At 66.5% G+C, this 90097-nt stretch carries 99 protein-coding genes (1 of these 99 only partly in view); 44 read left to right on the top strand and 55 right to left on the bottom strand.

All coding sequences use genetic code 11. The annotated features are described in order from the left end of the window. Window positions 1-419: 419 nt before the first annotated feature. Window positions 420-683 (bottom strand): 30S ribosomal protein S20, encoded by a 264-nt coding sequence (gene rpsT, locus SAMIE_RS20260; protein ID WP_066696723.1) that lies wholly within the window; start codon window positions 681-683, stop codon window positions 420-422. Between the two features lie 120 nt (window positions 684-803). Then, on the bottom strand, window positions 804-1616 hold the full coding sequence (gene mutM, locus SAMIE_RS20255) for a bifunctional DNA-formamidopyrimidine glycosylase/DNA-(apurinic or apyrimidinic site) lyase (protein ID WP_066696886.1): 813 nt from the start codon (window positions 1614-1616) through the stop codon (window positions 804-806). Window positions 1617-1698: 82 nt separating this feature from the next. Here mutM and SAMIE_RS20250 point away from each other — a divergent pair, with 82 nt between their 5' ends. Genes SAMIE_RS20250 through SAMIE_RS20215 form a run of 8 tightly spaced genes read left to right on the top strand, consistent with a single transcriptional unit; the run spans window position 1699 to window position 7399 of the window. Further along, on the top strand, window positions 1699-2430 hold the full coding sequence (locus SAMIE_RS20250; RefSeq protein WP_066696720.1) for a class I SAM-dependent methyltransferase: 732 nt from the start codon (window positions 1699-1701) through the stop codon (window positions 2428-2430). A gap of 7 nt (window positions 2431-2437) precedes the next feature. After that, a complete protein-coding gene (ubiB, locus tag SAMIE_RS20245; RefSeq protein WP_066696717.1) occupies window positions 2438-3976 on the top strand; it encodes a 2-polyprenylphenol 6-hydroxylase in 1539 nt (512 codons plus the stop codon). A 36-nt stretch (window positions 3977-4012) separates the two neighbouring features. Then, window positions 4013-4237 carry an AbrB/MazE/SpoVT family DNA-binding domain-containing protein gene (locus SAMIE_RS20240; RefSeq protein WP_066696715.1) on the top strand — a complete coding sequence of 75 codons (225 nt, stop codon included), beginning with the start codon at window positions 4013-4015 and terminating at the stop codon, window positions 4235-4237. Beyond that, window positions 4234-4575: a type II toxin-antitoxin system PemK/MazF family toxin gene (locus SAMIE_RS20235; RefSeq protein ID WP_066696712.1), complete on the top strand. Its 342-nt coding sequence runs from the start codon at window positions 4234-4236 to the stop codon at window positions 4573-4575. The genes SAMIE_RS20240 and SAMIE_RS20235 overlap by 4 nt, the downstream gene beginning before the upstream one ends. Next, window positions 4572-5837, top strand: a complete 1266-nt coding sequence (locus tag SAMIE_RS20230) for a bifunctional phosphopantothenoylcysteine decarboxylase/phosphopantothenate synthase (RefSeq protein WP_066696703.1) — start codon at window positions 4572-4574, stop codon at window positions 5835-5837. The genes SAMIE_RS20235 and SAMIE_RS20230 overlap by 4 nt, the downstream gene beginning before the upstream one ends. Continuing rightward, on the top strand, window positions 5821-6282 hold the full coding sequence (gene dut / locus SAMIE_RS20225) for a dUTP diphosphatase (protein WP_066696702.1): 462 nt from the start codon (window positions 5821-5823) through the stop codon (window positions 6280-6282). Before SAMIE_RS20230 ends, dut begins: the two co-directional genes overlap by 17 nt. Beyond that, a complete protein-coding gene (locus SAMIE_RS20220; protein ID WP_066696700.1) occupies window positions 6279-7046 on the top strand; it encodes a HesA/MoeB/ThiF family protein in 768 nt (255 codons plus the stop codon). Before dut ends, SAMIE_RS20220 begins: the two co-directional genes overlap by 4 nt. Then, complete coding sequence (locus SAMIE_RS20215) at window positions 7034-7399, top strand: DsrE family protein (protein WP_066696699.1); 366 nt, start codon at window positions 7034-7036, stop codon at window positions 7397-7399. Before SAMIE_RS20220 ends, SAMIE_RS20215 begins: the two co-directional genes overlap by 13 nt. 1 nt (window position 7400) lies before the next feature. Here the strand turns inward: SAMIE_RS20215 and SAMIE_RS23500 are convergent, their stop codons facing one another. Together SAMIE_RS23500 and SAMIE_RS20210 are read right to left on the bottom strand one after the other, a co-directional pair. After that, window positions 7401-7577, bottom strand: a complete 177-nt coding sequence (locus SAMIE_RS23500; RefSeq protein WP_157077748.1) for a hypothetical protein — start codon at window positions 7575-7577, stop codon at window positions 7401-7403. A gap of 68 nt (window positions 7578-7645) precedes the next feature. Continuing rightward, entirely contained in the window at window positions 7646-8080 is a 435-nt protein-coding gene (locus tag SAMIE_RS20210; RefSeq protein ID WP_066696697.1) for an ExbD/TolR family protein, read from the bottom strand. A gap of 171 nt (window positions 8081-8251) precedes the next feature. Between SAMIE_RS20210 and thrS the strand changes: the two genes are divergently transcribed. Together thrS and infC are read left to right on the top strand one after the other, a co-directional pair. Continuing rightward, window positions 8252-10234: a threonine--tRNA ligase gene (gene thrS, locus SAMIE_RS20205; RefSeq protein WP_066696694.1), complete on the top strand. Its 1983-nt coding sequence runs from the start codon at window positions 8252-8254 to the stop codon at window positions 10232-10234. Window positions 10235-10365: 131 nt separating this feature from the next. Then, complete coding sequence (infC, locus tag SAMIE_RS20200) at window positions 10366-10899, top strand: translation initiation factor IF-3 (protein WP_066696691.1); 534 nt, start codon at window positions 10366-10368, stop codon at window positions 10897-10899. 63 nt (window positions 10900-10962) lie between these two features. On the opposite strand, the gene SAMIE_RS20195 is transcribed toward infC, so the two are convergent. The 6 genes from SAMIE_RS20195 to pabB all read right to left on the bottom strand — a co-directional run bounded on the left by SAMIE_RS20195 (window position 10963) and on the right by pabB (window position 16419). Further along, window positions 10963-12078, bottom strand: a complete 1116-nt coding sequence (locus SAMIE_RS20195; RefSeq protein WP_066696688.1) for a zinc-binding dehydrogenase — start codon at window positions 12076-12078, stop codon at window positions 10963-10965. 17 nt (window positions 12079-12095) lie between these two features. Next, complete coding sequence (gene msrA, locus SAMIE_RS20190; RefSeq protein WP_066696680.1) at window positions 12096-12770, bottom strand: peptide-methionine (S)-S-oxide reductase MsrA; 675 nt, start codon at window positions 12768-12770, stop codon at window positions 12096-12098. Next, window positions 12754-12906 carry a hypothetical protein gene (locus tag SAMIE_RS23495; protein WP_162849102.1) on the bottom strand — a complete coding sequence of 51 codons (153 nt, stop codon included), beginning with the start codon at window positions 12904-12906 and terminating at the stop codon, window positions 12754-12756. The genes msrA and SAMIE_RS23495 overlap by 17 nt, the downstream gene beginning before the upstream one ends. Window positions 12907-13264: 358 nt before the next feature. Continuing rightward, the gene (locus tag SAMIE_RS20185; protein ID WP_066696677.1) at window positions 13265-14467 is read right to left on the bottom strand and encodes a pyridoxal phosphate-dependent aminotransferase; all 1203 of its coding nucleotides are present in this window, start codon (window positions 14465-14467) and stop codon (window positions 13265-13267) included. Window positions 14468-14584: 117 nt separating this feature from the next. Beyond that, window positions 14585-15208, bottom strand: a complete 624-nt coding sequence (locus SAMIE_RS20180; RefSeq protein ID WP_066696674.1) for an aminotransferase class IV — start codon at window positions 15206-15208, stop codon at window positions 14585-14587. A gap of 32 nt (window positions 15209-15240) precedes the next feature. Beyond that, window positions 15241-16419 (bottom strand): aminodeoxychorismate synthase component I, encoded by a 1179-nt coding sequence (pabB, locus tag SAMIE_RS20175; RefSeq protein WP_066696671.1) that lies wholly within the window; start codon window positions 16417-16419, stop codon window positions 15241-15243. Window positions 16420-16511: 92 nt separating this feature from the next. On the opposite strand from pabB, the gene SAMIE_RS20170 reads away from it, so the two are divergent. After that, complete coding sequence (locus tag SAMIE_RS20170) at window positions 16512-16889, top strand: DUF983 domain-containing protein (protein ID WP_066696883.1); 378 nt, start codon at window positions 16512-16514, stop codon at window positions 16887-16889. A gap of 3 nt (window positions 16890-16892) precedes the next feature. Here the strand turns inward: SAMIE_RS20170 and SAMIE_RS20165 are convergent, their stop codons facing one another. Continuing rightward, window positions 16893-17330, bottom strand: a complete 438-nt coding sequence (locus SAMIE_RS20165) for an acyl-CoA thioesterase (protein ID WP_066696668.1) — start codon at window positions 17328-17330, stop codon at window positions 16893-16895. 177 nt (window positions 17331-17507) lie between these two features. Between SAMIE_RS20165 and SAMIE_RS20160 the strand changes: the two genes are divergently transcribed. The 3 genes from SAMIE_RS20160 to SAMIE_RS20150 all read left to right on the top strand — a co-directional run bounded on the left by SAMIE_RS20160 (window position 17508) and on the right by SAMIE_RS20150 (window position 20675). Continuing rightward, entirely contained in the window at window positions 17508-18743 is a 1236-nt protein-coding gene (locus SAMIE_RS20160; RefSeq protein ID WP_066696665.1) for a YceI family protein, read from the top strand. Between the two features lie 68 nt (window positions 18744-18811). Further along, window positions 18812-19180: a Rap1a/Tai family immunity protein gene (locus SAMIE_RS20155; RefSeq protein WP_066696662.1), complete on the top strand. Its 369-nt coding sequence runs from the start codon at window positions 18812-18814 to the stop codon at window positions 19178-19180. A 124-nt stretch (window positions 19181-19304) separates the two neighbouring features. Continuing rightward, on the top strand, window positions 19305-20675 hold the full coding sequence (locus tag SAMIE_RS20150; RefSeq protein WP_066696661.1) for a class II 3-deoxy-7-phosphoheptulonate synthase: 1371 nt from the start codon (window positions 19305-19307) through the stop codon (window positions 20673-20675). Between the two features lie 42 nt (window positions 20676-20717). On the opposite strand, the gene SAMIE_RS20145 is transcribed toward SAMIE_RS20150, so the two are convergent. From SAMIE_RS20145 to SAMIE_RS20125, 5 genes are read right to left on the bottom strand one after another with little or no spacing between them, the layout of a single operon-like run. Beyond that, a complete protein-coding gene (locus SAMIE_RS20145; RefSeq protein WP_066696659.1) occupies window positions 20718-21887 on the bottom strand; it encodes a glycosyltransferase in 1170 nt (389 codons plus the stop codon). A gap of 3 nt (window positions 21888-21890) precedes the next feature. Further along, complete coding sequence (locus SAMIE_RS20140) at window positions 21891-22391, bottom strand: DUF2141 domain-containing protein (RefSeq protein ID WP_066696650.1); 501 nt, start codon at window positions 22389-22391, stop codon at window positions 21891-21893. Beyond that, window positions 22388-23335, bottom strand: coding sequence for a hypothetical protein (locus SAMIE_RS20135; RefSeq protein ID WP_232037322.1), 948 nt, complete (start codon window positions 23333-23335; stop codon window positions 22388-22390). Before SAMIE_RS20135 ends, SAMIE_RS20140 begins: the two co-directional genes overlap by 4 nt. After that, the gene (locus tag SAMIE_RS20130; protein ID WP_083952348.1) at window positions 23332-24495 is read right to left on the bottom strand and encodes a glycosyltransferase; all 1164 of its coding nucleotides are present in this window, start codon (window positions 24493-24495) and stop codon (window positions 23332-23334) included. Before SAMIE_RS20130 ends, SAMIE_RS20135 begins: the two co-directional genes overlap by 4 nt. A 6-nt stretch (window positions 24496-24501) precedes the next feature. Continuing rightward, window positions 24502-25239 (bottom strand): DUF2334 domain-containing protein, encoded by a 738-nt coding sequence (locus tag SAMIE_RS20125; RefSeq protein WP_066696648.1) that lies wholly within the window; start codon window positions 25237-25239, stop codon window positions 24502-24504. A gap of 263 nt (window positions 25240-25502) precedes the next feature. On the opposite strand from SAMIE_RS20125, the gene SAMIE_RS20120 reads away from it, so the two are divergent. Together SAMIE_RS20120 and SAMIE_RS20115 are read left to right on the top strand one after the other, a co-directional pair. Next, the gene (locus SAMIE_RS20120) at window positions 25503-26573 is read left to right on the top strand and encodes an endonuclease/exonuclease/phosphatase family protein (protein WP_066696646.1); all 1071 of its coding nucleotides are present in this window, start codon (window positions 25503-25505) and stop codon (window positions 26571-26573) included. Between the two features lie 44 nt (window positions 26574-26617). Further along, the gene (locus SAMIE_RS20115) at window positions 26618-27373 is read left to right on the top strand and encodes a YncE family protein (RefSeq protein ID WP_066696644.1); all 756 of its coding nucleotides are present in this window, start codon (window positions 26618-26620) and stop codon (window positions 27371-27373) included. A gap of 7 nt (window positions 27374-27380) precedes the next feature. Here the strand turns inward: SAMIE_RS20115 and SAMIE_RS20110 are convergent, their stop codons facing one another. From SAMIE_RS20110 to SAMIE_RS20100, 3 genes are all read right to left on the bottom strand, one after another. Further along, window positions 27381-27809 (bottom strand): TIGR01244 family sulfur transferase, encoded by a 429-nt coding sequence (locus SAMIE_RS20110; RefSeq protein WP_066696867.1) that lies wholly within the window; start codon window positions 27807-27809, stop codon window positions 27381-27383. Between the two features lie 181 nt (window positions 27810-27990). Beyond that, window positions 27991-29763, bottom strand: a complete 1773-nt coding sequence (gene recQ, locus SAMIE_RS20105) for a DNA helicase RecQ (RefSeq protein ID WP_066696642.1) — start codon at window positions 29761-29763, stop codon at window positions 27991-27993. Between the two features lie 224 nt (window positions 29764-29987). Then, window positions 29988-30308: a hypothetical protein gene (locus SAMIE_RS20100; RefSeq protein ID WP_066696640.1), complete on the bottom strand. Its 321-nt coding sequence runs from the start codon at window positions 30306-30308 to the stop codon at window positions 29988-29990. Between the two features lie 36 nt (window positions 30309-30344). Here SAMIE_RS20100 and SAMIE_RS20095 point away from each other — a divergent pair, with 36 nt between their 5' ends. Next, the gene (locus SAMIE_RS20095) at window positions 30345-31469 is read left to right on the top strand and encodes a serine hydrolase domain-containing protein (protein ID WP_066696638.1); all 1125 of its coding nucleotides are present in this window, start codon (window positions 30345-30347) and stop codon (window positions 31467-31469) included. Between the two features lie 57 nt (window positions 31470-31526). Here SAMIE_RS20095 and SAMIE_RS20090 read toward each other — a convergent pair whose 3' ends face one another. The 7 genes from SAMIE_RS20090 to SAMIE_RS20060 form a co-directional block, all read right to left on the bottom strand. Further along, window positions 31527-32312, bottom strand: coding sequence for a PhzF family phenazine biosynthesis protein (locus tag SAMIE_RS20090; RefSeq protein ID WP_066696636.1), 786 nt, complete (start codon window positions 32310-32312; stop codon window positions 31527-31529). Window positions 32313-32634: 322 nt separating this feature from the next. Beyond that, complete coding sequence (aroC, locus tag SAMIE_RS20085; RefSeq protein WP_066696634.1) at window positions 32635-33708, bottom strand: chorismate synthase; 1074 nt, start codon at window positions 33706-33708, stop codon at window positions 32635-32637. Continuing rightward, window positions 33705-34058, bottom strand: coding sequence for a DUF2442 domain-containing protein (locus tag SAMIE_RS20080; RefSeq protein WP_066696632.1), 354 nt, complete (start codon window positions 34056-34058; stop codon window positions 33705-33707). The genes aroC and SAMIE_RS20080 overlap by 4 nt, the downstream gene beginning before the upstream one ends. Beyond that, the gene (locus SAMIE_RS20075; RefSeq protein ID WP_066696630.1) at window positions 34051-34281 is read right to left on the bottom strand and encodes a DUF4160 domain-containing protein; all 231 of its coding nucleotides are present in this window, start codon (window positions 34279-34281) and stop codon (window positions 34051-34053) included. Before SAMIE_RS20075 ends, SAMIE_RS20080 begins: the two co-directional genes overlap by 8 nt. Window positions 34282-34284: 3 nt before the next feature. Continuing rightward, window positions 34285-35091 (bottom strand): enoyl-ACP reductase FabI, encoded by an 807-nt coding sequence (gene fabI / locus SAMIE_RS20070; protein ID WP_066696629.1) that lies wholly within the window; start codon window positions 35089-35091, stop codon window positions 34285-34287. A gap of 19 nt (window positions 35092-35110) precedes the next feature. Then, entirely contained in the window at window positions 35111-36055 is a 945-nt protein-coding gene (locus SAMIE_RS20065; RefSeq protein WP_066696627.1) for a YihY/virulence factor BrkB family protein, read from the bottom strand. A 17-nt stretch (window positions 36056-36072) separates the two neighbouring features. Beyond that, a complete protein-coding gene (locus SAMIE_RS20060; protein ID WP_066696623.1) occupies window positions 36073-36999 on the bottom strand; it encodes a DnaJ C-terminal domain-containing protein in 927 nt (308 codons plus the stop codon). A gap of 137 nt (window positions 37000-37136) precedes the next feature. On the opposite strand from SAMIE_RS20060, the gene pdxH reads away from it, so the two are divergent. Together pdxH and SAMIE_RS20050 are read left to right on the top strand one after the other, a co-directional pair. Further along, complete coding sequence (gene pdxH, locus SAMIE_RS20055; protein WP_066696621.1) at window positions 37137-37712, top strand: pyridoxamine 5'-phosphate oxidase; 576 nt, start codon at window positions 37137-37139, stop codon at window positions 37710-37712. A 155-nt stretch (window positions 37713-37867) separates the two neighbouring features. Continuing rightward, window positions 37868-39199 (top strand): dicarboxylate/amino acid:cation symporter, encoded by a 1332-nt coding sequence (locus SAMIE_RS20050; RefSeq protein WP_066696613.1) that lies wholly within the window; start codon window positions 37868-37870, stop codon window positions 39197-39199. Window positions 39200-39304: 105 nt separating this feature from the next. Here SAMIE_RS20050 and SAMIE_RS20045 read toward each other — a convergent pair whose 3' ends face one another. The 4 genes from SAMIE_RS20045 to SAMIE_RS20030 all read right to left on the bottom strand — a co-directional run bounded on the left by SAMIE_RS20045 (window position 39305) and on the right by SAMIE_RS20030 (window position 42509). Continuing rightward, window positions 39305-40189 (bottom strand): bestrophin family protein, encoded by an 885-nt coding sequence (locus tag SAMIE_RS20045; RefSeq protein WP_066696611.1) that lies wholly within the window; start codon window positions 40187-40189, stop codon window positions 39305-39307. Window positions 40190-40267: 78 nt separating this feature from the next. Continuing rightward, complete coding sequence (locus tag SAMIE_RS20040) at window positions 40268-40849, bottom strand: NADPH-dependent FMN reductase (RefSeq protein WP_066696609.1); 582 nt, start codon at window positions 40847-40849, stop codon at window positions 40268-40270. 61 nt (window positions 40850-40910) lie between these two features. Next, window positions 40911-41093, bottom strand: coding sequence for a hypothetical protein (locus SAMIE_RS20035; RefSeq protein ID WP_066696607.1), 183 nt, complete (start codon window positions 41091-41093; stop codon window positions 40911-40913). 126 nt (window positions 41094-41219) lie between these two features. Further along, window positions 41220-42509: an adenylosuccinate synthase gene (locus tag SAMIE_RS20030; protein WP_066696601.1), complete on the bottom strand. Its 1290-nt coding sequence runs from the start codon at window positions 42507-42509 to the stop codon at window positions 41220-41222. A gap of 222 nt (window positions 42510-42731) precedes the next feature. Here SAMIE_RS20030 and SAMIE_RS20025 point away from each other — a divergent pair, with 222 nt between their 5' ends. Further along, complete coding sequence (locus SAMIE_RS20025) at window positions 42732-43625, top strand: alpha/beta hydrolase (protein WP_083952347.1); 894 nt, start codon at window positions 42732-42734, stop codon at window positions 43623-43625. Between the two features lie 22 nt (window positions 43626-43647). Here SAMIE_RS20025 and SAMIE_RS20020 read toward each other — a convergent pair whose 3' ends face one another. The 4 genes from SAMIE_RS20020 to SAMIE_RS20005 form a co-directional block, all read right to left on the bottom strand. Next, window positions 43648-44775: an ATP phosphoribosyltransferase regulatory subunit gene (locus SAMIE_RS20020; protein WP_066696599.1), complete on the bottom strand. Its 1128-nt coding sequence runs from the start codon at window positions 44773-44775 to the stop codon at window positions 43648-43650. A gap of 1 nt (window position 44776) precedes the next feature. Then, a complete protein-coding gene (locus SAMIE_RS20015; protein WP_126516910.1) occupies window positions 44777-45160 on the bottom strand; it encodes an endonuclease domain-containing protein in 384 nt (127 codons plus the stop codon). Between the two features lie 56 nt (window positions 45161-45216). Continuing rightward, window positions 45217-46797 carry a phosphoglycerate dehydrogenase gene (serA, locus tag SAMIE_RS20010; protein WP_066696595.1) on the bottom strand — a complete coding sequence of 527 codons (1581 nt, stop codon included), beginning with the start codon at window positions 46795-46797 and terminating at the stop codon, window positions 45217-45219. A gap of 118 nt (window positions 46798-46915) precedes the next feature. Then, on the bottom strand, window positions 46916-48076 hold the full coding sequence (locus tag SAMIE_RS20005; RefSeq protein ID WP_066696593.1) for a phosphoserine transaminase: 1161 nt from the start codon (window positions 48074-48076) through the stop codon (window positions 46916-46918). A 158-nt stretch (window positions 48077-48234) separates the two neighbouring features. Here SAMIE_RS20005 and SAMIE_RS20000 point away from each other — a divergent pair, with 158 nt between their 5' ends. The 4 genes from SAMIE_RS20000 to dapD all read left to right on the top strand — a co-directional run bounded on the left by SAMIE_RS20000 (window position 48235) and on the right by dapD (window position 51541). Beyond that, complete coding sequence (locus tag SAMIE_RS20000) at window positions 48235-48924, top strand: extensin-like domain-containing protein (protein WP_066696591.1); 690 nt, start codon at window positions 48235-48237, stop codon at window positions 48922-48924. 103 nt (window positions 48925-49027) lie between these two features. Further along, on the top strand, window positions 49028-49903 hold the full coding sequence (locus tag SAMIE_RS19995) for an LOG family protein (RefSeq protein ID WP_066696588.1): 876 nt from the start codon (window positions 49028-49030) through the stop codon (window positions 49901-49903). A 130-nt stretch (window positions 49904-50033) separates the two neighbouring features. After that, on the top strand, window positions 50034-50699 hold the full coding sequence (locus tag SAMIE_RS19990) for a pyrimidine 5'-nucleotidase (protein ID WP_066696586.1): 666 nt from the start codon (window positions 50034-50036) through the stop codon (window positions 50697-50699). Window positions 50700-50701: 2 nt separating this feature from the next. Beyond that, window positions 50702-51541: a 2,3,4,5-tetrahydropyridine-2,6-dicarboxylate N-succinyltransferase gene (gene dapD / locus SAMIE_RS19985; RefSeq protein ID WP_066696583.1), complete on the top strand. Its 840-nt coding sequence runs from the start codon at window positions 50702-50704 to the stop codon at window positions 51539-51541. A 39-nt stretch (window positions 51542-51580) separates the two neighbouring features. Here dapD and SAMIE_RS19980 read toward each other — a convergent pair whose 3' ends face one another. The 5 genes from SAMIE_RS19980 to SAMIE_RS19960 all read right to left on the bottom strand — a co-directional run bounded on the left by SAMIE_RS19980 (window position 51581) and on the right by SAMIE_RS19960 (window position 54633). Beyond that, window positions 51581-52150, bottom strand: a complete 570-nt coding sequence (locus tag SAMIE_RS19980; RefSeq protein ID WP_066696580.1) for a PAS domain-containing protein — start codon at window positions 52148-52150, stop codon at window positions 51581-51583. Window positions 52151-52242: 92 nt separating this feature from the next. Beyond that, window positions 52243-52836, bottom strand: coding sequence for a nitroreductase family protein (locus SAMIE_RS19975; protein ID WP_066696577.1), 594 nt, complete (start codon window positions 52834-52836; stop codon window positions 52243-52245). 54 nt (window positions 52837-52890) lie between these two features. Continuing rightward, window positions 52891-53070, bottom strand: coding sequence for a hypothetical protein (locus tag SAMIE_RS19970; RefSeq protein ID WP_066696575.1), 180 nt, complete (start codon window positions 53068-53070; stop codon window positions 52891-52893). A 120-nt stretch (window positions 53071-53190) separates the two neighbouring features. Beyond that, the gene (locus SAMIE_RS19965) at window positions 53191-53709 is read right to left on the bottom strand and encodes a phosphoribosyltransferase (protein ID WP_066696573.1); all 519 of its coding nucleotides are present in this window, start codon (window positions 53707-53709) and stop codon (window positions 53191-53193) included. 6 nt (window positions 53710-53715) lie between these two features. Then, the gene (locus SAMIE_RS19960; RefSeq protein ID WP_332003701.1) at window positions 53716-54633 is read right to left on the bottom strand and encodes a LysR family transcriptional regulator; all 918 of its coding nucleotides are present in this window, start codon (window positions 54631-54633) and stop codon (window positions 53716-53718) included. Between the two features lie 175 nt (window positions 54634-54808). Here SAMIE_RS19960 and SAMIE_RS19955 point away from each other — a divergent pair, with 175 nt between their 5' ends. Next, the gene (locus tag SAMIE_RS19955) at window positions 54809-55090 is read left to right on the top strand and encodes a hypothetical protein (RefSeq protein ID WP_066696571.1); all 282 of its coding nucleotides are present in this window, start codon (window positions 54809-54811) and stop codon (window positions 55088-55090) included. A gap of 8 nt (window positions 55091-55098) precedes the next feature. Here SAMIE_RS19955 and SAMIE_RS19950 read toward each other — a convergent pair whose 3' ends face one another. The 6 genes from SAMIE_RS19950 to SAMIE_RS19925 form a co-directional block, all read right to left on the bottom strand. Next, window positions 55099-55356, bottom strand: a complete 258-nt coding sequence (locus SAMIE_RS19950; protein ID WP_066696568.1) for a hypothetical protein — start codon at window positions 55354-55356, stop codon at window positions 55099-55101. Between the two features lie 10 nt (window positions 55357-55366). Beyond that, the gene (locus SAMIE_RS19945; protein WP_066696565.1) at window positions 55367-56089 is read right to left on the bottom strand and encodes a class I SAM-dependent methyltransferase; all 723 of its coding nucleotides are present in this window, start codon (window positions 56087-56089) and stop codon (window positions 55367-55369) included. Further along, window positions 56089-57216 carry a peptide chain release factor 2 gene (gene prfB, locus SAMIE_RS19940; protein ID WP_066696563.1) on the bottom strand — a complete coding sequence of 376 codons (1128 nt, stop codon included), beginning with the start codon at window positions 57214-57216 and terminating at the stop codon, window positions 56089-56091. The genes SAMIE_RS19945 and prfB overlap by 1 nt, the downstream gene beginning before the upstream one ends. A 79-nt stretch (window positions 57217-57295) precedes the next feature. Then, entirely contained in the window at window positions 57296-57646 is a 351-nt protein-coding gene (locus SAMIE_RS19935; protein WP_232037321.1) for an endonuclease domain-containing protein, read from the bottom strand. A 126-nt stretch (window positions 57647-57772) separates the two neighbouring features. Continuing rightward, window positions 57773-60313, bottom strand: a complete 2541-nt coding sequence (locus SAMIE_RS19930) for a penicillin-binding protein 1A (protein ID WP_066696559.1) — start codon at window positions 60311-60313, stop codon at window positions 57773-57775. A 188-nt stretch (window positions 60314-60501) separates the two neighbouring features. After that, window positions 60502-61503: an N-acetylmuramoyl-L-alanine amidase family protein gene (locus SAMIE_RS19925; protein WP_066696557.1), complete on the bottom strand. Its 1002-nt coding sequence runs from the start codon at window positions 61501-61503 to the stop codon at window positions 60502-60504. A gap of 490 nt (window positions 61504-61993) precedes the next feature. Here SAMIE_RS19925 and SAMIE_RS19920 point away from each other — a divergent pair, with 490 nt between their 5' ends. The 11 genes from SAMIE_RS19920 (at window position 61994) to SAMIE_RS19870 (ending at window position 72292) form a co-directional block, all read left to right on the top strand. Beyond that, a complete protein-coding gene (locus SAMIE_RS19920) occupies window positions 61994-64669 on the top strand; it encodes an Rne/Rng family ribonuclease (protein WP_232037320.1) in 2676 nt (891 codons plus the stop codon). A 383-nt stretch (window positions 64670-65052) separates the two neighbouring features. Next, window positions 65053-65502: a hypothetical protein gene (locus SAMIE_RS19915; protein WP_126516909.1), complete on the top strand. Its 450-nt coding sequence runs from the start codon at window positions 65053-65055 to the stop codon at window positions 65500-65502. After that, entirely contained in the window at window positions 65499-66176 is a 678-nt protein-coding gene (locus SAMIE_RS19910) for a lysozyme inhibitor LprI family protein (RefSeq protein ID WP_126516908.1), read from the top strand. Before SAMIE_RS19915 ends, SAMIE_RS19910 begins: the two co-directional genes overlap by 4 nt. A 263-nt stretch (window positions 66177-66439) precedes the next feature. Then, on the top strand, window positions 66440-67792 hold the full coding sequence (locus SAMIE_RS19905; RefSeq protein ID WP_066696552.1) for a M48 family metalloprotease: 1353 nt from the start codon (window positions 66440-66442) through the stop codon (window positions 67790-67792). Between the two features lie 2 nt (window positions 67793-67794). After that, a complete protein-coding gene (locus SAMIE_RS19900; RefSeq protein ID WP_066696550.1) occupies window positions 67795-68562 on the top strand; it encodes a DsbA family protein in 768 nt (255 codons plus the stop codon). Window positions 68563-68720: 158 nt separating this feature from the next. Further along, a complete protein-coding gene (gene rpmH / locus SAMIE_RS19895; protein ID WP_006959075.1) occupies window positions 68721-68855 on the top strand; it encodes a 50S ribosomal protein L34 in 135 nt (44 codons plus the stop codon). A 35-nt stretch (window positions 68856-68890) separates the two neighbouring features. Next, entirely contained in the window at window positions 68891-69340 is a 450-nt protein-coding gene (gene rnpA, locus SAMIE_RS19890; RefSeq protein ID WP_066696861.1) for a ribonuclease P protein component, read from the top strand. Further along, window positions 69340-69552 (top strand): membrane protein insertion efficiency factor YidD, encoded by a 213-nt coding sequence (yidD, locus tag SAMIE_RS19885; protein ID WP_066696547.1) that lies wholly within the window; start codon window positions 69340-69342, stop codon window positions 69550-69552. The genes rnpA and yidD overlap by 1 nt, the downstream gene beginning before the upstream one ends. A 35-nt stretch (window positions 69553-69587) precedes the next feature. Further along, complete coding sequence (gene yidC, locus SAMIE_RS19880) at window positions 69588-71294, top strand: membrane protein insertase YidC (RefSeq protein WP_066696545.1); 1707 nt, start codon at window positions 69588-69590, stop codon at window positions 71292-71294. 37 nt (window positions 71295-71331) lie between these two features. Next, entirely contained in the window at window positions 71332-71979 is a 648-nt protein-coding gene (gene yihA / locus SAMIE_RS19875) for a ribosome biogenesis GTP-binding protein YihA/YsxC (RefSeq protein WP_066696858.1), read from the top strand. Window positions 71980-71989: 10 nt separating this feature from the next. Beyond that, the gene (locus tag SAMIE_RS19870) at window positions 71990-72292 is read left to right on the top strand and encodes an alkylphosphonate utilization protein (RefSeq protein WP_066696543.1); all 303 of its coding nucleotides are present in this window, start codon (window positions 71990-71992) and stop codon (window positions 72290-72292) included. Window positions 72293-72296: 4 nt separating this feature from the next. Here the strand turns inward: SAMIE_RS19870 and SAMIE_RS19865 are convergent, their stop codons facing one another. Further along, entirely contained in the window at window positions 72297-72848 is a 552-nt protein-coding gene (locus SAMIE_RS19865; protein ID WP_066696532.1) for a 2'-5' RNA ligase family protein, read from the bottom strand. 280 nt (window positions 72849-73128) lie between these two features. Between SAMIE_RS19865 and rpsM the strand changes: the two genes are divergently transcribed. The 8 genes from rpsM to SAMIE_RS19825 all read left to right on the top strand — a co-directional run bounded on the left by rpsM (window position 73129) and on the right by SAMIE_RS19825 (window position 82568). Then, window positions 73129-73497 carry a 30S ribosomal protein S13 gene (rpsM, locus tag SAMIE_RS19860; protein WP_066696529.1) on the top strand — a complete coding sequence of 123 codons (369 nt, stop codon included), beginning with the start codon at window positions 73129-73131 and terminating at the stop codon, window positions 73495-73497. Window positions 73498-73587: 90 nt separating this feature from the next. Further along, complete coding sequence (gene rpsK / locus SAMIE_RS19855; protein ID WP_004208752.1) at window positions 73588-73977, top strand: 30S ribosomal protein S11; 390 nt, start codon at window positions 73588-73590, stop codon at window positions 73975-73977. Between the two features lie 122 nt (window positions 73978-74099). Then, complete coding sequence (locus SAMIE_RS19850) at window positions 74100-75164, top strand: DNA-directed RNA polymerase subunit alpha (protein ID WP_066696527.1); 1065 nt, start codon at window positions 74100-74102, stop codon at window positions 75162-75164. Window positions 75165-75389: 225 nt separating this feature from the next. Beyond that, entirely contained in the window at window positions 75390-75815 is a 426-nt protein-coding gene (gene rplQ / locus SAMIE_RS19845; RefSeq protein ID WP_066696525.1) for a 50S ribosomal protein L17, read from the top strand. Between the two features lie 103 nt (window positions 75816-75918). Beyond that, window positions 75919-78090 carry a prolyl oligopeptidase family serine peptidase gene (locus tag SAMIE_RS19840; protein WP_066696522.1) on the top strand — a complete coding sequence of 724 codons (2172 nt, stop codon included), beginning with the start codon at window positions 75919-75921 and terminating at the stop codon, window positions 78088-78090. Window positions 78091-78140: 50 nt separating this feature from the next. Further along, a complete protein-coding gene (locus SAMIE_RS19835; protein ID WP_066696521.1) occupies window positions 78141-79391 on the top strand; it encodes a TCR/Tet family MFS transporter in 1251 nt (416 codons plus the stop codon). Between the two features lie 42 nt (window positions 79392-79433). Then, complete coding sequence (guaA, locus tag SAMIE_RS19830; RefSeq protein WP_066696518.1) at window positions 79434-80993, top strand: glutamine-hydrolyzing GMP synthase; 1560 nt, start codon at window positions 79434-79436, stop codon at window positions 80991-80993. Between the two features lie 318 nt (window positions 80994-81311). Then, a complete protein-coding gene (locus SAMIE_RS19825) occupies window positions 81312-82568 on the top strand; it encodes a tyrosine-type recombinase/integrase (protein ID WP_066696516.1) in 1257 nt (418 codons plus the stop codon). On the opposite strand, the gene SAMIE_RS19820 is transcribed toward SAMIE_RS19825, so the two are convergent. The 9 genes in view from SAMIE_RS19820 to trbE are tightly spaced (at most 27 nt apart) and all read right to left on the bottom strand, a layout consistent with a single transcriptional unit that may run on beyond the window. Continuing rightward, a complete protein-coding gene (locus SAMIE_RS19820; RefSeq protein WP_066696515.1) occupies window positions 82558-82830 on the bottom strand; it encodes a helix-turn-helix transcriptional regulator in 273 nt (90 codons plus the stop codon). The two genes, SAMIE_RS19825 and SAMIE_RS19820, sit on opposite strands and share 11 nt — an antisense overlap. A 27-nt stretch (window positions 82831-82857) precedes the next feature. Further along, entirely contained in the window at window positions 82858-83082 is a 225-nt protein-coding gene (locus tag SAMIE_RS19815; protein ID WP_066696513.1) for a DUF2274 domain-containing protein, read from the bottom strand. A 2-nt stretch (window positions 83083-83084) separates the two neighbouring features. After that, window positions 83085-84197 carry a TrbI/VirB10 family protein gene (locus SAMIE_RS19810; protein ID WP_439951074.1) on the bottom strand — a complete coding sequence of 371 codons (1113 nt, stop codon included), beginning with the start codon at window positions 84195-84197 and terminating at the stop codon, window positions 83085-83087. Between the two features lie 26 nt (window positions 84198-84223). Continuing rightward, window positions 84224-85210: a P-type conjugative transfer protein TrbG gene (gene trbG / locus SAMIE_RS19805; protein WP_066696509.1), complete on the bottom strand. Its 987-nt coding sequence runs from the start codon at window positions 85208-85210 to the stop codon at window positions 84224-84226. Next, entirely contained in the window at window positions 85207-85896 is a 690-nt protein-coding gene (trbF, locus tag SAMIE_RS19800) for a conjugal transfer protein TrbF (RefSeq protein ID WP_066696507.1), read from the bottom strand. Before trbF ends, trbG begins: the two co-directional genes overlap by 4 nt. Next, window positions 85893-87239: a P-type conjugative transfer protein TrbL gene (trbL, locus tag SAMIE_RS19795; protein WP_066696505.1), complete on the bottom strand. Its 1347-nt coding sequence runs from the start codon at window positions 87237-87239 to the stop codon at window positions 85893-85895. The genes trbF and trbL overlap by 4 nt, the downstream gene beginning before the upstream one ends. A gap of 3 nt (window positions 87240-87242) precedes the next feature. Continuing rightward, a complete protein-coding gene (gene trbK-alt / locus SAMIE_RS19790) occupies window positions 87243-87524 on the bottom strand; it encodes a putative entry exclusion protein TrbK-alt (protein WP_066696503.1) in 282 nt (93 codons plus the stop codon). Between the two features lie 11 nt (window positions 87525-87535). Next, on the bottom strand, window positions 87536-88300 hold the full coding sequence (gene trbJ, locus SAMIE_RS19785) for a P-type conjugative transfer protein TrbJ (protein ID WP_066696501.1): 765 nt from the start codon (window positions 88298-88300) through the stop codon (window positions 87536-87538). Then, window positions 88297-90097: the 3' portion of a conjugal transfer protein TrbE gene (gene trbE, locus SAMIE_RS19780; RefSeq protein WP_066696499.1), read on the bottom strand. The gene runs 650 nt beyond the window's last position; the window shows 1801 of its 2451 coding nt (coding positions 651-2451); its start codon lies beyond the right edge, outside the window — the gene reads right to left on this strand; its stop codon occupies window positions 88297-88299. The genes trbJ and trbE overlap by 4 nt, the downstream gene beginning before the upstream one ends.

Below are 90097 nucleotides of genomic sequence, written 5' to 3'. Positions count from 1 at the left end.
TCCGTTTATCCCCCGCATCCCCGCATCGCCTGCAGGGCAAAGTCGTCAGGCAACAGGAAGCCGAACGGAAAAGCCCCCGCCCTTCCGGCTCCATTGCCAGACCCATGTTCCTGACGGCGCACTGTCAGTGATTCGACAGCGGCCGGATTTCGAAAATAGACAGCCCCGCTCGCGCGGATCAAGGGCGTCCCTATTCAAAAAACTGAAATAAAGGATTTGACGACGGAAACGCTGGGGATTCCCGAGCAGGAAAAATTATTGATCCTTTTCATGACCTTATATCGGTCATTTATTGGTGCAGTGCGTCGAATCGCGGGGAATCCGTCATTACGGCTTCATGACTCATTCATGACCAGCGCCAAAAGGCCCGCTCCGGCGATCCGGAGCGGGCCTTTGGCATTCGACCTTGGTCGAAAGGATCAGGCGAGCGCGCTGACAGCCTTGGTCAGGCGGCCGAACTTGCGGGCGGCAGTGTTCTTGTGCAGCACGCCGCGTGCGACGCCGCGCGCCATTTCCGGCTGAACCGACGCGAGAGCGGTGGCGGCGGCGGCCTTGTCACCGGCGGTGATGGCGGCTTCCACCTTCTTCACCAGAGTGCGAATCCGGCTGATGCGGGCGCCATTGATTGCGGCGCGGCGTTCATTGCGACGGATGCGCTTCTTGGCTTGCGGCGTATTGGCCATTCTTTTCCTCGGTTCTCGTCAAATCTTTGGGCAAGAGGCCCGATCAGATTCGCCGACCAGCCTCGTGAAGGTGCGCCCCTTACAGGGGAATGGGACACCCGTCAACGGGGCGGGGCCGCGCTATTTCTGGCATTTCGGGCAATAGAAGGTGGAGCGCCCGCCGTCGACTCGCCGCCGCACCACGCCGCCGCAGGGGCACACCTCCCCCTCGCGGCCATAGACGCGCCACTGTTTCGAGAAATAGCCCAGTTCCCCATCCGGCCGCGCATAATCGCGGAGCGTCGATCCTCCGGCGGTGATGGCGGCGGTGAGCACGGTGCGAATCGCCTCCACCAGCAGGGCGAGCCGCGCACGGCCGATCTTCCCCGCCGGGCGCGTAGGCGCGATGCCCGCCATGTTGAGCGCTTCGCAGACATAGATGTTGCCGAGGCCCGCGACGATCCGCTGGTCGAGCAGCGCCGCCTTGATCGAGGTCGCCTTGCCCGCGAGCGCGGCGGCGAGGCGGTCCGTGTCGAAATCCGCGCCCAGCGGCTCCGGTCCCATCCGGGTGAAGGGCAGATAGGCTTCCCATGCATCCGACCGCACGAGGTCGAGCGATCCGAAGCGGCGCGGGTCGTTGAGCGCCAGCAGCCGGCCCCTGCCGGTTTCGATCAGCAGATGATCGTGCGCGCCGATCTCCGCCGGGTCGATGCGCCAACGCCCGGACATGCCGAGGTGGAAGATCATCATATCGCCCCGGTCGGTTTCGACGAGGCCATATTTGGCGCGGCGCGACAGCCCCGTGACGCGCGCGCCCGTCAGCCGCTGGCGCAGGTCGACGGGGATGGGGAAGCGCAGGTCGGCGCGGCGCGGCTCGACGCGGGTGAGCGTATCGCCCTCCAGCACGGATCGGAGACCCGCGACGGTGGTTTCGACTTCGGGAAGCTCTGGCATGAAACGCATCTAGGAAAGAGGCGCGCGAATAACCAGCTTCTTGGCTGGAACGGCGCGCAATCTCTGTCTAGAGGACTTGGCCATGAGCGAAACAGCATCCTTCGGCTATCGTGATGTCGATGCCGCCGAAAAAGCGGGCATGGTCCGCGCGGTCTTTTCGAACGTCGCGGCGAAATACGACCTGATGAACGACGCCATGTCGGGCGGCGCGCACCGGCTGTGGAAGGACCAGTTCGTGCGCCGGGTGAAGCCCCGGCCCGGCGAGCAGATCCTGGACATGGCGGGCGGCACCGGCGACATCGCATTCCGCATGCACCGCCATGGCGCGCAGGTGACGGTGTCGGACATCAACCCCGAAATGCTGGCCGTGGGCATGGAGCGGGCGCAGAAGAAGGGCTATGAAGGCCTGATCTGGTCGGAACAGAATGCCGAGGAACTGACCTTTGGCGACCGCGCTTTCGACGCCTATACGATCGCATTCGGCATCCGCAACGTCACCCATATCGACCGGGCGCTGCGCGAGGCGCATCGGGTGCTGAAGTTCGGCGGGCGTTTCTTCTGCCTCGAATTTTCGACGACGACATGGCCGGGCTTTTCGGACGTCTACGATGTCTATTCGCACCGGCTGGTGCCGCAGCTCGGCAAGCTCTTCGCCAACGATGCGGACAGCTATCGCTACCTCATCGAATCGATCCGGCGCTTTCCGCCCATGCCGAAATTCGAGGGCATGATCCGCGAGGCGGGTTTTTCGAACACGAAGGTGGAGCCGATTCTCGGCGGGCTGGTCGCGATCCATAGCGGCTGGAAGATCTGACGCAGGCATGACCAGCCACGCCACCCATATCTGGCGGCTCCTCAAATGGGGCCGGACGCTCGCGCGGCATGGTGCGCTCACGGGGATCGAGCGCGATCCGCTTACGCCCGCGCCCGTGCGGCGGCTGGTGCGGCTCGCCCGGTTCGGGGCGCGCGTGCCTGCGCAGCCGCGCTATGCCGATGCGTTTCAGGCCATCGGTCCGGCGGCGATCAAGCTGGGTCAGACGCTGGCGACCCGGCCCGACCTTGTGGGCGAGGAAGCGGCGGCCGACCTGCTGCGGCTGCAGGACGCGCTGCCGCCCGTGCCGTTCGAGACGATCCGGGCGCAGATCGAGCAGAGCTTCGGGCGGCCGCTCGACGCGCTCTATGCCCGGTTCGACGAAGTGCCGGTGGGCGCCGCTTCCATCGCGCAGGTGCACCGCGCTCTCACTACCGACGGGCGCGACGTGGCGGTCAAGGTCATCCGCCCCGGCGTGATCGACCAGTTCAACCGCGACATCCAGACCTATGAATGGGCCGCCGCCCATGTCGAGCAGCTTGGCGGAGAGATCGCCCGGCTGCGCCCGCGCCTCGTCATCGCCAATATGAAGCGCTGGACCGCGCGCGAACTGGACCTGCGCCGCGAGGCGGCCTCCGCGTCCGAGCTGGCCGAGGCGATGGAGGCGATGCCGGGATACCGCGTCCCGCAGATCGACTGGGACCGCACCACCGGCAAGGTTATGACGATGGAGTGGATCGACGGCGTCAAGATCGCCGACCGCGCCGCGCTGATCGCGGCGGGCCATGACGTGAAGGATCTGGCCGCCCGGCTGGTCAACGCCTTCCTGCGGCAGGCCATTGCGGAAGGCTTCTTCCACGCCGACATGCATCAGGGGAACCTGTTCGTGACGGCGGGCGGCGACATCGTCGCCATCGACTTCGGCATCATGGGGCGGATCGACCGGCGGGCGCGCATGTGGCTGGCGGAGATTCTCTACGGCCTCATCACCGGCAATTACCGGCGCGTCGCCGAAATCCATTTCGAGGCGCAATATGTGCCCGCGCACCACAATGTCGAAGAGTTCGCGACCGCGCTGCGCGCCGTGGGCGAACCGATGCGCGGCAAGCCCGTGCGCGAACTGTCGGTCGGCGGCATGCTCGACGGCCTGTTCGCCATCACGCGCGATTTCGACATGCAGACGCAACCGCACCTGCTGCTTCTCCAGAAGACGATGGTGATGGTGGAGGGTGTGGCGACCGCGCTCGACCCCGACATCAACCTGTGGGAGACAAGCGGTCCCTATGTGCGCGAGTGGCTGCGCACCGAACTGGGGCCGGAAGCGAAGGCGGCGGACACGCTGATCGAGAACTGGCGCACGCTGCAACGGCTGCCGGGCCTCATCCGCCGGATCGAGGACGCATTCCCGGAAAAGGGCGGCGCGCCCCCGCCCCCGCCGCTGAGCGAGGTCAGGCTGATCCGGGTGGGTGGCGGATGGCGCTATGCGCTGGTGGCGACGGTCGCGGCGGCGGCCGGGGCTGGCGCGATGTGGTTGTCCCACCTGCTCTGACTTGCGAGTGAAGTAATACAGTATTACGTATTACCCATGAAAAGCGGCAAGCTGACGATCAAGCATCAGGTGACGATCCCGCGCGACGTGCGGCAGGCGCTTGACCTCAAGGCAGGCGATGAAGTGACATTCGCACTCGAGGACGGCCGCGCGGTGCTGAGGAAGATCGACCGGTCGGAAATCGAATGGTCGCGCTTCCTTCAGGCGCAGATGCCCGAATGGGACGATCCGCAGGAGGACGCCTATTGGGCGGAACTATGAGCGACGCTTCCCTGTCACCGCATGACGTGGCGGTCGTCCATGTGCCCTTCATAGAGCGGGAGGGCGGGCGCAAGCGCCCCGTGGTGATCCTGTCTTCGCAGGAGGCCAACAAGGCGACAGGCGTTGCCGTGGTCGCGATGATCACCCGCGGCGATGCCCCGGCATGGCATGGAGACATGACGATCAGCCATTATGAGGAGGCGGGGCTGCGCAAGCCGTGCAAGATCAGGATGAAACTCTATACCGTGGAAACCGCAGAGTTGACGCCGGTCGGACGGCTCCAGACGGCAGACCGCTCGGCGCTGACGTCCGGTCTGCGGCGGTTGCTGGCGCTATGACCCGGCGCGTCCTCCTCATCGTTTCCGGCGGGATCGCGGCCTACAAGGCGCTGGAGCTTGTCCGCCTGCTCAGGCGGCGCGGCATTGCGGTGCGGGCGGTGATGACGGAAAGCGCGGGGCAGTTCGTGACGCCGCTCAGCCTAGGCGTCCTCACCGAGGACCATGTCTATGGCGACATGTTCGACCTCAAGGAAGAACGCGAGATCGGGCATATTCAGCTCAGCCGTCAGGCCGACCTGATCGTCGTCGCGCCCGCGACCGCGAATATCCTCGCGCGGATGGCGGGCGGGATCGCCGACGATCTGGCCACCACCATCCTGCTCGCCACCGACAAGCCGGTGCTGGCGGTGCCCGCGATGAATGTGCGCATGTGGCATCACCAAGCAACGCAGCGGAACCTTGCGACGCTGCGCGGCGACGGTGTGCACATCATGGAACCGGCGAGCGGGTCGATGGCCTGCGGCGAATATGGCAAGGGCCGCCTGCCCGAGCCGGAGGGGATCGTCGTGGAGATCGAACGGCTGCTGGCGCTGCCGCCGCGTGCCGATCCGCTCATCGGCCAGCCGGATTTCGCGGGCGATGCGCCGCCGGTTCCCGGCACGCCCGAACCGGACGGAACCCTGCTCGGAAAGCATATTCTCGTCACCGCCGGGCCGACGCATGAGCCGATCGACCCGGTGCGCTACATCGCCAATCGTTCGTCGGGCAAGCAGGGCTTCGCCATCGCCGCCGCCGCCGCGCGGGCGGGCGCGCGGGTGACTCTGGTGGCGGGGCCGGTGCATCTCCCCACCCCCGCCGGGGTCGAGCGCATCAACGTGCAGACCGCGCGCGAGATGATGGCGGCGGTGGAGGCGGCGCTGCCCGCCGATGCCGCGATCATGGTTGCCGCCGTCGCAGACTGGCGCGCGGCGGATGCGGCGGACCAGAAGATCAAGAAGGATGGCTCCGGCCAGCCCGCCCCGCTCGCCCTTGCGGAAAATCCCGACATCCTCGCGACGCTGGGCCATCATGCGCAGCGCCCCGCCTTGCTGATCGGCTTCGCGGCGGAAACGCAGCGGATCGCCGAACATGCGCAGGCGAAGCTGGCGAAGAAGGGGGCGGACTGGATCGTCGCCAATGACGTGTCAGGTGACGTGATGGGCGGCGACAGCAACGCCGTGCAGATCGTCACCACCGCTGGAATAGAAAGCTGGCCCGCCATGGCCAAGGAGGACGTCGCCCTCCGCCTCATCGAAAAGGTTGCAGATGCCCTCTCCGTTTGATCCCATCGAAATCCGGTTGAAGCGGCTGCCCCATGGCGAGGGGCTACCCGTGCCCGCTTATGCGACGGCCCATGCCGCCGGAATGGACGTGGTGTCGGCGGAGGAACTGACGCTCCAGCCGGGGGGACGGCATGCCGTGGCGACGGGCTTTGCGATGGCGATTCCCGAAGGATATGAGGTGCAGGTCCGGCCCCGTTCCGGTCTGGCGCTGAAGCACGGCATCAGCCTGCCCAACACGCCCGGCACCATCGACGCGGATTATCGCGGCGAACTCAGGATCATCCTCATCAATCTTGGCGACCAGCCCTTCGCCATCGCGCGGGGCGACCGGATCGCGCAGCTCGTGGTCGCGCCGGTGCAGATCGCCAGCTTCCGCGAGGTCGACGGTCTGGACGAGACAGCACGGGGCGAAGGCGGCTTCGGATCGACGGGCGTCGCCTCATGACGCTGACCGACGACCAACTGGAGCGCTACGCCCGGCATATCGTGCTCAGGGAGATAGGCGGCGCAGGTCAGGCGCGGCTGCTGTCGGCGCAGGTCGCGGTGATCGGCGCGGGCGGGATCGGCAGCCCGGCGATCCTCTATCTGGCGGCGGCGGGCGTGGGCACCATCCGGGTGATCGACGACGATGAAGTCGCGCTCTCCAACCTTCAGCGGCAGATATTGTTCGGCACGACGGACGTGGGCGCGCGCAAGGCGGAAGCCGCGATGGCGGCGGTGGCGCGGATCAACCCGGACGTGAAGCTCATTCCGATCAACGCGCGGATCGACGGGGACAATGCCGCGCTGCTGCTGCGCGACGCCGATGTGGTGCTGGACGGGTGCGACAATTTCGCGACGCGGCTGGCGGTGGCGGATGCCGCGCACCGGCTGCGCATCCCGCTCGTATCGGCGGCGGTCGGGCCGTTCGAGGGGCAGTTGGCCACCTATCGGGGCTGGGAAGCGGACCGGCCCTGCTATCGCTGCCTCGTCGGCGATGCGCAGGACGCGCCGGAACGCAATTGCGCGGAAGCGGGCGTGATCGGCGCGCTGACCGGCACGATGGGCAGCCTCGCCGCGCTGGAGACGATCCGGCAGATCGTGCCTTTCGGCACCGACATGGCGGGGCGGCTGCTGATCGCCGACCTGCTCGCCATGCGGTTCCGCACGCTCGATGTGGCGAAAGATCCGGCATGTCCTGCCTGCGCGGTGGAACTGTGCGTCCCCTGATACTGATCGCCGCGACGGACGATGCGGAGCGGCTGCGCGCGGCGCTGACGCTGGCGGCGGCGCAGGCGGCGCTGGGGGGCGCGGCGACGGTCTTCCTGCAACTGGACGCCGTGGCGCTACTGCGGCAGCCGGTCGAGGGGCCGCGCGATGCCGCGCACCGGGCGGCGGGGTTGCCCGATCTTGCGACGCTGATCGACGAGGCGCGGGCGCTGGGCGTGCGGCTGATCGCCTGCCAGAGCGGGCTTGCGCTGGCGCGGATGGAAGTCGGCGACCTGCCGTCCGGCGTCACGACAGGTGGCCCCGTGGAGCTGCTGCGCGACATGAGCGACGACGCCCGCCTGTCTTTCGTTTAATTCAGCGGATGACCGGCAGGTAACGGCGCAGGTCGATCATGCGTCGGTCGGTCTCCGCGCCCGCCTGCAACGGCGTAGAGGCGCTTTGGGCGCGGGGCAGGAGCATGCCGACATGGGCGGCGGCCCAGAAGGCGCCGAGGCAGATCATCAGCGTCAGACCCAAGCGCACGATCTTCACGCCCTGCCTCCCTTCACGCCGCCGCTTCTACAGGCGGTGCAGGGCAAGGGCAAGGCGTTCAGATCGGATCAGAAATCGCGGTATCGCTCATTGCCGATGAAGCCGAGCCGCGTGACGCCCGCGCGGCGGATGTCGGCGAGCACTTCGTCCACCAGCAGGTAGCGGGCGGCGGCATCGGGCTGGAACTGCAGTTCCGGCTCCACCGGCAGGCGCAGCGATGCGCCAAGGTAACGGCGCAATGTCAGGCGGTCGACCGCCGCGCCGTTCCACCGGATCGTGCCGTCCGCGCCGATCCCCACTCTGTTCTTCACCGTATCGACCGGGACGAGCGGCTTAACGGCGTCGGCGGACAGGTTGACGCCGACGCTGTGCGTCTGAATGGGAATGGTGATGATGAACATGATGAGCAGCACCAGCATCACGTCGATCAGCGGCGTCGTGTTCATGTCGCTCATCGGCGTGTCGGCGGCGGCGTTACGGGGTTCTGCGAAGCTCAAGGCCATTCGTCCCTCCTGTTGCTGAATTATGATATAACAGCACATGGAGGATGCGCCTTTCGCCCCGCTCTGGCAAGAGGGCTTCTATTGACAGCGATGCCCGCCCATTTAAGGGGAAGGCGCGGCTTTTTGCGCCGTTCCTGCCTTCCAACAGAAAGATCCCTTCCCGTGTCCGCCATGCTCAAGATCACCCTGCCCGACGGTTCCGTGCGCGAAGTCGCGCCCGGCACTACTCCGGCGGACATCGCGGCGGCTATCGGACCGGGGCTGGCCAAGGCGGCGATCGCGGCGCGGGTCGATGGCGAGCTGCGCGACATCGGGCGGCCGCTGGAGGCCGATGCGCAACTGGCGCTGGTGACGGCGCGGGATGAGGCCGACGCGCTGGAACTGGCGCGGCACGACTTCGCGCATATCCTGGCCGAAGCGGTGCAGGCGCTGTTCCCCGGCACGCAGATCACCTTCGGTCCCGCGACCGACGACGGTTTCTACTATGATTTCGCGCCCAAGGACCGCCCCTTCACCGAGGAGGATCTGCCCGTCATCGAAGCGAAGATGCGGGAGATCATCGCGGCCGACAAACCCCTGAAGCGCGAAGTGATCGACCGCGATACGCTGATCGCGCAATGGCGCGCGGCGGGCGAGACGTTCAAGGCGGAGTGGGCGGCGGAACTGCCGCAGGGCGAGGAGCTGACCGTCTATCATTCGGGGGACGGCTGGTATGACATGTGCCGGGGTCCGCACCTTGCCTCGACCGGGAAGCTCGATCCCGCGGCCTTCAAGCTGACGCGCGTGTCGGGCGCTTACTGGCGCGGCGATCAGAAGAACGCGATGCTGTCCCGCATCTACGGCACCGGCTGGCTCAACCGGAAGCAGCTCGACGCGCACCTCACGCGACTGGAGGAAGCGGGCAAGCGCGACCATCGGAAGCTGGGCGCGGAGATGGACCTGTTCCACCTCCAGCAGGAAGCGCACGGGTCGGTCTTCTGGCACCCCAAGGGCTATATCATCTGGCGCAATCTCGAAGCCTATATGCGCCGCGCCATCGACGCGGCCGGCTATCGCGAGGTCAAGACGCCGCAGGTGATGGACGCGCGCCAGTGGGAGCAGTCGGGCCATTGGGGTAAATATCGCGAGAATATGTTCGTCATCCCTGACGAAGTGCCCAATGTCGAGGATGAAGGGCCGCTGGTGTCGGACGATGCCGACTGGATGGCCCTGAAGCCCATGAACTGCCCGGCGCACGTTCTGATCTTCCGTCAGGGGATCAAGAGCTATCGCGACCTGCCCCTGCGCCTCTACGAGAATGGCTGCTGCCACCGCAACGAGCCGCACGGTGCGCTGCACGGCCTGATGCGCGTGCGCCAGTTCACGCAGGATGATGCGCATATCTTCTGCCGCGAGGACCAGATCGTCGAGGAAGTCCGTGCCTTCTGCGCGCTGGCCGACCGTATCTACCGCGATTTCGGCTTTACCTATTCGATCAAGCTGGCGCTGCGTCCCGACAAGCGTTTCGGCAGCGACGAGATGTGGGACAAGGCCGAGACCGAACTGCGCGACGCGGTGGCGGCTGCGGGGCTCAACACGCCGGAATATGGCTGGGAGGAACTGCCGGGCGAAGGCGCCTTCTATGCGCCCAAGCTGGAATGGCACCTGACCGACGCCATCGGGCGGACATGGCAGGTCGGCACCATCCAGTCCGACCGCGTGCTGCCGGAACGGCTCGACGCCAGCTATGTGGGCGAGGATGGCGAGCGGCACCGCCCGGTCATGCTGCACCGCGCGATCTTCGGCAGCTATGAGCGGTTCATCGGTATATTGATCGAACATTATGCGGGCCGCTTCCCGCTCTGGCTCGCGCCGGTGCAGGCGGTCGTCGCGACCATCGTGTCGGACGCGGACGATTATGCGCGCGACGTGGTGGAGCGGCTGCGGGCGGCGGGCATCCGCGCCGAAACCGATACGCGCAACGAGAAGATCAACTACAAGGTGCGCGAGCACAGCCTGGCCAAGGTGCCCAACCTGCTGGTCGTCGGACGGCGCGAGGCGGACGAGGGCACGGTGGCGCTGCGCGAACTGGGCAAGGAAGGGCAGAGCGTCCTTTCTGTCGAGGATGTCATCGTCCGGCTTGCAAAAGAGGCGCAGGCACCCGATATGCGGTGAGGCAGAAATGCCGCAAGGGTGCGTGATTCCGCTGTCGCGGGACCACGCGCCCCTTTCGGCTTTTCTCAAAAGCCGCTAAGAGCCATCCGTTTTTCGAAACGACCACAGGAGATAGAGCTATACGTCCCCCGATGATGCGCCGCCCGCTGGCGCCGCCGCCGAAGTCCGGCCCCCGCTATAACGAGTTCATCAACGTGCCCAAGGTGCGCGTCATTGATGACGAAGGCGAAAATCTGGGTGTGATGTTTACGCAGGAGGCGATCGAACAGGCCGCCGAAGTCGGTCTCGACCTTGTGGAAGTATCGCCCAACGCCGATCCGCCGGTCTGCAAGTTCCTCGACATCGGCAAGTTCAAGTACGAAGCGCAGAAGAAGGCGAACATCGCCCGCAAGACGCAGAAGACGCAGGAACTCAAAGAGATCAAGATGCGTCCGAACATCGACGATCATGACTATGATACGAAGATGAAGAAGGTGCATGACTTCATCGGCGACGGCGACAAGGTGAAGATCACCCTGCGCTTCCGTGGCCGCGAACTCAGCCACCAGCAGCTTGGCATGAACCTGCTCCAGCGGGTCGCCGAAAATGTCGCCGAAATCGCGAAGGTCGAAGCCTATCCGCGCATGGAAGGCCGCCAGATGCTGATGGTGCTGTCACCCAAATAAGCGCGATCGTCAGGGCGTTCGAAAAAGGGCGGGGTCCGTGAAGGACGCCGCCCTTTTTGCTGGTCAGCCATTGGGCAGGATGAGATATTTTTCGCCCGTGCGCCGCGCATTATAGGCGAGCACGGCGTCCCGGCCCAGCGCTTCGTCCAGCGAGAGCCGCGCCTTGTAATGGCTGGCGAACAGGGTGGTGAGGTTGTCGCGCACGCGCTGGCGCATCCGTTCGGCGGTCTGCGCCCCGGCCTGTTGCAGGAAGGGGGGAAGCAGCCAGCCCGATACGTCCCAGGTGAAGCCGAAGCTGCGGGTCAGGATCGTCGGCCCCATGTCGAGCGAACCGTAGACATAGGCGTGCTTGGGCATGCTCGATCCGTAGCGGCTGTAGGCCGCGCCGCGGCTGGCGACCTTTTCCATCGCGTGCAGGATCTGGCTGACCTGCGTGCCGCCGCCGATGGCGTCGAACGCCACGGTCGCGCCGGTCGCGGCGATGGCGTCTTCCAGCCGGGTGAGGAAATCGGCGTCGCTGCTGTTCACCACATGCTCCGCGCCGATGCCCCGCAGCAGAGCGACCTGTTCGGCGCTGCGGACGATGTTGACGAGGCCGAGGCCGTCGACCTGCGTCACCCGGACGAGCATCTGGCCGAGGTTGGACGCGGCGGCGGTATGGACGATCGCCTTGTGCCCGCCCGCCTTCGCCGTTTCGACAAAGCCGAGCGCGGTCATCGGATTGACGAAAGCGGATGCGCCCTGTTCCGCCGTCACATCGTCAGGCAGCGCCATGCAGCCGCTGGCGTCTATCAGGCGATATTGCGCATACATGTCGCCGCCGATCATCGTCACGCGCCTGCCGATCAGCGCCTGCGCCGCCGGGCCGTCGCCTGCGGCGATGACCGTGCCCGACGCTTCGTTGCCGACGCCCAGCGGCTGCCCGATGCGGGCCGCCATCGCCCGCATCGCCGGTTCGGGCATCCGGGCGACGATCCGGCGGGGGCTATATTCGGCGGAGGCGACATCGGCGGGGCCGAACAGCAGGCCAAGGTCGGACGGGTTGATCGGCGCGGCCTCGATCCGCACCAGCACCTGATCCCCGGTCGGCGCTGGTAGCGCGTCCTCGACCAGTTCCACCGTCAGGCGGCCGTCCTCCGCCAGCGTGGACAGCAGTTTCAGGCCTCTGGTCTCGCTCATTCCTCGCTCCTGTTTTGTCAGGCGGACGGGCGATCCCGATAGAGGTCGGGGAACATCGCCTTCAGCGCCGCCAGCTTGGGTTGATCCCAGCGCATGATATAGGGATGGCGCGGGTTGTCCCGCATGAAATTCTGATGATCGGCGGCGGCGTCCTGAAAGCCGGTGAAGCGTTCCACGCGGGTCACGATGGGGTCGCGCCACAGCCCGGCCTTGCCGAGTTGCGCCAGATAGGCGCGGGCTGCCCTGTCCTGCTCCGCATTCAGGGGGAAGAGCGCGCTGCGATACTGGGTGCCGTGATCCGGCCCCTGATAGTTAAGCGTGGTCGGATCGGCGACGACCGAGAAGAAGACGCGCAGCAGCGTGCCGTAGCTGACGACCCTGGGATCGTAGGTGACGCGCACCGATTCGGCGAAGCCCGTGTCGCCGCCGCTCACCGTGTCATAATCGACGCGGCGGTCTTTTGGGCCACCGGCAAAGCCGGAGACGGCGAGGTGAACGCCCTTCACATGGGAGAACACGCCTTCGACGCCCCAGTAGCAGCCGCCCGCAAAGACGGCGGTTTCCAGCTTGCGGGTCGCGGCGGCGTCGATGAGCGGCGCGGGCGCCTGAACCACGCGTTCGGCGCGCGCTGGCGCCGCGACGGCGAAGGCCGCCGCCAGCGCGGTGAGGAGGAACCTAGCGGGCGGCTTCATGGGTCTGCGTCGCGGCGACGGCGGTAGTGCCGAACATCGGCGGGTCGCTCGGCTGGAGCGCGAACATGGCGACCGCACCGATCGCGAACCCGCCCAGAAAGCGCAGGAACAGGTCGGATTTGAGGAACGCCTTCATGGCCAACGCCTTTCTTACTCTTCTGCCGGTCATGCCGGCCCCGGCTAGCACCGTCGCCCTTGCCCCTGACTGAACGGTCGGCGCTGCGGCAGCAGCTTTCGACCAGCGACAAGGAGAGATCGACGAATGGGGCCGGATTAATTCAGTTTCTCTTCGCAACGGGCATATAAAGCCTGCCACGCCAATCGCAAGACGGCGCGGCGGGAAAAAGACCGTTTCGCATTCTGGCCGTTCCCGCTTAACTTCGCATATTTCCCGCAAGTTTTGACATATTGTTTCCCACTCCGGTCATTTCCGGAAAGCGGTGGCAACAATATGGGTCTCGGGCGCGACGTAGGACAGGCGCGGCCTGCCCCGCTCATTTGAGCGCGGCGCATGCCTCCTGAATGCGGGTGCACGCCTTCTTGAGCACCTCGTCCGAGGTCGCGTAACTGATGCGGAAGGCAGGCGAGAGGCCGAAGGCCGCGCCATGGACCGCCGCGACCTTCGCCTCGTCGAGGAAATAGCCGATCAGCGCTTCGTCGCTGTCGATCAGCGCGCCCTTGGGCGTCGTCTTGCCGATGACGCCGCTGGCGTCGGGATAGACGTAGAACGCGCCTTCGGGCGTCGGGCAGTCGAGGCCCGGCGCGTCGTTCAGCATCGCGACGACCATGTCGCGGCGCTTCTTGAACACGGCGTTGCGGTCTTCGAGAAAATCCTGCGGGCCGGTAAGCGCGGCGACTGCGGCGGCCTGGCTGATCGAGCAGGGATTGCTGGTCGATTGCGACTGGAGCTTGCCCATCGCCTTGATGATCCACTCCGGCCCGCCGGCGAAACCGATGCGCCAGCCGGTCATCGAGAAGGCCTTGGAACAGCCGTTGACCGTCAGCGTGCGGTCATACAGTTCCGGGCACACCTGCGCGATGGTGGCGAAGGGGGTGGGCGCATACCAGACATGTTCATACATGTCGTCGGTCATGACGAGCACATGCGGGTGGCGCAGCAGCACGTCCGCCAGCGCCTTAAGCTCGTCCGCCGAATAGGCCGCGCCCGAAGGGTTGGAGGGCGAGTTGAGCATCACCCACTTCGTGCGCGGGGTGATCGCGGCGTCGAGCTGCGCCGCGGTGATCTTGTAACCCTGGCTCGCCGGACCTTCGATGAAGACGGGCGTGCCGCCCGCGAAGTTCACGATGTCGGGATAGCTGACCCAGTAGGGCGCGGGGATGATGACTTCGTCGCCCGAGTCCACCGTCGCCACCAGCGCGTTGAACAAAGTGTGCTTGCCGCCCGAGTTCACGCTGATCTGGCTGCGCTTGTAGGCAAGGCCGTTGTCGCGCTGGAACTTGAACATCACCGCTTCCTTGACGTCGGCGGTGCCGTCCACGTCGGTGTAGCGGGTCAGGTTGTTGCGGATCGCGGCGATGCCCGCTTCCTTGACGAAATCGGGGGTGTCGAAGTCCGGCTCGCCTGCCGAAAGGCCAATCACGTCCACGCCTTCGGCTTTGAGCGCGTTCACGCGGGCGCTCATGGCGAGCGTGGCGGACGGCTGGATACGGCCCAGGGCTGCGGAAGTCTGGCTCATGGCAACAATCTTTCTGTAATATCCCCACGGTCCGCAACATGAGCGGACGCGACGCCCCTTAGTGCGCAACGGCGGGAGGGGCAACCGGCCAGATGGCAGTCAGTGGATTTAGGGTCGTCAGTGCGCGAGCGTGGCGGCGACCATGCCGCGCGCGGCGTTGCCGAGGAAAAAGCCGCGCTCCAGATCGGCGACGCGCAGGTCGCCCTCCACCGCTTCGCCGATGTCGAGCAGGCTCTGGCGCAACACGCCCGGCAGCGCGCCGCGCGACAGGGGCGGCGTCACCAGCTTGTCCCCGCGCTCGACGAACAGGGTGGAGAAGCATCCTTCGGCCAGATAGCCCTCCTCGTCCTTCAGCAGCACTTCATAGGTGCCGCCGCGTCGCAGGGCGTCGCGGTAGACGCTGCGGTCGGTGGTCTTGTGACGGAGGCGCGGATCGCTGGCGGCGGCGTTGCGCGGCACCACGGCGACGGGCAGGATCGCATGCGGCCAGGTGCGGTGTTCGCGCACCTCGATCGCCACCGATCCGCGGCGCGACACGAGCAGGCGCACCCGGCTCTTTTCGCGCAGGCGGAAGGTCGCGGCCTGAAGTTCGTTGCGGACATCGTGCCGGTCGAACGCGAAACCCAGCGCATCGGCGCTCGCCTTCAACCGCGCGAGGTGCAGTTCCAGCAACCTTACCCCGTCCATGGGATCAAACGCCATCGTCTCAAGCAGGTCGAACCGTCCGTCAGCCAGCGCCATGGCAACCCTTATGTTCTCTTTCACCCGTCACATCAGGGACACAGGAAGCGCGCCTTTGCGAGGCACTCCGCCCATTCGGCCACGCCATCGGAGTCCGCCACGATGCCGGACCCCAGGCCCAGGCGGCCCGTCCCTGCCCCTTCTTCGACGCAAATGGTGCGAATGGCAACATTGAAGGCGGCGTCGCCTTCCGGGTCGATCCACCCCATCGCGCCGGTATAGGGGCCGCGCGGGAAGGGTTCGACCGCGTCGATGATCTCCATCGCCCGCACCTTGGGCGCGCCGGTGATCGAGCCGCAGGGGAACAGCACGCGCAGCACGTCGACGGGCGAAAGGCCGGGCAGGATTCGCGCGCGCACGGTCGAGACGAGCTGGTGCACGGTGGGATAGGTTTCGACCCGGAAGAGATCGGGCACGGTGACGCTGCCCGCCACGGACACGCGCGACAGGTCGTTGCGCAGCAGGTCGACGATCATGAGATTTTCCGCGCGCTGCTTGGGATCGAGCGCCAGCTCGCGGGCGAGTGCGGCGTCCTCCTCCGCCCCCGCCCCGCGCGTCGCGGTGCCCTTCATCGGCCGCGCGGTGAGCTGCCCGCGCACCTGCGTGAAGAAAAGTTCGGGCGAAAAGGACAGGAGGCTGTGCGCGCCGGTGCGGATCACCCCGCCATAGCCCGCCGCCGCGCGCGGACGGATCGCGGCGTAGAGCGCCAGCGGATCGCCCGACAGCGGCACGTCGCAGGGAAAGGTCAGGTTCGCCTGATAGATGTCGCCCGCGCGGATATAGTCCTGCACCCGGGCGAAGGCGGCCAGATAGGCGTCCTGCCCGATCAGCGGGCGGAGCGCGCCCACGGTCACGCTCGCGGGATCGGGCAGCAGCGCGGGCAGCGTGTCGGGCGCGATCAGCCGCACCCCTTCGAACAGGCCGAACCACAGGAGCGGCGCGCCGCCGGTGTCGCGCCGCCGCGCAATAGGCGCGAGCCGGGGTTCCAGCGCGAGGCCCGCCTCATAGGACAGGAAGCCTGCGATATGCAGCCCGGCGTCGCGCGCTTCGGCAAGGCGGTCGAGCGCGGGCTGCACCTCCGCCGCGCAGGCCGCCGCGACGATGCCGACCGGATCGCGATAGAGCCGCGCTTGCGCGGCGCGCGTGGGGGCGGCAGCGACGCGCGCATCGTCGAACAGGCAGAAGGCTTCGGACGGTCCGGGCAAACGCATGGCGCTTCTTAACAGGCTTTGGTCGGGGCGAAAGGGGCATGGCCGCGCAATATCGGGTTGCGTGGCCGGGCCTGTCCTCCTACCGCCGCGCCATGACCGATCCCGCTCCTGCCGCCGAACGGCCGCTTGGCCCCGCCATCGCCCACGGGCTGCGCGGGCGGTGTCCGGCATGCGGCGAGGGGCGCATGTTCACCCGTTTCCTGAAGGTCGCGCCCGCCTGCCCGCAGTGCGGCGAGCGGCTGGACCTGCATCAGGCGGACGATTTTCCCGCCTATGTCGTGATCCTGGCTCTGGGCCATATCCTCGTCCCGCTGATGATCGAGGTGAACGCCGCGCTCGCCATTCCGCTGGGCTGGCAGGCGGCGATCTGGCCGACGCTGGCGGTGGTGCTGGCCGCCGCGATGATCCAGCCGGTCAAGGGCGCGGTGGTCGCGCTCCAGTGGAGCCGGAGGATGGCGGGCTTCGCCTGATCCCTATTCGGGCTGGCGCAGGAAATTGAGTTCCATCGCCTCGCGCAGCGTCTCGTCGATCACGCGCCGTCCTTCCGCGCCGTGCGTCACCACGGTCGTGTCGGCGGTGGCGACGCACACGCCCTTCTGGAAACCCGCCGAGCTGATCGTCCAGCTCGTCCGCCCGATATGGCCGATCGCGCAATGGATTTCGAACGGATAGGGAAAGTGCGATTCCTCGATGAAGTTGAGCGTCACATTGGCGACCAGCCAGCGCACGCCCTGTTCCTGCGGGTGGCGGCCCAGATGATGATGGAAGCGGATGCGCGCGGTTTCGAACATGCTGGAAATCGCGACATTGTTGATGTGGCCCATCGTGTCGAGATCCTGAAACCGCGTGTCGATGCTGGTGACGAAGCGGTAGGCGTCGGGGTGCAGCCGCCAGGATTCGGGTTTGGCCATGTCCTGTCTCCGGTGATGAGCGTGCCCTGCTCTGGCGCGCCGCTGGCGATGATGCAATTCGCATGCGCAAAAAATGACGCCACTGCGACCTTTAGGCCACATAGGGCGGCGCGGCTGGACTTGGAAGGCCGCGCCGCATAGTTTCGCGTCTGCACCGGATTTTTCGAAAGGCCGCCCATGCCCCGCTACAGCCGCATCGCGATATTCCTGCACTGGACCATTGCGGCGCTGCTCGCCTTCCAGATCGCGGTCGGATGGGGGCTGGAGGATCTGGGCGCGCGCGGCTTCCACCTTTATCAGTGGCACAAGTCGGTCGGTATGTTGATCCTCGCCCTGACGCTGGTGCGGGTCGCCGTCCGTTTGACCAAACCTCGCCCGCCCAAGAGCGAGGGCGGTTGGCAGGGCGCGCTGGCGACGGGCGTGCATGTCGGCCTCTATGCCTTCATGCTGGGCGCGCCGCTGACCGGTTGGGCGCTGGTGTCGACCGCGAAGGTCAAGGTGCCGACCCTGCTGTTCGGCGTCCTGCCCCTGCCCCATCTGCCGCTGCCCGCCAGCGCGCACGAATGGGCGGAAGACGGGCACGGGGTGATCGCGTGGATCGGCATTGCGCTCTTCGCGCTGCATGTCGCGGGCGCGGTGCGGCATCATTTCCTGATGCATGACGGCCTCATATGGCGGATGATTCCGGGGCGCTCGCCTGCGCTGCTGGTGCTGCTGCCCGCGCTTCTGCTGGCGGGTTTCGTCGCGGGGCGCGCGATCCTGCCGGCGGGGGGCGAGGAGCGTGCGCCGACGCCCGCCGCTGCGCCAGTGACGAACGAAGCGGAAGCAGTGGAGGATGCCGCGCCCGCCAACGCGGCCACCGCCGACAACAGCAGCGCCGCGAACGCCAGCGAAGCCGCGTCCGAAACGCCGGTCGGCCCGCCGCCTGCATGGACGGTCCAGCCCGGCGGGCGCATCGGCTTTTCGGTCGGCAATGGCGACGAAACGATCAGCGGCAGCTTTTCGAAATGGACCGCGAAGATCGTGATGGACCCCGACCATCCCGAAAGCGCCGACATCGCGGTCACCATCGACATGGCGTCCGCCAGCGTGGGTGACGCATACAAGGACGGGATGCTGCCGGGCGACGAGTTTTTCGCCGCCGCCGCCCATCCGAGCGCGACCTTCACGGCCAAGGGCGCGCAGGCGACAGGGCCGGGCCGCTACAAGGCCAGCGGCACGCTCAGCCTCAAGGGCGTGACGAAGCCGCAGACGATCCGCTTCACCCTGTCGGGCAGCGATGCGGTGCGCAAGGTGACGGGCAGCGCCACGGTCGCGCGCGCGGCGTTCGGCGTCGGCAATGGCGACAGCAGCACCAGCCTTGCCCCGCAGGTCGCCGTGACCTTCGCCTTTTCGGCAAAGCGCAAGGACTGAAGCCGGACAGGCGCGGTTCATCGGAGGGCGACTAAGGGCGCGTTCTTATAGAAAAGGGATCGTTCGCCATGCGCTTCTTCGCCGCCGCCGCTCTGGCCGCCGTGCCTCTGCTGGCCGCTCCGGTTCCGGCGCAGGGGCAGGGGCAGGGGCAGGCGTTCATGTTCGAGACGGGCACCACCCTGCTCGCCAAATGCCGCAACAGGGCGCCGGGCTATGACCTTGCCTGCACCGCCTATATCGTCGGCGTGGTGGACGGCATCCGCAAGGACATGTTCATCGGCCGCGCGCGCCCGGTGTGCTGGCCCGACCGCATGACCGCCGACGAGGCGCGCCGCACCGCCGTCGCCTATCTCGAACGCTGGCCCGACCAGCGCAAGGGTCCGGCGTCGGTGCTGGTCAGCGTGGCGCTGAACGAGAAATGGCCCTGCCGGAATTAGGCGATGCCGATCACAATGATCGGGAATGTTCATTGCGCGAAACGGTGCGATGACGCCTATAAACTTGCCTTGGCGCCACTGACCGCGTAGGTGCGCCCCCTATTTTATGTGAAGGAGACTCGACGTGGCGGCGAAGTGGACGCCGGATAGCTGGCGCAGCCAAAAGGGCATCCAGATGCCCTTCTATCGGGACGCGGAGGCGCTGGCCTCGGTGGAGACCCAGCTCAGCCAGTTTCCGCCGCTCGTCTTTGCGGGCGAGGCGCGGCATCTGAAGGCCGATCTGGCCAAGGTCGCGGCGGGCGAAGCCTTCCTGCTGCAGGGCGGCGACTGCGCCGAGAGCTTTGCCGAGTTCCACCCGAACAACATCCGCGACACGTTCCGCGTGCTGCTCCAGATGGCGGTCGTGCTGACCTTTGCGTCGAAGCTGCCGGTGGTGAAGGTCGGCCGTATGGCGGGCCAGTTCGCCAAGCCCCGCTCGGCCGACACCGAGACCATCGGCGGCGTCGAGCTGCCGAGCTATCGCGGCGACAATGTGAACGACATCGCGTTCACGGCGGAAGCGCGCGAGCCGGACCCGGAGCGGATGGTGCGCGCCTATAACCAGTCGGCGGCGACGCTCAATCTGCTGCGCGCCTTTTCGACGGGGGGCTATGCCAGCCTCGACCGGGTGCATGGCTGGATGCTCGATTTCATGGGCCGCAGCCCATGGGCCGCCAAGTTCGAGGCGATGGCCGACCAGATCGGGCAGGCGCTCGACTTCATGCGTGCGTGCGGGCTGGATGCGGAGAGCGTGCCGCAACTGGGGGGCACGAGCTTCTACACCAGCCACGAGGCGCTGCTGCTGCCGTTCGAGCAGGCGCTGACCCGGCAGGATTCGCTGACAGGCGACTGGTATGATACGTCCGCGCACATGCTGTGGATCGGCGACCGCACGCGGTTCGAGGGCAGCGCCCATGTCGAATATCTGCGCGGGATCGGCAATCCCATCGGCATGAAGTGCGGCCCGAGCCTTGAGCCGGACGCGCTCATCCGCCTGCTGGACGTCCTCAATCCGTCGCGGGAGGCGGGACGGATCACGCTCATCACCCGCTACGGCCATGACAAGATCGAGGCGGGCCTGCCGAAGCTGGTGCGCGCGGTGCTGCGCGAAGGGCATCCGGTGGTGTGGTCGTGCGACCCGATGCACGGCAACGTCATCAAGGCGGCGAACGGTTACAAGACGCGGCCTTTCGACCGAATCCTCGCCGAGGTGCGCGGCTTCTTCGCCGTGCATCGCGCGGAGGGGAGCTTCGGCGGCGGCATCCATGCGGAAATGACCGGGCAGAACGTCACCGAATGCACCGGCGGCGCCATCGCCATCACCGACGAAGGGCTGGCGGACCGCTATCACACCCACTGCGACCCGCGCCTCAACGCGGCGCAGTCGCTGGAGCTGGCGTTCCTCCTCGCCGAAATGCTGAACGAGGAACTGAAGGAACGCCGCGCGGCGGCCTGAAATGACGGGAGCGGCGGCGCGATTGCCCGCGCCGCCGCCCTCTCACGCGGCGATACGGCGCATCGCCTGCAAGCCGGCATAGGTGGCGAACAGCTCGTCGAAATGCGCGTCCATCGTGCGCACGGCGGGCGCGGCTGCGGCGGCTGCGGCCCGCGCCTCTTCCCGTAGCGCAATGAAGTCGCGGATCGCCTGCGCCATGCTGTCGGCCTGTGTCGCTTCGTAACGGAAGCCGCCGTCCCGCGCCTGATCGGACGCGCCGCCCTGATCGGGCACGATCACCGGCAGGCCGCTGGCGCGCGCTTCGGCGGCGACCATGCAGTAGGTTTCCGCCTCGCACCCGTGGACCAGCGCGTCGGCGCTGGCCAGCAGTTCGGCGAGCGTGTCGCGCCGGGTGATGGGCGCAAGAAGCTGGATGTGGGGATTATTGTCGGCCGCGCGCACCACCCGCGCCCGGTCGCGCCCGTCACCCACCAGCACGAGGCCGATGGGGCTGTGATAGCCCGCCGACGCCGCCGCCTCGATCACCATGGGCCAGCGCTTTTCGGGCGCATGGCGGCCCACGCCCAGCAGCAGCGTCGCGTCGGGGCCGAGGCCGCAGCGCGCCAGCAGCCGGGCGCGCAGGGCTTCGTTGCGGTGGCGCGGATGGAAATGGCCCGGCTCCACCCCCATGGGCAGCGTCGCCACCCGGTTGAGGCTGCCTTCGCGCAGCCGGTCCGACAGGCTGTCGCTCGCGCTCACCACCAGATCGAACTGCGCGTCGAGCCGGCGCAGGTGCCGCCAGAACCAGTCGAACCCCCGGTCGATGGCGCGGCGGCTCAGCACCGGGCCGAACCAGCGATAGGCGTAGGCGGACAGCGGATCGGCATGCATGATGAGCGCGCGCGGCGCATCGCCCCGCCAGCGTGCGACCATCGACGCGCTCGCCCAGGGCGAGGAGGCTTCCACCATGTCAGGGCGCAGCCGGTCGAGCATCGCGTGGAGCGAGGCTTCGTCGTCGAAATAGCTGTAGCGCCGGTCGAGCGGAAAGCGGCGCGCGGGCATCATCACGATCCGCCCGCCGCCCTGCGCTTCCACCACCCCGCCATTTTCGGAGGGCGCGAGGATGACGATCTCATGCCCCGCCGCCGCGCCCGCCGCGAGTTTGCGCTCGACATAGGTTTTCACACCCCCGCCCTGCGGCGCATAGAGGGCGCAGACATCGACGATCCGCATCGCTCACTTCTCCAGCGGGCCGAAGGAAAAAAGCCCCCGGCGATAGTTGACGGTGATGGTGGTGGGCGTGGGGCCGCTGCCGACCGGGGCGCTCGCCTGCGCGGCCCTGGGCTTCGACCAGCCGAGCTTCGGGTTGCCCGCAAAGCCCACGCCGTCGACCGACAGGGCGAATTTATGGTTGCCGTCGCGGTCGTGCAGCAGGCTGAGCGCATAGGTGCCTGGGCCGGGCGCGCGGATGCACATTTCGACGCGGCCTTCTTTCGGCACGGCCATCTCGACGCGGCGGAAGGGCTTGCCCGCCGCGATCAGAACATTGTCGTCGGCGAGGAAATCGCTGTCGTTGGCGGGGTAGAGTTCGAGCTTGAGGAGACCCTGCCGGTCCTTGAGACCTTTGACCTCCACCAGATAGGCGGGGCCGCGCTCGTCGGGGCGGCACCGCCCTTCCGCCTTGCCGAGATCGGGCGTGGAGGCGAGCGCGGCGGCGATCAGCAGCATGGGGATCATGATCCGGCTCCTTCCCGGGTCAGGCCGCTGACGCCGAGGCACAGGCCGACGAGCAGATGGGTGACGAGGATCAGCGAGGCCATCAGCGCCATCGCCGACACGATGTCATTGTCCCGCCCGATCAGGAATGCGGCCATGCCCGCGAACACGACATCCTTGTTGGGCAGGAAAGGCAGGCGGGAGAGCAATTGCCGCAGCGTCGCCAGCAGCACCCACCAGGTGAGGCCGACCGCGGGCAGCATCATGTGCCACATCACGGCGGCGAGCAGATTCTTGCCCACGATCCGCAGCATCTGGATGCCGAACACGACCGTGAGTTCGCGTCGCGGCAGGCTGAACAGGCGGCGGCGCAGCAGCAGGGCGAAGGCCGACAGGGCGAAGACGAACAGGATCGAACCGCCCACTTCCCAGCGGTTGAAGCCCGCATCGACCGCGCCCAGCAGCGGCCATGCCAGCGCCACCATAAGCAGCGTCACGATATTGCCGCCCAGCGCGGAGAGGATCGCGACATCCTTGATCGCGCCGAACGGGGTGTTGGTGACGGTCGCGTGGCGGCGCGCCCAGGCGTAGAAATAGACTTCGCCCAGATAACCGAGCAGCAGTTCGTTGCTGATCATCTTGCGCATCAGCGCGGCAAGGCCTTCGCCGGGGATCGACCAGAGGCGGCGGAAGATCACCCATTCGGACACCGGCCCGGCGAGATAATAGACGGCATAGACCGCCCAGAAGGCCACCGACGCGGGGAGCAGCGCCCATAGCTTTGCCGGTTCCACGTCGCGCAACTGGGTGAAGGCGACGATCAGGATCATCAGCGACACGACCGGCCCCGCCCAGCGCGTCCAGTTGTTGCGCCCGCTCGCGATCAGGGGCGCGGGATCGAAGCGCTCGACGGGGATGCCGCCCGATGCGGGGGGCGGCGGGAGGGCGGCGGTTTCGCTGGTCATGAATGGCTCGGCAGGGAGGGCGTGTGGAAGGGCGCGCGCACGGGCGCGGTCGAGGAGGCGGTCATTTCGGCGAAGAGTTTCAGATAGGCGGGCGCGGCGTCCTCGATGGTGAAGCGGCAGGCCCGCGCCCGCGCGGCATCCCGGTCGGCGCAGGGGCGCAGCCGTCCGATCTCCTGCGACAGGGCGTCGAGGTCGCCGGGCGCGACGATGCTGCCCAGCCTCCCATGGTCGAGCAGCGGCCGCATCGCCGCGCTGCAATCGGTGGCGATGACCGATATGCCCGCCGCCAGCGCTTCGAGCACGACGCCCGGCACGCCTTCGTAGCGGGAGGTGAGGAGCAGCGTGTCGCGGCGGCGCAGCAGCATCCCGCCGTCGGGCACATGGCCGGTAAAGGTCACGCGGTCGGCGATGCGCAGGCGGCGGGCGAGCCGCTGCAATGCGCCCCGTTCCGGCCCGTCGCCGACGATGAGCAGACTGTCCCCCGCCCGCGCGCCGAGCGCGAAGGCGCGCAGCATCAGCGGCAGGTTCTTCTGCCGCGCGAGCCGCCCGACGGCGACGAAGCGGCGTCCGTCGCCCGGCGCGGGACAGGCGGCGACATGGTGCAGCCGGTCGACCCGGTCACGCGACAGGGCGGGCGAGGCGATCACCGCGCTCGTGCCGGGACGCGGGCGGACGAACCGCGCGACCTCCCGCTCCAGCCCCGGCGCCATCGCGACGACACGGTCGATGCAGCGCCCCTGCACCAGCAGCCACAGGCGGTAGAAGAGCCGGGCGATCCACGGCATGTCGGCGCGCTCAAGATCGTTGCTGATCTTCATGAGGACGGGGGGACAGCGCGATCCGAGCAGCAGCTTCATCGCGACAGCGACCACCGCATAGCTGTTTCCCGCGCAGAACAGCGCGTCGGGACGCTGACGCCGGATGACGGCGGGCAAGGTCGCGATCATCCACAGCGTCTCGCACCAGCCGATCGGGAACGGCGGCGCGGGCGGCCCTTCATAGGAGAGTCCCTGCGCCAGTTCGGCGCGCAAAGCGCCATCGCTGCGTCCCATGAAGAGCGGTGCTTCGACGCCGCTTTGCCGCCAGTGCCGCACCAGCCGCAGGGCGACGCGCTCAACCCCGCCCGGCTCGAAACTGTGGAGGAAGGTGAGGATGCGCATGTTGCGTCAGGCCGCCAGCAGGTCGCCGTAGCGGGCGGGCGCATGGGTGCGCCTCAGCCGGGCCAGCGTCCGGTCGATGCTGGCGAGCAGCGCGGGCCGATGCGCGTCGCCGGGATGCACCGCCACGCGCGCGACCGGCGTGCGGGCGAGCAGCGGCGGCAGCAGGCGCGCGGCCAGCAGCGAAGAGGCGATGCGCGCCGGGCTGCGGCTCGCCCAGGTGACGACCGGGCCGCGCGCGAGCACCCGACCCGTAGGCGCGTGCCACACTTTCATATGATCTTCCGCCAGCGCAAAGCCGCTCTCCCGCAGCGCGCCGAGCGCAGGCGCGCCGTAGAGCCATGCGGGGGCGATGAAGCCCGCGACGGGCCGTCCGATGATGTCTTCGATCAGGGCGCGGCTATCCGCCATGCGCTGCGCCGCCTCCTGCGCGCCGAGTCCGAGGAACTCGCCCTCCCCCGCCGTCATGTGGCGCGCCTTGAACCGGGACAGTCTGTCGTCATGGGTCGCCATATCCTTGTGGAACCAGCCATGGGCGAACATGGTGACGCCAGCGTCGGCCCATTGCCTCAGTCGGCGGGCGAAACAGGGGTTGCCGCCGATGGGGTGCGCGCCCCAGTGATCGGGCACCACCAGCATGGCGAGCGCGGCGGGTTGGACATGGGCGGCGACATGAGCGACCAGCCGGTCGACCTCCTCCTCGAAGCGCGGCCCGACATCATGGATGGATAGGAGCAGTCTTTTCATGACAGGCCTGCGTCAGTCGTCCGATCACGCGGCCTATGATGAGCGGCTGTGACCTCAATATGACAGTGACGCTAATCCTTTGACCCTGCCGTCATCAACCATTCTATTGTTACAAATTTTTCACCAAACGATCATCCTACTTACATGGCGCACTATTTAGATGGATGATTACAGTATTCGACTTCATCATTTCATAAAAACGCCATTTCACAGAAGTGTTTCTGTCCAATTCCGCAGCTAGGCAGCGCGCGGGGGATGAAGATATGCGCAGGCTTTCGGGAACAGTGATTTTCGCCGCCATGGTGGCGCTCGCCTCTTCGGGGTCGGGGCGGGAGGAGGCGCGGCGTGGATGGTCGCCGCCGCAGACCGCCGCCGTCGATCCGGGTGCGCTGAGCGTCATGACCTATAATGTGGAAGGGCTGCCCTGGCCGGTGGCGCGGGGGCGCGGGGAGATGCTGGAGCGGATCGCGGCGCGGCTGCGCACGATGCGGCAGGCAGGGCGGCAGCCGCATGTGGTGCTGTTGCAGGAAGCCTTCTCCGCCGAAGCGCAGGCGCTGGCCCGGTCGGCAGGCTATGCCCATGTCGCGATGGGACCGGACGCTTCGCTGCGCACGCCGCTCCGCGCCGATGCCGCCGATACCGCCTTCATGGCGCAGGCGCGGTGGGCGAAGGGCGAGGATATGGGCAAGCAGGTCGGCAGCGGCCTCATGATCCTGTCGGACTATCCGATCGTCGGAACCGACCGCATGGCCTATCCCGACTTTGCCTGCGCGGGTTATGACTGCCTCGCCAACAAGGGCGTGCTGATCGCGCATCTGTCCGTGCCGGGCGCGGGCGTGGTCAGCGTGGTCGACACCCATCTCAACAGCCGCGCCGCGACCGGCGTGTCGGTCGCGCGCGCCAACCGCGCCTATCAACGGCAGATCACGCTCATGGCGCAGTTCGTCCGGGCGGCGGTGCCGGGCGACCGGGCGCTGGTGATCGGCGGGGACATGAACCTTGGCCACGACCCGCGCCGCCTGGCCGCCTTCTTCGACGGATTTTCCGGCGCGGGCCTGCGCTTCATCACACCGGCGATGAGCGGCACCTATCAGGCGCTGGCGAGCGGCGGCAGGACGCGCGACCTTGTGCGCGCGGCGCGCCATGCGAAGGACTGGCTGTTCGCGCGGGCGAGCGACGGGGAGCCGATGCGGGTCGCGGGGGCGGAGGTGCCGTTCGGGTCCGAACCCGATGGCGGGCAGCTTTCCGACCATATGGGCTATGTGATCCGCTATGCCAGGCCTGCGCCGGGCGGGGTTCGCCTGGCCAGCAACGAGCTGCGCGCCGCGCGCTGACGCGACATCGAACCGTAGCCTGCGCGGGGTAACGCTTTCCGCCTATGATGCCTCTATTGCTCCTCGCCCTTTCCGCGCCGGTCAGCCTGCGCCTGCCCGCCCCCGAAGCGCATCAGGGCGCGGCGTCCGACGGCGCCTATGTCTATGCGGTCGACAATGACCGGATCGGCAAATATCGCATCGCGGACGGCAGGCGGGTGGCGCAGTGGCAGGGCGAACGGCGGCTGTTCCCGCACATGAACAGTTGCACCGTGGCGGGCCGGGAACTGGTCTGCGCCGCGTCCAACTATCCCGCCGTGCCGCAGACGAGCGCGGTCGAGTTCTTCGATACGCGCACGCTGCGCCATGTGCGCACGGTGAGTCTGGGCTTCGGGCCGGGATCGCTGACGGCGATGGACCGGCATGGCGGCAAATGGTGGGCGGTGTTCGCCAACTATGCGGGCAGGGGCGGAGAGCCGGGACGCGACACGCGCCATACGCTGCTGGTGCGGATGGACGACGCCTTCCGGCAGGAGCAGGCCTGGACTTTCCCGGCCGAGGTGCTGGAGCGGTTCGCGCCGTTCAGTTGTTCCGGGCTGAGCTGGAGCAGGGACGGGCGGCTCTATGCGACCGGGCATGACCGGCCGGAGATGTATGAACTGGCGCTGCCGGAGGCGGGATCGCAACTTGAGCTGCGGCGCATCGTCGGCATCGCGTCGGCGGGGCAGGCTATCGACTGGGACCCCAAGGTGCCGGGCCGCCTCTGGTCGATCGACCGGGCGAAGGAAGAGATGGTGGCGAGCGCGGTTCCCGCCGGGTGACGCGGCCTTATTGCGGCTTCAGCGTATCCATGATCTGCCGCACCGGGGCGATGTCATAACCCGCAGCCGCCGCCTGCGCCGCCAGCACATCGGGATGGTCCCCGGCGCGCGCGCGGGTCAGCGCCCAGAGCAGCGTGCTGCGCGTGCCGGAGCGGCAATAGGCGAGCATCTTGCCGCCCTCCGCCTGTTCCAGCGCGCCCGCCATGCCGTCGAGCTGCCACGGGGCGAAGCCGCCATGCGAGACGGGCACGGCGACATAGGCGATTCCCGCCTCCTTCGCCGCTGCCTCGATTGCCGCGCCGTTGACCTGCCCCGGCTCCTCGTCATCGGGACGGTTGTTGACGATGACGGTCACGCCCTGCGCCTTTGCCTCGGCCACGTCCGCGACGCTGATCTGCGGGGATACGAGCAGGCGGTCGGTGAGCTTGCGGAACATCATGGCTTCTCCTTGTGCGCCCGAGCCATGCCTTGCGCGGGCGGCGGTTTCAAGCCGGGCGGCTTAACTTCGCATATTTCCCGCACATTTGCGCATTTCATATCCTATCGGCGCAAGATTATTTCCCTCACCCCTCCCCCGCCTCCTTCGGTTCTGGTGCCGGGACGGCGGGTAGGACAGATCAGAGAAACGGCCGGATCGCGGCGAGGAAAGCGTCGCCATAGGCGTCCAGCTTCTTCTGGCCGATGCCGCTGATGTGGCTCATGTCGCGGATCGAGGCCGGGCGCTGCTCGGCCATTTCACGCAGCGTCGAATCGTGGAAGATGACATAGGGCGGCACCCCCTGTTCCTGCGCCAGTTCGCGGCGGCAGGCGCGCAGCGCGTCGAACAGCGGATCGCCGACCGGGTTCGCGTCCGCGCCCCGGCGTGCATTGCGTCCGCGTCGTTCGCGTTTGGGGGCCAGGAGGATGCGCACTTCTTCCTCTCCGCGCAGGATCGGGCGGGCGTTGGGGCCGAGCATCAGGCCGCCATGCTCGGTCGTTTCCAGCGCGTCGCGCACCAGCAGAGCGCGCTGGACCGGGCGCAGCAGCGCGGCTTCGTCGCCCATGACGATGCCGTGGACGGAGATGCGGTCATGGCCGCGCTCGCGCACCTTGTCATTGGGCGCGCCGGTCAGCACCGCCTCGATATGGCCCGCGCCGAAGCTCTGGCCGGTGCGGTAGACGGCGGAGAGATATTTGCGCGCGGTTTCGGTCGCATCGACGCTGGCGGGCGGAGTCAGGCAATTGTCGCAATTGCCGCAGACGGGCGGCGGGTCTTCGCCGAAGTGGCGCAGCAATATGGCGCGGCGGCAGGTGGCGGTTTCGACCAGAGCGCCGAGCGCAGCGATGCGCGCGCGCTCCCCGGACTGGCGCGCGGGTTCGAGTTCGGCGATGCGCAGGCGGGCGCGGGCGAAATCCTCCGCCCCCCAGAAGAGATGCGCGACCGCCGGTTCGCCGTCGCGGCCCGCCCGGCCCGATTCCTGATAATAGCCCTCAATCGACTTGGGCAGGCCGGCATGGGCGACAAAGCGCACGTCGGGCTTGTCGATGCCCATGCCGAAGGCGACGGTGGCGACCATCACCATATCCTCGCTGGCGATGAAGGCGGACTGATTGCGGGCGCGCACCGCCGGGTCGAGGCCGGCATGATAGGCGCGCACCGGGCGGCCGCTGCGCCCCAGCGTTTCGGCGAGCTTTTCGGTCGCGGCGCGGGTCTGGGCATAGACGACGCCCGGCCCCTTTTCCTCGGCAAGCAGATCGGCAAGCTGGCGGGTGAGGCCGTCGCGCGGATGGACGGCGTAGCGGATGTTCGGGCGGTCGAAGCCCGAAATGATGAGGCCGTCCTCCGGAATGCCGAGCTGAACGAGGATGTCGCGGCGGGTGTGCGCATCGGCGGTGGCCGTGAGCGCAAGGCGCGGCACCTGCGGAAACTCGTCGAGCAGCGGGCGCAGCAGACGGTAGTCGGGGCGGAAATCATGGCCCCATTCGGAGACGCAATGCGCTTCGTCGATGGCGAAGAGCGCGATTTTCGCCGAGCGCAGCAGGTTGCGGAACCCCTCCCCGCTCGCCCGCTCCGGGGCGACATAAAGGAGGTCGAGGTCGCCATTGCGCAGCCGGTCCTGCGTCTCGCGCCAGTCGGCGTCGACGCTGGTGAGGCTGGCGGCGCGGATGCCCACGGCCTGCGCCGCGCGGAGCTGATCGTGCATGAGCGCGATGAGCGGGGAGACGACGACGCAGCAGCCGTCGAGCGCCACGGCGGGGAGCTGATAGCAGAGCGACTTGCCCGCGCCGGTCGGCATGATGGCGAGCGTCGGCTGCCCCGCCATGACGCGCCCGACCACCTGTTCCTGCACCCCGCGAAAGCCGGTGAAACCGAATATGTCGTGGAGAAGCGTGGAAATGTCGCGCGGCATGGGCCGGGCCTTAGCGGGGGATGTGGGGCGGAGCCAGCCTTTAAGCCCCGCCCCCGGAGCGGAGGGGCCGATGTTGGAATTTCAAAATATGACAGGCGGAGTCCGGGTGCTTTGTTTCCGTCACCCCGGCCTTGAGCCGGGGTCCCGCTGTTCGTTCCTGCCTTCCGCAAGAAGCGGGACCCCGGGTCAAGCCCGGGGTGACGATATTGCACAACGGTGATAGATCAATCGGCAGGATCGAGGAGGCAGCCCCAGCCGGGTTTGAAGCGGGCGGTGCGGCTGGCGAGCAGGGGGACGCTGGCGCGGACCGCCTTGTCCTCCGGCACGTCCTTCAGCCGCACTAGCGCCATGCCCGGTTCCCTGTCACCGGCGCAGCTCGCCATCTCCCGCCCCTCGACATAGCGGCAGGAGCAGGCGATGCGCGCGCCATAGGCGGCGCCGAGCCTGGCGCGCGCATTGAGCGTCGGCCCCGCACAGGCGAGCAGCCCGAACAGGATGAGGGCGAGCAGCCCCCCGCCGATCCACCATTTGCGTGTCGCCCTCATGGCGCTGTTTCCCGCTATGCTATATGCCGCCGGCTTATGCAGATCGACAGTCGAATCGTAAAGCGCCTTGGCATCGGCGCGGCGCTGATCGCCATGGTCGCAGCGGGAACGCTGGCCGGGCGGGCGCAGCAGGCGGGCGAGCCGCTCTATCGCGTGTCGGGCGAAGCGGTGGTCCCGGCATCGGCGCTGCGCGGGGCGATCGACCCGCTGTTCGAGGACAGCGCGATGGGCGAGACCCGCGCGCTGCTGGTGATGCGCGACGGCGAAGTGGTGGCGGAACGCTATGCGCCGGGCTTCGGGCCGGACACGAAGCTGCTGTCCTGGTCGATGGGCAAGAGCGTGACGGCGGCGCTCGTCGGGCTGATGGTCGCGGACGGACGGCTGGCGCTGGACGCGCCGGCGCCGGTTCCGGCATGGCGCCAGCCGGGTGACCCGCGCGGCGCGATCACGCTGCGGCAGTTGCTGACGATGACATCGGGCCTCGACCATGTGGAGGATGGCGAGCCGGTAACGGACGGCGATACGGTGAGGATGCTCTTCATGGACGGCGCGCGCGACATGGCGGCCTTTGCCGAAGCCAAGCCGCTGGCGCATCAGCCGGGGTCGGCATTTTCCTATTCGACCGGCAACACGCTGATCCTCGCCGACCTGATGACGCGGATGCTGACGAACAGCGACGATCCCGACACGCGGCGGCGGGCGATGCAGGGCTTCATCGACGGGCGGCTGAAGGCGCCGGGGCAGATCCCCAGCCTGACGGTCGAATATGATGCGCGCGGCACGATGATCGGCGGCAGCATGATGCATATGACCGCGCGCGATTATGGACGCTTTGGCGAACTGCTGCGGCGGCGCGGGCGCGGGCCGACCGGGCACCAGATATTGCCCGAAAAGTGGATCGACATGATGACGACGCTTTCGCGCCGCAACGCCGCCTACGGGCTGCATGTCTGGCTGAACCGTGAGGGGCCGGGCAGCGCGCTGATGCCGGGGCAGGCGCCCGCCAGCCTGTTCGGCTGCGTCGGGCATGGCGGGCAATATATCCTCGTGTCGCCATCGCAGCGGCTGACGGTGGTGCGCATCGGCCTGTCGCCGACGAAGGAACAGCGGCAGGCGGTGCGCGGGGCGCTGGCGAAGCTGGTGGGGCTGTTTCCCGGCTAGGCTTTTGTTTGTCGCATTTTCCGAGCCAGCAGATGATGCCATCTGCTTTGAACATGCTCAGAGAAGGAAGCGGCCCTCGATCACGGTGCGGCAGGTGCCGGTCAGGATGACGCGGTCGCCGTCGAGCCGGCAGCCGAGCCACCCGCCGCGCGCCGACACCTGATGCGCGCGCAGCGACGCCCGCCCCAGCCGCTCCGCCCAGAAGGGCGTCATCAGGCAGTGGGCCGAGCCGCATACCGGGTCTTCATCGACGCCGCCGCCCGGCACGAAGACCCGGCTGACGAAATCGCTATCGGTCCCCGGCGCGGTCGCGATCAGCATCACATTGCCATGCGACCGGAGCGCCGCGAAATCGGGATCGAGCGCGCGGATCGCGGCTTCGTCGGGATAGAGGAAGAAACTGTAGCCGCCCTCGCGCCAGTAGGAGGCGAGCGGCGCGCCGCCGAGACCCGCAGCGAGATCGGGCAGCGGCTTTTCCGCCATGGTCCATGCAGGAAGCGAGAGCGCATAGGCGTCGCCGTCGCGGGTGACGGTCAATATGCCGGACTGGCGCGTGCGGAAGCGGATGGCGTCGCCCTGCATCAGCACATGCCCGCTCGCCAGCGTCGCATGGCCGCAGAGCTTCACCTCGACCGCAGGGGTGAACCAGCGCAGGGCATAGTCCGCCTCGGGATCTTCGGGCGTGGGGATGGTGAACGCGGTTTCGGAGAGGTTGTTTTCCGCCGCGATGGCCTGCAGCGTCGCATCGTCGAGCCAGCGGTCGAGCGGCATCACCGCGGCGGGATTGCCGGCGAAAGGCGCGTCGGCGAAGGCGTCGACCTGCGTGAAGGGAAGCGAAGGCATCGGGCATATCCTCTGGTTGCGCGCCCCTGATGCCGGAGCGGCACGCACATCGACAGGGCCAGATGGCGGACAAAGGACGGGAAACAAAGGGGCCAGCCCTCGTGACAAGGACTGGCCCGCTGTTGCGGCGATCAGGGGACGCTTTGACCGTCAATCCATGCTTTTTAATCGCTGCGTTTTCAGGAAAACGCAGGGACGCATGGTGACGCTCCCCAGGCTTACGCTCTGCCGCACGCCCTCCCGCGGGCGTTGAACGTCATCTTATCGTAACAGGCCTGAGTCGTCTCGCGCTTTTACCGCGCCCGCGCGTCGGTTCGGCGCGTCAGCCGCCGCATTGCGCGCGGTGGAGCAGCTTCTGGTCGGCGAGGACCAGCGCCATCATCGCTTCGACCACCGGCACGCCGCGAATGCCCACGCACGGGTCGTGGCGGCCCTTGGTGATGATGTCGGACGCTTCGCCCTCCCGCGTGACGGTTTCAACCGGGATGAGGATGGAGCTGGTGGGTTTGAAAGCGACGCGCAGCTTGATCGGCTGGCCGGTCGAGATGCCGCCCGCGATCCCGCCCGCATGGTTGGCGAGGAAGACCGGGCTGCCGCCATCGCCGGGGCGCATGGGATCGGCATTCTGCTCGCCGCGCAGCCGCGCTGCGGCAAAGCCGTCGCCGATCTCGACGCCCTTGACCGCGTTGATGCTCATGCACGCGGCGGCAAGTTCGCTGTCGAGCTTGGCATAGAGCGGCGCGCCCCATCCGGCGGGCACGCCGGATGCGACGCATTCCACCACCGCGCCGAGCGAGGAGCCGTCGAGGCGGGCGGCATCGACCAGCGCTTCCCAGCGTTTCGCGGCTTCAGGGTCGGGGCAGAAGAAGGGGTTCTCGCCGATCTGCGACGGGTCGAAGTTCGCAAAGTCGATGGCGTCGCCGCCGATCTCGCTCACATAGGCGAAGATGTCGACTTCGGGGATGACCGCGCGGGCGACCGCGCCCGCCGCGACCCGGCTCGCCGTCTCGCGCGCCGAGGAACGCCCGCCGCCGCGATAGTCGCGAAAGCCATATTTGGCGTCATAGGCATAGTCGGCGTGTCCGGGACGGTAGGCCTTGGCGACCTCCGAATAATCCTTCGAGCGCTGGTCGGTATTTTCGATCATCAGGCTGATGGGCGTGCCGGTCGTCTTCCCCTCGAACACCCCGGACAGAATGCGCACTTCATCCGGTTCGCGGCGCTGGGTGGTGAATTTCGACGTGCCCGGCCTGCGCAGGTCGAGCCATGGCTGGATGTCGGCTTCGCTCAGGGGCAGGCCCGGCGGGCAGCCGTCCACGACCGCGCCGATGGCGGGACCATGGCTTTCCCCCCATGTGGAAAAGCGGAAGACACGTCCGAAGCTGTTGAAACTCATTCTGCCGCTTCACTATTCCAGTCGGGACCAAAGCGCTCCGCCATGTAGCGGGCGCTGCCGAAACGGCCCGCCATCAGGCCTTCCACGGTCAGATCGGCATCCAGTTCTTCCCAATGCAGGCCGAAACCTGCGCCAGCGACCTCCACCGCCGCCAATTGGTCGGGGCCGGCATGCTCCAGCCCCTGCGCCAGCGTCGCAGGAAAGGAAAAGGTCGCGCCGCTGACCAGATCAATCACGATATGGCCGCTTGCGCGATCATAGCGCGCCGCGCGCGCGCGCGGTTTGACCACAAGGTCATGCTCGCCACGCCGGACGGCCTCCTCGAACTGGGCCTGGGTCAACTCACCCATGGATGTCATTCCACCTTTCGATCAACATATCGCGCTTTTCTCTCACGATTGCGAGAGCGCGTCGACTCTCGCGTGCCGTGGCTCCGACGACCCGGACGACACCGATGTCGCCCGTCAGCGCAATCTTGGTCTCGCCATCGCCGAACACATGGACATGGGGCGGCGGATGGTCGTCTGTATAGATGACGACGCGAAGATTGCCGACGCGCCAGACCGTTGGCACTGCCTACCTGTCCAGCGCGATGTCGGGGGCGTCTTCGGCCTTCATGCCGATGACGTTGTAGCCTGCGTCGACATGGTGGATTTCGCCCGTCACGCCCGATGCGAGGTCGGACAGGAGGTAGAGGCCCGCGCCGCCGACATCGTCGATGGTGACATTGCGGCGCAGCGGCGAGTTCAGTTCGTTCCACTTGAGGATATAGCGGAAATCGCCGATGCCGCTGGCGGCCAGCGTCTTGATCGGCCCGGCGGAGATGGCGTTGACGCGGATATTTTCCGGTCCCAGGTCCATCGCCAGATATTTGACGCTGGTTTCCAGCGCCGCCTTGGCGACGCCCATGACGTTATAGTGCGGGATGACCTTTTCCGCGCCATAGTAGGACAGCGTCAGAATGCTGCCGCCGTTCGGCATCAGCGCCCGCGCGCGCTTCGTCACGGCGACGAAGCTGTAGGCCGACACGTTCATCGTCAGCAGGAAATTGTCGAGGCTGGTGTCGACATAGAGACCGCGCAGTTCGTTCTTGTCGGAAAAGCCGATGGCATGGACCACGAAATCGAGCGTGCCCCAGCGGCTTTCGATTTCCGCGAAGGCGGCGTCGAGCTTCTCCATGTCGGTGACGTCGCAGTCGATCAGGAAATCGGAGCCGAGCTGCTCCGCCAGCGGCTTGACCCGCTTGCCCAGCGCTTCGCCCTGATAGGAGAAAGCAAGGTCAGCGCCGTGCGCATGAAGCTGCTGGGCGATGCCCCAAGCGAGCGACTTGTCGTTGGCCAGCCCCATGATGAGACCCCGCTTCCCTGCCATCAAGCCTGTCATATCGTCGTTTCCGTTTCCCTTAAGTGCCGGGCGCTTCGTCCGCTTCCTCTTCGGGAAATTCCGCGAGCGCCGCGTTCAATTCCGCGCCAATTACCACGCCAAGCCCGACGAGAAAGAAAAAAATGAGAGTGATCATGACACCCGCAAGGCTGCCATAGGTGCGGCCATAGCCGCCGAGCAGCGACAGCGTCGGGGGCAGCAGCAGCGTGGTGCCATACCACCAGAGCGAGGTCGCGGCGGCGCCGGGCCATTTGGGGAAGCGCCGGTCCTTGTAGGCGGTGGGCGTGAGCGCGACGAACAGCGACCACATGGCGACGCACAGGATCGCCATCGGCACCAGCTTCGCCGATGCGACGAGCGTGATGGCGTCGTCCGCCCAGGGGAGGATCTGATGCAGGAACTGGTCTACGCCGGTGATGACGACCTGCATCGAGAAGGCGAACATGACCGCGAAGACGCTGACCAAAGTGATGCCGATCGCGCCCAGACGATATTGCCAGAAAGCCTTCGTGCTCTTCGTTCCGTAGGCGCGGCGCAATATGTCGCGGATGGTTTCGATGAGGCTGCCCACGGTCCACAGGCCCACAAGCCCGCCGAGCCACAGCAGCGGACCGGACCGCGCCGTCAGCACATCGTTGATCGGCTGGCGCACCACGTCTGCGACGCCGCGCGGGACGGTATAGAGGAAGGCGTTGACCGCCTGCACCCCGTCCTGCGTCCGGCCGAAGATGCTCGCCACCGCCGCCGCGACGATGAAGAAGGGGAAGAGCGTCATCAGCGACAGATAGGCGAGGTTCCCCGCGTGGATGAAGCCGTCGCTATAGGTGCCGACCGCAACGCGCTTCGCCACTTCGAAGATGTGCGATCCGGGGCGGACCCTGGCGATCTGGCGGTGGAAATGCGCCCGCGCGCCCTGCGTTGTCCTGCGCCGGGATTCAGGCGAAAGGGGGGAAGGCATCGGCATCAGCCGGGCTTAACGCCTCAGACGCCCAGATGGGCGCGCACCGCACGGCTGTCCTGCCAGCTTTCGACCAGCGCCCTGATGGCGGGATCGTCGGCGGGCACGTCGATCTGGAGCGTGACGAGCTGGTCGCCGCGCGACCCGTCCTTCGCGGTGAAGCCCCTGCCGCGCAGGCGGAGCGTCTTGCCGGACGAGGTTCCGGCGGGCACCCCCAGCATCACCGGGCCGTCGACCGTGGGCACCTTGACCTTGCCGCCCTTCACCGCCTCGTCGAGCGTGATGGGAAGGTCGAGCAGTACATTGTCGCCGTCGCGGGTGAAGAAGGGGTGCGGTTTCACGTCGATGGTGACGATGGCGTCGCCCGCGCCGCCCGGCCCGGCCTGGCCCTTGCCCGACAGGCGCATCTGGGTGCCGCTCTCCACCCCGGCGGGGAGTTTGAGGTCGATGGTCTTGCCGTCCTGAAGCGTGATCCGCTGCGGCGCGAGGGTGGCGGCGTCGACGAACTGCACGGCGAGGCGATAGGCGACATTCGCGCCCTTGGGCGGAGCCTGACGCCCGAAACCGCCAAAGCCTGCGCCGCCGCCCGCGCGCCGTCCCGCGCCGCCGAACAGCCCTTCGAAAATGTCGCCGAAATCCGCGCCGCCGGTCTCGAACCCGCCCGTCTGGCCGCGAAAGCCGCCCCCCTGTCCGCCGCCGCCACCACCGAAGCCGAAGGGCGCGGTGGGATTGCCATCCGCGTCGATTTCGCCGCGGTCGAACCGGGCGCGCTTGTCCTTGTCCGACAGCAGGTCATAGGCGTTGGTCACGGCGGAGAATTTCTCCGCGGCCTTCGGATTGTCCTTGTTGCGATCGGGGTGCAGCTCCTTGGCGAGCTTGCGATAGGCAGACTTGATCTCCGCCTCGGTGGCGGCGCGGGCCACGCCCAATGTCGAATAGGGATCAGCCATTCACTCTACCTGTTGCACAAAAGCATCACTTGGGGACTATGTGGACGATAGCGGGGCCACATTCAAGTCGTGGCAAAGGCCATGTCCTGACAATCGGTCATATCGACAGCGGCGCGGCGGGCGCATAGGACGGGCGCATGACCGATCCCTTCGCCCTGTTCGACACATGGTATGCCGAGGCGCGCCAGACCGAGATCAACGACAGCAACGCCATGGCGCTCGCCACCGCCGACGCGCGCGGGCGGCCTTCGGTGCGGATGGTGCTGCTGAAAGGGCATGGGCCGGACGGTTTCGTCTTCTACACCAATTTCGAGGGGCGCAAGGCGGGCGAGCTGCTGGAGAACCCGCATGCCGCGCTGCTCTTCCACTGGAAATCGCTGCGCCGCCAGATCCGGGTCGAAGGGCCGGTCGGACCGGTCGACGATGCAGCCGCCGACGCCTATTTCGCCACGCGCAGCCGTGACAGTCAGCTCGGCGCATGGGCGTCCGACCAGTCTCGCCCCCTCCCCTCACGCGATGTCTTCATGGATCGCTTCGCGGAAGTCAGCGCGCGTTTCGAAGGCGGGCCGGTGCCGCGTCCGCCGCACTGGGGCGGTTTTCGCGTGGACCCGCAGAGCATCGAATTCTGGCAGGACCGCGAGCATCGCCTGCACGAACGCCGCCACTTCACGCGCGAGGGCGACGGGTGGCGCGAAGGGCTGCTCTATCCCTGATCGACAAAGCGGCGGCGGAAAGCCGGTCCTGCTTCGTCTAACATCCTGCGGGCGGATGCGGGCCGATTGCGGCTGATCCAACCGCCTGATAGGTGTCGGCCAAAGACAGTAGATCGAACGGAGCGCGCAGCCGGCGTGCGCCCGAGAGGGAATCAATGCGAAACAGACTGACGGCCTTCATCCTCATCGGCATGGTGCTGGGGGTGATTACCGGCTTCGTAGCCAATCTGGCGGTCGGGGGCGATGAGGCGCTGGCGAAGGATGTCGCCGGCTATTTCCACCTGCTCGCCGACATTTTCCTCCATCTCATCAAGATGATCATCGCGCCGCTGGTCTTTTCCACGCTGATCGCGGGCATCGCCCATATGGGGGACAGCGCAGCGCTGGGGCGGATCGGCGGGCGCGCGCTCGCATGGTTCATCATCGCCAGCCTGATTTCGCTGACGCTGGGCATCATCTTCGTCAATTTCTTCGCGCCGGGCGAAGGGCTGAACCTCGTCCGGTCGGGCGCAGAAAGCGGCGTCAACACCGAAGCGCTCAATTTCCGCGACTTCATCCTGCACGTCTTCCCGACGTCGATGGTGGGCGCGATGGCGGAAAATTCGATCCTCCAGATCGTCGTCTTCTCGCTCTTCGTGGGCGTGGCGCTGACGGCTATCGGCGACAAGGGCAAGCCCATCGTCACGGTGATCGAGTCGATGGTCGAACTGATGCTGCAGGTGACAGGCTATGTCATGCGGGTCGCGCCCTTCGCCGTGTTCGGGGCGCTGGCATCGTCGGTGACGGTGCAGGGGCTGGGCGTGCTCAAAACCTATGGCGAGCTGGTGGGCGAGTTCTACATCGCGCTGTTCTGCCTGTGGGCGCTGCTGTTCGCGGCGGGCGCGCTCTTCCTGGGCAAGCGGATGCTCAAGCTGGTGCGCTATGTGCGCGAGCCGATCCTGATCGCCTTTTCGACCGCATCGTCGGAAGCGGCCTATCCCAAGATGCTGGAGCAGCTCGACCGGTTCGGCGTGCCGCGCCGCATCTACAGCTTCGTGCTGCCGCTGGGCTACAGCTTCAACCTCGACGGGTCGATGATGTATTCGACCTTCGCGACGATCTTCATCGCGCAGGCCTATGGCATCGACCTGCCCATCGCGACGCAGATCACCATCCTCCTCGTCCTCATGGTCACGAGCAAGGGCATCGCCGCCGTGCCGCGCGCGAGCCTTGTCGTGGTCGCCGCGACGCTGGGCCAGTTCGACCTGCCGGTCGAGGGCGTGGCGTTCGTGCTGGCGGTCGATCACTTCATGGACATGGGCCGCACCGCCACCAACGTGCTGGGCAACGCCATCGCCACATCGGTCATCACCAAGTGGGAAGGCATGCTGGAGGTGGAAGAGCCGGTCGACGTGCCGCACCCTAAGGCTCCGGCGCATACGCCCGCAGACGGGCGGCGCGGGCTGGAGCTGGCGTCCGACATGGTGGACGACGACCGGAAGGGGTGATTGGGGATCACGAAGTGGTGGAGGGGTGCTTACCTGACGAGAGGGTGACACCCCTCCGTCACGCGCTCCGCGCGCGCCACCTCCCCTTGCAGGGGAGGAATTGCCTTACCAGAGGACGCCGCGCACCGGCGTGACCGGATCGGGCGCGGGGTCGCCGATCGACTGGAGCAGGTCGATTTCTATCGTGCGGCACATGGCGCTCAAGGGATTGTCGTGGACGGTGTTGGCGAAGGGATCGACCAGATCGTCGCCGATGCGCAGGACGGCGAGGAACATGAGGCCCGCGACGGTCGAACCGAGCGGCGTCGCCAGCCCCAGCGATTCGACGAGGCCGATGGGCAGCGCGATGCAGAAGATGTGGGTAAAGATCGTCGGCAGATAGCGATATTGCACCGGCAGCGGCGTGTTCTTGATCCGCTCCATGCCGCCCTGCGCATTGGCGATGTCGACCAGCACCGCTTCCATCTGCGTCTGCTGGATGCTGTCGATCCAGCCCTTCGCCCGCGCGATGGCGATGCGGCGGCCGGTGCTGTCGAGCAGGCCGTTGGCGGGGTTGGTGCGGGCCAGCGCCTTGCCCTTATCCTCTTCATTGAGGAATTTCGTCACATCTTCGCCGATCGGCTGGCGGCGGAGCTGGCAGCGCAGCGCGTTCACATAGGCGATCTGGCGCCTGACGATCTCGCGCTTGAGTTCGACCGCGTCGGGATCGGGCAGGAAATTGCGGGTGGCGCGCGACAGGCTGCGCGAGGCGTTGATCATCGCACCCCAGAGCGTACGCGCTTCCCACCAGCGGGCATAGGCGCTGTTCGAGCGGAAGCCGAGGAAGAGGGCGAGCACGGTGCCGAAGATGGTGAGCGGGAGCGAGGGCGCGCGGAAGGGCAGCACGAAATAGGCCAGTGTCACCGCGCAGTCCCATATGAAGAGGCCCAGCAGCGGCTTCCACACTTCCGATGCGATGCGGCTGAGACTGGGGACGGGATCGACGATCATGGGGCACTCCGGCAGATGGACAGACGCAACGCCTAAAAGCCGCGTGATGCTCCCTTCATGCTGCGTTGCAACAAAAAGTTACAGAGCAGGATCGCGGGCCGCCTTCGCTGCCTCCGCCCACCAGATGAGCGAGCGGGAAAAGCCCGCGAAACCGCGCTCCAGCGCCGCGCCGCCTTCGCCCTGAGGCTGCGCCTGTTCGTCGAGCGTCTGGTGGATCTGGCCGACGCTCAGCCGCTCGGGCACCACGGCCATGCCCATGGCGGAAAGCGTCACCGTCCAGTCGGCGTGGGAATTGACACCGGCGAAGCGGCCCATCGAATAGCTGGCGATGGCGGCGGGGCGGCGGTCGAATTCGGTCAGATAATGGTCGACGAGGTTCTTGAGGCCCGGCTGGATGCCGCGATTATATTCGCCCGCGACGAAGACGAAGGCGTCGGCGGCCTTCAGGCGTTCGGCCAGCCGCGCCATGGCGGCAGGCGCCTGCCCTTCCGCATGGTCGCTGTAGCGCAGGTCGAGCATGGGAAGGTTGATGGCTTTCGCATCGACCAGTTCCGCCTGGTGGCCCAGCCCTTCAAAACCCCGCACCAGATAGTCGGCGAGCCGGATGCCGAGGCGGCCGCGGCGGTAGGAACCGTAGAGGACGAGGATGTCGAGCGCCATGCGTAGCCTCCCTGTGGAACGTGCAGTCATCGCATGGCGACCGCCTACCGTCGAGTCAGGATCAGCGCAGCTTGGCGATGGAAAGCCCGTCCTGCTTGGCGCGGACTTTCACCGATTCCTCACTGCGGGTGAGCGCCTTGGCGATGGCTTTCAGGGCCATGCCCTTCTTCGCCAGCGTGTGCAGCTTCTGGATTTCGTCCGCGGTCCAGGGCTGTTTGTGCCGTTCGAAACGCTCACCCATCATATTGCCTTTGGTTTAGAGCCGCACCGGCCCTCTCCCCCACCCGGCCACCCATATGATACTGCGTTGGGTGGTCGGGTGGGGGAGAGGGCCGGTGCGGACCCGTTTCAGCAAAGCTGAAACAAAATATCAGTCCGCGAAGGGGTCGCGCACGAGGATGGTGTCCTCGCGCTCGGGGCTGGTGGAGACGAGCGTGACCGGGCAGCCGATCAGTTCCTCGATCCGGCGGATATATTTGATCGCCTGCGCAGGCAGGTCCGCCCAGCTCCGCGCGCCCGCCGTCGTGTCCTGCCAGCCTTCGATCTCCTCATAGATCGGCTCGGCGCGGGCCTGATCCTGCGCATGGGCGGGGAGATAGTCGAAGCTGCGGTCGCCGATGCGGTAGCCGACGCAGATTTTGAGCGACTCGAACCCGTCGAGCACGTCGAGCTTGGTGAGCGCGATGCCGGTGACGCCCGACACCGCGACCGACTGGCGCACCAGCACCGCGTCGAACCAGCCGCAGCGCCGCTTGCGCCCGGTGACGGTGCCGAATTCATGGCCGCGTTCGCCGAGGCGCTGGCCGACGTCATTGTCCTGCTCGGTGGGGAACGGGCCGGAGCCGACGCGGGTGGTATAGGCCTTGGTGATGCCGAGCACGAAGCCCGCCCCGCCGGGGCCAAGGCCGGTGCCGCTCGCCGCCGTGCCCGCGACCGTGTTGGACGAGGTGACGAAGGGATAGGTGCCATGGTCGATGTCGAGCAGCGTGCCCTGCGCGCCTTCGAACAGGATGCGCTTGCCCTCCGACTTGGCCTTGTTGAGCGTCAGCCAGACGGGCTTGACGAAAGGCAGGATGAAGGCGGCGATGTCGGCCAGCTCCGCCATCAGCGCGTCGCGGTCGACCGGCGGTTCGCCGAAACCGGCGCGCAGCGCGTCGTGGTGCGCGGTCAGGCGGTCGAGCTGCGGACCGAGATCGTCGAGATGGGCGAGGTCGCATACGCGTATGGCGCGGCGGCCGACCTTGTCCTCGTAAGCCGGGCCGATGCCGCGACGGGTGGTGCCGATCTTGCCCGCACCCGACGCATCCTCGCGCAGCCCGTCAAGGTCGCGGTGGAAGGGCAGGATCAGGGGGCAGGTTTCGGCGATCTGGAGATTGTCGGGGGTAATCTCCACCCCCTGTCCTTTGAGCTTCGCCACTTCGTCACGGAAATGCCAGGGATCGAGCACCACGCCGTTGCCGATCACCGACAGCGTGCCGCGCACGATGCCCGAAGGCAGCAGCGAGAGCTTGTAGACCTTCTCCCCCACGACCAGCGTGTGCCCGGCATTGTGACCGCCCTGAAAGCGGGCGACGACATCGGCGCGCTCCGACAGCCAGTCGACGATCTTGCCCTTGCCCTCGTCGCCCCACTGGGCGCCGATCACGGTTACATTAGCCACAGATACAGTCCTCCGCCCGCCGCGCGGACCGGCCATGCCCTTCGACGGGACTCGGCATGCCGGTGGGATGAAAGGGACGCAGCGCGTCCCCTGATGCGCGGCGCGGGTTAGCCCCCCGCGCCCGGCGCGTCAAGGCGACAGCGGCTCTTACACTTTGATACAGGTTAACGGCTTCACGCGGGCCTGCAGTCCGGCGATCATGGCGGAAACGAGGAGGCACCGATGCGCGGGCGATTTTTCCTGTTGTTGATCCCCGCCCTGCTGCTGGCGGGCGGGGTGGAAGCCAAGACCCTGCGCGAACGATGGGCGGCGCGCATGGAGAAGGGGCAGCAAACCCCTTCCGGCGCACAGGCCATGGCCTATGGCAAGGATGCGCTCCAGTCGCTCGATTACTGGCGCGGCAAGGGCGCGAAACCGCCCCTGATCCTCTTCGTTCACGGCGGCGGATGGAAACGCGGCAGCAAAGACAATGCGACGGGTGCGGCCAAGGTCGACCATTATACCGGCCTTGGCTACGCCTTTGCGTCGATCAATTACCGCCTGGTCCCCGCCGCCACGGTCGAGGAGCAGGCGCAGGATGTGGCGGATGCCATCGCCTATCTGCGCGGCAAGGCCGGGACGCTGGGCTTCGATCCGGAGCGGATCGTGCTGATGGGCCATAGCGCGGGCGCGCATCTTGTGGCGCTGGTCGGCACGGACATGCGCTATTTCGCCAATGCAGGCCTTGCACCCGACGCCGTGAAGGGTGTCATCCCGCTCGATGGCGCAGCCTATGACGTGCCCCGGCAGATGCAGGAGGGCGGGCGTTTCATGGCGGGCACCTATGAGCAGGCGTTCGGCGCCGATCCGGCTCGGCAAAAGGCACTGTCGCCTACGCTCCATGCGACGATGCCCAACGCCCCCGCTTTCCTGATCCTGCATGTGGACCGCGCCGACGGCACGGCGCAGTCCGAAGCGCTTGCAACGGCGCTCAGGGCCGCAGGGACGCCGGTGGAGATTCACGCACTGGAAGGGCGCGGGCTGCGCGGACATATGCAGATCAACCGGTCGATGGGCGACCCGGACTATGCGGGAACCACTATCGTGGACGCTTGGGTGAAACGGCTGGTCCGCTGACCGCGAGCGGGACGAAGCGCCGTCAGTAGGCGCGCACTTCATCTCCGTCGAGCCAGTGCGAGCAGCGCTGCGCCGCGCCATCCTCGCCGTTGGCCAGCGCCGCGACGGTGTGCCAGCCTTCGGCCCGCAGCGCCGCCGCCCGCTCAGCATCGGACCCGAGCGGCAGGAAGATGCGGCGGGGACTTTCTCCGCCGAAGCCCGCGTCGATCAGCGGATCGGGGTAGAGCGAGAAACCCATCGCCGGTTCGTCGGCACCGTCCGCGCGGGCGATGGCGTAGCTGCCGCCGCGCCCGATCTCGCCGATGAAACCTTCGGCGAAGATCGAGAAGCCGAACCAGTTCTGAAATTCGAAGCCGTGCCGCTCGGTGGGGTCGAGCGTCAGCGTGATGTCCCAGCCGATAGGCTTTGCGATGGCGCGCAGCCCCGCGATGCGGCTGGCAAGCGCGCCCCCGATGCGGGCGTCGAACGCTTCGAGGCGCTCCATCGCGGCGTGGAAGGGTCCGGTCGCTTCGATGAGCGGGAGGTAAGCCGCCGCCGCCGGGCTGAGCGCGACGAGCGCGCCTGCATCCTTGGCGTCGAGTTCGGTGCGCACCGCCTCCACTTCGCGCGCGTCGAGCGGCAGCGGCCCGGCGGCGAGCGTGTCGATGAGGTCGGGCAGCGTGAAGTCGATGGTGAGGCCGGTGACGCCGGCCGCCTGCAGCGCCTCGATCGCGACATTGACGATCTCGACAGCGGCGGCCGTGCTGTCCGTGCCGATGAGTTCGGCGCCCAGTTGCAGCTTCTCGCGCTCCGGCCGGAGCTGGCTCGCCTTCTGGCGGATGACCGGCCCGGCGTAGGACAGGCGCAGGGGGCGCGGCGCGGCGGCAAGGCGGGTGGCGGCGATGCGGCCGACCTGCGCGGTCATGTCCGGGCGGAAGGCGAGGCTGCGCTGCGACACGGGATCGACGGCGCGGACCAGATCCTGCGGACGCATGGATTTGAGACGCTGCGTCAGCGTATCCTCAAACTCGGCGAGCGGGGGCATGACGCGCTCATAGCCGTGCGCGGCGACGGTATCGAGCACGCGGCGCGTCAGCCGCGCGGATGCTTCGGCCTGCGGCGGCAGGCGGTCGGACAATCCTTCAGGGAGAAGGCCGGGGGGGATGACCATCCTAAAAGCCCTCTCCCCCAAGGGGAGAGGGTTGGGAGAGGGGATTACGCATGGCCTCTCCAATCACGCTCAAAACCCCTTCCAGATTTTCCATCACGTCAGGATTGCCAAAACGGATCACATGATATCCCAGCGATTCTAAAAACTCGGTTCGCCGGGCGTCATAGCGATCTTCGGCGGAATGTGTATCCCCGTCTATTTCGATGACCAAGCGAGCGGCCTTGGAAGCGAAGTCCACAATATAGGGCGAGATGATCGTCTGGCGCGTGAACTGCCGGTTTTCGAAGCGATTGGCGCGCAGGGCGAGCCAAAGTTTCTGTTCAGCCGGAGTGGGATTGGCGCGCATCGCTCGCGCGCGCTCTTTCAGCTTCGGGTCCAGTCGCACCGTCGCCCCCCCTCTCCCAACCCTCTCCCCTTGGGGGAGAGGGCGTTTGTGTCGGCTTAAGCGAAACGCAGCAGCTTTACCTGCTTCACCCCGGCGAGGTTGCAGATTTCCCAGCGCAGCGGTTCGGTGACGGTGCCGTCGACCGAGAGCAGCAGCACCGCTTCGCCGCCCTGATTGCGGCGGCCGAGGTGGAAGGTGCCGATATTGACGGACGCTTCGCCCAGCGTCGAACCGAGGCGGCCGATGAAACCGGGCGCGTCCTGATTGACGATGTAGAGCATCGTGCCGTCGAGATCGGCCTCCACCTTGATGCCGAACAGTTCGACGAGGCGCGGCTGGGCGTGGCCGAAGAGCGTGCCCGCGACCGACTTGTCGCCATTTTCGGTGGTGACGGTGACGCGCACCAGCGTCTGATAGTCGCCCTCGCGGTCGTGGCGCACTTCGCGCACGTCGAGGCCGCGTTCCTTCGCGAGGAAGGGCGCGTTCACCATGTTCACCGTGTCGGAATAGACGCGCATCAGACCCGCCAGCACCGCCGCGGTGATCGGCTTCTGGTTGAGTTCGGCGGCGTGGCCCTCCACTTCGACCGCGACACCGAGGATGGCGTCGCCTTCAAGCTGGCCGACGATGCTGCCGAGCTTTTCGGCGAGCGCCATATAGGGCTTGAGCTTGGGCGCTTCCTCGGCGGAGAGCGAGGGGACGTTCAGCGCATTGGTGATGCCGCCGTCGAGCAGATAGTCGCTCAGTTGCTCGGCGACCTGCAACGCGACATTGACCTGCGCTTCGTCGGTCGATGCGCCAAGGTGCGGGGTGCAGATGAAGTTCGGCGTGCCGAACAGCGGCGATTCCTTGGCGGGTTCGGTCTGGAACACGTCGAGCGCCGCGCCCGCGACCTGCCCCGAATCGAGTGCGTCCTTGAGCGCCGCCTCGTCGATCAGGCCGCCGCGCGCGCAGTTGACGATGCGCACGCCCTTCTTGGTCTTGGCGAGATTTTCGCGGCTCAGGATATTGCGCGTCTGGTCGGTCAGCGGCGTGTGCAGCGTGATGAAGTCGGCCTTCGCCAGCAGCGTGTCGAGATCGGCCTTTTCGACGCCCATCTCCACGGCCCGCTCAGGCGTCAGGAAGGGGTCGAACGCGACGACCTTCATCTTGAGGCCGAGAGCGCGGCTGGCGACGATCGAACCGATATTGCCCGCGCCGATGAGGCCGAGCGTCTTGCCGGTGACTTCGACGCCCATGAAGCCGTTCTTGGGCCACAGGCCAGCCTGCGTCTGCGCGTTCGCTTCGGGAAGTTGGCGGGCGAGCGCGAACATGAGCGCGATGGCGTGTTCGGCGGTGGTGATAGAGTTGCCGAACGGGGTGTTCATGACGATCACGCCCTTGGCCGAGGCGGCGGGGATGTCGACATTGTCGACGCCGATGCCCGCGCGGCCGATGACTTTCAGGTTGGTGGCGTGGTCGAGAATGTCCTTCGTCACCTTGGTCGAGGACCGGATGGCGAGGCCGTCATACTGGCCGATGATCGCTTTCAGTTCGTCCGGGGTCTTGCCGGTGATTTCGTCGACCTCGACGCCGCGCTCGCGGAAGATGGCGGCGGCGCGGGGGTCCATTTTGTCGGAAATGAGGACTTTGGGCATGGGTTATATCCTATGTTTCACCGTCACCCGGGCTTGACCCGGGGTCCCGCTTTACGTCGCGGGCGGCGTGAATGAAGAAGCGGGACCCCGGATCAGGTCCGGGGTGACGCAGTTTGTTTCAGGCAGCCTTGGTCTGGGCATAGGCCCAGTCGAGCCAGCCCCCGAGCGCTTCGATGTCGGCGGTCTCGACGGTTGCGCCGCACCAGATGCGCAGGCCCGCGGGCGCGTCGCGATAGCCCGCGATGTCGTAGGCCGCGCCTTCCTTTTCGAGGAGAGCGGCGAACGCCTTGATGAAGGCTTCGTCCGCGCCCTCGACCGTCAGGCAGACGCTGGTCTTCGAGCGGGTGGCGGGATCGGCGGCGAGGTGGCCGAGCCAGTCGCGGTCGGCGACGATCCTGTCGAGCGCGGCGGCGTTGGCGTCCGACCGGGCGATCAGACCTTTGAGGCCGCCCAGCGACTTGCCCCATTCGAGCGCGAAGATGGCGTCCTCGACCGCGAGCATGGAGGGCGTGTTGATCGTCTCGCCCTTGAACACGCCTTCGGCGAGCTTGCCCTTCGCCATCAGGCGGAAGACCTTGGGCAGGGGCCATGCGGGGGTGTGGGTTTCGAGCCGCTCGACCGCGCGGGGGCCGAGGATCAGGACGCCGTGGCCGCCCTCGCCGCCCAGCACCTTCTGCCAGGAGAAGGTGGCGACGTCGATCTTCGTCCAGTCGATCTCATAGGCGAAGACCGCGCTGGTCGCGTCGGCGAAGGTCAGGCCTTCGCGTGTCTCCGGAATCCAGTCGGCGTTCGGCACGCGCACGCCCGACGTGGTGCCGTTCCAGGTGAAGAGCACATCGTTGCTGAAATCGACCTGGCTGAGGTCGGGAAGCTGGCCGTAGTCGGCGCGGATGACGGTGGGGTCGAGCTTGAGCTGCTTGGCGGCGTCCGTCACCCAGCCTTCGCCGAAGCTCTCCCACGCGAGCGTCGTCACCGGGCGCGCGCCCAGCATCGTCCACATCGCCATTTCGAAGGCGCCGGTGTCGCTGCCCGGCACGATGCCGATGCGGTGCGTGTCGGGCAGGTTCAGAAGCTCGCGCATCAGGTCGATGCAGTAGGCGAGGCGGGTCTTGCCGATCTTGGCGCGGTGCGAGCGGCCGAGGGACTCAGCGCTCAGCCTGTCGGCGCTCCAGCCCGGAGGCTTGGCGCAGGGACCGGATGAGAAGAAGGGGCGGGCCGGACGGGTTGCGGGCTTTTCAGCGGGCACAATGGTGGCGTCAACGGCAGTCAGTTCAGTCATGTCATGCTTCTCCTTGCAGAGAGCTGCGCGGCGTTGGGACCGCGTGGCCCGTCGGCCGCCCTAAAGATGCGGGCGGCGGTGTCAAGGATGTTGTGAAATGCGACGAAGCGATTTTTCGTTAACCCACGGAAAGGGTTGGGATGGTAAAAGCCCGATTCATGGAAGAGCGGGCAAAGGGAAACCGGCGCGGCGCGGCCTTCGCCGTGCTGCTGGCAAGCGCGATGAGCCTTGGCGCGTGCAGCGGCGATCTGGTGCCGCGCGGGCGGGTCGCCGCGCCCTCTTCACGCCCGCCCGTCGCGCGCGCGCCGTCGCAGCCCGCGATGGAAACGCGGCAATGTTTCGCGCGGCTGCAATCGCAGGCGGTGAGCTTCACCCCCCTGCCCGACCGGCGTTTCGACGGCGGGTGCAGCGCGGTCGGCAGCGTCAAGCTGATCGACATCGGCGTGCCCGCGACCAACCTTGGCGCGATGACCTGCGGCCTTGCGGCCAATTTCGCGGCATGGGCGCGTTACGGCGTGCAGCCTGCCGCGCGGCTGATCCTGGGCGCGGAGATCGAGCGGATCGAGACGTTTGGCACCTATAATTGCCGCCCCATCGCGGGGAGCGGCAAGCTGTCCGAACATGCGCACAGCAACGCCATCGACGTCAGCGCCTTCGTGCTGTCGGACGGACGGCGGATCACGATCCAGAACGACTGGAACAGCGGTGGGCGGACACGGCAGTTCCTCGAAGCAGTGCGGGCGAGCGCGTGCAAGCGGTTCAGCACGGTGCTCAGCCCCGATTACAACGCCGCGCACCACGATCATTTTCACTTCGACATGGGCGGGCGTGGAGGTTTTTGCCGCTAAGGCGGCAGGGGCGGCTTTTGCAGCTGACTCTCAGGCGCGCCGAACGGGTGGCGGGCTGATGGCGGGCCTTGGTTTTGTCACGGGCGCGCATTAAGTCGCCGGGATGACGAAAAAAGAAATTGAAGAACGCAAATTCCGTCCGGCCCGCGAAGAGGCCGTGGACGCCCGCAAGCAGACGGGCACTCCCCAGACGCAGAGCGCGGCCTATCGCCTCGCCTTTCAGGACACCGAATTTCTGCTGCGCGAGGATCTGCGGCCCGTAAGGTTCCAGCTTGAGCTGCTGAAGCCGCAACTGCTGATGGACGAGGCGCGGATCGAATCGACTTTTGTCTTCTACGGATCGGCGCGCATTCCCGAGCCGGATCAGGTGCAGGCGCGGATCGACGCGGCGACGAGTCCCGATGAGCGGCGGGTGGCGGAAAATCTGGGCGCCAAGGCGCGCTATTATGACGAGGCGCGCAAGCTCGCCCGGATCGCGGCGCAATATCCGGTGAACGAGGCGGGATGCCGTCACTTCGTCGTCTGTTCGGGCGGCGGCCCCTCGATCATGGAAGCGGCCAATCGCGGCGCGGCCGATGTCGGCCAGACCACCATCGGCATGAACATCGTCCTGCCGCATGAGCAGGCGCCCAACCGCTTCGTGACGCCCGAGCTGAGCTTCCAGTTCCACTATTTCGCGCTGCGCAAGATGCACTTCCTGCTGCGCGCGCGGGCGCTCGCCGTGTTTCCGGGCGGGTTCGGCACGTTCGACGAGATGTTCGAACTGCTGACGCTGATCCAGACCGGCAAGATGAAGCCGATCCCGATCCTGCTCTATGGCAGGGATTTCTGGAACCGGGTCGTGGATTTCGACGCGCTGGCCGATGAAGGCGTGATTTCGCCCGCCGACCTCAGCCTCCTGACCTGGGTCGAGACAGCGCAGGAAGGGTGGGACGCGGTGCAGCGCTTCTATCAGGACAGCGAAGCACCGGGCTGCTGAGCGGTTCCTCATGGGGGAGAGAGGGATTGACACAATGCCCCTCCGTCAGCCTTCGGCTGCCACATCCCCGAGACAAGCTCGGGGAGGAACGTGGCTTGCCCTCTTGATCCGGGCGCTCTAGGGCGCGGCCATGCTTGGCGACCTCGCCCATATTGACACGTGGATCTTCGATCTCGACAACACGCTCTATCCGGCGAAGGCGGACCTGTTCGCGCTGATCGACGTGAAGATGGGCGAGTTCATCCAGGGATTGCTGGGGTGCGATCCGGTTCAGGCGCGGGAGACGCAGAAGCGCTATTTTCTGGAGCATGGCACCACATTGTCGGGGCTGATGCGCCATCATGGCATCGAACCGCGCGCCTTCCTCGATTATGTGCATGACATTTCGATGGACCGGCTGGAGGTCGATCCGGCGCTGAACGACGCCATCGCGGCGCTGCCGGGCCGCCGCCTGATCTTCACCAATGGCGATGCCGCCTATGCCGGGCGCGTGCTCGACAGGCTGGGGCTATCGGGCGCGTTCGAGCTGATCCACGACATCCATGCCTGCCAATATGTGCCCAAGCCCGATCCGTCGGGCTATGCCGAACTGTGCCGCGTTCACGCCGTCGAGCCTACCCGCGCCGCCTTCTTCGAGGATATGGCGCGCAACCTGAAGCCCGCCAAGGCGATCGGCATGACGACGATCTGGGTCAACAATGGCTCCGAAGCGGGCAATCACGACCATCATCCCGATTTCATAGACTTCGAAACCGACCATCTGACGCCGTTTCTGGCCGACATTCTGGGGAAATGACCATGAGCCAAGACCTGATCGCCACCATCGACGCCGCCTGGGAAGACCGGGCCAACGTCAACCTCCAGACGCAGGGCGAAATCCGTCAGGCCGTGGACAAGGCATTGGCGCTGCTCGACAGCGGCGCGCTGCGCGTGGCGGAGCCTGCCGGGGAGGGCTGGCAGGTCAACCAGTGGGCGAAGAAAGCGGTGCTGCTGTCCTTCCGCCTCAACGACAATGCCATGATCGACAACGGTCCCGGCGCGGGTCACTGGTGGGACAAGGTGCCGAGCAAGTTCGCGGGCTGGGACGAAGCGGCGTTCCGCGCCGCCGGTTTCCGCGCCGTGCCGGGCAGCTTCGCGCGGGCGGGATCGCATATCGCGAAGAACGTCATCCTGATGCCGAGCTTCGTCAACATCGGCGCGTTCGTCGATGAAGGCACGATGGTCGACACCTGGGTGACGGTGGGAAGCTGCGCGCAGATCGGGAAGAATGTCCACCTGTCGGGCGGCGTCGGCATCGGCGGCGTGCTGGAACCGTTGCAGGCCGACCCGGTCATCATCGAGGACGACTGTTTCATCGGCGCGCGGTCCGAAGTCGTGGAAGGCGTGCGCATCGGCAAGGGATCGGTGCTGTCGATGGGCGTGTTCATCGGCCAGTCGACCAAGATTATCGACCGCGCGACCGGCGAAGTGTTCATGGGCGAAGTGCCGCCCTATTCGGTGGTGGTGCCCGGCAACCTGCCCGGCAGGCCGCTGCCCGACGGCACGCCCGGACCCAGCCTCTATTGCGCGGTGATCGTGAAGCGCGTGGACGCGCAGACCCGGTCCAAGACCGGCATCAACGAACTGCTGCGCGACTGATCCGGCGGCGGGAGGGGCCTTTGTCCCCTCCCCGCCCGTTCAGAGACCCGCCTCTATGACGAGGCGGATCGCTTCGGCCGCGGTGCGCACGCCCAGCGCCTTGAGCATGGCGGCGCGGTGCATCTTCACGGTGCGTTCGGTGAGGCCAAGGTCATAGGCGATCTGCTTGTTCAGCCGCCCTTCCGCCATCGCGACCAGCACCGCCCGCTGCCGGTCGGTAAGGCGGGCGATGCGATCCCGCGCGTCGGTGCCGCGATCGTCCTCCACGGCCATCTGAGAGCCGAGGAAATAATCGACGCCGCCGTCCATCCCGAAGATGGGCGCGATCATCAGCGCGTTGCGAAAGCGCGTGCCGTCCTTGCGGAAATTGACGATCTCCACCAGCAGCGGGCGCTTTTCGTGGATGGCCCTGCGGATCGTGTCGGTCGCCTCATGCTCCGGCGTGTCGCCTGCGAGAAAGCGGCAGTTGCGCCCCACGATCTCGTCCCGGTGATAGCCGGTGAGCGTCAGGAACGCCTCATTGCATTCGACAATGGGATTGTCGGGCAGACGGGGATTGGTGAGCACCGCCGCCATCGCGCTTCCGGCGATCATTTCGGACAGGGACATGGGAATCAGCCAGCCAAATGAGTCAAAGGCGCCGCGACAGCGACACCTTTGACCATGTTGCCCAAAGCAGGATCAATCCGCAAGCGCGCGAATCAGGCAGGGAAGCTGCCCGAAAAGGCGAAGGCTTCGACCGGATGGCGGCCGCTGGGTTCCTCGCGCGCCTGAAGCGGTTCGGGCAGGATCGACCGGTCGCCCTGCCGGCCGATGGCGGCGGCAGCCTCGATCCGGTAGCGGTCGGGGACGCCCAGTTCTGCGCGCGCCGCATCGAAATCGACGCCGGTCATGCCGTGCGCATGATAGCCAAGACGCGTCGACTGGAGCGCCAGCAGCGCCCATGCGGCTCCGGCATCGAAGCTGTGGCTGTGCGAGGGTTTGTAATCGTCGGACCCCGGGGCGGCCATGAGCGTGTCGGAGACGATGAAGACAATGACGCCCGCATTCTTCACCCAGCCCTGATTGAAGGGCATGAGGAGCGACAGGAAACGCTGCCAGTCGGCGCTGTCCCGGTGCGCGTAAAGAAAGCGCCACGGCTGGTAATTGAAGGCGGACGGCGCCCAGCGCGCGGCGTCGAAGATCGTGTCGAGATCGGCCTGCGGCACCGGCGAACCGTCATAGGCGCGGGGCGACCAGCGCTCCAGAAACAGGGGTTCGACCGGGCGGGGCGTGTCACGATTGTGGGTGGTCATGCGGTCTCCGGAAAAGGGAAGCGATGAGGATGCCCCCATGTAGAGACGCGACGGTCAAAGGGAAGGGCGTATCCCGGCGCTCTGGTCATAAAGGCGGGGCTGGCGTTCGATGGCGGCGGGCGGCAGGTCGCCTTCGCGTTCCAGCAGGACGACAGCGGGTTCGCGCAGCAGCGCCTGCGACAGGCGGGTGCGCCATTGCCGAAACAAGCCTTTCTGATCCTGCTGGCCTTCCATGTCCGTCTCCCGTGCCGACTCGTGCGACTTATCTATGGATGTTATAGACAAAGCGCGCGCAAGCAATGCTTGTTCCGGCAGCAGCACGGCTTCGCGGGGATGGCGGCAAAAGCCCGAGGGTCAGCGCAGCCTTTCGGGCACGGATGCCGCTTCGGCGAGGATGTCCTCCCGCGCTGCGCCCGCTTCCCACGGGAAGACGAACCAGCGCCGGTCACTGTCCCGGTCAATGTCGCGCGCGCGATAATCGACGCTTTCCCGAGAACGGATATTGTTGAGCAGCACGGCGAAACGCAGATTGCCCGCGTCGCAGCCACGATCGCCCAGCAGGCGGCGGATATCGGCGATGGTGCCGCCGCTGTCATTGATGTCGTCGATGAAGAGCAGCCTTGCACCCGCCGCGCTCTGCGCCGCGATCTTGCCGAGCAGTTCGGCGGCGAACCCCGCCACCTTGCTGCTGTAATCGACCGACAGCATGGGGATGTTCAGCCGGTGCGAGACATGGACCGCAGGGACAAGGCCGCCGCGCCCGATGCCGACCAGATAATCGGGCCGCCACCCGCCCGCGTCCAGCCGGGCGGAGAGCCTCGCGACATCGGCCAGAAAGGCGTCGTGCGAAATGGGGAAGAGGTAGGGCGTCATGGCCGGTCAGCCTCCGCCATAGCCAAGATGCGCGAAGCCCGCCTCAATCTCCCCCAGCGCCATCGCCGCCGCGTGGGACGGCGTGCGCACGCTCGCGGTGCAGAGGGCGAGCGTCAGGGGCCGCAGGATGGGATCGGAAAGGCGGGCGAAGGCGAGCCGCCCCTGCGCCACCTCCGTCACCACGTCGATGGAGGTGAGGATGCCCAGCCCCGCCCCCTGCATCACCAGCGAGGCGATCATCTGGCTGTCGTCGCAGGTCGCCGCCCGGAGCGGGGAGAGACCCGTCGCGCCCTCCAGCACGGCAAGCTGTTCGCTGACCACCAGCGGATGCGCGGGCACGATCAGCGGCGAATCGGCGCAGGCGGAGAAGCGCACCTCCGCCCTCGCCGCCAGTGCGTGACCGGGCGGCAGCGCGACGCCCAGCACCACCTCCACGAAGGCGCGCACGACCAGATCGCGATAGCTGTGCGGATCGAGCAGGATGCCCATGTCCGCCTCGCCCGAGGCGATGGCGGCGCGCACGGCATCATTGTCCAGCACGCTGATGCCGATGCTGATGCCGGGATAGCGCGTCTGGATCGCGGCGATCATGGCGGGCACCGGGCCTTTCGCCAGCGCGGCGATGATCGCGATCTGCACATGGCCGCGCCGCAGCCCCTGAAGATCAGCGATCTGGTCGCGCACCTCGCCAAGATCCTTCTGCCAGCGGCGGCCCGCCGCCATCATCACCTCGCCCGCCGCCGTGAGCCGCAGCCCGCTCGGCAGCCGTTCGAAGAGTGGCGCGCCAAGGTCCGCTTCGGCATTCAGAAGCTGGCGGTCGACGGCGGAGGGAGAGATGCCGAGTTCGTCGGCCGCGCGGCGGATCGAGCCATGCTGGCCGACCGCCATGAAGTAGCGCAGGAACCGCGACAGGGCGGGCATCATTCACCTGAGGACCGTGGAAACTCCGGCTCTGGTCCGCCCTTTGGGAGCGGAGGTCAAGCCCTGCAACGCGGACAGCCGCCGCAACGTGGGCGATGCGCCCCCGTTCGTCGCAACCCGCCTGAACCGCCGGGCCTGTCGCGCGTTCATCCTCCAGAGACCAGAACAGGAGGCTGCCATGACGATATCCGTGACCTTTCCCGATGGCAGCATCCGCGACGTGCCGAGCGCGCTCCGCCCTGTGCACGACCCGTTGGGCGCCACGCCCTTCCGCCATGTGCCGCTCGACTGCGACGCCCGCTGGCGGTTCGTCGAGGGCGCGACGGGATGGGAAGCGCATCCGCGCCATGGATCGCTGTCGATCTTCAGCAGCACGCCTGCGGAATGGTGGCGCAGCGTCGCGGTGATGGTCGATGCGCCGGTGGAGCAGGGCCGCCGCCAGCCTTCGCGGGCGGCCTGAATGGAGCCTTAGCCTTCGCCCCGCTCGGTCATTTCCATGAAGGTGCGGGCGGCGTCGCGGTCCTGTGCATCCTTGAATGTCACGTCGAGATCGGGCGCTTCGCCCAGCAGGAACAGCAGCGACCATAGAGCGAAGCGGCGGCCCCGGTCCTTTTCGAGGCCGAGATCGACGCGCATCCGCTCGATACCCGCCGCCAGCGCGTCGGGCGGAACCGCGTCGATATCGTCGGTCCCGAAATAGCGCCGGAGCTGATCGTCCAGTTGCATCGCCTCTCCCTCAGTCCCGCATCGCGCAGGGCACGATGCTGGCCGGATCGGGCCGCGCCGTGCTGCGGCGGAAGCGGGCGAGATAGCCGCCCGCCGTGGGTTTGGGAATGAGCTGCACCATGCGAAAGCCCATCGCCGCCAGTTCGCAGGCGAGGAGCCGGGGCGGCGTGCCATGCTGGGCGGTCGGGCGGTCGGCATCGACGACGATCAGTTCGCCATCCTTCTTCAGCGCGGGGCTGAGATTCCAGAGGAAAGCGTATGGTTCGGCGATCTCATGATACATGTGGACCATGAGGATGCGGTCGAAGCTGTTGTCGGGGAGCCTGGGGTCTTCCGCCGCGCCGAGCTTCACGCTGACATTGTCCCACTTCTCGCGGGTGATGCGGCGGGACAGCGCCTCGATCACTTCGGGCATGATGTCTTCGGCCAGCACCCGGCCATGCACGCCCACGCGCCTTGCGAGGCGCACGGTGTAATATCCTTCGCCCGCCCCGATGTCCGCCACGGTCATGCCGGGGCGGATGCCCGCGCGGTCCATGATGTCATCCGCCTCGTTGACGCGGTCGCGGGCTTCCTCGCTCGACCAGCGGGTCGAGACGATGGGGGCGACGGGACGGTCGGCGCGGGGAAAGGCGCGCGCGCCCGCCGGACGATCCGCACTGGCGTCATGCGTCAGCCCGTCGCAGGCGGCCAGCAGGACAAGCGTGCCCGCCAGTGCCGCCGCGATGCGCATCAGTCGACATCCTCCACATCGACCTTCTCGCCCGTCACCTTCTGGCTGAGGGCCGCGGCCATGAAGGGATCGAGCGCGCCGTCGAGCACGTCGTCGGGCGAGGTGGAGGTGACGCCGGTGCGCAGATCCTTCACCAGCTGATAGGGTTGCAGCACATAGGAACGGATCTGGTGGCCCCAGCCGATTTCGGTCTTGGCCTGATAGTCGGACGATGCCGCTTCCTCCCGCTTGCGCAGTTCGGCTTCGTAGAGGCGGGCCTTGAGCATGTTCATCGCGGTCGCGCGGTTCTTGTGCTGCGACCGGTCGTTCTGCGACGCGACGATGATGCCGGAGGGGACGTGGGTGATGCGGACGGCGGAGTCGGTCGTGTTGACGTGCTGCCCGCCCGCGCCCGACGCGCGGTAGGTGTCGATCTTGAGGTCGCTTTCCTTGATCTCGATGTCGATGTCGTCGTCGATCACCGGATAGACCCAGACGGACGAGAAGCTGGTGTGGCGGCGCGCGCTGCTGTCATAGGGGCTGATACGGACGAGGCGGTGGACGCCGCTCTCGGTCTTAGCATAGCCGTATGCGTTCTCGCCCTTGAACAGGAAGGTCGCGGACTTGATGCCCGCCTGATCGCCTGCCTGATAATCGACCAGCTCGACCTTGTAGCCGCGCCGTTCGGCCCAGCGGCGATACATGCGGCTGAGCATCTCGGCCCAGTCCTGACTCTCCGTGCCGCCCGCGCCCGCGTGGATTTCGAGATAGGTGTCGTAGCTGTCGGCTTCCCCCGCGAGCAGCGCCCTGATCTTGTCCTCGTCCGCGCGTTCGGCGAGCGCCTTCAAGGACGCGACGGCTTCGTCGACCATCGCTTCGTCGCCTTCGGCCTCGGCCATTTCGATGAGTTCGGCGGTGTCGGTCTTTTCGGCGTCGATGGCGCGGGTCGCGCCGATCGCGCTGTCGAGCCGGGTGCGCTCGCGCATCACCTCCTGCGCCTGCTTGGCATTGTCCCAGAGCGTCGGGTCTTCGACGCGCGCGTTCAGCTCGTCCAGCCGCCGCAGCGCCCGGTCCCAGTCGAGCGACTGGCGGAGCAGCGCCAGCGCGGCGTCGATACGGTCGATATATTGCTGCGCTTCGGCGCGCATGGGAGGTCTCCGAAAATCAGTCGGCGTGTCTAACGCATCAAGCAGCCGCCCCTATCCGACCGAATGGACTTTTGAAAGTTCAATCCTCCCCTGACAGGGGAGGTGGCAGCCCGGAGGGCTGACGGAGGGGTAGCCCTCTACTCGCGGTGGCGATGATGTGAAGCACGGCAGCATCCAGATCCCTCAATATATCGGTCGCGGAAATGCGAAGGACTCTTATGCCCTCTCCGGCCAACCATGCATCCCGCATGGCATCCCGCGCGGGCGCATCGCCGCCCCCGTGAACTTCACCATCGACCTCCACCGCCAGACGATGGCGCGGGCAGAAGAAGTCGAGAATATAATGTCCAGCGGGATGCTGTCTGCGAAAACGCAACCCGGCAGGACGCTCGCGCAGTTGCTGCCACAGCAGCACTTCGGGCAAGGTCATCGACTGGCGCAGAGTCCTTGCGCGTCGTTGCGTGTCCTTCGGACCATGGAGCATGGCCGCACCCTACCCCTCCGTCTGGCCGGTGGCCAGCCACCTCCCCTTCCAGGGGAGGATTTCAGTGCACCCTCAATAGATGCCGCCCTGGCCTTCCAGGAAGTCGGCGTCGCGCTGGCGGCCGCGGGAGATGGCGGAGGCGGCGCGGGCGTCGGCGGCCTGTGCCTGCGCTTCGGCTTCTTCCTTGCGGATCGAGCGGCGCGGTTCGGTTTCGGGTTTGAAGGCTTCCCAGATGACGGCGGGCTTGAGGTCCGTGCCCGGCCACACGCCATAGACGCGCTTGCCCGAGCGGCGGTCGATCGTGACCATGCGGATGCCCGCAGGCGCGACGAACGGGGTTTTGGGCATGGTTTCGAGCACGGGGGCCATCGCCGCTTTCCAGATCGGCGCGGCGACGCGGCCGCCCTGCGCCCAGCCGCCGAGGCTGCGCGGCTTGTCATAGCCGATATAGACGCCCGCGACGAGATCGGGCGATCCGCCGACGAACCAGACATTCGTGGGGCCGTTGGTCGTGCCGGTCTTGCCGAAGAGCGGGCGACCGAGGTCATTGAGCACCGTCGCGGTGCCGCGCTGGATCACGCCTTCGGCGATGTGCACGACCTGATAGGCGGTCATGGGGTTCATGACCTGCTTGCCCTCGAACCCGAAGCGCGGCATCGGCTTGCCGTCCCAGTTGGCCATGTTGCACCCGTCGCAGGCGCGCCAGCGCTGCGGCCAGATCACCTTGCCGCGCCGGTCCTGCACATAGTCCATGACCTTGGACGGCTGCTGCCTGCCCTGATTGGCGAGCGTCGCATAGGCGTTCACCATCCGCTCGACCGTCGTCTCACCCGCGCCCAGCGCGAAGGAGAGATAGGGCTGATAGTCGCCGATACCGACATTCTTGATCGTGCGCACGACGCGGTCCATGCCGGTCTGGCTGGCGGCGCGGACGGTCATGAGGTTGCGCGACTGTTCCACGCCCCAGCGCATCGTCTGCGGCCCAGCGCTGCCCCCTGAGAAGTTGCGGAAGCATTTCTGCCCGAGGCCCGCGCCCTGATAGACGCACAGCGGCCCGTCGACGATGATCGAGGCGGGCGTCATCCCGCCGTCGAGCGCGGCGGCGTAGACGAAGGGTTTGATGGTCGAACCGGGCTGGCGCAGCGCCTGCGTCGCGCGGTTGTAGGAAGAGAGGCGCGAATCGAAGCCGCCCTGCATGGCGCGGATGCGGCCCGAATGGACTTCCTCCGCGACCATGCCGCCCGACACTTCGGGGACGGAGCGGAGCGCCCAGCCGCCGCCGTTGCGGGTGACGACGATGAGGTCGCCCGCCTTGAGCGCGGAGAAAGCCGGGCCGCCGGTGCGGCGATAGGGCATCTGCGCCGCGTCGGCGGGCAGGACGCCGGTGCTGCCGTCGGCGAAGCCGATCTGCGCTTCGCTCGACGACCGGCTGATGACGGCGGCGACGCGCCAGTCGGCATAGTCGACGCTGATATAGCTGGCGGCGAGTTCGCGTTCCCAGCCATTGTCGGGATTGATATGCCCCACCGGTCCAGACCAGCCGCGCCCGGCGTCGAAGCGCAGCAGCCCGCCCCGCAGCGCGGTCTGCACATGGTCCTGCACCACCGGATCATAGGGGCTGCGCACCCAGAGGCCGCCCGCATAGATGCTGTTGGGACCGTCGCTCGCCTTTTCGCCGAAGAGCTGGATCAGGCGGCGGCGCACTTCTTCCATATAATAGCCGCCCGCGCGCGCGTCGAAGCTGGAGCCGTGGGCGGCCACGGTGCCGAGCGGCAGCGCCTGCGCGGCAGCGCGCTGTCCGGCGGTGATCCAGCCATTCTTCTCCATTTCGCCCAACGCCCAGTTGCGGCGGTCGAGCGCGCGCTCCATGCCGGTGGGGCTTTCCGGGCGGTAATTGGCCGGGCCTTTGGGCAGGATGGCGAGATAAGCCATCTCGTGCAGTTTGAGGTCGGCGACATCCTTGTCGAAATAGGCGCGGGCCGCCGCCTGCACGCCATAGGCGTTGCGGCCGAGGAAGATCTGGTTGAGGTAGAGTTCGAGGATCTGCTGTTTCGACAGGACATTTTCCATGCGCCAGGCGAGGATCATCTCCTTGACCTTGCGGGTGGGGGAATATTCGTCGCCGATGAGCAGGTTCTTCGCCACCTGCTGCGTGATGGTGGAGCCGCCGCGCGCGCGCTGGCCCGAACCCAGCTTGCTCGCATAGTCGAGCACCGCCGCGCCGAAGCCGGTCACGTCAACCCCGTGATGTTCGAAGAAGCCCTTGTCCTCCGCCGCCAGATAGGCGCGGATCAGCAGGGGCGGATAATCGCTATACTGAAGCTGGACGCGGCGTTCGCGGGCATAGCTGTGCACCGGCTGGCCATTGATATCGCGAACGATGGTGGGGAGCGGCGGCTCATATTCCAAGAGGGTGGCGGCGTCGGGCAGGCCGCGCGCGAAGATCAGCCAGAACAGCGCGAAGGCGAGCAGCAGCCCGCCCAGCGCGATCGCCGCCCAGCGCACCGGCCGCCGGGCGAACAGCGGGCGCAGACGGTCCATGAAGCCGCCCGCGTCGCGGCGCAGGCGGTAGGCGATGGACGTGGGGGCGGGTTCGGAACGGGCCTCTTCCATGGGAAGGAGGCTCTAGGATCAAAATGCGCGCAAGGCCAGTGGGGATAAACAGGCGGGCGGGCGCCAGGGCCGACCGTCATTTCCGTTAGCTTCGCATATTTCCCGCAAGTTTTGACATTTTATTGCGCGGCCCCGATCCTATCCGAAAGGCACGGCCATTTTACCGGGCGCCGCGTCGATAGGATATGTCAGCCCCCCGCGCCCTCGCTCCGCGCCGCCAGCCGCCGCGCGAAATGCACCTCGACCGCCCGCGCCACGCCGCGCGCGATCTTCGCCTGCCCTTCGCGCGATCCGAGGAAGGCGCTGTCCCGCGCGTTGCTGAGATAGCCGGTTTCGAACAGGACCGACGGGGTGTCGGGCGCCTTGAGCACCAGCAGCGAGGCGAAGCGGTGCCCGGCGCTGCGGAAGGGGACTAATGGCGACGCTTCCCGCTGGAGCAGGCGCGCGAACCCGGCCGATGCGTTCATCGATTCGCGCTGTGTCAGGTCGATGAGGATGGAGGACACGTCGCCGGACTGGCCGCCGAGATTGACGCCGTTCAGGATGTCGGCCTTGTTCTCCCGCGCCGCGAGCCGCGCGGCTTCGCGGTCGGACGCGGTTTCGGACAGGGTGTAGACGGTCGCGCCATGCGCGTCGGCATCCTCCGCCGCATCGGCATGGATCGAGATGAAGAGATCCGCGCCGAGCTTGCGCGCGATGCCATAGCGTTCCTGAAGCACGAGGAAGCGGTCGTCATCGCGCGTCAGCGCCACGCGCACCCGGCCCGATTTCACCAGCGCGTCGCGGATCGCCTGCGCGATGGCGAGCGTCACGTCCTTTTCGCGCCGGCCGCTCTCCCGGTTGATCGCGCCCGGATCGTGGCCGCCATGGCCCGCGTCGATCACCACCAGCGGCCGCGCGCCGTCCTGTGCGCCCTCGACCGGCGGCAGGGCGATGCCGCGCGCGGGGGCGGGAATGGGGACGGTGATCGAATGAAGGCGCTTTTGCGGGCGCGCGGCCATATCGGCGGTCAGGCCAGGACGGAGGCCGCCCCTGCCCGCTTCGCTGCGATATACGCCTTCATGAGCAGCAGCGAGCGCAAAGCCCGCTCCGCCCGGAGCCGGCAGCGCCATCAAGCCGGCAGCCGCGATGACATGGATCATGCGCCGCTTGTGCAACGCGTGGGCGCGGCGCGTCCAGCCCAAACTCATCCGCCGAACCCGTCCCCCGCCCTTATCCCTGCCAGATCGGATATGGTTAACACTTGCTTCACCATGATGCGTGCATGAGGAATGTGAGCGGCGCGCGATGACATAATTCATGTCAGGCGTTGCTCCGGGGGTAGTTGACTGCTACCCATTCATATTCCTGACAGGTTTGCCTTTATGAAAAGCGGCTTTTCAGGAACTATCAGACGGGTATCGCCGGGCTTTTTTCTTCCCGCGCCGATACTGTAAACAGGTTGACGCTGCATGAGGCATGATTTTCCTTCCACGCTTGCCCCGGTGACGGGCGCAGCGGCGTGGATGGTCTTGCCCGGCCCGATGTCCGGCCATGCCGACGCAGCAGACGCGCAATTTTTCCTTCCAAACCGAATGATGCCGGCTCCTGCGCCCGTAACGGCGCGCGCACGGCCATTCCCTTATGATCGCGTGGCGGCGCGGCCCCGTGCCGCAGCCCGTCCACGCCGGAGACTTATAAATGACAATGCGTATGCTGATCGACGCGCGCCACCGGGAAGAAACCCGTGTCGCGGTCGTCAAGGGTAACCGGATCGAGGAGTTCGATTTCGAATCGGCCGAGCACAAGCAGCTCAAGGGCAATATCTATCTCGCCAAGGTCACTCGGGTAGAACCGTCGCTTCAGGCGGCGTTCGTCGATTATGGCGGCAACCGCCACGGCTTCCTGGCTTTCAGCGAAATCCATCCCGACTATTACCAGATCCCGCGCGAGGACCGCGAGGCGCTGCTGCGCGAGGAACGCGCGCACGCCGAGGAAGAAGCCGCGCTGCGCGCCGACTATGATGACGAAGATGACGATCATCATGGCGAGGACGGCGTCGAAGTCGTCGAAGCCACCCATCATCATGACGATGAGGAAGGCGCAGAGGACAGCGCCGAGGGCGAAGGCGGCGCGCCGCGGGGCAATCGCCGCAAGGGCGGGCGCGGTGGTGACGACGCAGCCGACGAACTGCGCCGCAAGCGCATGGCGCTGCGCCGCCGCTACAAGATCCAGGACGTCATCAAGCGCCGTCAGGTGCTGCTGGTGCAGGTCGTCAAGGAAGAGCGCGGCAACAAGGGCGCGGCGCTCACCACCTATCTGAGCCTCGCGGGTCGTTACTGCGTGCTGATGCCCAACACCAGCCATGGCGGCGGCATTTCGCGCAAGATCAGCAACGCGGCGGACCGCAAGCGCTTGAAGTCGATCATCGCGGAAATGGCGCTGCCCTCCACCATGGGCTGCATCGTCCGCACCGCGGGCCTCCAGCGCACCAAGCCGGAGATCAAGCGCGACTTCGACTATCTCGCCCGCCTGTGGGACGAAATCCGCGAAAAGACGCTGAAGTCGGACGCGCCCGCGCTGATCCACAATGACAGCGACCTCATCAAGCGGGCGATCCGCGACATCTACAACAAGGATATCGAGGAAGTCATCGTCGAGGGCGCGGAAGGCTATAAGGCCGCGCGCGACTTCATGAAGCTCTTGATGCCAAGCCATGTGCGGCGGGTGACGCAATATGCCGACCCCATATCGCTGTTCCAGCGCGCGGGCGTCGAGGATCAGCTGGCGGCGATGTACAATCCGGTCGTGCAGTTGAAGTCGGGCGGCTACCTCGTCATCAACCCGACCGAGGCGCTGGTGTCGATCGACATCAACTCGGGCCGCTCGACCCGCGAACATGGGATCGAGCAGACCGCCGTCGCCACCAATCTGGAAGCCGCGCGGGAAATCGCGCGCCAGCTCCGCCTGCGCGACATGGCGGGCCTCGTCGTCATCGACTTCATCGACATGGAGAATAACTCCAACATCCGTAAGGTCGAGAAGGCGATGAAGGAGGCGCTGAAGGATGACCGCGCCCGCATCCAGGTGGGCCGCATCTCGGGCTTTGGCCTGATGGAGATGAGCCGCCAGCGGCTGCGCACCGGCGTGCTGGAAGCATCGACCCGCCAGTGCCCGCATTGCGAAGGCACCGGCCTTGTCCGCACGGCATCGTCCGCGGGGCTGAGCGCGCTGCGCATGCTGGAGGAAGAAGCCGCGCGCGGACGCGGTTCGCTCATCACCCTGCGCGCGAGCCAGGAAGCGGCCTTCTACGTGCTCAACAACAAGCGCCGCGAGCTGGACGAGATCGAGCAGCGCTACGGCGTGCGGATCGAAATCCTGCCCGATGGCGAGATCGAGGGCGCGCGCATGTCGGTGGAGGCCAACGGTCCCCGCCCCGAGCGCGTGGTCGACTATACGCCGCTCCCGGTCGAGGAAGACGATCTCGACATCGTCGAGGAGGAAGAAGAGGAAGAAGCCGAGGACGCCGAAGCCGAAGCGCGCGAGGATCGGGGCGATGCTGGCGAGGATCGCGACGGGGGCCGCCGCCGCCGCCGCCGTCGCCGCCGCCGTGGCGGTCAGCGCGACGAGGCGCGGGCCGATGAGGCTGGCGAAGCTGGCGAAGAGAGCGGCGACGAGGCCGAAGAGGTCGCCGCCGATGAGGCGGGCGAGGCTGCGGTCGACGCGGCGCCCGAGGCTGGCGAGGACCAGGGCGGCGCACGCCGTCGCGGCCGCCGGGGTCGTCGGGGCGGACGCCGCCGCCGTGAAGGTGGCGAAGAGGGCGCAAGCGCGCAGGACGATGCTGCCGAAGCGGAAGCCGCCGAGCCGGTGGCGGACGCGGTCGAAGCCGCGCCGGAGCCTGCCGCTGCCGAACCTGTCGCGGAGGAAGCGCCCAAGACCCGCCGCCGCCCGCGCGCCCGCAAGGCCGATGCCGCGCCGGTGACGGAAGTCGTCGAAGCGCCGGTGGAAGCCGCGCCCGAGCCGGTGGCCGAGGAAGCCCCCGCCAAGCCCAGGCGCACCCGCAGGAAGAAGCCTGTCCCGAGCGAAGTCGAGGGAGCCGATGCCGAGCCGGTGGCCGAGGAGGCTGTCGCCGAGGCCGCGCCGGAACCGGCTGCGGAGGAAGCCTCCGCCAAGCCCAGGCGCACCCGCAAGAAGAAGCCTGTCCCGAGCGAAGTCGAGGGAGCCGATGCGGTGGAAGAGGTCGCTGCGGCCGAACCCGCTCCGCAGGCGAACGCGGACGTGGCCGTCAATGACGATGCGCCGACCGATGCGGAAGCCGCCGATGCAGGCGACGGCACGCCCCGCCGCGGCTGGTGGCAGCGCACCTTCGGCCAGTAAGCGGACGCTTTAAAGAAAAAGCCGCTGTCCTGCCGCTTCGCGCGGTCGGACGGCGGCTTTTTTGTTGAGCGGCACGGGGGTGGTCGAAGGCATGTGACTCCGATCAAGGGGCAGGTTTGTCGGCGCAACAGCCCACCCCGCTGCGACCAACGCGCTACGCGCGCAAGTCTCGCTGCCCCTCCCGCAAGCAGGAGGGGATATGCGCCAACGACCCAATCCATCCGTCATTCCGGCCACTTCGACAGGCTCAGGACAGGCCTGAGCCGGAATCCCGCTTTTCCATGCGGGCAAAGAAGCGGGATGCCGGGTCAAGCCCGGCATGACGGAGGGGATGGCCGGAATCCACCACTAGCGGACAAAATGGCTCACGTTATAGTCAGCCTATGATTTACAAAATCACGATTGCGCTTGGGCTGCTCCTTACCTCACCAGCAGCATTCGCTTGCGCGCCGCCAGCGAATGAAGGGGGGTTCTCCGGCGCGGAAATCTCGAAAATGACATATGAACGGATCAAGCGCAGCGTTGCTATCATCGACGCCACCGTGGCGCGTGACAAAGCGGGCACATTCTTCCTGAAACCCCTCAGAGTATGGAAGGGGCAGCCTCATCGATTCTATTATATAGCAAATTCCGGCTGCGACATTAGCTTATCTCCCGGAACAAAAGTGCGCGCCTTACTGGAAGGTGATGCATCCGGTTGGATGATGATGGCACCTCTATACGATCGTCGGACTGGAACGCGCTTGTTTGATAGCATCGTGGACGCTCACTTACGTAACGCTCGTCCCAAAGGGTTCGAAAACGGCGGGCTACCGTTTCCGCCTTTGCCTTGACCGAAACCTGCTGGTCTGAAAACCACCCCAACCCCGCCCCCATCGTCACCCCAACGAAGGCTGGGGTCTCCGACGTTCAGAAGACGGGGCGCTTCGTATCGCGCCATGCCTTGCCGGGGCGATCCTCGCCCGAGATGCCAGCCTTCGCTGGCATGACAGCGTGTGCTTTTTCAGAAAGGACTGTCGGCCTTGCGACACCTGCCCAAAGCGGTTTTCGGGCGGGGCTTGCGGTTCCGCGAGATTTGCGAATTATCGCCGGTTATGCGCATAATCGCGGGATGAGGCATCGGCTCGCCATTTTTGCAGCATCCCTCATCGCGGTTTCCGGGTCCGTCGCCTGGGGCCAGGAGCGCGATGAAGATGTGTGCCTTCGCCTGCAGCCGGGCATTGCCTCCCCTGTGGAAATGGCGACCTGCACATCCGATATGGCAGGTTCGGACCGCGCGATGGCTGATGCTCTGGCTGACCTTCGCGCGCATATTCCTCCCCAAAGCCGAGATCTGCTGGACAAGGCTCAGCGCGCATGGCTTGCTCACCGGGACGCACAATGCGCATGGGAAGCAGGCGGATATTCCGGAAGCACGGGCAACAGCTCGTCGGTCATCGCCTGCACGGCTGAGATGAACCGTGACCGCGCCCAATATCTGAGAGACGATCTCAAGGAGCGTTGGTAAGGTCCGTTCCCCCAAATCCCCCAACCCCGCTGCCCTGCCGGGGCGATCCTCGCCTGAGATGCCAGCCTCCGCTGGCATGACGGCGCTTTCTGACAAAGCATTGCCGCCGTCCCGCGACCCGTTCAAAGCCGCTATCGGACATCCCTCCTTATCGGCTACACGTCAGCTTTCAGTCGCCGTTCATCCAGCGGGCGGCATGGACAGTCAGCGATGGAGCCTTTTTCCCTGCCCCGCACCGCCCTTTCACGCCGGACCGCCCTCGCATGACCGCGCGGTGGTTTCGTCTTGCGGCCATTGCGGTCGCTTCGCTGGCGCTGGTGGCGCGCCCCGCCCTCGCGCAGCAGATCCTGCGCGACGCGGAGACCGAAGCCTTCATGAACGACATGTCCGCGCCGCTGGTGAAAGCGGCGGGCATGGACCCGCGCAACGTGCAGGTGCTGGTCATCAACGATCCGGAGATCAACGCCTTCGTCGCGGGCGGCCAATATGTGTGGGTGCATAGCGGCCTCATCGCGCAGGCGGACAATGTGAACCAGTTGCAGGGCGTGGTGGCGCATGAACTGGGCCATATCGAGGGCGGGCACGTCATCCGTTCGGGCGAAGGGATCAAGGAAGCGACGGGCATCACGCTGCTGAGCCTCGTCCTGGGCGCGGCGGCGATTGCGGGGGGCGCGGGCGAAGCGGGCATGGGGCTGATGGGTCTTGGCCAGCAGGCGGCGATGAGCAAGTTCCTTGCTTTCTCGCGCGCGCAGGAAAGCTCCGCCGACCTTGCCGGCGCGCGCTACCTGCACACCGCCGGGATCAGCGGCAAGGGCAGCCTCGACTTCTTCAAGAAGCTCCAGAATCAGGAATATCGCCTCGCGATCCCGCAGGACAACAGCTACGGGCGCACCCACCCGCTGTCGGGCGAGCGCATTCAGGTGCTGCGCGAAGTGTATGAGCCGGACCCGGCGTGGAACAGGCCGGTCGATCCCCATCTGGAAGCGCGGTTCGAGCGGATCAAGGCGAAGCTGATCGGCTTTGCTTCGGAGCCGCGGCAGACGCTCATCAAATATCCCGAAAGCGACCTGTCGATCCCGGCCCATTATGCGCGCGCCTATGCCTGGCACAAAAGCGCCTATCCCGACCGGGCGCTGGCGGAGGCCGATGCGCTGCTCGCCGGGATGCCGCACGATCCCTATTTCCTCGAACTCAAGGGGCAGATCCTGCTGGAAAGCGGGAAGCCCAAGGAAGCGATCGCGCCGCTGCGCGAGGCGGTGAAGCTCACCAACCAGCCGCTCATTTCCACCCTGCTCGCCCACGCGCTGATCGCGAGCGAGGACGAGGCCAATTTCGCGGAGGCCGAACAGGTGCTGCGGCTCGCGGTGGCGCGCGACCGGGAAAACCCCTTCGCCTGGTATCAGCTCGGCGTCGTCTATGAGCGGCGGGGCGATACGCCGCGCGCGGCGCTGGCGACGGCGGAACGCTATTCGATGATCGGACAGGACCAGATGGCGCTGCGCAGCGCGGACGCGGCGATGCAGGGATTGAAGCCGGGCACGGTTGACTATCTGCGGGCGCAGGATATCGCGATGGTGTCCCGTGCGGCGATCGAGCGGCAGCGGAAGAAAAGATAGACATGAGCGACCCAGACCGGCCCGATTTTCGCGCCGCCCTTTCCAACAGGACCATGCAGATGACCCTTGGCGGCTTCGCCTTCATCGCGGCCGCCGCAAGCGCCGCCCTCGCCACGCAGGCGCCCGCCGCCGTCAGCCCGACGGACAAAGCCGCAATCGAAAGAATAGTCCACGACTATATCCTCGACCATCCGGAGATCATCCCGCAGGCGGTCGAGAAGCTGCAGGCCAAGCGGATGTCGAGCACGATCGAGGCGAGCCGAAGCACCCTTGAAAAACCCTATGCGGGCGCGTGGGAGGGGGCGGCGGCCCCGGACGTGACGGTGGTCGAGTTCTTCGACTATGCCTGCGGTTACTGCCGCGCGTCGCTGCCCGACCTTGCGAAGCTGGTGGGATCGGACGCGAAGGTGCGGGTCGTCTATCGCGAACTGCCGATCCTGTCGGACGAGAGCGGCGAGGCGGCCAAGGTGTCGCTGCTCGCCGCCGAAAAGGGGCAATATATGCCCTATCACAAGGCGCTCTATGCCGCGGGCAAGGTGACGCGCGACACCATCGTCGCAGCGGCGGCCAAGGCCGGGATCACGAAAACGGAAGCCGAAGCGGCCATCGCGTCGAACAGATATAATGCGGAGATCGCGTCCAACATCGCGCTCGCGCAGAAATTGCAGGCGAGCGGCACGCCGACTTTCGTCATCGGCGATCAGGTGCTGAACGGCGCGGTCGGCTATGACGCGCTGAAGGAAGGCGTGGCGGCCGCGCGGGGGAAGTAAGCCTCCCTCGTCCGCCCGAACCGACCGGGGCGCGCCGTTCCTCCATTGACTTCGCCCCGGCCTTTGCCTATCGGACGCCCCCTGACCCGAGCGGCCGCTGCACAAGCGGCCCTTTTTCGTCACGCCCGATTCTTAGTTATCTGTTTGAGGAATGAACGATGAAGCGCACCTTTCAGCCGAGCAATCTGGTTCGGAAGCGCCGTCACGGCTACCGCGCCCGCATGGCGACGCCGGGTGGCCGCAATATCATCCGCGCCCGTCGCGCGCGCGGCCGCAAGAGCCTGAGCGCCTGATCCAAACGCCGGAAAAGCCCGCCGCGCCCGCCATGATGGTCCGGCGCGCGGATTTTCTGGCGGCGAATCGCGGACGCCGCGCCCCCATGCCGGGCTTTGTCCTGCTGGTGCGCGAACGCGGCGACGGCGATCCGACGATGCGATACGGCATCACGGTCACGAAAAAAGTGGGCGGCGCTGTCATCCGCAACCGGATGAAGCGCCGTTTTCGCGTTCTGGCGCGCGAGCTGCTGCCGCTGCACGGCGTTGCCGGGGCGGACCATGTGCTGATCGGCCGCGACGGCGGGATCGAGCGCGACTTTTCCCTGCTGCGATCCGAACTGACCAAAGCGCTGGGCAAGGTGATGAGCCGTCCGCAGGGCGAGGGACGCCCGGCCAGCCCTCATCATGGACGTGGGCGGGGGAGCAGGAGCAAGGGTTCCGGCCCCTCCACCATCGCCCTTGGCGACGGTCCCCCTCCCCCAGGCAGGCTGGGGGAGGAATGATGATCGCCCGTCTGCTCATCCTTATTGCGCGCGGATGGCAGCTTGGCCCTTCGCGCATCCTGCCGCCCACCTGCCGCTACGCCCCCTCCTGTTCCGAATATGCCATCCAGGCGGTGCGCAAATATGGCGCGATCAAGGGTAGCTGGCTGGGGTTCAAGCGGCTAATGCGATGCCACCCATGGGGCGGATCGGGCTACGACCCGGTGCCCTGACACAGAAGATCACCAGACGGCGGAGCCGAACAGACGTGGACGACAAGAAGAATATCATTCTGGCGGTGCTGCTGACGGCGGCGATCCTGTTCGGCTGGCCCTATGTGTCGCAGCACTTCTTCCCCGCCGCCAATCCGCCATCGACGAAGATCGAGGGCGGCAAGCAGGTGGCGGTGCCCAATCCTGCGGCCGATCCCGCCGCCGACAGCCCCGCCGCGATCCGCGACCGCACGCTGGTGCTGCGCGAAGCCCCGCGCGTCCCGATCCGCACGCCCAAGCTCGCCGGGTCGATCAACCTGAAAGGCGCGCGCATCGACGACATCGTGCTGCCGACCTACAAGGAAACCATCGCCAGGGATTCCGCCGATGTCCGGCTGTTCAGCCCGTCGGGGACGAAGGACGCCTATTTCGCGGGCTTCGGCTGGCAGGGCGAAGGGGTAAAACTGCCCGACGCGAACACCGTCTGGACGGCGAGCGGCACGGCGCTGACGCCGACGACGCCCGTGACGCTGAGCTGGAACAACGGCGCGGGGCAGATTTTCGAGATCCGCCTGAGCGTCGACGACAATTACATGATCTCCGCAGAGCAGAAGGTGTCGAACGGCGGCGCGGGCGCGATCAGCGTCAAGCCCTATGACTATATCACCCGCTTCGGCCATTCGAAAGATCCGGACACCTGGACCATCCATGTGGGTCCGATGGGCGTGTTCAACGGCGCGGCCAATTATGACGTGAACTACAAGGATCTGGACAAGGGACCGTCCGCCCAGAGCTTCCAGTCGAAGGGCGGCTGGATCGGCTTCACCGACAAATACTGGCTGTCGGCGCTCGTCCCCGACCAGCGCGCGAGCTTCAGCGGGCAGATGCGCAAGGGCAGCGGCGACCGCTACCATAGCGAAGTCACGCTGGAGCCGACCGTCATCGCGCCGGGCAAGGCCGTCACCCAGACCACGCGCCTGTTCGTGGGCGCGAAGGAAGTGAAGACGCTGCAGGCCTATGAGCGGGCGGGCGTTCCGCTGTTCGACCGGGCGATCGACTGGGGCTGGTTCTACTGGTTCGAGCAGCCGATCTTCGCGCTGCTCCACTGGCTGTTCGAGACGCTCGGCAATTTCGGCGTGGCGATCATCTGCCTGACCTTCTGCGTCCGGGCGCTGATGTTCCCGGTCGCCCAGCGCCAGTTCGCCAGCATGGCGGCAATGCGCGCGGTGCAGCCCAAGATGAAGGCGCTGCAGGAGAAATATAAGGACGACAAGCAGCAGCTCCAGATGAAGATGATGGAGCTTTACAAGGCTGAGAAGGTCAATCCGCTGGCCGGGTGCCTGCCGATCTTCATCCAGATCCCGATCTTCTTCGCGCTCTACAAGGTGTTGCAGTTGACGATCGAGATGCGGCACCAGCCCTTCGTGCTGTGGATCAGGGATCTGTCCGCGCCCGATCCGCTGCACATCCTCAACCTGTTCGGCCTGCTGCCCTTCACCCCGCCCGCCTTCCTCGGCATCGGTGTGCTGGCATTGCTGCTGGGCATTTCGATGTGGCTGCAGTTCAAGCTGAACCCCGCGCAGATGGACCCGATGCAGCAGCAGGTGTTCGCGATCATGCCGTGGATGATGATGTTCATCATGGCGCCCTTCGCGGCGGGTCTGCTGGTTTACTGGATCACCAACAACTGCCTGTCGATGGCGCAGCAATGGTGGCTCTATCGCAGGCATCCCGCGCCCGCGACGCCGGTTCCGGCGAAGTGAACATCCTTCCCCGCCGGGGGAGGATGAAAGAGAGATGATGACCGACCAACAAGACCCCGACCTGATCGAGGAGGCGCGCAGGCTGTTCGCCGGGCCGATCGCGTTCCTGAAATCCGCGCCGGACCTGAAATTCCTGCCCGACATGGCGGTGAACGAAGTCGCGTTCGCGGGCCGGTCCAATGTCGGCAAGTCGTCACTGCTCAACGCGCTCACCAACCGCAACGGCCTCGCCCGCACGTCGAACACGCCGGGGCGGACGCAGGAGCTGAACTTCTTCGACGTGGGCGATCCGCTGCGCTTCCGGCTGGTCGACATGCCGGGCTATGGCTACGCCAAGGCGCCCAAGGACATGGTGAGGAAGTGGCGTTTCCTGGTGAACGACTATCTGCGCGGACGCGCGGCGCTGAAACGAGCGCTGGTACTGATCGACAGCCGCCATGGCATCAAGGATGTCGACAGGGACATGCTCGACATGCTGGACGGCGCGGCGGTGAGCTATCGCATCGTGCTGACCAAGACGGACAAGATCAAGGCGAGCGAACTGGTCGCCGTGACCGCCGCCACCGCCGACGCCATCCGCAAGCGCCCCGCCGCCCATCCCGACATCATCGCGACGTCGAGCGAGAAGGGCATGGGCCTGCCCGAACTGCGCGCCGCGGTGCTGGACAGCGTGACGCGGGGTTGAGGGGGCAGCCATGGCCGACGACGATTATGTCTATGACGAAGCCAGCGGCGAATGGATCAGCGCGGCGGAGGCGGCCTCGCGCAGCGAAGCCGCCGGCACGGTCGAGGTGCGCGACGCGGTCGGCAATCTGCTGGCCGATGGCGATCAGGTGACGCTCATCAAGGATCTGACCGTCAAGGGCGCGGGCCAGACATTGAAGCGCGGCACGCTCATCAAGGCGATCCGGCTGACCGGCGACCCGCAGGAAATCGACTGCCGCTATGACGGCATCAAGGGGCTGGTGCTGCGCGCGGAATTCGTCCGCAAGCGCTGACCCGTCACAGCAGCCGATATTGCCGGTCGCCGATGAGCGGCCAGCGGCCGATGACCTCATGCCTTGTCTGGCCGACATGGCTGCAGATCAGCGCCAGTTCCTCCACCCGCCAGCCAAAGCCGGAAATGGTCCGCTGTTCCGGGCGGCTGTGGCGATAGAAGAGCGTCTGGTGCGGGCTGAACGTCCAGCCGGGCCGGGGCAGCGCGCCAGCGGCCCGCATCGCGCGGTCGACTTCCTGCCGCAGGGCGCTGAGACCGGAAATTGCACCCGATGGCCGCAGCGCCGCCGACCGTCCGCCGATGCTGAGCCGGTCGAGCATCAGGTCGAAGGGCGCGGCGCAGATCCCCGCCGCGGCCCGGCGCAGCGCCTTCACCAGTTCATAGGGATAGACCGGCGCATCGGTGGTGATGCCGATCGTCACATGCTGATGCGCGGTCAGGATATGGTCCGCCGCAGGATCGAGCGTCCGCGCGAAATGGTCGATCTGCCGCGCGACCTGCGGCGGCGGCCTGAGCGCGAAGAAGGGGCGATAGAGCGTGACGGCACGCGCTTCCATAACAGACGACTCCGATCCGGATTTATCTGTTCCTTATATGTTCTCTTCCAGAGAGTCGAATCCGCATGGCGGAAGCCAGCCGATTGACTAGCCCGGACCGACTCGCTAAAGGCGGCCATTCCCAACAGGCTGGTGAGCGGCGGTGCTTCGTGCACCCGCCGTCTTTTTTGCGTTTTGGGGAGCATGACATGGGCGGCTTCTCCTCGCCAGGGACGAAGCTGCCGGACGCTTTGAGATAGGGTCGCTTCGGCCGCCCTGTGGAGCAGGAGAAAAGATTACCATGGCACGTATTGCGGGTGTCAACATCCCGACCAACAAGCGCGTGATCATCGCGCTCACCTACATCCACGGCATCGGTCGCAAGACCGCGCTGAACATCGCCGACAAGCTGGGCATCGACCACAGCCGCCGCGTGCAGGATCTCTCGGACGCCGAAGTGCTCCAGATCCGCGAAGCCATCGACGCCGACCTGACGGTCGAGGGCGACCTGCGCCGCGAAACTGCGATGAACATCAAGCGCCTGATGGACCTGGCCTGCTATCGCGGCCTGCGTCACCGCAAGGGTCTGCCGGTCCGCGGCCAGCGCACGCACACCAATGCGCGCACCCGCAAGGGCAAGGCGAAGCCGATCGCCGGCAAGAAGAAGTAATCCGTCCGGGGGACGGATTACTCCGCCGGAGGCAGTTCTCCCCGCGCGAGACGCCTTCCGGTTCAAACGATTTCAGTAGGATAGAGCAAAATGGCACGCGAACCCCAGCGCATCAAGCGCCGCGAACGCAAGAACATCTCTGCCGGCGTCGCCCATGTGAACGCCAGCTTCAACAACACCATGGTGACCATCACCGACGCCCAGGGCAACGCGATTTCGTGGTCGTCCGCAGGCATGATGGGCTTCAAGGGCAGCCGCAAGTCGACTCCCTACGCCGCGCAGGTGTGCGCCGAAGACGCGGGCCGCAAGGCCGCCGAACATGGCGTGCGCACGCTGGAAGTCGAAGTGAAGGGTCCGGGTTCGGGCCGCGAATCGGCTCTGCGCGCTTTGCAGGCGGTCGGCTTCCACATCACGTCCATCCGCGACGTGACGCCGATCCCGCACAATGGCGTGCGTCCGTCCAAGCGCCGCCGCGTCTGACACGCAGCCTGCCGTGATTGGCGGGCGGCGGACGCGTCGCCCGTTTTACCCGTTTGCATCGCCGGAATGTCCTGCCGGGTTCAGGATTTCCAAGCATTCCGGCCCATCCCCAGGGGAAATACATGACTGTCAACATGAAGAACTGGCAGGAATTGAAGAAGCCCAACAGCCTTGAGATCAAGGCATCGGGCGACGGCAAGCGCAAGGCGACCTTCGTCGCCGAACCGCTGGAGCGCGGCTTCGGCCTGACGCTCGGCAACGCGCTGCGCCGGGTTCTTCTGTCCTCGCTCCAGGGCGCGGCGGTCACCTCGATCAAGATCGAGAACGTCCTGCATGAATTCTCGTCGCTCGCCGGCGTGCGCGAGGACGTGACCGACATCGTCCTCAACATCAAGCAGGTCGCGCTGAAGATGGAAGGCGAAGGGCCGAAGCGCCTTCAGCTTTCCGCCACCGGTCCCGCCGTGGTGAAGGCCGGCGACATCAGCGTCGTGGGCGATATCGAAGTGATGAACCCCGATCTGGTGATCTGTCACCTCGATCAGGGCGCGACGCTCAACATGGAACTGACCGCCGACGTCGGCAAGGGCTATGTCCCCGCCGTCGCCAACCGCCCGGCCGATGCGCCGATCGGCCTGATCCCGGTCGATGCGCTCTATTCGCCCGTCCGTCAGGTCGCCTACAAGGTGGACAACACCCGCGTCGGTCAGGAACTGGACTATGACAAGCTGTCGCTGACGGTCGAGACCGACGGCACGGTGACGCCCGAGGACGCGGTGGCCTATGCCGCGCGCATCCTTCAGGACCAGCTCCAGCTCTTCGTCCACTTCGAGGACGCGCTGCCCGTCGCCGGTCCTTCGGCGAGCCATGCGGCGGCCGCCGCTTCGTCGGAAGGCGAAAGCGACACCAACCAGATCAACCGCTACCTGCTCAAGAAGGTGGACGAACTGGAACTGTCGGTCCGCTCGGCCAACTGCCTCAAGAACGACAACATCATCTATATCGGCGATCTGGTCCAGAAGACCGAAGCCGAGATGCTGCGCACCCCCAATTTCGGCCGCAAGTCGCTGAACGAAATCAAGGAAGTGCTGTCGTCCATGGGCCTGCGCCTTGGCATGGACATCCCCGGCTGGCCGCCGGAGAATATCGAGGAAATGGCCAAGAAGCTCGAACAGGAGCTGCTGGGCTGATCCATCCTCCCCGAGACAAGCTCGGGGAGGTGGCAGGCCGAAGGCCTGACGGAGGGGCATCATGAGCCTGGCACAGTGCCAAGAGGCCTGCGCCCCTCCACCACCGCTTCGCGGCGGTCCCCCTCCCCGAGACAAGCTCGGGGAGGAAAAGGGTAAAGGCTCCCCCTCAAGTGGGCCGGGTCTGGGCTACCTCATACGGGCCTTTAACGAACGAAGGAAAGACACATGCGTCACAAGGTTGGTCATCGCAAGCTCCAGCGCAGCGCCGGTCATCGCACCGCCCTGCTCCGCAACCTCGCCGCCTCGCTCATCAAGCATGAGCAGATCCTGACCGGCACGGCCAAGGCGAAGGAACTGCGTCCCTACGTCGAAAAGCTCATCACGCTGGCCAAGAAGGGCGGCCTGTCGAACCGTCGCCTTGCCCACGCCCGCCTGCAGGACGATGCGCAGCTCACCAAGCTGTTCGAGGTTCTGGCCGAGCGCTACAAGGACCGCAACGGCGGCTATACCCGCATCATCAAGGCCGGTTTCCGCGCGTCGGACGCTGCGCCCATCGCGATCATCGAACTGGTGGACCGCGATGTCGACGCCAAGGGTCAGGATTCGGGCCCGGTCCAGAACGCCGACGAAGACGAGCTGGAAGCGGCCTGATCGCTGCGGTTTCGCCCCGGTGGCGGAACGATAATCTTTACCCGCAGGCCGCGGCTCACTAGAGCTGCGGCCTGTTTCGTTTTGAAAGACATGGGATAAGAGGATGCGGGCCGCGCTGATCGCCGCGCTGATGCTGGCAGGATCGCCAGCGCTGGCCGAACCGGACGCCGCCGCTATCCACGCGGCGAAGGATATCCGCGACGGGCTGCGCTATCCGGCGGCGAAGAGGCTCGATCTGGTCGAGGATCATTTCGGCACCAAGGTCGCCGATCCCTATCGCTGGCTGGAGAACGACCTGCGGTCGGACCCGGCGGTCGCCGACTGGGTGGCCCAGGAAAATGCGCTCACCCGCCGCTATCTCGACAGCCTGCCGGGACGCGACGCGCTCAAGAGCCGGATGCAGGCGCTGTTCGCCCATGGCCGCTACACCGTGCCGCGCAAGGCGGGCGGGCGCTATTTCTACGGTTACAACAAGGGTCTCCAGAACCAGACCCCGCTCTATGTCCGCGACGGCCTGACCGGAGCGGAGCGGCGGCTGCTCGACCCAAACGACTGGTCGAAGGACGGAACGGTCGCGCTGGCGGAGTGGACCCCCTCCCCCGATGGCCGCGTCCTTGCCTATGCGGTGCAGGAAGCGGGCAGCGACTGGCGCACCATCCGGCTGCTCGATGTCGCAACGGGCAAGCCGCTGGACGACAGGGTGCGGTGGATCAAATTCTCCCAGATCGCGTGGGACGGGCGGGGCGGGGGCTTTTTCTACTCGCGCTTTCCCCAGCCGCAGGAGGGCGAGGCGTTCCGGTCCGCCAATGAAGGGCAGCGGATTTTCTATCACCGTGTCGGCACCGATCAGGCGGAGGACCGGCTGGTCTACGCCACGCCCGACCGCCCCGAACTCAGCCATCAGGCGCAGGTGACTTCGGACGGGCAGTGGCTGGTCATCAGTTCGTTCGAGGGCATGGCGCCCGGCCGCGAAATCCGCGTCGCGCCCCTGACCGGCGGCCCGGCAACGCCCCGACCGCTGGTGCGCGGGCTGCGCAACGACTGGCGGCTGATCGGCAGCAAGGGGGCGACGCTCTACTTCGTCACCGACAAGGGCGCGCCTCATTTCCGGCTCGTCACCTTCGACGCGGCGCATCCGGGCCGCCGCCCGCAGGGGATGATCGCCGAACGGCCCGAAACGCTGGTCGGCGGATCGCTGGTCGGCGACCGGCTGATCCTCGCCTACATGTATGACGGCAAGACCGTCGCCGAACTGGTGGAACTGGACGGGCGCAAGGCAGGCGACGTGCCGCTGCCCGGCTATGGCACGGCGGCGGGCTTTGGCGGGCGGGAGGGCGATCCGGAAACCTTCTTCAGCTTCTCGGGTTTCGTGACACCCGCGAGCATCTACCGTTTCGACACGGCGACGCGCCAGATCGCCCTGTTCGCGCAGCCCGACCTTCCCTTCGACCCCGACGATTATGGCGTGGAACAGCGTGTCTATCCCTCAAAGGACGGCACCCCCATCCCCATCACCATCCTGCGCAAGAAAGCGCTGGCGGACCATGCCATCGCCGCGCCGACGATCCTTTACGGCTATGGCGGTTTCAACATCAGCCTGACGCCGGGCTATTCGGCGATGCGGATGGCGTGGCTGGAACAGGGCGGCGTCTATGCCATCGCCAATCTGCGCGGCGGAGGCGAGTTCGGCAAGGCATGGCACGAAGCCGGGCGCGGCGCGAACAAACAGAATGTGTTCGACGATTTCATCGCGGCGGCCGAATGGCTGAAGGCGACCGGGTTCACGCCGCCGGGCGGGCTGGCGATCGAGGGGCGGTCGAACGGCGGGCTGCTGGTCGGCGCGGTCGTCAACCAGCGGCCCGACCTGTTCGCCGCGGCGCTGCCGGCGGTGGGCGTGATGGACATGCTGCGCTTCGACCGGTTCACCGCCGGGCGTTACTGGATCGACGATTACGGATCGCCCGAGAGCGAGAAGGATTTTCCGCTGCTCTACGGCTATTCGCCCTATCACAATATTCTGGGCGGGCGCGATTATCCCGCGATCCTCGTGTCCACCGCCGACACCGACGACCGCGTCGTGCCCGCGCACAGTTTCAAATATGCCGCCGCGCTCCAGGCCGCCGATCTGGGCGCGCGCCCGCGCCTGCTGCGCGTCGACAGCCGCAGCGGGCACGGCACCGGGAAACCCATCGACAAGCTGATCGACGAATATGCCGACAGCTACGCCTTCGCCGCGCGCTTCACCGGCCTTACGCTCAGGGCGCGGCCCGACTGATCGGGGCGCTTTCACTTTCCATCGCGGCGGATGGAGGGTAGCTCCGGCCCATGTCCGTCATCTCCTCCTCGCGCCGCACCGCCGCCATCGCCTTCATTCTGGTGACGGCGCTGCTCGACGTCATGTCGATGGGGATCACCATCCCGGTGCTGCCGCGCCTCATCGAAACGCTGTCGGGATCGGATGCGGCGGCGGGGATGTGGAACGGCCTGTTCGTCGCGCTGTGGGCGGGGATGCAGTTCCTGTGCTCGCCGGTGATCGGATCGCTGTCCGACCGGTTCGGGCGGCGGCCGGTGATCCTGATTTCGGTCGCAGGACTTGCGCTCGATTATGTGCTGATGGCGCTGGCGCCAAGCCTCTGGTGGCTGGCGCTGGGGCGGCTGCTGGCGGGCGTCACCTCTTCCAGCTTCACGTCCGCCTTCGCCTATATGGCGGACATCACGCCGCCGGAACAGCGGGCGCGCGGCTATGGCCTCATCGGCGCGGCGTTCAGCGCGGGCTTCGTCGCGGGGCCGCTGATCGGCGGGGTGCTGGGCGAGGTGTCGCTGCGCGCGCCCTTCTGGGCGGCCGCGGCGCTCTCCGCCCTCGCTTTCCTCTATGGCCTGTTCGTGCTGCCCGAGTCGCTGGCCGCCGACAGGCGCATGGCGTTCGGCTGGCGGCGGGCCAATCCGTTCGGCGCGCTGAGGCTGCTGCGATCCCACCCGGAGCTTTCGAGCCTCGCGGTCGTCAACTTCCTGCTCTATTTTGCCCATCATCTCTTTTCGGCGGTGTTCGTGCTCTATGCGGGCGACCGCTATGGCTGGGGCGCATGGCAGGTGGGGTCGCTGCTGGCGATGGTCGGCCTGCTCGACATGGGGGTGCAGGGCGTGCTGGTGGGGCCGGTGGTCAGGCGGCTGGGCGACCGCGCGACGATGGTGATCGGGCTGGCGTTCGGGGCGGTGGGCGTGGCGTGCATGGGACTGGCGCCGACCGGATGGCTGTTCGTCGCGGCGATGTTCCCCAACGCGCTCTGGGGTCTTGCGATGCCGACGATCCAGTCGCTGATGACGCAGCGCGTGTCGGAAAGCGAGCAGGGCCAGTTGCAGGGCGCGAACAACAGCGTTGGGTCGATCGCGGGCATCGTATCGCCGCTGTTTTTCGGCGCGGTCTATTCGCTGTCGGTCGGCCCCCGCCCTGCCCTGCCCTTCATCGGCACGGCTTTCCTGATCGCGGCGGCGGTGCTGGCGGGAGCGGCGCTGCTGGGGCATGTGGCGGGGCGCGGGCGGGATGCCGCGCTGGACAAGGGCGTGGCGGACCACTAACCGGGCGCGAATCCCTTACACCCTCCAGCCAAAGGCGATTCGATGACGCTGCCCCTTCAGGATAATATCCTCATCGTGGATTTCGGCAGCCAGGTGACGCAGCTCATCGCCCGCCGCGTGCGCGAGGCAGGCGTCTATTCCGAAATCGCCCCCTTCAACGCCGCCGCCGAAGCCTTCGAGCGGCTGAAGCCGAAGGGCATCATCCTGTCGGGCGGTCCGGCTTCGGTCATGTGGGAAGACAGCCCCCGCGCGCCGCAGAATTTCTTCGACGCCGGAGTGCCCATCCTCGGCATCTGCTACGGCCAGCAGACGATGATGCAGCAGCTCGGCGGCAATGTCGAAGGCGGAGAGAGCGGGGAGTTCGGCCGTGCCTTCATCGAAGTGAAGAAGGGCTGCGCCCTGTTTGACGGCCTGTGGAGCGAGGGTGAGCGCCATCAGGTGTGGATGAGCCATGGCGACAAGGTGACGCAACTGGCGCCGGGGTTCGAGGTCGTCGCGGTCAGCGACGGCGCGCCCTATGCCATCACGGCGAACGAGGAAAAGCGCTTCTACGCCACGCAGTTCCACCCGGAAGTCGTCCATACGCCCGACGGCGCGAAGCTGCTCGCCAATTTCGTGCGCCATGTCTGCGGGCTGGCGGGCGACTGGACGATGGCGGAGTTCCGCGCGACCAAGATCGCCGAAATCCGCGAGCAGGTCGGCGAAGGGCGCGTCATCTGCGGCCTGTCGGGCGGCGTCGATTCGGCGGTAGCGGCGGTGCTGATCCACGAGGCGATCGGCGATCAGCTTACCTGCGTGTTCGTCGACCATGGCCTGATGCGGCTGGGCGAAGCGGAGCAGGTCGTCAGCCTGTTCCGCGAACATTATGGCATCAAGCTGGTGCATGTGAACGCGGAGGAGCGCTTCCTCGGTGGCCTCGCGGGCCTCACCGATCCTGAAAAGAAGCGCAAGTTCATCGGCGGCGAGTTCATCGCCGTGTTCGAGGAGGAAGCGGCGAAGATCGGCGGCGCGGACTTCCTGGCGCAGGGCACGCTCTATCCCGACGTGATCGAAAGCGTCAGCTTCACCGGCGGCCCTTCGGTGACGATCAAGTCGCACCATAATGTCGGCGGCCTGCCCGAACGCATGAACATGAAGCTGGTCGAGCCGTTGCGCGAACTGTTCAAGGACGAAGTGCGCGTGCTCGGCAGGGAACTGGGGCTGCCCGACATCTTCGTCGGCCGCCACCCCTTCCCCGGCCCCGGCCTCGCCATCCGCATCCCCGGCGAAGTGACCAAGGAACGTTGCGACATATTGCGCAAGGCCGACGCCATCTATCTGGAGGAAATCCGCAGCGCGGGCCTGTATGACGCGATCTGGCAGGCGTTCGCCGTGCTGCTGCCGGTGCGCACCGTGGGGGTGATGGGCGATTATCGCACCTATGACAGCGTCTGCGCGGTGCGCGCCGTTACCTCGACCGACGGCATGACCGCCGACATCTACCCCTTCGACGCCGCCTTCCTCAGCCGCGTCGCGACCCGCATCATCAACGAGGTCAAGGGCATCAACCGTGTCGTCTACGACTATACGAGCAAGCCGCCCGGCACGATCGAGTGGGAATGATTTTGGCCTATCCGAACGCCGCCGATGGCACGCCAGAGCCATCTATAACTCTCTGAAATAACACAATAAATCTGCCGTCATCTATCGCCGTCTATCGTGGGGCAAGCCTCGGGATTGACGGTATAGCTGACGGTATGGCGACTCTTGTCGCATCGGCAAAACGAATGTACCGTCACGGCTTAGAGAGCTTGTGACGGTATTTTTTTTGACCTTATTCCATTGAGAATAAAAGGAAATTTACCGTTTAGACAGGCCCATTTTGGGCTGACGGTATATTTGATGGCTCTCTCGCGTTTTTGAACGATTTCGGAGGGTTCAATGCTGACTGATGCGGGTATCAAAGCCCTGAAACCAAAGGATAAATTGTACAAAGTTGCTGACCGTGACGGTATGTACGTCGTGGTGCAGCCGTCGGGATCGATCGTGTTCCGTTACGACTACCGGATGAACGGCCGGCGCGAGACCTTGACGCTGGGCCGATATGGGGCGGCCGACCTGTCTCTGGCGCGTGCGCGGGAGAAGCTGATCGACGCGCAGCGTGCCATTCTGGAAGGGCGGTCGCCCGCTCAAGAGAAGCAGCGCGAAAAGCGCCGTATCAAGGAAGCAAAGAGCTTCGGCGAGTTTGGCGAGCGCTGGTTGCAAGAGCACCGGATGGCGGAAAGCACCCGTGCGATGCGCCGCACGATCTATGAGCGGGACATTCTTCCGACGTTTCGCAATCGCTTGCTGACGGAAATCAGCCCCGAGGATTTGCGGGGGATGTGCGCGAAGGTGAAGGGACGTGGAGCGCCGGCCACGGCGGTCCACGTTCGGGACATCGTGAAGCTGGTCTACTCTTTCGCGATCCTGCACGGGGAGAAGGTGCCGAACCCGGCAGATGAGGTCGGGCCCTCTTCGATCGCGACCTTCGTTCCAAAGGACCGTTCACTATCGCCCGCCGAAATCCGGGTCATGCTCGGCCAGCTTGAGCATGTGGCGACGTTGCCGACCATCCGGCTCGGAATGAAGCTGTTCCTGCTCACCATGGTCCGCAAGAGCGAGTTGCAGGACGCCACCTGGGATGAAGTCGATTTCGAGAATGCGGTGTGGACGATTCCGAAAGAGCGGATGAAGCGATCCAAGGCGCACAACGTCTATCTGCCGGAGCAGGCGATCGACATCCTCGTCGCGCTCAAGACCTGTGCCGGCAATTCCAGATACCTGCTGCCGTCGCGCTACGATGCGGACGCGCCGATGTCGCGTGCGACGTTCAATCGCGTGACCTATGCGGTCGTCGAACGGGCCAAAAAGGAGGGACTGCCTCTGAACCCGTTTACTGTGCATGACCTACGCCGCACGGGTTCGACGCTGCTCAACGAGTTGGGCTTCAATAGCGATTGGATCGAGAAGTGCCTGGCGCATGAGGATGGGCGCTCGTCGCGCGGCATCTACAACAAGGCGGAATATGAGCACCAGCGCCGCCATATGATGCAGGAATGGGCCAATCTTATCGACGCCTGGGTCGCCGGTCAGAAGTATGTCCCGACGCTTTATCCGGTGTCCATGGACCTTCTGGTTCCCGAGCCTAGCCTTTGACGGGCCGGAATTTCCTCAGATTGACGTCAGGGGACGGCGCACGCCTGACGGCTTTCTCTCTGGAGGCTTGTCGACGTTTTTCAAGCCAAGCCTCGACTTCGGCGAGATCCCAGACCACGCATCGCGCGGTCAGATAGAACCGCTGCGGAAATTCGCCCCGTTGCTCCATGTCGTAGATGGTGGTGTCGGCAAGGGGGACGATTTCGCGAAGCTGGTGTCGACGAATGGTGCGTTTGCTAAGTGCGGACGGCGAATGGCTCATCTCTGATCTCGTTTCTTATGATTGCGCCTACGGTGCGCTGGGGGACGTGCGCCGCGCCTTGGCGAAGCCGCGATCCGTGGCGATGAAACGCTCCAGCATCGGTGCGATGAGTTTCGCGGGCTCTACCGGGCTTGCCCCTTCGGCGAGGATGCGGCCGTACTCGGTCAGGTCACGGTGGAGCGCGGCAGGCAGCTCCACCGTGACCTTCACGGGCTTGTCGTCCGCGATGGGGCCGAGTTTCAGTTTCGCCATTGTCAGCTCCTGTAGGGTTCGAGCACCAGGTCGCGCGTGACGACTATGCGGACCGGGAAGCCGGGCCGGATCGTCAGTGTCGGCGCGACCTGCAACTGGCGCTGGATGATCTGCTGACCGGCCTGATTGACGGTGTCCTGCGCGCCGCCGCGAATAGCAGCGATGAGGCGGTCGTTGTCATCGGTGGCGAGTTCAGTGCCTACGCCGAGGAGGGTCGAGAGCGCGGCGGCCTTGGCGAGATCCCACCAGTGATAATCGACACCATCTTCCAGACCGGCATAGCCTTGCGTGTCTGCGCCCGGCTGGCGCTCCAGCACCATGGAACGGCCATTGGGCAGAATGAGCCTGTTCCAGACGAGCAGCACGCGGCGCTGCCCGAATTGCACGCTGTTGTCATACTGGCCGATGAGCCGCGTGCCTTGCGGCACAAGCAGGATGCTTCCAGTCGGGCTGTCATAGATGTTCTCCGTGACCTGCGCGGTGATCTGTCCGGGGAGATCGGAGCGGATGCCGGTGATGAGCGCGGCCGAGATGACCGCTCCAGCCTGAAGCACGAAGGGCGACGCCGGCGGCGTGACGCGATCGGGCGTTACGGTGCGCCGGTCGGCCGCCGCATTGAGGAAAGCAAGCTGCTTGTCCTGTGCGGTCGGCTGCGCTGCTGCGCCGCCAGGGTCGAAGCCGGCAAGGCCCGGCATCGCACCGGGTGCTGCCGCTGCCGTCGATCCCTGCCGCGACGGGAAGAAGACGGTGCTGACGCGGGCGGCTTCCTCTTCGGCACGGCGGCGCTGTTCGGCCTCGTCGACGCCGGGTGTTGGAACCACGGGCGGCACGACAGGTTGGCCCGCGTTCTGCGCGGACAGGATCGGTCCACCGAGATCGCCGGGCAGCGCCGGACCAAGGACCGGCCCGGTATAGTCGCGTGGCAGGCCGGCGAGACCATCGGCGGTCTGGCGGTTGGCGGTCGAATAGAGTTCTTCCCCGCCATCGCCGGGGCCGCGGGTCTGAAGCGCGTAGATCAGCGCCCCGCCGATCCCGACCAGGGCGACGGCCGCGACGCTGGCGAGCATCTTGCGCGACAGGCGGGTAACGCGGGGCGTTTCCGCGCGCAGGCGCATGGGGGCGGCATTGGTTTCGGCTTCGATCATGATTGCGGCCTCCCGTCGGTGCGGACGATCCTGACAGTCTGCTGGCGGTCGCCGGCACCGAGACGCAGTTCGGCTACGCCGAACAGGCGATCGACGATCAGGATGTGTTGATAGATGCGGCTGTTGGCGATCTGCGCTTCGCCCTCGGGGCCGATGACGAAGATCGGCGGCATCTCGCCCTGCACGATGCCACGCGGGAATTCGACATAGACGCGGCGGCCGTCGTCATAGACGGCGACGGGCTTCCATGGCGGATTGCTGCTGCCGGTCAGGCTATAGCGATAGTTGCGCGCTGCGACCGCGGGGATGATCGGCGTAGCCGGCACGGCCTGCTGCCCGCCGCTTGCCGGTTGCGGATAGGCCCAGGCCACGGCGGGCATATAGGGCTTCTCGCCCGAACGCAGCTCGACCATGTAGGTGCGGCGGTCAGTGGAGATAACGAGATTGGTGGTGATATCGGCGCGAGACGGTTTCACCAGCACATGCACGCGGCGGGTGACACCGGAACCGGATTCGGTGTCGCCGATGATCCACCGGGCGGTGTCGCCCGCCGCGATCGGCCCGGCGCCGGTCAGGGTCTCGCCGGGCTCGAGCGCGATGCTGGTGATCTGGCCGGGTGCGGCATAGACCTGATAGAGCGCGCCTTCCGACCACGGATAGACCTGAATGGCGTTGAAGTAGCCTTCGCGGCGTGGCTGCACACGAGCCGCCGTATTGGCGTTGTCGATGCGGCCAGTCGGGGTGCCAGCCGCTGTGCCTCCGCGCGCGACGGTCCAAGCCGGTGGGATATGCAGAGGCTTCAGGCGCTCATCCGTCACGCTCACGGGAATGGCCGGGAGCGGCGGGACATTGGCGTCGTAGCTGATCTCGGGCGGCCTATTGGTGGCGCAGCCGGCAAGCATCGTCGCAGAAAGCAGCAAGCCCGGAATTGTGGATTTACGGAAAGCCTGATTGGCGGGTTTGTAGATCTTTGACCGGCTCATTGACTCATCTCCCGCGACCAGTTGATGGCGTTGACGTAGATACCGAGCGGATTGACCTTGAGCCGTTCGGCATCACGCGGAGGCTGGAGGGCGACGGTCAGGATCGCGGTCCAGCGCTGCGTGCCGGAAAGCTGACCGTTCTCGAAATGCCGTTCCGTCCAGGCGACGCGGAATGAATCCGGTGACGCGCGGATGACGCTGGAAACGTCCACGGCGATCTGTTGCTTGCCGACCTTGGTGAAGGGATCGTTGGTGCGGGCATAATCGTTGAGCGCGCCCGCGCCGCGATCGGTGGTCCAGTCATAGGCGCGAAGCCAGTTCTGCCGAACAATGATGGGATCGGCAGGAATTGAACGAACCTGTTCGATGAAACGGCCGAGATGCCATGCGATCTGCGGATCGGTCGGGCGATAGTCAGCGGCGGCCGGAGCGAGGGCCTGCGCCTGGCCGAGATTGTCGACCTGCACCACCCACGGAACGACGGTGCCCTGCACGGATTGCCAGACAAGGGCGGCGGCGAAGCCTGCCGACAGGACCAGCGATCCGAAGGCCATGTATCGCCAGTTTTTCGCCTGCACGCGGGCCGAGCCGATGCGCTCGTCCCAGACCTGCGCGGCGCGCTGGTATGGGGTCTCGGGTTCGGGTGTCTTGCCGTAATGCGCGGCGGGTCGTTTGAAGAGGTTCATGAGCGGTCACTTTCGGAGAGGTTGACGGAAGAGCCGGAGCCGTGGCTGTCGCCGGAGCGGATGGCGTTTGCGGTTGTCTGGACGGCGTGGCCCGTATGGCCGGATTGGCGCATCCGCTGCGCCCAGCCAGGCGCTGCATTGGCTGGTTGTGACGGGGCGGACGGAGCTTCAGCCGCGCCGCCGACTGTGCCCGTGGTTGAGGAGCCGCCGGTCGCGCCGAAGCCGGATTTGACGCCGTCCGAGAAGCTGGATTTGACGCTGGCGGCAGCGCGGCGAAGCGGCGAGATCGCCGCGCTGCCTGCTGCGCGACCAACGCCGCCCATGCCCGATGCCACACCGGACGCACCGGACTGGCCCAGCGAGCCGAGGCTATAGGCGGCCGAAGCTGCACCGGCTGCGGTCGCGCCGCCACGGACGGCGGCTGCACCCGTCGAGAACGCGGCTGCGCCACCTTTGGCGGCGAGGCCGGCGGCTCCAGCACCAGCCAGCACCATGCCGCCCGCCGCAAGTCCTGTGCCGACAGCCGCGCCCGCGCCGAGCTGCGGACCGCCAGAGACCAGGCCGTTGGCGATACCGGGACCGAAGATGCCGAGACCGACCAGCGATAGTGCGGCCAGCACGACGGCCATGGCGTCGTCGATGCTCGGGGTCGCGCCGCCAAAGCCGCGCGTGAACTCGCTGAACAGCGTCGATCCGATGCCGATGATGACGGCGAGCACAAGAACCTTGATGCCGCTGGAGATAACATTGCCAAGCACGCGCTCAGCCATGAAGGCGGTCTTGCCGAACAGGCCGAAGGGGATCAGTACGAAGCCGGCCAGCGTCGACAGTTTGAACTCGATCAGCGTGACGAAGAGCTGGATGGCGAGGATGAAGAAGGCGAGGATCACCAGCGCCCAGGCGAAGAGCAGGCACGCGATCTGGATGAAGTTCTCGAAGAAGCTGACCCAGCCCATCAGGTCGGAGATGGAATCGAGCAGTGGGCGTGCAGCGTCGAGGCCGGTCTGCGCGACCTTGCCGGGCCGCATCAGATCCTGCGCGGAAAAGCTGGTGCCAGAGGCTTTGAGGCCGAGGCCGGAAAAGCTTTCGAAGACGATCTTCGCGAGGTTGTTCCAGTTGCCGATCAAGTAGGCGAAAACGCCAACGAACAGCGTCTTCTTGATGAGGCGCGCGAGAATGTCGTCATCGGCGCTCCAGGACCAGAACAGCGCGGCGAGCGTCACGTCGATGACGATCAGCGTCGTGGCGATGAAGGCTACCTCGCCGGAGAGCAGTCCGAAGCCTGAGTCGATGTAACGGGTGAAGGTCCCGAGGAATTTGTCGATGACACCTGCGCCGCCCATGGTTCACCGCCCATCCGGTGCGGCTGGCGCGGTCGGCGTGCGGCTAAGGAAGCGGTCGCGCGTCTCGGCCCAGACACGCATGCATTCCGCATCCTCGGCCGCCTTCTGGCCAAGCTGCTGGCACCGGCGCTGTCCTTCGCGTAGCGGATCGCGTGAGAACTCATGAAGGCGGACCGGCACGGATGCCGGAGCCTCTTCCTTGCGGGTCATCTCGATCGCGGTCGCCGTGATGGCAACCGCGACGAAGATGATTGCGCCCAGCCGGGCCAGCATCTTGCCGTCCATGGCCCGCTCCTTCAGTTGCCGTTGCCGAACATCTGCGCATTGCCGGGGGTGTAGGTGGTTCCCGGTGTCAGGAAGCGACGGCGCTGCTCGCGTCCCTGTTCGGCGGCGGCAGTGCGCTCTGCCTCGGTGAGCGCCCCTGCGCGACCATTGGCGGCGAGAAGTGCCACTAGGTCGGAAAGCTGCTGCGACTGGAGGGCGAGTAGCTGGTTGCCCGCCTGTGTCGCCTGAAGCGCGCCGCTCGCGCTCTGGCTCTGGCTGACCAGCGCCGACATCTGCGTGCGGTTGCTGTCGATATTGCCGACGACGCCGGCCTGTACCCGCATTGCGTCCTGCAAACCGCCGACGGTGTTCTGCCAGCGTGACCGCGCATTGGCGACAAGCTGCTGGTCGGTCGTCGACATCGAGACGTTGCCGTATTTTTGGCTAAACATCTGGTCGATCTGCTGGACGTTGAAGGCGATGCCCTGCGCCTGCTGCAAAAGCTGCTGGGTCCTCTGGACGTTCTGCTGCAAGGTCTGAAGCGCCGAGAACGGCAGGCTGGCGAGGTTCTTCGCCTGATTGATGAGCATCTGCGCTTCATTTTGGAGCGAGGTGATCTGATGCGTGACCTGCTCCAGCGTCCGCGCCGCCGTGAGGACGTTTTGTGCGTAATTCGACGGGTCGAACACGATGATTGCGTGCGCGGGTGTCGTGAGCATCGGTGACAGCGCGATCGGCGCGGCCAGCATGGTCGCGGCGAGGAACGCGGCACGCGAGCGGATAAGACGGGTTTTCATGACAAAGTCTCCTTTTCGGCTTGGGGGATAGGGAAAGTCGGGATGAGATCGGCGGCCCAGCCAGCGCCTCGGGCTTGGAGCCAAGCTGCGAGAAAGCCGTCGCGACCGTGCTCGGCGGCGAGGTTCGCGATCAGCGTCTGGTCGGATTTGGAGGAAGCGGCGCAAAGCGCGAGGCCGACTTCGGACAGGCCCAGCTCGAACAGGCGGTTGCCGCGCCGGGACTGGCAGTAATAGTCGCGCTTGGGCGTCGCCCGCGCCAATATCTCGATCTGACGGTCATTGAGGCCGAAGCGACGATAGATGGCCGTGATCTGCGGCTCGATCGCACGCTCGTTCGGCAACAGCAGGCGTGTCGGGCAGCTTTCGATGATCGCCGGCGCGATGCTCGAATTGTCGATGTCACTGAGCGACTGTGTGGCGAAGATGACCGATGCGTTTTTCTTGCGCAGCGTCTTCAGCCATTCGCGGAGCTGGCCGGCGAAACCTTCGTCGTCGAGCGCAAGCCAGCCCTCGTCGATGATGAGCAAGGTCGGCCGTCCGTCGAGCCGGTCGCCGATGCGATGGAACAGGTAGGACAGGACGGCAGGAGCCGCCCCGGTTCCGACCAGGCCCTCGATCTCGAAGGCTTGCACGGCTGCGCGGCCAAGATGTTCGGCTTCGGCGTCGAGCAGCCGGCCATAAGGGCCACCTACGCAATACGGGCGGAGCGCTTGCTTGAGATCGTTGGATTGCAGCAGGACGCTGAGGCCGGTGATGGTACGTTCCCCGACCGGCGCGGAGGCGAGCGAGGTCAGCGCCGTCCAGATATGCTCCTTGGCTTCGGGCGTGATCGCGATGCCCTCGCGCATCAGGATCGCCACGATCCAGTCGGCGGCCCATGCACGTTCATAGGTGTCGTGAATGCGCGCGAGCGGCTGGAGCGAGACGGAGGTGTCGGAGCCTTCCGTCAGACCGCCGCCGAGATCGTGCCAGTCGCCGCCCATGGCGAGCGCGGCGGCGCGGATCGAACCGCCGAAATCGAAGGCGAAGACCTGGGCGTTTTCGTAACGGCGGAATTGCAACGCCATCAGCGCGAGCAGCACGGATTTGCCCGCGCCGGTCGGGCCGACGACGAGCGTATGGCCGACGTCACCGACATGAAGGGATAGCCGGAACGGGGTGCTGCCTTCAGTCTTGCCATAGAGCAAGGGGGGCGCACCGAAGTGTTCATCCCGTTCCGGCCCCGCCCACACCGCCGAAAGCGGGATCATGTGGGCGAGATTCAAAGTGCTGATGGGGGGCTGCCGGACGTTGGCGTAAGCGTGTCCGGGCAAGCTGCCGAGCCAGGCGTCAACCGCGTTGACGGTTTCGACCATGGCCGTGAAATCGCGGCCCTGAATAACCTTCTCGACGAGGCGCAGCTTCTCGTCGGCGAGACGCGGATCGGCGTCCCAGACCGTGATCGTGGCCGTGACATAGGCCATGCCCGCCATGTCGGCCCCCAGCTCCTGCAAGGCCATGTCGGCGTCGAGCGCTTTGTTTGCAGCATCCGTGTCCACGAGGGCGGACGCCTCGTTGGTCATGACTTCCTTCAGGATCGCCGCGATGCTCTTGCGCTTGGCGAACCACTGGCGGCGGATCTTGGTGAGCAGCTTGGTCGCGTCGGTCTTGTCGAGCAGGATCGCCCGCGTGCTCCACCGATACGGGAACGCGAGACGATTGAGATCGTCGAGCAAGCCGGGCGTGGTCGCAGTCGGGAACCCGGTGACGGTGAGGACGCGCAGATGCTCACCGCCCAGGCGTGGCTCCAGCCCGCCG

Source organism: Sphingobium amiense, from assembly GCF_003967075.1.
GTDB classification, from domain to species: domain Bacteria; phylum Pseudomonadota; class Alphaproteobacteria; order Sphingomonadales; family Sphingomonadaceae; genus Sphingobium; species Sphingobium amiense.
The sequence above is the reverse complement of the archived record's forward strand: the minus strand, read 5'-3'. Positions and strand labels throughout refer to the sequence as shown.

Coding starts and splice junctions, on each gene's coding strand:
- rpsT (WP_066696723.1), bottom strand. CDS start 683: ATGGCCAATACGCCGCAAGCCAAGAAGCGCATCCGTCGCAATGAACGC.
- mutM (WP_066696886.1), bottom strand. CDS start 1,616: ATGCCAGAGCTTCCCGAAGTCGAAACCACCGTCGCGGGTCTCCGATCC.
- SAMIE_RS20250 (WP_066696720.1), top strand. CDS start 1,699: ATGAGCGAAACAGCATCCTTCGGCTATCGTGATGTCGATGCCGCCGAA.
- ubiB (WP_066696717.1), top strand. CDS start 2,438: ATGACCAGCCACGCCACCCATATCTGGCGGCTCCTCAAATGGGGCCGG.
- SAMIE_RS20240 (WP_066696715.1), top strand. CDS start 4,013: ATGAAAAGCGGCAAGCTGACGATCAAGCATCAGGTGACGATCCCGCGC.
- SAMIE_RS20235 (WP_066696712.1), top strand. CDS start 4,234: ATGAGCGACGCTTCCCTGTCACCGCATGACGTGGCGGTCGTCCATGTG.
- SAMIE_RS20230 (WP_066696703.1), top strand. CDS start 4,572: ATGACCCGGCGCGTCCTCCTCATCGTTTCCGGCGGGATCGCGGCCTAC.
- dut (WP_066696702.1), top strand. CDS start 5,821: ATGCCCTCTCCGTTTGATCCCATCGAAATCCGGTTGAAGCGGCTGCCC.
- SAMIE_RS20220 (WP_066696700.1), top strand. CDS start 6,279: ATGACGCTGACCGACGACCAACTGGAGCGCTACGCCCGGCATATCGTG.
- SAMIE_RS20210 (WP_066696697.1), bottom strand. CDS start 8,080: ATGGCCTTGAGCTTCGCAGAACCCCGTAACGCCGCCGCCGACACGCCG.
- thrS (WP_066696694.1), top strand. CDS start 8,252: ATGCTCAAGATCACCCTGCCCGACGGTTCCGTGCGCGAAGTCGCGCCC.
- infC (WP_066696691.1), top strand. CDS start 10,366: ATGATGCGCCGCCCGCTGGCGCCGCCGCCGAAGTCCGGCCCCCGCTAT.
- SAMIE_RS20195 (WP_066696688.1), bottom strand. CDS start 12,078: ATGAGCGAGACCAGAGGCCTGAAACTGCTGTCCACGCTGGCGGAGGAC.
- msrA (WP_066696680.1), bottom strand. CDS start 12,770: ATGAAGCCGCCCGCTAGGTTCCTCCTCACCGCGCTGGCGGCGGCCTTC.
- SAMIE_RS23495 (WP_162849102.1), bottom strand. CDS start 12,906: ATGAAGGCGTTCCTCAAATCCGACCTGTTCCTGCGCTTTCTGGGCGGG.
- SAMIE_RS20185 (WP_066696677.1), bottom strand. CDS start 14,467: ATGAGCCAGACTTCCGCAGCCCTGGGCCGTATCCAGCCGTCCGCCACG.
- SAMIE_RS20180 (WP_066696674.1), bottom strand. CDS start 15,208: ATGGCGCTGGCTGACGGACGGTTCGACCTGCTTGAGACGATGGCGTTT.
- pabB (WP_066696671.1), bottom strand. CDS start 16,419: ATGCGTTTGCCCGGACCGTCCGAAGCCTTCTGCCTGTTCGACGATGCG.
- SAMIE_RS20170 (WP_066696883.1), top strand. CDS start 16,512: ATGACCGATCCCGCTCCTGCCGCCGAACGGCCGCTTGGCCCCGCCATC.
- SAMIE_RS20165 (WP_066696668.1), bottom strand. CDS start 17,330: ATGGCCAAACCCGAATCCTGGCGGCTGCACCCCGACGCCTACCGCTTC.
- SAMIE_RS20160 (WP_066696665.1), top strand. CDS start 17,508: ATGCCCCGCTACAGCCGCATCGCGATATTCCTGCACTGGACCATTGCG.
- SAMIE_RS20155 (WP_066696662.1), top strand. CDS start 18,812: ATGCGCTTCTTCGCCGCCGCCGCTCTGGCCGCCGTGCCTCTGCTGGCC.
- SAMIE_RS20145 (WP_066696659.1), bottom strand. CDS start 21,887: ATGCGGATCGTCGATGTCTGCGCCCTCTATGCGCCGCAGGGCGGGGGT.
- SAMIE_RS20140 (WP_066696650.1), bottom strand. CDS start 22,391: ATGATCCCCATGCTGCTGATCGCCGCCGCGCTCGCCTCCACGCCCGAT.
- SAMIE_RS20135 (WP_232037322.1), bottom strand. CDS start 23,335: ATGACCAGCGAAACCGCCGCCCTCCCGCCGCCCCCCGCATCGGGCGGC.
- SAMIE_RS20130 (WP_083952348.1), bottom strand. CDS start 24,495: ATGCGCATCCTCACCTTCCTCCACAGTTTCGAGCCGGGCGGGGTTGAG.
- SAMIE_RS20125 (WP_066696648.1), bottom strand. CDS start 25,239: ATGAAAAGACTGCTCCTATCCATCCATGATGTCGGGCCGCGCTTCGAG.
- SAMIE_RS20120 (WP_066696646.1), top strand. CDS start 25,503: ATGCGCAGGCTTTCGGGAACAGTGATTTTCGCCGCCATGGTGGCGCTC.
- SAMIE_RS20115 (WP_066696644.1), top strand. CDS start 26,618: ATGATGCCTCTATTGCTCCTCGCCCTTTCCGCGCCGGTCAGCCTGCGC.
- SAMIE_RS20110 (WP_066696867.1), bottom strand. CDS start 27,809: ATGTTCCGCAAGCTCACCGACCGCCTGCTCGTATCCCCGCAGATCAGC.
- recQ (WP_066696642.1), bottom strand. CDS start 29,763: ATGCCGCGCGACATTTCCACGCTTCTCCACGACATATTCGGTTTCACC.
- SAMIE_RS20100 (WP_066696640.1), bottom strand. CDS start 30,308: ATGAGGGCGACACGCAAATGGTGGATCGGCGGGGGGCTGCTCGCCCTC.
- SAMIE_RS20095 (WP_066696638.1), top strand. CDS start 30,345: ATGCAGATCGACAGTCGAATCGTAAAGCGCCTTGGCATCGGCGCGGCG.
- SAMIE_RS20090 (WP_066696636.1), bottom strand. CDS start 32,312: ATGCCTTCGCTTCCCTTCACGCAGGTCGACGCCTTCGCCGACGCGCCT.
- aroC (WP_066696634.1), bottom strand. CDS start 33,708: ATGAGTTTCAACAGCTTCGGACGTGTCTTCCGCTTTTCCACATGGGGG.
- SAMIE_RS20080 (WP_066696632.1), bottom strand. CDS start 34,058: ATGGGTGAGTTGACCCAGGCCCAGTTCGAGGAGGCCGTCCGGCGTGGC.
- fabI (WP_066696629.1), bottom strand. CDS start 35,091: ATGACAGGCTTGATGGCAGGGAAGCGGGGTCTCATCATGGGGCTGGCC.
- SAMIE_RS20065 (WP_066696627.1), bottom strand. CDS start 36,055: ATGCCGATGCCTTCCCCCCTTTCGCCTGAATCCCGGCGCAGGACAACG.
- SAMIE_RS20060 (WP_066696623.1), bottom strand. CDS start 36,999: ATGGCTGATCCCTATTCGACATTGGGCGTGGCCCGCGCCGCCACCGAG.
- pdxH (WP_066696621.1), top strand. CDS start 37,137: ATGACCGATCCCTTCGCCCTGTTCGACACATGGTATGCCGAGGCGCGC.
- SAMIE_RS20050 (WP_066696613.1), top strand. CDS start 37,868: ATGCGAAACAGACTGACGGCCTTCATCCTCATCGGCATGGTGCTGGGG.
- SAMIE_RS20045 (WP_066696611.1), bottom strand. CDS start 40,189: ATGATCGTCGATCCCGTCCCCAGTCTCAGCCGCATCGCATCGGAAGTG.
- SAMIE_RS20040 (WP_066696609.1), bottom strand. CDS start 40,849: ATGGCGCTCGACATCCTCGTCCTCTACGGTTCCTACCGCCGCGGCCGC.
- SAMIE_RS20035 (WP_066696607.1), bottom strand. CDS start 41,093: ATGATGGGTGAGCGTTTCGAACGGCACAAACAGCCCTGGACCGCGGAC.
- SAMIE_RS20025 (WP_083952347.1), top strand. CDS start 42,732: ATGCGCGGGCGATTTTTCCTGTTGTTGATCCCCGCCCTGCTGCTGGCG.
- SAMIE_RS20020 (WP_066696599.1), bottom strand. CDS start 44,775: ATGGTCATCCCCCCCGGCCTTCTCCCTGAAGGATTGTCCGACCGCCTG.
- serA (WP_066696595.1), bottom strand. CDS start 46,797: ATGCCCAAAGTCCTCATTTCCGACAAAATGGACCCCCGCGCCGCCGCC.
- SAMIE_RS20005 (WP_066696593.1), bottom strand. CDS start 48,076: ATGACTGAACTGACTGCCGTTGACGCCACCATTGTGCCCGCTGAAAAG.
- SAMIE_RS20000 (WP_066696591.1), top strand. CDS start 48,235: ATGGAAGAGCGGGCAAAGGGAAACCGGCGCGGCGCGGCCTTCGCCGTG.
- SAMIE_RS19995 (WP_066696588.1), top strand. CDS start 49,028: ATGACGAAAAAAGAAATTGAAGAACGCAAATTCCGTCCGGCCCGCGAA.
- SAMIE_RS19990 (WP_066696586.1), top strand. CDS start 50,034: ATGCTTGGCGACCTCGCCCATATTGACACGTGGATCTTCGATCTCGAC.
- dapD (WP_066696583.1), top strand. CDS start 50,702: ATGAGCCAAGACCTGATCGCCACCATCGACGCCGCCTGGGAAGACCGG.
- SAMIE_RS19980 (WP_066696580.1), bottom strand. CDS start 52,150: ATGTCCCTGTCCGAAATGATCGCCGGAAGCGCGATGGCGGCGGTGCTC.
- SAMIE_RS19975 (WP_066696577.1), bottom strand. CDS start 52,836: ATGACCACCCACAATCGTGACACGCCCCGCCCGGTCGAACCCCTGTTT.
- SAMIE_RS19970 (WP_066696575.1), bottom strand. CDS start 53,070: ATGGAAGGCCAGCAGGATCAGAAAGGCTTGTTTCGGCAATGGCGCACC.
- SAMIE_RS19965 (WP_066696573.1), bottom strand. CDS start 53,709: ATGACGCCCTACCTCTTCCCCATTTCGCACGACGCCTTTCTGGCCGAT.
- SAMIE_RS19960 (WP_332003701.1), bottom strand. CDS start 54,633: ATGATGCCCGCCCTGTCGCGGTTCCTGCGCTACTTCATGGCGGTCGGC.
- SAMIE_RS19955 (WP_066696571.1), top strand. CDS start 54,809: ATGACGATATCCGTGACCTTTCCCGATGGCAGCATCCGCGACGTGCCG.
- SAMIE_RS19950 (WP_066696568.1), bottom strand. CDS start 55,356: ATGCAACTGGACGATCAGCTCCGGCGCTATTTCGGGACCGACGATATC.
- SAMIE_RS19945 (WP_066696565.1), bottom strand. CDS start 56,089: ATGCGCATCGCGGCGGCACTGGCGGGCACGCTTGTCCTGCTGGCCGCC.
- prfB (WP_066696563.1), bottom strand. CDS start 57,216: ATGCGCGCCGAAGCGCAGCAATATATCGACCGTATCGACGCCGCGCTG.
- SAMIE_RS19935 (WP_232037321.1), bottom strand. CDS start 57,646: ATGACCTTGCCCGAAGTGCTGCTGTGGCAGCAACTGCGCGAGCGTCCT.
- SAMIE_RS19930 (WP_066696559.1), bottom strand. CDS start 60,313: ATGGAAGAGGCCCGTTCCGAACCCGCCCCCACGTCCATCGCCTACCGC.
- SAMIE_RS19925 (WP_066696557.1), bottom strand. CDS start 61,503: ATGAGTTTGGGCTGGACGCGCCGCGCCCACGCGTTGCACAAGCGGCGC.
- SAMIE_RS19920 (WP_232037320.1), top strand. CDS start 61,994: ATGACAATGCGTATGCTGATCGACGCGCGCCACCGGGAAGAAACCCGT.
- SAMIE_RS19915 (WP_126516909.1), top strand. CDS start 65,053: ATGATTTACAAAATCACGATTGCGCTTGGGCTGCTCCTTACCTCACCA.
- SAMIE_RS19905 (WP_066696552.1), top strand. CDS start 66,440: ATGACCGCGCGGTGGTTTCGTCTTGCGGCCATTGCGGTCGCTTCGCTG.
- SAMIE_RS19900 (WP_066696550.1), top strand. CDS start 67,795: ATGAGCGACCCAGACCGGCCCGATTTTCGCGCCGCCCTTTCCAACAGG.
- rpmH (WP_006959075.1), top strand. CDS start 68,721: ATGAAGCGCACCTTTCAGCCGAGCAATCTGGTTCGGAAGCGCCGTCAC.
- rnpA (WP_066696861.1), top strand. CDS start 68,891: ATGGTCCGGCGCGCGGATTTTCTGGCGGCGAATCGCGGACGCCGCGCC.
- yidD (WP_066696547.1), top strand. CDS start 69,340: ATGATCGCCCGTCTGCTCATCCTTATTGCGCGCGGATGGCAGCTTGGC.
- yihA (WP_066696858.1), top strand. CDS start 71,332: ATGACCGACCAACAAGACCCCGACCTGATCGAGGAGGCGCGCAGGCTG.
- SAMIE_RS19870 (WP_066696543.1), top strand. CDS start 71,990: ATGGCCGACGACGATTATGTCTATGACGAAGCCAGCGGCGAATGGATC.
- SAMIE_RS19865 (WP_066696532.1), bottom strand. CDS start 72,848: ATGGAAGCGCGTGCCGTCACGCTCTATCGCCCCTTCTTCGCGCTCAGG.
- rpsM (WP_066696529.1), top strand. CDS start 73,129: ATGGCACGTATTGCGGGTGTCAACATCCCGACCAACAAGCGCGTGATC.
- rpsK (WP_004208752.1), top strand. CDS start 73,588: ATGGCACGCGAACCCCAGCGCATCAAGCGCCGCGAACGCAAGAACATC.
- SAMIE_RS19850 (WP_066696527.1), top strand. CDS start 74,100: ATGACTGTCAACATGAAGAACTGGCAGGAATTGAAGAAGCCCAACAGC.
- rplQ (WP_066696525.1), top strand. CDS start 75,390: ATGCGTCACAAGGTTGGTCATCGCAAGCTCCAGCGCAGCGCCGGTCAT.
- SAMIE_RS19840 (WP_066696522.1), top strand. CDS start 75,919: ATGCGGGCCGCGCTGATCGCCGCGCTGATGCTGGCAGGATCGCCAGCG.
- SAMIE_RS19835 (WP_066696521.1), top strand. CDS start 78,141: ATGTCCGTCATCTCCTCCTCGCGCCGCACCGCCGCCATCGCCTTCATT.
- guaA (WP_066696518.1), top strand. CDS start 79,434: ATGACGCTGCCCCTTCAGGATAATATCCTCATCGTGGATTTCGGCAGC.
- SAMIE_RS19825 (WP_066696516.1), top strand. CDS start 81,312: ATGCTGACTGATGCGGGTATCAAAGCCCTGAAACCAAAGGATAAATTG.
- SAMIE_RS19820 (WP_066696515.1), bottom strand. CDS start 82,830: ATGAGCCATTCGCCGTCCGCACTTAGCAAACGCACCATTCGTCGACAC.
- SAMIE_RS19815 (WP_066696513.1), bottom strand. CDS start 83,082: ATGGCGAAACTGAAACTCGGCCCCATCGCGGACGACAAGCCCGTGAAG.
- SAMIE_RS19810 (WP_439951074.1), bottom strand. CDS start 84,197: ATGCGCCTGCGCGCGGAAACGCCCCGCGTTACCCGCCTGTCGCGCAAG.
- trbG (WP_066696509.1), bottom strand. CDS start 85,210: ATGAGCCGGTCAAAGATCTACAAACCCGCCAATCAGGCTTTCCGTAAA.
- trbF (WP_066696507.1), bottom strand. CDS start 85,896: ATGAACCTCTTCAAACGACCCGCCGCGCATTACGGCAAGACACCCGAA.
- trbL (WP_066696505.1), bottom strand. CDS start 87,239: ATGGGCGGCGCAGGTGTCATCGACAAATTCCTCGGGACCTTCACCCGT.
- trbK-alt (WP_066696503.1), bottom strand. CDS start 87,524: ATGGACGGCAAGATGCTGGCCCGGCTGGGCGCAATCATCTTCGTCGCG.
- trbJ (WP_066696501.1), bottom strand. CDS start 88,300: ATGAAAACCCGTCTTATCCGCTCGCGTGCCGCGTTCCTCGCCGCGACC.